General features: G+C 64.2%; 113 protein-coding genes, 2 tRNA genes and 1 pseudogene (1 of these 116 only partly in view). 50 read left to right on the top strand and 66 right to left on the bottom strand.

The annotated features are described in order from the left end of the window. A protein-coding gene (locus ACQZF9_RS02430; protein WP_428311687.1) for a response regulator crosses the window boundary here: on the top strand, positions 1-419 show its 3' end. 460 nt of this gene lie to the left of the window's left edge; only the last 419 of its 879 coding nucleotides appear in the window; its start codon lies beyond the left edge, outside the window; it ends in the stop codon at positions 417-419. Positions 420-560: 141 nt separating this feature from the next. On the opposite strand, the gene ACQZF9_RS02425 is transcribed toward ACQZF9_RS02430, so the two are convergent. The 4 genes from ACQZF9_RS02425 to ACQZF9_RS02410 form a co-directional block, all read right to left on the bottom strand. Next, the gene (locus ACQZF9_RS02425) at positions 561-929 is read right to left on the bottom strand and encodes a DUF423 domain-containing protein (protein WP_428311686.1); all 369 of its coding nucleotides are present in this window, start codon (positions 927-929) and stop codon (positions 561-563) included. Further along, positions 926-2,146: a saccharopine dehydrogenase family protein gene (locus tag ACQZF9_RS02420; protein WP_428311685.1), complete on the bottom strand. Its 1,221-nt coding sequence runs from the start codon at positions 2,144-2,146 to the stop codon at positions 926-928. Before ACQZF9_RS02420 ends, ACQZF9_RS02425 begins: the two co-directional genes overlap by 4 nt. A 74-nt stretch (positions 2,147-2,220) precedes the next feature. Beyond that, the gene (gene cysC, locus ACQZF9_RS02415; RefSeq protein ID WP_428311684.1) at positions 2,221-2,805 is read right to left on the bottom strand and encodes an adenylyl-sulfate kinase; all 585 of its coding nucleotides are present in this window, start codon (positions 2,803-2,805) and stop codon (positions 2,221-2,223) included. Between the two features lie 129 nt (positions 2,806-2,934). Further along, entirely contained in the window at positions 2,935-3,534 is a 600-nt protein-coding gene (locus tag ACQZF9_RS02410) for a DUF2845 domain-containing protein (protein ID WP_428311683.1), read from the bottom strand. Positions 3,535-3,642: 108 nt separating this feature from the next. Between ACQZF9_RS02410 and ACQZF9_RS02405 the strand changes: the two genes are divergently transcribed. After that, entirely contained in the window at positions 3,643-5,727 is a 2,085-nt protein-coding gene (locus tag ACQZF9_RS02405) for a protein-disulfide reductase DsbD family protein (RefSeq protein ID WP_428311682.1), read from the top strand. Positions 5,728-5,764: 37 nt separating this feature from the next. Further along, complete coding sequence (locus tag ACQZF9_RS02400; RefSeq protein WP_428311681.1) at positions 5,765-6,376, top strand: redoxin domain-containing protein; 612 nt, start codon at positions 5,765-5,767, stop codon at positions 6,374-6,376. Positions 6,377-6,482: 106 nt separating this feature from the next. Here ACQZF9_RS02400 and ACQZF9_RS02395 read toward each other — a convergent pair whose 3' ends face one another. The 4 genes from ACQZF9_RS02395 to ACQZF9_RS02380 are packed head-to-tail and all read right to left on the bottom strand — an operon-like array spanning position 6,483 to position 8,966. Continuing rightward, the gene (locus ACQZF9_RS02395; protein ID WP_428311680.1) at positions 6,483-6,728 is read right to left on the bottom strand and encodes a hypothetical protein; all 246 of its coding nucleotides are present in this window, start codon (positions 6,726-6,728) and stop codon (positions 6,483-6,485) included. Between the two features lie 38 nt (positions 6,729-6,766). Then, positions 6,767-7,408, bottom strand: a complete 642-nt coding sequence (locus ACQZF9_RS02390) for a response regulator transcription factor (RefSeq protein ID WP_299696848.1) — start codon at positions 7,406-7,408, stop codon at positions 6,767-6,769. Next, positions 7,408-8,286: a sensor histidine kinase gene (locus ACQZF9_RS02385; RefSeq protein WP_428311679.1), complete on the bottom strand. Its 879-nt coding sequence runs from the start codon at positions 8,284-8,286 to the stop codon at positions 7,408-7,410. Before ACQZF9_RS02385 ends, ACQZF9_RS02390 begins: the two co-directional genes overlap by 1 nt. Positions 8,287-8,306: 20 nt before the next feature. Next, on the bottom strand, positions 8,307-8,966 hold the full coding sequence (locus ACQZF9_RS02380) for a GAF domain-containing protein (protein WP_428311678.1): 660 nt from the start codon (positions 8,964-8,966) through the stop codon (positions 8,307-8,309). A 238-nt stretch (positions 8,967-9,204) separates the two neighbouring features. Here ACQZF9_RS02380 and ACQZF9_RS02375 point away from each other — a divergent pair, with 238 nt between their 5' ends. Beyond that, a complete protein-coding gene (locus ACQZF9_RS02375; RefSeq protein ID WP_428311677.1) occupies positions 9,205-9,651 on the top strand; it encodes a CinA family protein in 447 nt (148 codons plus the stop codon). A 267-nt stretch (positions 9,652-9,918) separates the two neighbouring features. Here ACQZF9_RS02375 and ACQZF9_RS02370 read toward each other — a convergent pair whose 3' ends face one another. Beyond that, positions 9,919-11,592: a radical SAM protein gene (locus tag ACQZF9_RS02370; protein WP_428311676.1), complete on the bottom strand. Its 1,674-nt coding sequence runs from the start codon at positions 11,590-11,592 to the stop codon at positions 9,919-9,921. Positions 11,593-11,793: 201 nt separating this feature from the next. Here ACQZF9_RS02370 and ACQZF9_RS02365 point away from each other — a divergent pair, with 201 nt between their 5' ends. From ACQZF9_RS02365 to ACQZF9_RS02350, 4 genes are all read left to right on the top strand, one after another. Then, positions 11,794-12,402 carry a 2'-5' RNA ligase family protein gene (locus ACQZF9_RS02365; protein ID WP_428311675.1) on the top strand — a complete coding sequence of 203 codons (609 nt, stop codon included), beginning with the start codon at positions 11,794-11,796 and terminating at the stop codon, positions 12,400-12,402. Between the two features lie 117 nt (positions 12,403-12,519). Next, positions 12,520-13,536 carry a recombinase RecA gene (gene recA / locus ACQZF9_RS02360; protein ID WP_428311674.1) on the top strand — a complete coding sequence of 339 codons (1,017 nt, stop codon included), beginning with the start codon at positions 12,520-12,522 and terminating at the stop codon, positions 13,534-13,536. Positions 13,537-13,546: 10 nt separating this feature from the next. Continuing rightward, the gene (locus tag ACQZF9_RS02355) at positions 13,547-14,551 is read left to right on the top strand and encodes a putative sugar O-methyltransferase (RefSeq protein WP_428311673.1); all 1,005 of its coding nucleotides are present in this window, start codon (positions 13,547-13,549) and stop codon (positions 14,549-14,551) included. Next, on the top strand, positions 14,535-15,680 hold the full coding sequence (locus ACQZF9_RS02350) for a DegT/DnrJ/EryC1/StrS family aminotransferase (RefSeq protein WP_428311672.1): 1,146 nt from the start codon (positions 14,535-14,537) through the stop codon (positions 15,678-15,680). The genes ACQZF9_RS02355 and ACQZF9_RS02350 overlap by 17 nt, the downstream gene beginning before the upstream one ends. Before the next feature lie 66 nt (positions 15,681-15,746). Here ACQZF9_RS02350 and ACQZF9_RS02345 read toward each other — a convergent pair whose 3' ends face one another. The 8 genes from ACQZF9_RS02345 to ACQZF9_RS02310 form a co-directional block, all read right to left on the bottom strand. Then, positions 15,747-17,387 carry a S53 family peptidase gene (locus ACQZF9_RS02345; RefSeq protein ID WP_428311671.1) on the bottom strand — a complete coding sequence of 547 codons (1,641 nt, stop codon included), beginning with the start codon at positions 17,385-17,387 and terminating at the stop codon, positions 15,747-15,749. A 192-nt stretch (positions 17,388-17,579) separates the two neighbouring features. Continuing rightward, on the bottom strand, positions 17,580-18,464 hold the full coding sequence (locus tag ACQZF9_RS02340) for a glycosyltransferase family 2 protein (RefSeq protein WP_428311670.1): 885 nt from the start codon (positions 18,462-18,464) through the stop codon (positions 17,580-17,582). 15 nt (positions 18,465-18,479) lie between these two features. Continuing rightward, on the bottom strand, positions 18,480-19,589 hold the full coding sequence (locus ACQZF9_RS02335) for a DegT/DnrJ/EryC1/StrS family aminotransferase (RefSeq protein ID WP_428311669.1): 1,110 nt from the start codon (positions 19,587-19,589) through the stop codon (positions 18,480-18,482). Beyond that, entirely contained in the window at positions 19,589-20,005 is a 417-nt protein-coding gene (locus ACQZF9_RS02330; protein ID WP_428311668.1) for a sugar 3,4-ketoisomerase, read from the bottom strand. The genes ACQZF9_RS02335 and ACQZF9_RS02330 overlap by 1 nt, the downstream gene beginning before the upstream one ends. A gap of 11 nt (positions 20,006-20,016) precedes the next feature. Then, on the bottom strand, positions 20,017-21,006 hold the full coding sequence (locus tag ACQZF9_RS02325) for a GNAT family N-acetyltransferase (RefSeq protein ID WP_428311667.1): 990 nt from the start codon (positions 21,004-21,006) through the stop codon (positions 20,017-20,019). Next, positions 20,993-21,778 (bottom strand): methyltransferase domain-containing protein, encoded by a 786-nt coding sequence (locus ACQZF9_RS02320; protein WP_428311666.1) that lies wholly within the window; start codon positions 21,776-21,778, stop codon positions 20,993-20,995. The genes ACQZF9_RS02325 and ACQZF9_RS02320 overlap by 14 nt, the downstream gene beginning before the upstream one ends. After that, positions 21,768-23,456, bottom strand: coding sequence for a glycosyltransferase family 61 protein (locus ACQZF9_RS02315; RefSeq protein WP_428311665.1), 1,689 nt, complete (start codon positions 23,454-23,456; stop codon positions 21,768-21,770). The genes ACQZF9_RS02320 and ACQZF9_RS02315 overlap by 11 nt, the downstream gene beginning before the upstream one ends. Further along, positions 23,449-24,114, bottom strand: a complete 666-nt coding sequence (locus ACQZF9_RS02310; protein WP_428311664.1) for an acetyltransferase — start codon at positions 24,112-24,114, stop codon at positions 23,449-23,451. Before ACQZF9_RS02310 ends, ACQZF9_RS02315 begins: the two co-directional genes overlap by 8 nt. Positions 24,115-24,213: 99 nt before the next feature. Between ACQZF9_RS02310 and ACQZF9_RS02305 the strand changes: the two genes are divergently transcribed. The 6 genes from ACQZF9_RS02305 to ACQZF9_RS02280 all read left to right on the top strand — a co-directional run bounded on the left by ACQZF9_RS02305 (position 24,214) and on the right by ACQZF9_RS02280 (position 29,483). Next, a complete protein-coding gene (locus ACQZF9_RS02305) occupies positions 24,214-24,684 on the top strand; it encodes a regulatory protein RecX (protein ID WP_428311663.1) in 471 nt (156 codons plus the stop codon). A 78-nt stretch (positions 24,685-24,762) separates the two neighbouring features. Further along, positions 24,763-27,408 carry an alanine--tRNA ligase gene (gene alaS / locus ACQZF9_RS02300; RefSeq protein WP_428311662.1) on the top strand — a complete coding sequence of 882 codons (2,646 nt, stop codon included), beginning with the start codon at positions 24,763-24,765 and terminating at the stop codon, positions 27,406-27,408. A 150-nt stretch (positions 27,409-27,558) separates the two neighbouring features. Further along, complete coding sequence (locus ACQZF9_RS02295; RefSeq protein WP_428311661.1) at positions 27,559-28,794, top strand: aspartate kinase; 1,236 nt, start codon at positions 27,559-27,561, stop codon at positions 28,792-28,794. A gap of 101 nt (positions 28,795-28,895) precedes the next feature. Then, the gene (gene csrA / locus ACQZF9_RS02290) at positions 28,896-29,090 is read left to right on the top strand and encodes a carbon storage regulator CsrA (RefSeq protein WP_428311660.1); all 195 of its coding nucleotides are present in this window, start codon (positions 28,896-28,898) and stop codon (positions 29,088-29,090) included. A 158-nt stretch (positions 29,091-29,248) separates the two neighbouring features. Continuing rightward, a tRNA-Ser gene (locus ACQZF9_RS02285) sits at positions 29,249-29,341 on the top strand. 65 nt (positions 29,342-29,406) lie between these two features. Beyond that, positions 29,407-29,483, top strand: a tRNA-Arg gene (locus ACQZF9_RS02280). An 81-nt stretch (positions 29,484-29,564) separates the two neighbouring features. Here the strand turns inward: ACQZF9_RS02280 and ACQZF9_RS02275 are convergent. The 5 genes from ACQZF9_RS02275 to pgl are packed head-to-tail and all read right to left on the bottom strand — an operon-like array spanning position 29,565 to position 33,710. After that, the gene (locus ACQZF9_RS02275; protein ID WP_428311659.1) at positions 29,565-29,783 is read right to left on the bottom strand and encodes a VF530 family DNA-binding protein; all 219 of its coding nucleotides are present in this window, start codon (positions 29,781-29,783) and stop codon (positions 29,565-29,567) included. Next, entirely contained in the window at positions 29,783-30,562 is a 780-nt protein-coding gene (locus ACQZF9_RS02270; RefSeq protein ID WP_428311658.1) for an SDR family oxidoreductase, read from the bottom strand. The genes ACQZF9_RS02275 and ACQZF9_RS02270 overlap by 1 nt, the downstream gene beginning before the upstream one ends. 27 nt (positions 30,563-30,589) lie before the next feature. Next, positions 30,590-31,504, bottom strand: coding sequence for a bestrophin family protein (locus ACQZF9_RS02265; RefSeq protein WP_428311657.1), 915 nt, complete (start codon positions 31,502-31,504; stop codon positions 30,590-30,592). Positions 31,505-31,535: 31 nt separating this feature from the next. Further along, positions 31,536-32,969 carry a pyruvate kinase gene (gene pyk / locus ACQZF9_RS02260; protein ID WP_428311656.1) on the bottom strand — a complete coding sequence of 478 codons (1,434 nt, stop codon included), beginning with the start codon at positions 32,967-32,969 and terminating at the stop codon, positions 31,536-31,538. Between the two features lie 30 nt (positions 32,970-32,999). Then, positions 33,000-33,710 carry a 6-phosphogluconolactonase gene (gene pgl, locus ACQZF9_RS02255; protein WP_428311655.1) on the bottom strand — a complete coding sequence of 237 codons (711 nt, stop codon included), beginning with the start codon at positions 33,708-33,710 and terminating at the stop codon, positions 33,000-33,002. 182 nt (positions 33,711-33,892) lie between these two features. Here pgl and ACQZF9_RS02250 point away from each other — a divergent pair, with 182 nt between their 5' ends. Together ACQZF9_RS02250 and rpoH are read left to right on the top strand one after the other, a co-directional pair. Continuing rightward, positions 33,893-34,798, top strand: a complete 906-nt coding sequence (locus ACQZF9_RS02250; protein ID WP_428311654.1) for an isoaspartyl peptidase/L-asparaginase family protein — start codon at positions 33,893-33,895, stop codon at positions 34,796-34,798. A 171-nt stretch (positions 34,799-34,969) separates the two neighbouring features. After that, positions 34,970-35,857: an RNA polymerase sigma factor RpoH gene (rpoH, locus tag ACQZF9_RS02245; protein WP_428311653.1), complete on the top strand. Its 888-nt coding sequence runs from the start codon at positions 34,970-34,972 to the stop codon at positions 35,855-35,857. A 142-nt stretch (positions 35,858-35,999) separates the two neighbouring features. Here rpoH and malQ read toward each other — a convergent pair whose 3' ends face one another. From malQ to ACQZF9_RS02215, 6 genes are all read right to left on the bottom strand, one after another. Further along, complete coding sequence (gene malQ, locus ACQZF9_RS02240; RefSeq protein ID WP_428311652.1) at positions 36,000-37,508, bottom strand: 4-alpha-glucanotransferase; 1,509 nt, start codon at positions 37,506-37,508, stop codon at positions 36,000-36,002. Positions 37,509-37,515: 7 nt separating this feature from the next. Beyond that, positions 37,516-39,192 carry a glycoside hydrolase gene (locus tag ACQZF9_RS02235; RefSeq protein WP_428311651.1) on the bottom strand — a complete coding sequence of 559 codons (1,677 nt, stop codon included), beginning with the start codon at positions 39,190-39,192 and terminating at the stop codon, positions 37,516-37,518. Positions 39,193-39,256: 64 nt separating this feature from the next. Continuing rightward, complete coding sequence (cyoE, locus tag ACQZF9_RS02230) at positions 39,257-40,147, bottom strand: heme o synthase (protein WP_428311650.1); 891 nt, start codon at positions 40,145-40,147, stop codon at positions 39,257-39,259. Between the two features lie 7 nt (positions 40,148-40,154). Further along, complete coding sequence (locus ACQZF9_RS02225; RefSeq protein WP_428311649.1) at positions 40,155-41,138, bottom strand: COX15/CtaA family protein; 984 nt, start codon at positions 41,136-41,138, stop codon at positions 40,155-40,157. Between the two features lie 100 nt (positions 41,139-41,238). Beyond that, complete coding sequence (locus tag ACQZF9_RS02220) at positions 41,239-41,838, bottom strand: hypothetical protein (RefSeq protein ID WP_428311648.1); 600 nt, start codon at positions 41,836-41,838, stop codon at positions 41,239-41,241. A gap of 20 nt (positions 41,839-41,858) precedes the next feature. Next, positions 41,859-42,581 (bottom strand): SURF1 family protein, encoded by a 723-nt coding sequence (locus ACQZF9_RS02215; protein ID WP_428311647.1) that lies wholly within the window; start codon positions 42,579-42,581, stop codon positions 41,859-41,861. Positions 42,582-42,641: 60 nt separating this feature from the next. Between ACQZF9_RS02215 and ACQZF9_RS02210 the strand changes: the two genes are divergently transcribed. After that, positions 42,642-42,851, top strand: a complete 210-nt coding sequence (locus ACQZF9_RS02210) for a DUF2909 domain-containing protein (protein WP_428311646.1) — start codon at positions 42,642-42,644, stop codon at positions 42,849-42,851. A gap of 217 nt (positions 42,852-43,068) precedes the next feature. Here the strand turns inward: ACQZF9_RS02210 and ACQZF9_RS02205 are convergent, their stop codons facing one another. From ACQZF9_RS02205 to bioB, 9 genes are all read right to left on the bottom strand, one after another. Then, positions 43,069-43,971, bottom strand: a complete 903-nt coding sequence (locus ACQZF9_RS02205) for a cytochrome c oxidase subunit 3 (protein ID WP_428311645.1) — start codon at positions 43,969-43,971, stop codon at positions 43,069-43,071. 27 nt (positions 43,972-43,998) lie between these two features. Then, complete coding sequence (locus tag ACQZF9_RS02200; RefSeq protein WP_428311644.1) at positions 43,999-44,607, bottom strand: cytochrome c oxidase assembly protein; 609 nt, start codon at positions 44,605-44,607, stop codon at positions 43,999-44,001. Next, complete coding sequence (locus ACQZF9_RS02195) at positions 44,604-44,726, bottom strand: hypothetical protein (RefSeq protein WP_428311643.1); 123 nt, start codon at positions 44,724-44,726, stop codon at positions 44,604-44,606. Before ACQZF9_RS02195 ends, ACQZF9_RS02200 begins: the two co-directional genes overlap by 4 nt. A gap of 2 nt (positions 44,727-44,728) precedes the next feature. After that, positions 44,729-46,366, bottom strand: a complete 1,638-nt coding sequence (gene ctaD, locus ACQZF9_RS02190) for a cytochrome c oxidase subunit I (protein ID WP_428311642.1) — start codon at positions 46,364-46,366, stop codon at positions 44,729-44,731. Between the two features lie 57 nt (positions 46,367-46,423). Continuing rightward, positions 46,424-47,653 carry a cytochrome c oxidase subunit II gene (gene coxB / locus ACQZF9_RS02185; protein ID WP_428311641.1) on the bottom strand — a complete coding sequence of 410 codons (1,230 nt, stop codon included), beginning with the start codon at positions 47,651-47,653 and terminating at the stop codon, positions 46,424-46,426. Between the two features lie 43 nt (positions 47,654-47,696). Beyond that, positions 47,697-48,233, bottom strand: a complete 537-nt coding sequence (locus ACQZF9_RS02180; protein ID WP_428311640.1) for a DUF2244 domain-containing protein — start codon at positions 48,231-48,233, stop codon at positions 47,697-47,699. Positions 48,234-48,343: 110 nt separating this feature from the next. Beyond that, positions 48,344-49,027, bottom strand: coding sequence for a dethiobiotin synthase (bioD, locus tag ACQZF9_RS02175; protein WP_428311639.1), 684 nt, complete (start codon positions 49,025-49,027; stop codon positions 48,344-48,346). 79 nt (positions 49,028-49,106) lie between these two features. Next, positions 49,107-50,291, bottom strand: coding sequence for an 8-amino-7-oxononanoate synthase (gene bioF / locus ACQZF9_RS02170; protein WP_428311638.1), 1,185 nt, complete (start codon positions 50,289-50,291; stop codon positions 49,107-49,109). A gap of 54 nt (positions 50,292-50,345) precedes the next feature. After that, positions 50,346-51,395: a biotin synthase BioB gene (gene bioB / locus ACQZF9_RS02165; RefSeq protein ID WP_428311637.1), complete on the bottom strand. Its 1,050-nt coding sequence runs from the start codon at positions 51,393-51,395 to the stop codon at positions 50,346-50,348. 65 nt (positions 51,396-51,460) lie between these two features. Here bioB and ACQZF9_RS02160 point away from each other — a divergent pair, with 65 nt between their 5' ends. Continuing rightward, entirely contained in the window at positions 51,461-52,165 is a 705-nt protein-coding gene (locus tag ACQZF9_RS02160; protein WP_428311636.1) for a ComF family protein, read from the top strand. A 6-nt stretch (positions 52,166-52,171) separates the two neighbouring features. On the opposite strand, the gene ACQZF9_RS02155 is transcribed toward ACQZF9_RS02160, so the two are convergent. The 3 genes from ACQZF9_RS02155 to ACQZF9_RS02145 form a co-directional block, all read right to left on the bottom strand. Continuing rightward, entirely contained in the window at positions 52,172-53,035 is an 864-nt protein-coding gene (locus ACQZF9_RS02155; RefSeq protein WP_428311635.1) for an alpha/beta hydrolase fold domain-containing protein, read from the bottom strand. 103 nt (positions 53,036-53,138) lie between these two features. Further along, complete coding sequence (gene ubiA / locus ACQZF9_RS02150; RefSeq protein WP_428311634.1) at positions 53,139-54,023, bottom strand: 4-hydroxybenzoate octaprenyltransferase; 885 nt, start codon at positions 54,021-54,023, stop codon at positions 53,139-53,141. Positions 54,024-54,056: 33 nt separating this feature from the next. Further along, positions 54,057-54,935, bottom strand: coding sequence for an AraC family transcriptional regulator (locus ACQZF9_RS02145; protein ID WP_428311633.1), 879 nt, complete (start codon positions 54,933-54,935; stop codon positions 54,057-54,059). Between the two features lie 332 nt (positions 54,936-55,267). Between ACQZF9_RS02145 and ACQZF9_RS02140 the strand changes: the two genes are divergently transcribed. From ACQZF9_RS02140 to ACQZF9_RS02130, 3 genes and pseudogenes are all read left to right on the top strand, one after another. Beyond that, entirely contained in the window at positions 55,268-55,396 is a 129-nt protein-coding gene (locus ACQZF9_RS02140; protein WP_428311632.1) for a hypothetical protein, read from the top strand. A 53-nt stretch (positions 55,397-55,449) separates the two neighbouring features. Beyond that, complete coding sequence (locus tag ACQZF9_RS02135) at positions 55,450-56,742, top strand: Calx-beta domain-containing protein (RefSeq protein ID WP_428311631.1); 1,293 nt, start codon at positions 55,450-55,452, stop codon at positions 56,740-56,742. A 35-nt stretch (positions 56,743-56,777) separates the two neighbouring features. Next, positions 56,778-57,323, top strand: a pseudogene (locus ACQZF9_RS02130) (transglutaminase domain-containing protein); the annotation flags it as partial. Positions 57,324-62,219: 4,896 nt separating this feature from the next. Here ACQZF9_RS02130 and recG read toward each other — a convergent pair. The 3 genes from recG to ACQZF9_RS02115 form a co-directional block, all read right to left on the bottom strand. Beyond that, positions 62,220-64,355: an ATP-dependent DNA helicase RecG gene (gene recG / locus ACQZF9_RS02125; protein WP_428313501.1), complete on the bottom strand. Its 2,136-nt coding sequence runs from the start codon at positions 64,353-64,355 to the stop codon at positions 62,220-62,222. Between the two features lie 141 nt (positions 64,356-64,496). Further along, positions 64,497-64,880: a RidA family protein gene (locus tag ACQZF9_RS02120; RefSeq protein ID WP_428311630.1), complete on the bottom strand. Its 384-nt coding sequence runs from the start codon at positions 64,878-64,880 to the stop codon at positions 64,497-64,499. A gap of 11 nt (positions 64,881-64,891) precedes the next feature. Further along, positions 64,892-65,626, bottom strand: a complete 735-nt coding sequence (locus tag ACQZF9_RS02115) for a TerC family protein (protein ID WP_428311629.1) — start codon at positions 65,624-65,626, stop codon at positions 64,892-64,894. 188 nt (positions 65,627-65,814) lie between these two features. On the opposite strand from ACQZF9_RS02115, the gene ACQZF9_RS02110 reads away from it, so the two are divergent. Continuing rightward, positions 65,815-66,951: a glycosyltransferase family protein gene (locus tag ACQZF9_RS02110; RefSeq protein WP_428311628.1), complete on the top strand. Its 1,137-nt coding sequence runs from the start codon at positions 65,815-65,817 to the stop codon at positions 66,949-66,951. A gap of 69 nt (positions 66,952-67,020) precedes the next feature. On the opposite strand, the gene ACQZF9_RS02105 is transcribed toward ACQZF9_RS02110, so the two are convergent. Then, on the bottom strand, positions 67,021-67,731 hold the full coding sequence (locus ACQZF9_RS02105) for a type 1 glutamine amidotransferase (protein WP_428311627.1): 711 nt from the start codon (positions 67,729-67,731) through the stop codon (positions 67,021-67,023). A gap of 7 nt (positions 67,732-67,738) precedes the next feature. Next, positions 67,739-68,143: a peptide-methionine (R)-S-oxide reductase MsrB gene (msrB, locus tag ACQZF9_RS02100; RefSeq protein WP_428311626.1), complete on the bottom strand. Its 405-nt coding sequence runs from the start codon at positions 68,141-68,143 to the stop codon at positions 67,739-67,741. A gap of 113 nt (positions 68,144-68,256) precedes the next feature. Here msrB and ACQZF9_RS02095 point away from each other — a divergent pair, with 113 nt between their 5' ends. Both ACQZF9_RS02095 and ACQZF9_RS02090 read left to right on the top strand, forming a co-directional pair. Beyond that, the gene (locus tag ACQZF9_RS02095) at positions 68,257-68,922 is read left to right on the top strand and encodes a lysoplasmalogenase (RefSeq protein WP_428311625.1); all 666 of its coding nucleotides are present in this window, start codon (positions 68,257-68,259) and stop codon (positions 68,920-68,922) included. 121 nt (positions 68,923-69,043) lie between these two features. After that, entirely contained in the window at positions 69,044-71,110 is a 2,067-nt protein-coding gene (locus ACQZF9_RS02090) for a M13 family metallopeptidase (RefSeq protein WP_428313500.1), read from the top strand. A 65-nt stretch (positions 71,111-71,175) separates the two neighbouring features. Here the strand turns inward: ACQZF9_RS02090 and ACQZF9_RS02085 are convergent, their stop codons facing one another. After that, positions 71,176-71,541, bottom strand: coding sequence for an MGMT family protein (locus tag ACQZF9_RS02085; protein WP_428311624.1), 366 nt, complete (start codon positions 71,539-71,541; stop codon positions 71,176-71,178). Between the two features lie 465 nt (positions 71,542-72,006). Here ACQZF9_RS02085 and ACQZF9_RS02080 point away from each other — a divergent pair, with 465 nt between their 5' ends. Further along, complete coding sequence (locus tag ACQZF9_RS02080) at positions 72,007-73,290, top strand: diguanylate cyclase domain-containing protein (protein ID WP_428311623.1); 1,284 nt, start codon at positions 72,007-72,009, stop codon at positions 73,288-73,290. An 8-nt stretch (positions 73,291-73,298) separates the two neighbouring features. On the opposite strand, the gene ACQZF9_RS02075 is transcribed toward ACQZF9_RS02080, so the two are convergent. The 12 genes from ACQZF9_RS02075 to ACQZF9_RS02020 form a co-directional block, all read right to left on the bottom strand. Beyond that, positions 73,299-73,775: a hypothetical protein gene (locus ACQZF9_RS02075; protein ID WP_428311622.1), complete on the bottom strand. Its 477-nt coding sequence runs from the start codon at positions 73,773-73,775 to the stop codon at positions 73,299-73,301. 13 nt (positions 73,776-73,788) lie between these two features. After that, positions 73,789-74,694: a PhzF family phenazine biosynthesis protein gene (locus tag ACQZF9_RS02070; protein WP_428311621.1), complete on the bottom strand. Its 906-nt coding sequence runs from the start codon at positions 74,692-74,694 to the stop codon at positions 73,789-73,791. Then, positions 74,691-74,981: a hypothetical protein gene (locus tag ACQZF9_RS02065; RefSeq protein ID WP_428311620.1), complete on the bottom strand. Its 291-nt coding sequence runs from the start codon at positions 74,979-74,981 to the stop codon at positions 74,691-74,693. Before ACQZF9_RS02065 ends, ACQZF9_RS02070 begins: the two co-directional genes overlap by 4 nt. A 114-nt stretch (positions 74,982-75,095) precedes the next feature. Beyond that, complete coding sequence (locus ACQZF9_RS02060; RefSeq protein ID WP_428311619.1) at positions 75,096-75,269, bottom strand: hypothetical protein; 174 nt, start codon at positions 75,267-75,269, stop codon at positions 75,096-75,098. Positions 75,270-75,296: 27 nt separating this feature from the next. Then, entirely contained in the window at positions 75,297-76,178 is an 882-nt protein-coding gene (locus ACQZF9_RS02055; protein WP_428311618.1) for a crotonase/enoyl-CoA hydratase family protein, read from the bottom strand. Between the two features lie 53 nt (positions 76,179-76,231). After that, positions 76,232-77,443, bottom strand: coding sequence for a DUF4105 domain-containing protein (locus tag ACQZF9_RS02050; protein ID WP_428313499.1), 1,212 nt, complete (start codon positions 77,441-77,443; stop codon positions 76,232-76,234). A gap of 155 nt (positions 77,444-77,598) precedes the next feature. Next, a complete protein-coding gene (locus tag ACQZF9_RS02045; protein ID WP_428311617.1) occupies positions 77,599-78,453 on the bottom strand; it encodes an HlyC/CorC family transporter in 855 nt (284 codons plus the stop codon). A gap of 20 nt (positions 78,454-78,473) precedes the next feature. Next, complete coding sequence (ybeY, locus tag ACQZF9_RS02040) at positions 78,474-78,929, bottom strand: rRNA maturation RNase YbeY (RefSeq protein WP_428311616.1); 456 nt, start codon at positions 78,927-78,929, stop codon at positions 78,474-78,476. Further along, positions 78,926-79,315, bottom strand: a complete 390-nt coding sequence (locus tag ACQZF9_RS02035) for an endonuclease domain-containing protein (protein ID WP_428311615.1) — start codon at positions 79,313-79,315, stop codon at positions 78,926-78,928. The genes ybeY and ACQZF9_RS02035 overlap by 4 nt, the downstream gene beginning before the upstream one ends. Before the next feature lie 82 nt (positions 79,316-79,397). Continuing rightward, the gene (locus ACQZF9_RS02030; RefSeq protein ID WP_428311614.1) at positions 79,398-80,405 is read right to left on the bottom strand and encodes a PhoH family protein; all 1,008 of its coding nucleotides are present in this window, start codon (positions 80,403-80,405) and stop codon (positions 79,398-79,400) included. Next, entirely contained in the window at positions 80,405-81,754 is a 1,350-nt protein-coding gene (gene miaB / locus ACQZF9_RS02025; protein ID WP_428311613.1) for a tRNA (N6-isopentenyl adenosine(37)-C2)-methylthiotransferase MiaB, read from the bottom strand. Before miaB ends, ACQZF9_RS02030 begins: the two co-directional genes overlap by 1 nt. Before the next feature lie 58 nt (positions 81,755-81,812). After that, positions 81,813-82,244: a low molecular weight protein-tyrosine-phosphatase gene (locus ACQZF9_RS02020; RefSeq protein ID WP_428311612.1), complete on the bottom strand. Its 432-nt coding sequence runs from the start codon at positions 82,242-82,244 to the stop codon at positions 81,813-81,815. 418 nt (positions 82,245-82,662) lie between these two features. On the opposite strand from ACQZF9_RS02020, the gene ACQZF9_RS02015 reads away from it, so the two are divergent. The 21 genes from ACQZF9_RS02015 (at position 82,663) to ACQZF9_RS01915 (ending at position 106,377) form a co-directional block, all read left to right on the top strand. Beyond that, positions 82,663-83,310 carry a sugar transferase gene (locus ACQZF9_RS02015; protein ID WP_428311611.1) on the top strand — a complete coding sequence of 216 codons (648 nt, stop codon included), beginning with the start codon at positions 82,663-82,665 and terminating at the stop codon, positions 83,308-83,310. 119 nt (positions 83,311-83,429) lie between these two features. Next, positions 83,430-84,677 (top strand): sugar transferase, encoded by a 1,248-nt coding sequence (locus ACQZF9_RS02010; protein ID WP_428311610.1) that lies wholly within the window; start codon positions 83,430-83,432, stop codon positions 84,675-84,677. 40 nt (positions 84,678-84,717) lie between these two features. Then, a complete protein-coding gene (locus tag ACQZF9_RS02005; RefSeq protein ID WP_428311609.1) occupies positions 84,718-86,112 on the top strand; it encodes a WcaI family glycosyltransferase in 1,395 nt (464 codons plus the stop codon). Positions 86,113-86,248: 136 nt separating this feature from the next. Continuing rightward, positions 86,249-87,424, top strand: coding sequence for a polysaccharide biosynthesis/export family protein (locus tag ACQZF9_RS02000; protein ID WP_428311608.1), 1,176 nt, complete (start codon positions 86,249-86,251; stop codon positions 87,422-87,424). Positions 87,425-87,547: 123 nt separating this feature from the next. After that, positions 87,548-89,821 carry a polysaccharide biosynthesis tyrosine autokinase gene (locus ACQZF9_RS01995; RefSeq protein WP_428311607.1) on the top strand — a complete coding sequence of 758 codons (2,274 nt, stop codon included), beginning with the start codon at positions 87,548-87,550 and terminating at the stop codon, positions 89,819-89,821. Between the two features lie 27 nt (positions 89,822-89,848). Continuing rightward, on the top strand, positions 89,849-90,841 hold the full coding sequence (locus tag ACQZF9_RS01990; protein ID WP_428311606.1) for an FAD-binding oxidoreductase: 993 nt from the start codon (positions 89,849-89,851) through the stop codon (positions 90,839-90,841). A 151-nt stretch (positions 90,842-90,992) separates the two neighbouring features. Next, positions 90,993-91,763, top strand: a complete 771-nt coding sequence (rfbF, locus tag ACQZF9_RS01985) for a glucose-1-phosphate cytidylyltransferase (protein WP_428311605.1) — start codon at positions 90,993-90,995, stop codon at positions 91,761-91,763. After that, positions 91,760-92,848, top strand: coding sequence for a CDP-glucose 4,6-dehydratase (gene rfbG / locus ACQZF9_RS01980; RefSeq protein WP_428311604.1), 1,089 nt, complete (start codon positions 91,760-91,762; stop codon positions 92,846-92,848). Before rfbF ends, rfbG begins: the two co-directional genes overlap by 4 nt. 7 nt (positions 92,849-92,855) lie before the next feature. Further along, the gene (locus ACQZF9_RS01975) at positions 92,856-93,089 is read left to right on the top strand and encodes a hypothetical protein (protein WP_428311603.1); all 234 of its coding nucleotides are present in this window, start codon (positions 92,856-92,858) and stop codon (positions 93,087-93,089) included. Further along, on the top strand, positions 93,034-93,315 hold the full coding sequence (locus ACQZF9_RS01970; RefSeq protein WP_428311602.1) for a hypothetical protein: 282 nt from the start codon (positions 93,034-93,036) through the stop codon (positions 93,313-93,315). The genes ACQZF9_RS01975 and ACQZF9_RS01970 overlap by 56 nt, the downstream gene beginning before the upstream one ends. Positions 93,316-93,484: 169 nt before the next feature. Next, entirely contained in the window at positions 93,485-94,801 is a 1,317-nt protein-coding gene (gene rfbH, locus ACQZF9_RS01965; RefSeq protein WP_428311601.1) for a lipopolysaccharide biosynthesis protein RfbH, read from the top strand. A gap of 115 nt (positions 94,802-94,916) precedes the next feature. Continuing rightward, the gene (locus ACQZF9_RS01960) at positions 94,917-95,732 is read left to right on the top strand and encodes a transketolase (RefSeq protein ID WP_428311600.1); all 816 of its coding nucleotides are present in this window, start codon (positions 94,917-94,919) and stop codon (positions 95,730-95,732) included. Continuing rightward, positions 95,729-96,643 carry a transketolase family protein gene (locus ACQZF9_RS01955; RefSeq protein ID WP_428311599.1) on the top strand — a complete coding sequence of 305 codons (915 nt, stop codon included), beginning with the start codon at positions 95,729-95,731 and terminating at the stop codon, positions 96,641-96,643. The genes ACQZF9_RS01960 and ACQZF9_RS01955 overlap by 4 nt, the downstream gene beginning before the upstream one ends. A gap of 39 nt (positions 96,644-96,682) precedes the next feature. After that, complete coding sequence (locus ACQZF9_RS01950; protein ID WP_428311598.1) at positions 96,683-97,678, top strand: NAD-dependent epimerase/dehydratase family protein; 996 nt, start codon at positions 96,683-96,685, stop codon at positions 97,676-97,678. Between the two features lie 906 nt (positions 97,679-98,584). After that, positions 98,585-99,277 carry a lipopolysaccharide biosynthesis protein gene (locus ACQZF9_RS01945; protein WP_428313498.1) on the top strand — a complete coding sequence of 231 codons (693 nt, stop codon included), beginning with the start codon at positions 98,585-98,587 and terminating at the stop codon, positions 99,275-99,277. A gap of 32 nt (positions 99,278-99,309) precedes the next feature. Next, entirely contained in the window at positions 99,310-100,305 is a 996-nt protein-coding gene (locus ACQZF9_RS01940; protein ID WP_428311597.1) for a glycosyltransferase family 2 protein, read from the top strand. After that, positions 100,305-101,357, top strand: a complete 1,053-nt coding sequence (locus ACQZF9_RS01935; RefSeq protein ID WP_428311596.1) for a glycosyltransferase family 2 protein — start codon at positions 100,305-100,307, stop codon at positions 101,355-101,357. The genes ACQZF9_RS01940 and ACQZF9_RS01935 overlap by 1 nt, the downstream gene beginning before the upstream one ends. 54 nt (positions 101,358-101,411) lie before the next feature. Beyond that, on the top strand, positions 101,412-102,611 hold the full coding sequence (locus ACQZF9_RS01930; protein WP_428311595.1) for a glycosyltransferase family 4 protein: 1,200 nt from the start codon (positions 101,412-101,414) through the stop codon (positions 102,609-102,611). A 246-nt stretch (positions 102,612-102,857) separates the two neighbouring features. Continuing rightward, positions 102,858-104,189, top strand: coding sequence for a hypothetical protein (locus ACQZF9_RS01925; protein WP_428311594.1), 1,332 nt, complete (start codon positions 102,858-102,860; stop codon positions 104,187-104,189). A 3-nt stretch (positions 104,190-104,192) separates the two neighbouring features. After that, positions 104,193-105,233 carry a CgeB family protein gene (locus ACQZF9_RS01920; protein ID WP_428311593.1) on the top strand — a complete coding sequence of 347 codons (1,041 nt, stop codon included), beginning with the start codon at positions 104,193-104,195 and terminating at the stop codon, positions 105,231-105,233. 10 nt (positions 105,234-105,243) lie between these two features. Then, on the top strand, positions 105,244-106,377 hold the full coding sequence (locus ACQZF9_RS01915; RefSeq protein WP_428311592.1) for a glycosyltransferase family 4 protein: 1,134 nt from the start codon (positions 105,244-105,246) through the stop codon (positions 106,375-106,377). A gap of 12 nt (positions 106,378-106,389) precedes the next feature. On the opposite strand, the gene ACQZF9_RS01910 is transcribed toward ACQZF9_RS01915, so the two are convergent. After that, complete coding sequence (locus ACQZF9_RS01910; protein WP_428311591.1) at positions 106,390-107,469, bottom strand: acyltransferase family protein; 1,080 nt, start codon at positions 107,467-107,469, stop codon at positions 106,390-106,392. A gap of 348 nt (positions 107,470-107,817) precedes the next feature. On the opposite strand from ACQZF9_RS01910, the gene ACQZF9_RS01905 reads away from it, so the two are divergent. From ACQZF9_RS01905 to ACQZF9_RS01895, 3 genes are read left to right on the top strand one after another with little or no spacing between them, the layout of a single operon-like run. Continuing rightward, positions 107,818-108,372 carry a WcaF family extracellular polysaccharide biosynthesis acetyltransferase gene (locus ACQZF9_RS01905; RefSeq protein WP_428311590.1) on the top strand — a complete coding sequence of 185 codons (555 nt, stop codon included), beginning with the start codon at positions 107,818-107,820 and terminating at the stop codon, positions 108,370-108,372. Further along, on the top strand, positions 108,309-109,196 hold the full coding sequence (locus tag ACQZF9_RS01900) for a glycosyltransferase family 2 protein (protein ID WP_428311589.1): 888 nt from the start codon (positions 108,309-108,311) through the stop codon (positions 109,194-109,196). Before ACQZF9_RS01905 ends, ACQZF9_RS01900 begins: the two co-directional genes overlap by 64 nt. 51 nt (positions 109,197-109,247) lie before the next feature. Continuing rightward, complete coding sequence (locus ACQZF9_RS01895) at positions 109,248-109,844, top strand: hypothetical protein (RefSeq protein WP_428311588.1); 597 nt, start codon at positions 109,248-109,250, stop codon at positions 109,842-109,844. 385 nt (positions 109,845-110,229) lie between these two features. On the opposite strand, the gene vapC is transcribed toward ACQZF9_RS01895, so the two are convergent. Together vapC and vapB are read right to left on the bottom strand one after the other, a co-directional pair. Beyond that, entirely contained in the window at positions 110,230-110,631 is a 402-nt protein-coding gene (gene vapC, locus ACQZF9_RS01890) for a type II toxin-antitoxin system tRNA(fMet)-specific endonuclease VapC (RefSeq protein WP_428311587.1), read from the bottom strand. After that, entirely contained in the window at positions 110,631-110,861 is a 231-nt protein-coding gene (vapB, locus tag ACQZF9_RS01885) for a type II toxin-antitoxin system VapB family antitoxin (protein ID WP_428311586.1), read from the bottom strand. The genes vapC and vapB overlap by 1 nt, the downstream gene beginning before the upstream one ends. A gap of 71 nt (positions 110,862-110,932) precedes the next feature. On the opposite strand from vapB, the gene ACQZF9_RS01880 reads away from it, so the two are divergent. Next, positions 110,933-111,058: a hypothetical protein gene (locus tag ACQZF9_RS01880; protein ID WP_428311585.1), complete on the top strand. Its 126-nt coding sequence runs from the start codon at positions 110,933-110,935 to the stop codon at positions 111,056-111,058. Positions 111,059-111,151: 93 nt separating this feature from the next. On the opposite strand, the gene ACQZF9_RS01875 is transcribed toward ACQZF9_RS01880, so the two are convergent. The 5 genes from ACQZF9_RS01875 to ACQZF9_RS01855 form a co-directional block, all read right to left on the bottom strand. Continuing rightward, entirely contained in the window at positions 111,152-111,547 is a 396-nt protein-coding gene (locus ACQZF9_RS01875) for a type II toxin-antitoxin system VapC family toxin (protein ID WP_428311584.1), read from the bottom strand. After that, positions 111,544-111,795 carry an AbrB/MazE/SpoVT family DNA-binding domain-containing protein gene (locus tag ACQZF9_RS01870; RefSeq protein ID WP_428311583.1) on the bottom strand — a complete coding sequence of 84 codons (252 nt, stop codon included), beginning with the start codon at positions 111,793-111,795 and terminating at the stop codon, positions 111,544-111,546. Before ACQZF9_RS01870 ends, ACQZF9_RS01875 begins: the two co-directional genes overlap by 4 nt. 145 nt (positions 111,796-111,940) lie before the next feature. Further along, positions 111,941-112,396, bottom strand: coding sequence for a GDP-mannose mannosyl hydrolase (locus ACQZF9_RS01865; RefSeq protein ID WP_428311582.1), 456 nt, complete (start codon positions 112,394-112,396; stop codon positions 111,941-111,943). 54 nt (positions 112,397-112,450) lie between these two features. Then, positions 112,451-112,804: a type II toxin-antitoxin system RelE/ParE family toxin gene (locus ACQZF9_RS01860; RefSeq protein ID WP_428311581.1), complete on the bottom strand. Its 354-nt coding sequence runs from the start codon at positions 112,802-112,804 to the stop codon at positions 112,451-112,453. Positions 112,805-112,815: 11 nt separating this feature from the next. Next, positions 112,816-113,067, bottom strand: coding sequence for a ribbon-helix-helix domain-containing protein (locus ACQZF9_RS01855; protein WP_428311580.1), 252 nt, complete (start codon positions 113,065-113,067; stop codon positions 112,816-112,818). Positions 113,068-113,076: the final 9 nt, after the last annotated feature.

The following is a 113,076-nucleotide window of genomic DNA, read 5'->3' as shown; positions in this document are numbered from 1 at the left end:
GCGGCGAGCGGATCGCCCAGGAGCTGGCGAATCAGGCCAGCGACATTCGTGAAGGCATCGCCAGCCTCGATCCGGCGCAGACCGCGAGCGATCCGGCGCCGCTGCTCACACCGACGATCGAGGTCGTGGCGTCGTCGGCGGTCGCCATCGATGGCGATGTCGAAAGCCGCCTGCAGCAGCTGGAATCACGGCTGCGCGCCCTCGAACAGAACGTGCAGAAAGAGCTGATGGAACTACGCGTGCAGCTCGATCTCAGCCTGCAGGCGCAATCGGAACGCATCGACCAGAGCCGCGACGCGATCCGCGCGCTGGCCGCCGAAGAGGCGCAGGTGATCGCCGAACGCACGGTAATGGGCGCGGCGGCGAAGATTTCCGACCGGTTGGCGGAATCGATTTTGAAGACCTTGGGCAAGGCCTGATTCGAGCGGCATTGGCGTCCCTCGATACGCGGGCAAGCCGCTACCCGGGAGGAACGGATGAACGTTAGAACTTAAACCCGTTCCTCCCGAGTAGCCTCGCTTGCGAGGCGTATCGAGGGACGCAACGGCAGCAGCCGAAACTCAGCGCCGCACCACCGCGTAAAACATCAGCGCCCAACCGGCGATGAACAGCAGCCCGCCGATCGGCGTGATCGCGCCGAGCACGCGTACATTGCTCAGTGCCAGCGCGTAGAGGCTGCCGCTGAACACCAGCACGCCGAGCACGAAGCACCAGCCGGCCGCGTCCAGTGCGCGATCCGGCGCACCGCGCAGCAACAAGCCAAGCAGGCCCAGCGCGAGCGCGTGATAGAACTGGTACTCGTTGGCGGTCTTCCACACCGCCAGCAGATCCGGCGACAGCTTCGCTTTGAGCGCATGCGCGCCGAACGCGCCGAGCAGCACGGCGAGCAGGCCGTAGATCGCGGAAAACGACAACCAGAGTTTGCTCATGCTTCGGCGGTTCTCAGTGGCAGCGCACAGGGCTGCAGCGATTCCAGCACATTGAAACCGATGCCGGCGGCCTGCAGCCGCTTGATCAGCGCCTCGCCCATCACGTGCGCCGGCGTCTGTACGCCGGGGCGTCGCGTCAGCCGGTCGAAAGCCAGGCACAGCGCCGATTCGGCGAGCATTTTCGCGGTTTCGCCGTAGCCCGGATCGCCGCCGCTGACTTCGGTGTAGACGGTCTTGCCGCCGCCACTGCCGATGAAGCGCACCGAGAACCAGCCCTCTTCGCGCTCGGCCTTGGTCGGACCATAGCCCTTGCTCGACAGCGCCATCAGGCGCTTGCGCACCGGGCCGATCTGCGAGGCCAGCGCCAACGCGCCGACGCCGCCGCCGATCGCCGCCATCATCGGCAGGTTCTTCATCTGCAGGTAGTGGCCGTAACGGAATTCGCTGCCGTAACGCTCGTCGCAGCTCGCCGTGCGCAGCACGATCAGCGGATCGACGGTCGGCATCGGCACCACCCAGCTCTGCAGCTGGCGGTCGTAACGCAGCCGCGGATGGGTGCTGCCGATCTTGCGGTCGACCGGCTTGCCCTCCTTGCTGCGGCGCTCCTTGCGCGTGTCCTGCATCTGCCGCCAGCGCGACATCGCGGTGACCGCGCTGCTCAAGGTGCCGCCGGACATGCGGCCGCCGGCACGCACGAAACCTTCGAGCTTGATCGGAACGCCTTCCGGCAGCTGGCGCACGGTGAAGTACGCGCCGAGATCGTGCGGCACCGAATCGAAACCGCAGCAATGCACGATATGCGCGCCGCTGGCCCGCGCGATGTCGTGATAGCGCAGCCACATCCTGTCGACGAACTCGGGCTCGCCGGTCAGATCCACGTAGTCGGTGCCGGCTTCGGCGCAGGCCGCGACCAGCGGCTCACCGAGGGTGATGTAGGGGCCGACCGTGCTGATCACCACGCGCGCCGCACGCGCCAGCCGCTGCATGGACTCGGCGTCGCGACTGTTGGCCTCGATCAGCGGAATATGGTCGAGTGCCGGATTGATGCGAGACAGGCTGTCACGGATCTTCTCGAGCTTGCGCAGGTCGCGCCCGGCCAGCGCCCAGCTGAATGGTTTGCCGCCGCGCCGCGCCAGATATTGGGCGACCAGCTTGCCGGTATACCCACTGGCACCGAACAGCACGACGTCGTATGCAGGCTTGATTTTGGTCACCACTACGCGGCCTCCTGGCTCGACGCTCCATGAGGACCGATCATACCGCCAGTTCCATTACAGTCGTGAGCGTACGGTCAGGCAGACCCGGCCGCTTTCTTCAGCGCGCCATCCTTGATCGGCAGCGCCAGGATGCGCTTGACCTCGTCGCCGACGTTGCCGCGGCTGGCATCGACGCTGATCTCCGGCGCGGTCGGCGTTTCGAAAGGATCGTCCACGCCGGTGAAGCTTTTCAGCTCGCCGCGGCGCGCGCGCGCGTACAGGCCCTTGGTGTCGCGCTGCTCGCAGACGGCCAGCGGCGTCGACACGTAGACCTCGTAGAAGCGGCCGTAGCGCGATACCCGTTCGCGTGCCTCGGCACGCGAGCTGCGGTAGGGCGCGATCGCCGCGCACACGCAGATGCCGCCGTGCTTGGTCACCTCGGCGGCGACGTAGCCGATGCGGCGGATGTTGAGTTCGCGGTCGTTCTTGGAAAACGTCAGGCCCGATGACAGCATCTCGCGGACGATATCGCCGTCGAGCAAGGTCACCTGCCGCTTGTGCAGCTCCTCGATCTGGCGCACCAGTTCGCCGGCGATCGTCGACTTGCCGGCGCCGGAAAGCCCGGTCAGGAACAAGGTGAAGCCCGTGCCGGTGGGCGCGGTTGCGGCTTTGGTCGCCATCCTTCTCTCAGCCTTATCGCCGCCTCGCCGGCGGCATGGTTGCGCTACGTAAAAAGGCTCTCGGGGCCCTTCAAGCCGAGGATTATCGGGGCGCGGACCGCCGCTGTCACGGCGGACGCGGTCGGCGCATCAGCGGCCGCGGCCGCGATCGCCGTTCTGGATGTCGCGGACCCGGCCGTTTTCCAGGCTGAGCACGCGCATGAAGACGTTGGGGCCGAAGTCGTAAACCCATTCTTCACGGAACACTTCGACATACGGCCCGTCGAGCCGCGGACCGTTGCCCGGATAGCCGTTGCGATAGCGCGGCCGATACGGTTGCAGGCCCTGCTGCGCGAGCGTGCGCGTCAGCGGTGCGCCGCAGGCCATCAGCAGACGGTACTTGGACATGCCCTCGATCAGCTGATCCGGCGAGCAGCGGCGGCGGCTTTCCTCGGGCTCGGCAAAGCCGTAACCGTCGCTGGCGATGTCGACGACCCGCGCATTGCGCAGCCGCACCACGCGCAGCAACTGCTGCGGGCCGAAGTTGTAGGTCCACTCCTCCTGCTCGGCGATCGCGCCCGGGGCCAGCGCCTGCGCCGACCAGACGTCGCGATAAGCCGGCTCGCCGCAGATGGCCAGAAGCTCGGCGGCACGGGCTTCCACCGACACCAGGCGCGAGCCGCAGCGCATCGTGTCGCTGGCCTGCACCGGCGCCGCCGTCGCCGTCGCGCACAAGGCGAGCAGCAACAACGCCCGGACGCGGCGGCATGAGAGGAACGCGGGCAGTCGGGACGTTGTCGGTATCATTCCCGGCATCATCACTCAGCGGCGCCCGCGCGTCGCGCTGGACACCTTTCTATGAAGATCAAGCTGGGCGCGCTGCTCGCCCTGGTCGTACTGAGCCTGCCGTCGCTGCCGGCCCGGGCCGCGACGGTGCAGGCCGAGCACATCGAAGTCGAACTGCTGGCCGAGAACAGCACGCTGACGGCCGGCGAGCAGACCGTGGCGCTGCGCATCAGGCCGGAATCCGGCTGGCATGTTTACTGGCGCAATCCCGGCGATTCCGGGCTGCCGACCAAGCTCGCCTGGCAGAACCTGCCGGCCGGTGCCAGCGCCGGCGAGCTGCAATGGCCGTATCCGGAAGAGCACAACCTCGGCGACCTGACCAACTACGGCTATGGCGAAGAAACCCTGCTGCCGCTGCAGCTGACGCTGCCCGACAGCGCGCCGGCCGAGCCGTTGAAAGCCAAGGCCTCGTGGCTGGTCTGCGCCGACATCTGCATTCCCGGCAAGGCCGATCTGAGCCTGGACACGCCGTACCGCGCCGGCGCCGCGCAGCCCGATCCGGCGCATGCCGTCGCCTTCGCCGAGACCCGCGCCAAGCTGCCGGTGGCGGCGCCGTTCGCCGCGCAGTTCCAGATCGACGGCGGCGAATTCCGGCTGCAGGCCGGTCCGCTGCCCGGCCGCTCGCAGCAGCTGGCGTTCTATCCGTATGCCGGTGACGTGCTCGCGCACGCCGGCAGCAAGAAGCAGGCGTACGACAGCGACGACCGCATCGCGCGGCTGGCGCGGCCGGTGTCCGGGTACTTCGTGCAGGCGCCGCAGGCTGTCGAAGGCGTGCTGGTGATTGGCGAAGGCCACGCCGCCAAGGCTTACGAAATCAGGGCGACGCCGGGCACGGTCGCGGCGGTCGCCGGCACCGCCGCCAAAGCCGCCGGGGCGATGACGACGGCGGCGCCCGACGCGCCGGGCTTCTGGCTGGTGCTGGCGCTGGCTTTCGGCGGCGGCCTGATCCTCAACCTGATGCCCTGCGTCTTTCCGGTGCTGTCGCTGAAGGCGCTGTCGGTGATGAAAGTGCAGCAGCAGGCCGCGGCCGAACATCGCCGCCACGCGCTGGCCTACACCGCCGGCGTGGTGCTGAGCTTCGTCGCCGCGGCCGGCGTGCTGATCGCGCTACGCGCCGGCGGCGCCGCGCTGGGCTGGGGCTTTCAGCTGCAGTCGCCGCTGTTCGTCGGCCTGCTGGTCTACGTGATGCTGGCGCTGGGCCTGTCGCTGTCCGGCGTGATCGAGTTCGGCAGCAGCTGGATGGGCGCCGGCCAGAATCTGGCGGCAAAACCCGGACTTTCCGGCTCGTTTTTCACCGGCGTGCTCGCAGTGATCGTCGCCAGCCCCTGCACCGCGCCGTTCATGGGCACCGCGCTGGGCTATGCGCTGACACAGCCGGCGATCGTCTCGCTGACCGTGTTCCTGGCGCTGGCACTGGGCCTGGCCTTCCCGTTCCTGCTGATCGGTTTCGTACCGCGGCTCGCGGCCTGGCTGCCGCGCCCCGGCGCGTGGATGGAAACGCTGAAGCAGGTGCTCGCATTCCCGCTGTATCTGACCGCGGTGTGGCTGCTGTGGGTGATCGGCGGCCTCACCGACCGCAACGGCATGGGGCTGGCGATGGTCGGCGCGGTGCTGCTGGCTTTCGGCCTGTGGCTGCTGGGCCGCGCGCGAAATCTGGTCGTGAAACTGCTGGCGCTGGCGGCGCTGATCGCCGCGGTCGCGCTGCTGTTCCATCCGCTGCTGCGCGCGTCCACCGAGGCGCCGAACAGGACCGCGGCGGTCGGCGTCGAGCCGTACAGCGATGCGCGCCTCGCCGAGTTGATCGCGCAGAAGCGCACCGTGTTCGTCGACTTCACTGCCGACTGGTGTCTGACCTGCAAGGTCAACGAGCGCGTCGCGCTGCATTCGCAGACCGTGATCGACGCGTTCGAGAAACATCAGGTCGTCAGCATGGTCGCCGACTGGACCCGCGCCGACCCGGCGATCACCGCGACCCTGGCGCGCTACGGCCGCAGCGGCGTGCCGCTGTACCTGGTGTCGGTCGGTGGCGCGGAACCGCGCGTGCTGCCGCAGGTCCTTACTCCGGACCTGGTCGCGCAGGCGGTCGCCGGTCCCTAAGTATTTTTCGAGTTTTCGCTCGGCCAAGGAGGCTTTCATGCGTACGATCCAGATACTCGGCAGCAGTGCGGCGATGGTCGCGGCGCTGCTCGTCAACCAGGCTTACGCAGCGGTCAAGGTCGGCGAGCCGGCGCCGGATTTCCAGGTCGCGGGCGCCGACGGCCAGGCGCATTCGCTGAGCGACTACAAGGGCAAGTTCGTCGTGCTGGAATGGACCAACGCCGATTGCCCGTTCGTGCGCAAGCAATACTCCAGCGGCAACATGCAGCAGCTGCAGAAGGAGGCGACGCGCGACGGCGCGGTGTGGCTGTCGATCATCTCGTCGGCGCCGGGCAAGGAAGGCCATGTCGACGCGGCGCAGGCGCTGAAGCTGACCGACAAGCGCAAGGCCGCGCCGACCGCAGTACTGCTCGACGAAAAAGGCACGGCCGGTCATCTGTACGAGGCCAAGACCACGCCGCACATGTTCATCATCGATCCGACCGGCACGCTGATTTACGCCGGCGCGATCGACAGCACGCCGAGCACCGATCCGACCGACATCGCGACCTCGAAGAACTACGTGAAAGTCGCGCTCGAAGAAGCCCGCGCCGGCAAGCCGGTGACCGAGGCGGTGACCAAGCCTTACGGCTGCAGCGTGAAGTACTGAGTGGAGCTTGTGATTCCCGCGCAGGCGCGAATCTTGGAGCGAATCTTGGAGTCGTGAGCGCCGCACTTGGATTCCCGCTTTCGCGGGAATGACAGCAACGGTCGGGCTAGCCGCCTTCCAGATCGCGGAACTGCTGCTTCAGATGGAACTGCGGCTCGGACACCACCGCTTCGAGCGCCTTGATGCGTTCCTCGAGCTGTGCGATACGGCGGTCCTGCGCGTCGATGTGCAGGCGCGTTTCATTGCTGATGCCGGCGGCGCCCGCGGCCGGCGCGTGCTTGTAGCGCGCGCGCAAAACGCCGGCGATCAGCGCGGCGATGACGATGACTGTCGTCATCTCGAAAGGATTCATCGGCAGGTTTCCTCGGCGCCCGAACGTGAACGCGCAGCTTACGACAGCAAGCCCTTGCGCGCCGCATAACGCACCACTTCGGCGGTGTTGCGCAGGCCGAGCTTTTCCATCATGCGGGCACGATGGTTCTCGGCGGTCTTGACGCCGATGTCGAGAATTTGTGCGATTTCCTTGGTGGTCTTGCCTTCGACGACCAGGTGAAAGGTCTCGCGCTCACGCGCGGTCAGCGTGTCGTAGGGGTCGAGCCCGACTTCGCGCGGACGCTGGTGCTGATCGGCCAGCGCCTTGGCCGCGCGCGGGCCGAAATAGGCCTGGCCGGAGTGGATGGTCTTGATCGCGGTCATCAGATCGGCGACCGAGGTGTCCTTGTTCAAGAAGCCCGAAGCGCCGGCGCGAATGATCGGCAGGATGTATTCCTCCTCCTCGTGCACGGTCAGCACCAGCGCCTTGGTGTTGGGCAGTTTCTCGCGCACGCGCTTGACCACTTCCAGGCCCGACAGACGCGGCATCGACAGATCGGTCACGACCACGTCGGGCTGGGTCTTCATCGCCAGCTCGACCGCCTCGTTGCCGTCGGCCGCTTGCGCGACGACTTCGCATTCGCCGGTTTCTTCCAGCATCGACACCAGACCCTGGCGCACGATCGTGTGATCGTCCGCGACCAACAGGCGAATCGCCATCAAAGCCCTCCAGCTTTCGTTGCAGCGGCCGTTGCCACTGCCGTGTGTTCATCGCCGGCTTCCACCGGCACCACCAGCGTAACCCTGGTGCCTTCGCCGGGTGCGGATTTCAGTTCGAGCCGGCCGCCGAACAGCTCGGCGCGATCGCGCATGCCGCGCACGCCGACGCTGTCGCCGAGCTTGTCGGGATTGTTCAGCTCGCCCGGGTCGAAGCCGCGCCCGTCGTCGCTGACCTGCAGCCGCAGCAGGTTGCCGATGCGCGTCAGCCGCACCTGTGCCTCGGTCGCGTTGCTGTGGCGGATGACGTTGGTCAGCGCTTCCTGGGTGACGCGGAACACCAGCGTCTCCAGGTCCTGGGTCAGGCGCTGTTCGCCCAGCGTGGAGCTGCATTCGATCGCGATCGCGCAGCGCTCGGCCAGGGTGCGGGTCAGCCATTGCAGCGCGACTTCCAGGCCGAGGTCGTCGAGCAGGGTCGGACGCAGCAGGCGCGACAGCTCGCGCGTGTCGTGCAGCGCGCTGCGGGTGATGTCGAGCGCGTCGCCGAGACGTCCGGCGAGGCCGACGTTCTCGTGCGCATGCGCGTCGTCGGCGATGCGCTGCAGCTGGTTGGCCAGCGCGGTCAGGGTCTGGCCGATGCCGTCGTGGAGTTCACGCGCAAGCCGGCGGCGCTCGTCTTCCTGGATCTTCCACACCGCCTTGGCGAGCATGCGAAAGCGTTTTTCGCTGCGCAGCGCGGACTGGAACAGGCGCTGGTTGTCTTCGGTGAGCGCGCGGACCTGTCGCAGCACCGCCTCGCGGTAGTCCTCGGCGGCGGCATCGGCCCGGGTGTCGACCGGCAGGCTGAGGGCCGAGGGCTGCGGCGGGACCGGCTTGTCCATCGCGAGGCGACCGCCAGCGATCAAATAAACGCGCGCGGCAGCGACAGCGAACCAGCCCTGATGCAGGCTTCGAGCTGCGCCAAAGCGGTGCAGGCCGAGGTGGCGCCGATGACCAGCGAGGCCTGGTCGCAGAGCCCGTGCAGGATCTCCAGATCGAGCCCGCCGATCACCGCGGCGTCGGTTCCGCGCAGCGCGCAGAACAGGCCGCTGCGGTGCTCGCCCAGGTCCAGCGGCATGCAGAAAATGGCGGCGCGGCGCGAGTCCGCGGCGTTGGCCTCGAAGCGGAACGCGCGGCCCAGTTGGTCGGCGGCGACCGGCTGGCGCTCGCGCAACACCGTGCGCACCACCAGCGAGGCCTGGGTCAGCACCAGGTCCATGACATCGACCGGGCGCATGTCGCGCACGCAGGCCACTTCCATCACGCCGGCATCGTTGCAGGTCAGCAGGAACCCGCGGCTGGCGCCGAGCAGCTCGGTCGCGGTCTGCAGGATGCCGCGCAGTGCCTGGGCGGCGCCTTCGGTACCGGCCGCCTCGGCAATGGCTTCAGGGAGGACATCGACCAGCGGCTCCGGCAGGCGCTGGCGTGCAGTGCTGCGACGCCGCGGAGCAGACTGGCGTGACCGCTCGGGCGTCGTCGTCAACGCACTGCGGTGGCCGTGAAGCGGTAGGCGTGGCGCCATTGCCTCGACCTCTCTATCTATTATTAGGAGTTGCACGCTGGATAACCGACGATCCCGCATCATCCTCCGGTTTTGAGGACGAGGCCACCGTTCGCCAGCGTGTCGCGATACCGCTTGAAACGCAAAAGCCGAGCCAGTCGATGTGACTGGGGTTAATTTATCTAATCACCGCTTTTTTGAACCGGAGTCTCCTGTGCCACCCTCCGATATGCCGAGCATAGTCCAGCAGATTGCGGAAATGCTGATTTCGCGTGGCCAGCTGCTGGCAACGGCCGAATCCTGCACCGGCGGCCTGGTCGCCAAGCTGCTGACCGACCGGGCCGGCAGCTCCGCCTGGTTCGAGCGCGGCCTGATCACTTATACCAACCAGGCCAAGCACGAACTGCTCGGCGTGCCCGAGACGGTGTTCCGCGAACACGGCGCGGTCAGCGGCGAATGTGTCGCGGCGATGGCCACCGGCCTGCTCGCCAGGGCGCCGGTGGACTGGGCGCTGTCGGTCAGCGGCGTCGCCGGCCCCGGCGGCGGCAGCGCCGACAAGCCGGTCGGCACGGTGTGGCTGGGATGGGCGCGTCGCGGCGAGCCAGCCAGCACCCAACGCTGCCTGTTCGGCGGCGATCGCGAAGCGATCCGCGAGGCCGCGGCGCGACAGGTACTGCTCGGGCTGCTGCAACGCCTGGGTAACTAAGGAACCTCTGATGAAGCCCTGCACGTCCGCGCGGTGACCGAAAGGGGCGCAGTGCAAGGAACGACTGACGAAATGTACCGGACGTACATGAGGAAGGAGAGACGCCGCAATGCGCCCCTTTCGGCCACCGCCCTTCGGGTTGCCCCGGAAACGCCGCCATGCGGCGTTGCGGGCCGCTTGTTTGGAATCACCAAACGGCGCAGCCCGCGCCTGGCCTGGCGACATTTCCGGGGCAACGCGGGCGCGCAGGACTTCATCAGAGGTTCCTTAGGCAGCCTGACGCCGCTCCTCGGCTGGCATCGGCAGCGCTTCACGCGGCAGCGCCGCGCCCCAGTGATCGACGGCGTCGTGCGCGACGCGGTAGTGATGCCAGTGCAGCGCGCACAGACCGACGAAGCCACCCAGGCCGATCGCCTGTTTGCCAAGCTGGCGACGCTGGCCGCGGTACAGGCCGACATAGGTCATGGCGAAGCGGCGCAGCAGTCGATGCGCTGCCAGTACCCGCGCCAGCCGGCTCAGCGTGATCAGCACGCCGACCGCCTGCGACAGCCGCTGGCGCAGCGAGGCGGCCGGCATCTGCGCCGACATTTGCGCGCGATGGCGGCGGAATTTGCCCGATTCGCTGTAGCCCGCGATCACCCGGCCGAAGAAATTCTCGGGCTCGGCCAGCCGGCGGATCAGCTCGCGCTGGCCCTGCTTGAGCTGGTCGCGCGTCATCTGCTTGGGCAGGAACAGGCATTCCGGATCGGAGAAATCGAGCCGGCCTTCGGCCTTGAGCCGCGCGTACAGCGGCGTGCTCGGGATCGGCGTCAGCTTGCTGACCAGCGCCAGGCCGATGCCGCTGAGCTGGATGAACTCGAACTGCTCGTCGAAGATCGCGGCGTCGTCGTTGTCGAAGCCGACCATGAAGCCGCCCTCGATCACCAGGCCGGCGTCGCGCACGCGGCGCAGCTTGTCCAGCATCGAGTCACCGCGCAGATTGTGGGTCTTGCGCATCTCTTTCAGCGATTCGGCGCGCGGCGATTCGATACCGATGAACACGTGCCGGAAGTTGGCCTGGACCATCAGCTCCAGCAACTCGGCATCGTCGCCGAGATTGATGCTGGCCTCGGTACTCAGGATCAGCGGATAGGCGTTGTCGCGCTGCCACTGGATCACTCGCGGCAGCAGCTTCTTGGCCTCGACCTTGTTGCCGATGAAGTTGTCGTCGACGACGAAACACAGCTTGAAACCGGCCTTTTTGATCGCCTCAAGTTCGGCGATCACCTGCTCGGCGGTCTTCAGCCGCGGCTTGCGGCCGAAGATCACGATAATGTCGCAGAACTCGCACAGGAACGGGCAGCCGCGCGAAAACTGCAGCGGCGCCATCAGATAGTGCTGCGACTTGACCAGGTCGAAGCGCGGCAGCGGCAGGGTACTCATGTCGGTGCGCTCGAGCTGCTCGTAGCGCGCCAGGGTCGGCCGCCCGGCCGCAAGATCGCGCAGGAACTGCGGCCAGGTGGTTTCGGCCTCGCCGACGAAACGCACGTCGCAGAGGCCGTCGAAGAAGGTCTCCTCGACACTGATGTAAGGCCCGCCGACCGCGATCAGCGCCGGTACCGACTGCAGCCGCAGCAGGATCTGCTGCATGCGCGCGCGCTGCACGATCATGCCGGTGACGCCGATCACGTCGAAGCGCGCCAGCGCATCGAAGTCGATCGGCTCGACGTTCTCGTCCAGCAGCTCGACATGGTGACCGTCCGGCACCAGGCCGGCCAGCGTCGGCAGCGCACCGGTGATCATCTGGCAGCGCTTGTCGCCGGGATGCAGCGCCAGCGCGTGCTCGTTGCCGAAATGTGAAGGCTCGAAGCGCGGATTGATCAGGCAGATCGACAGCGGCCGCGTTGCGGGCGGCGGGACCAGCGCCGCGGCGGCGGCCGGGTGGCGGGTGTTGGCGATCATCGGCAGCGATGCCCCGGTTTGCGGCGTGTGCGAACGCCGGCGGCGCGCGGTTCTTGCAGACGGCTGGCGGCCGACCTGAAACTCGAACCATGTTGCCCAGGCCGGCGCCGGCTTTGCAACAATTGCCTACACCGTACGTGTCGCCAACGCGGCCGGGCCGCAACCGACATGAATCGTGGCGATGCCCTGAGGAACCGAAACTTGAGCGAAACCTGGTCGCTGTTCTTTGCGCTGTCGCCCGAGCCGGTGATCCGCGAGCAGCTCGCCGAGCGCGCCGCCGCGCTCAAGCAGCAGCACCCGACGCCCAGCCCCTGGGTGCGGCCGGAGCGTTATCACCTGAGCCTGCCGGTGGTCGGCGTTTTCCACCAGGCGCCCGACGCGCTGGCGCAACGCGCGATCCAGGCGGCCGCCCAGATCAAGGCGGCGCCGTTCGAGCTGCTGATCGACCAGGCCGGCTGCTACGCCAAGAATCCCAAGATCCCGTGGTGGCTGAAACCGTCCGATACGCCCGAAGGCCTGAAGCAGCTGTGGCGCGCGCTGCGCGAGACACTGAAAACCGCGTCGCTGCCCTGCCTGTCCAGCAGCACGCGGCCGGAGCCGCACATCAGCGTGGTCTACAACGCCCAGCGCAGCCTGCCGGACCGGCGGATCGCGCCGCTGAGCTGGACGGTGCAGGACTTCGTGCTGATCGAAAGCCGCTACGGCGGCGCGGCCGCCGACACCGGCCACCGCGTGCTCGGCCGCTGGGCCTTGCAGGGAGGCGAACCGGATCACGCCCGGCAGTTCGATCTATGGGACAATCCGGGCTGATCCGGCGGCCCGCGCAGCCTCCCAGAACGCCGCGGCGCCCTCCCCCGAGTCACAAAAAAGCCTCACCCAGAATTCAACCCAGCATTGGCGGCCACCCGGCCTGCCCACGAGAGACCTATGGACGACAACCGCAAGAAAGCCCTTGAAGCCGCACTCAGCCAGATCGACAAGCAGTTCGGCAAGGGCACGGTCATGCGCATGGGCGCCAACGACCGTACCGAAATCGAAGCGATCTCCACCGGCTCGATCACGCTCGATGCGGGCCTGGGCATCGGCGGCGTGCCGCGCGGCCGTGTGGTCGAAATCTACGGCCCGGAATCTTCCGGCAAAACCACGCTGACGCTGCATATCGTCGCCCAGGCGCAGAAAGCCGGCGGCGTCGCCGCCTTCATCGACGCCGAACATGCGCTCGACGTGAGTTACGCCGAAAAGCTCGGCGTCAACATTCCGGACCTGCTGATTTCACAGCCGGACACCGGCGAACAGGCGCTGGAAATCGTCGACATGCTGGTGCGCAGCAACGCGGTCGACATCGTCGTCGTCGACTCGGTTGCCGCACTGGTGCCCAAGAGCGAAATCGAAGGCGAAATGGGCGATGCCTCGGTCGGCGTGCAGGCGCGCATGATGTCGCAGGCGATGCGCAAGCTCACCGGCAATATCAGCCGCTCCAAGTGCACGGTGATCTTCATCAACCAGCTGCGCATGAAGATCGGCGTGATGATGCCGGGCCAGAGCCCGGAAACCACCACCGGCGGCAACGCGCTCAAGTTCTACGCCTCGATGCGCCTGGACATCCGCCGCATCGGCGCGATCAAGAAGGGCGACGAAGTGGTCGGCAACGAAACCCGCGTCAAGGTGGTCAAGAACAAGCTGGCGCCGCCGTTCAAGCAGTGCGTGTTCGAGATCCTGTACGGCGAAGGCATTTCGCGCGAAGGCGAGCTCATCGATCTGGGCGTCGACCACAAGCTGGTCGAGAAATCCGGCGCCTGGTATGCCTACAAGGGCGAGAAGATCGGCCAGGGCAAGGACAACTCGCGCACCTATCTGAAAGAGCATCCGGAAATCGCGATGGAGATCGAAACCGCGCTGCGCGCCAAGCTGCTACCGCCGCGCGGCCGCGTCGCCGCCGAATAAAGCGCGCGCGATGGCGTCGCTGCCGCGCTGGAATCCGGATCGCTTCGAGGTCGCGGCCGATCCAGCTCTGCTGCGGCGGCTGATCGCCGACATGCAGCAGCACGGCGCCGATCTGAAGCCGGCCGACTGCTGGATGCTGTCGGACGAGCTCAGCTGGGGTTCAATGTCGGACCTGCTGGACGACTGGTGCGGCGTCGTCGGCCAGATGCCGTTCGCCGCGCTGGCCTCGACCGGCGGCGCGCAGGCCGCGCAGTTCCAGCAGGCGCTGGAATTTGCCCGGGCGATCGATCACAGCGACATGCTCGCCGGGCTGTCGCCGGAGACGCTGGCTGCGGCCAACTGGCGTGTGCTCGACTGGAACAGCTTCATCGACTATTCGCTGATCAGCGCGTTCTGCCGCCTGCCGCCGCACGGCGCACGCGTGCTCGAAATCGGCGGCGGCTTCGGCCGCATTCCGGAGTTCTTCAGCCTCGCGGGCCATCGCAAACTGAAGTACGTCAACATCGATGCAGTGCCGGCCTCGTTGATGTATTGCCATCAGTATCTGCGCCAGCGTTTCCCCGATAAAAAAGTCGCGATGTATTTCGAGCAGGGGCCGGCCGAAATCGCCGACGTTGATTTCCTGATCGTGCCGGCCTGGCGCGCCACGCAGGCACTGGCGGATCAGGAGTTCGAGCTGAGCCTGAACATCGAAAGTTTTCAGGAGATGTCGCAGCCGCTGGTGGATCACTACATCGCGCTGCTCGACCGTCACACCGAAAAAGGCGGATGCGTCTACATGACCAATTCGCGCGATTACAAATTCACCGGCCGCTACGCGTTCCCGCCGCACTGGGAGAGCGTGTTCCGGCATCGCACGATGCGCGCCTGGACGCTGGATCATCCGACCGAAATTTTCCGCAAGCGGCCACGCGCCAATCCGGCGACGCATCGCGTACGCGAGTACTTCTACCGCCAGGAACTCGCCGCGGCGCAAGCGGCCGGCCCGCACCAGACCCATGACCGAAAAGCCTGACGCGGCGCCGCAGGCGACCGGCGTGCCCGCGTTCCGCCCGCTGCTGCCGACGGCGGAGCAGCTGCTGCCGTATCTGCAACGCATCGACGCGGCGCGGCTCTACTCCAATCACGGGCCGCTGGCGGAGCGGCTCGAAGCGCGCCTGCGGCTGATGCTGAAACTCGATCCGGCCTATCTGCTGACCGCGAGTTCGGGCACATCGGCGCTGGTCGGCGGCATTCTGGCGACGGCGGGTCGTGCGGGCACGACGCGGCCGCTCGCACTGTGCCCGGCCTATACCTTCATCGGCACCGCCTCGGCGCTGCAGCAGTGCGGCTATCAGCTGCATCTGGTCGATATCGAGCGCGACAGCTGGCAGCTGTCGCCGCAGAAACTACTGCATCATCCGCTGCTGGATCGCGTCGGCATGGTCATGCCGGTGGCGCCGATGGGCCGGCCGGTGGACATCGCCGGCTGGATCGAATTCCAGCAGCGCACCGGCATTAGCGTGGTCATCGACGGCGCCGCCAGCATCGAGGCGATCCTGAGTGAACCATCGCGCTATCTCGGCGCCATTCCGGTCGCACTGAGTTTTCACGCGACCAAGGTCTTCGCCACCGGCGAAGGCGGCGCGCTGCTGTGCGACAGCCCGGAGATCCTGCGCAAGGCCTATCAGACGCTGAACTTCGGCTTCATGGGCAGCCGCGAAAGCCGCACCGCGAGCATCAACGGCAAGATGAGCGAGTATCACGCCGCCGTCGGCCTGGCCAGCCTGGACCAATGGCCGCAACGCCTCGCCGAATACGCTGCGGTCGCCGCGCACTATCGCGAAGCGTTCGACGCGAGCACGATCCGCCGTCCGCTGCATGCGACGCCCGACGTGGCCGGCAACTACGTGATCCTGCATTGCAACGACCGCGGCGAATCCGCGGCCGTTGCCGCTGCATTGAACGCGGCCGGCATCGAATCACGGTTGTGGTACGGACTGGGCCTGCAGCATCAGCCCGTGCTGCACGACATCGCACGCGATGCCCTGCCGGTCACCGACGAACTCGCGCCCTGCCTGCTCGGCTTGCCGATGGCGCCGGACCTGGAGCCTCAGACGATCCGGCGCATCGCGCAGACGATCGCGACGGCGCTGAAAACCTGATCGAAAAAAAGCCCGGCGAACCCGCTGAACTGCGGGTCGCCGGGCCCTGATCGCAACACCGGAGACCTAGCTGCCGTAGACCGCGACGTGGATGTCGAACGAGCCGACGCCGGTGGTTTCGTCGAAGCCGGGGCCCGCCGAGTAGGCACCGTTGTTGCCGGTGGTGACGTCGTGGAACGTGGTCGGTGTGCTCGAGTACTGGCTGTAGATCACCGGAGCGGCAAAGCCCAGCGTCAGGCCCTGCGACTTGGCGTAGCTCAGCTCACGCGTCCACACGCCGGTGCTCAGCGGCGCGGCGAGACTGGTGCCGCCGTAAGTCGTCGAGCTGCCGTTGGCGACGATGGTCGCGCCGGAATTCGGATCGCCGGCCATCGCGATGTCCGGCACCAGGCGCATGCTCTGGCCGGTCAGCGCGGACTGCCAGCTCGGCGCGGTTTCGTACTTGCTGATGCCGCCGCCACCGCTCTTCCACGCGGTTTCGCTGGAATACTTGCCCTTGGAATCCACGTACAGCGTAGTGCCGCCGACCGCGACGACGTACGGCGAACTCGCCGGATAGCTGACCGCGACCGCGATGCCGGTGTGCGCGATGCAGCCGGTGTGCGAGCCGCCATCGCCGGAGGAGACGAAGAAAGTCTGGCCCTGCGCCGCTGCGGCCGCGAAGATCTGGTCGGTCGCCGCCATGCCGCCGCTGCTGTACTCCGACTGTTCGCAAATGCCCAGCGACACGTTGATCGCCTGCACCTTGTTGTCGGTGACCGCGCGGTTGTACGCGGCCTCCAGATCGGCGTCGCTCAGCGAGGGTGTGTCGTACAGCATGAAGCCCTTGATCGTGCCGGCGATGCCGAGAATGTCCTGGGTATCCAGATCCCATTCGATGGTGCCGCTGGTGTCGGTACTCGGCGTGCCGATGACCACGGTCTTCACCGGCGGCGGCGTGATGCCGTTCTGCGATTCGAACTGCGCCAGATCGGCGAGCGTCTGCGTCAGATCGCCGGAGACGATTACGCCGGCCTGCACTTTCTTGCCGGTGTAGGCCTTGCTGCCGTTGTAGGCGAGCGCGAACTCGGTGGGATTGAACGGATGCGCGGTCGCATCGGTGCTCGCATCACGATGCACCGCCAGCGACATCGGATGATCGGCGGTCTGCAGGCCGGCAACCGCCAGCACTGTGTCGGCGAGTTCAGAAGGCACCTGCGCCGGCCGCGTATTGGCGTAGAAGCCGCGGCCATCGGCCGCACGGAACTGCGCGATCTCGGTGTTGAACGCGCTGCGCACCGCGCTGGCGCTGGCGTCGGCACTGATCAGCAGGCGGTTCGGCGCGACTTCGATATGGGTGAAGCCGGCGCGCGTCAGATAGTCGACCACGGCGTCGGCCTGGCGCGAACTCGGCGCGTACTGCGCGGTGAATTCCTCGCTGCTGAGGCTGCGGCCGTAGTCGCGATCACCGAGCACCGCGGTGCGCGCCAGAAACGCGTCGAGGCCGGCGCGATCGCGCATCTTCAGCGCGATCGCCAGATGCAGCCGAGTGTCGTCGGCGAGCGCGCCGGCGGCGCTGGCGCCGTTGACCGGATAAGCGCGCGTCGCCGTCGACTGCCAGCTCGCGGCCTGCGCGTTGCCGCTGCCGACCAGGGCGGCACCGGCGGCGAAGGACAGCAGCGCCAGTGACATCGAGCGACGTTTGAAGCCCAGCGAATGGTTCGACATGGTGAGCAGACTCCCTTGCGTTATGTAGAGGCAGACCACGCCGCGCCGCTGCTTCGTTGCAGCTGTGGGCGGAACTGCGAGGCGCAACGGTACGCTCGCGGCTCAGCCATCCGATACCAGGGAAACCCCTATTTCTGCAGTGGAATAACGGTGCAAATGTTTCGGCATGTTCAACGACGTAACAGGCGGCGCTCAAATGCCGAGCAGATCGGCGGCACTGCGCACGACGCCGCGCTGCTGCATTTTCTGGATGCGGCGCATCGGCAGCAGCTGGCGTTGGAACTCGGCCAGCACCGCGGGATCGTCGGCCAGTTCGTCCCAGCGCCGCCAATGCCAGGCACGTGCTTCGGCGCCCTTGCCTTCGGCGTCGCGCTGTTTGAAATATTCGCTGATGTTGCGGCGCTTGCGCGCAAAACGCGTCGCGGTGGTGAACGGCAGATGCGCGATCAGCACGTCGAGCGGACAAGCGCGGCTGGCCTCGATCTGCGGCGGCACGATCACGTCGTGGCCGCCCAGCGCGACGCCGCCGATCACGCGCCGTCTCGCGATCACCTTGCCGCGCGGTACGTCGCGGATCCAGGCCATGTTGTCTTCCTGGTCCTGCAACCGTTTTCGCAGATCGCGCACCGGCTTGGCGAACAGCTGCAGCTCGCGATAACGCGCCGGCTCCAGCGAATCCGGCAACAGCACGCCGGCGTCGGTCACCGGCACATTGAAGCGGCGCACGCTGAGCACGTCGGCGCGATGGCCGGCCAGGCCGTCGCGCAGATCGCCGCTGGCCGGCAGCCAGAATTCGTCGGCGTCCTGGAACATCACCCACTCGGCATCGCTGGCACCCAGCAGTTGGCGGCTGATCTGGTTCACCTGCTGCATCGCATCCGGCTGGCGGTCGTCGATGACGAAATACTGCAGCGCGCCGGCCTGCGCATGCTGCTGCAGGCGCTCGATCGTGCCGTCGGTGGAGTTGGCATCGAAGACCACGATCTGGCCGACGCCGATGCGCCGCAGATGCGCGATGCATCGATCGATCAGCTCGACTTCGTCCTTGACGCCGACCAGTGCGGCGATTTTGCTCATGATGGCGTGGCGTTCCTAACGTTTGAAAAAGTCATGCACCGCGACTATCACCTCGCCCGCCTGCGCCGCACTCAGATGCGGCCCGATCGGCAGGCTCAGCTGCTCGTCGGCGATGCGATCGCTTTCGGTGACCTGCGACGGACCGCAGGCCGCGAACGGCGGCGTGCGGTACACCGGCTTCGGATAATGGCGCATCGTCTCGATGCCTCGCGCGGCCAGAAAGCGAGCCAGCGCCTCGCGCTTCGGCGTCCTGACCGCATACAGATGCCAGGCCGGCTCGTTGCCGGGCAAGCTCTGCGGCAGGCTCAGGCCGTCGATGCCGCGCAGCTGCGCCTGGTACAACGCGGCGATGTCGCGGCGACGCTGGTTCCATTGCGCCAGCACCGGCAGCTTCACGCGCAGCAGCGCGGCCTGCAGGCTGTCCAGCCGCGAATTGCGTCCCTCGATGTCGTGCTCGTACTTGTGCAGCGAACCGTAGTTGCGCAGCCGCAGCAGCTGGTCGCGCAGACTCTCGCTGGCAACCGTCAGCACGCCGGCGTCGCCGAGCGCGCCAAGATTCTTGGTCGGATACAGGCTGAAGGCGGCCGCGTCGCCGAGCGTGCCGACGGCGCGCGAGTTGCGCAGCGCGCCATGCGCCTGCGCCGCGTCTTCGATCAGTGCCAGCTGGTGCAGCCGACACAGTTCGGCGACCGGCTCGATCTCGACCGGCTCGCCGTACAGATGCACCGCGATCACCGCGCGCGTGCGCGCGTTGATCAAAGGCTCGATCGTACGCGCCGAAATATTGAAACGCCCGGCTTCGGGCTCGGCCGCGACCGGAATCGCGCCGAGCATGCGCACCGCCAGCCAGGTGGCGATGAAGGTATGCGCCGGCACGATCACTTCGTCGCCGGCGACCACGCCCAGCGCCTGCAGCGCGAACGCGATCGCGTCGAGGCCGTTGCCGACACCGACCGCGAACGGCGCGCCGACCGAGGCCGCGAACTCCTGCTCGAAGGCTGCGACTTCGCCGCCGCCGATGTACCAGCCGGTATCGAGTACGCGCGCCCAGGCCTGGTCGAGCTGCGGCCGCAGCTCGGCGGTCGCGGCCTGCAGGTCGAGGAACGGAACGCGCACCGGCGACATCAGCGCAACGCCGCGTTTTCAGCCAGAAAATCGCGATGCTCGCGAATGTAGTCGGCCTCGTCGTACAGCGCGGAAGCCATCACCAGCAGGCAGGCGTTGGACGAGAAATGCGAAATCTCGCGCCAGATGCCCGGCACCAGCAGCAGGCCCTGGTCAGGCCGGTACAGGCGCACGCTGCTCTGGCGCACACCGTCGTCGAGCTGCACTTCGAACGAGCCGGACACCGCGACATACAACTGCTGCAGCGAGCGATGCGCGTGGCCGGCGCGCACGGCCTGCGACGGAATGTCGAACGTCCAGTAGACGCGCTTGATCTCGAAGCCGATGTCGATTTCGTTCTCGACGATCGCGATCGTGCCGCGATGATCGAACACCGTGCGAATGTCCAGCAGACGGCAGTCATCGACACTCGCCACAGCGGTTCTCCTCAAACGCCGGAAACGGCGCGGTCCGGCACGGACAGCAGGTAGGCATCATGCACCAGGCTGCGCGCGCCGAAGCCTTCTTTCCAGCGCAGCAGTCCTTCGTTCAAATGCTGGCCGCCGTCCTCGGTGGAAATGCCGAAATCAAACCAGCGGCCCGAGGCCTGCGCCGCCGCAATGGCGACATCGACGACGCGATCCAGCAGGCCGAGCCGGCGCGCCTGCGCGTCGGCGGCAAAATACTGTGCGTGCGACACGCGATCGGTCTCGAACAGCACGACGCCGGCACTGACCTGCCCCTGATATTGCGCGGTGATCAGCCGGACCTGCTGCGGAAAGCGCGCCGCCAGGCGCTCGATCTCCTGCAGGCTGTGCACCGGCTTCTGGCCGTGGCGCTCGGACAGCACCTGTTCCAACAGCGGCCAGAATGCGGACCAGCCAGCATCTTCGACGATGCGCAGATCGGCATCGTCGGCGCTGCGCTTGAGCATGCGCTGGCGTTGCGCGCTGCGCTGCGCGGTCTCGCCGGGCGCGATCACCGACAGCAGATCGCGTTTCCACAAACTCGCGCCGCAGCGGAACAGCGCGTAGCGATCGTCTTCGCTGGGCAGGCGGTGATACATCGCCGGCACGGTCTTGTAGAGCACGCGCGCGATGCGCTGGCTCGCGGCGTATTGCAGCAGCGCGCCGAACAGCGCCTGCATCTGCGCGGCGCCGCTGTCGGCACCGACGATGAAGCCGCCGTAAGTCAGGCCGCCGTGGCTGAGCAGATCGGCGCCGCTGCGGTGCGCCGGCAGCAGCGCGACGATGCGGCCGCCGCGGCGCGCGATCAGCGAGGCCTCGATGAAACGCGCCGCGTGATAATCCATGAAGCCGCGGTCGAACAGGAACGTGCCGTTGCGGCTGGCGGCGACGAAGGCGTTCCACTGCGCCATATGCGCTTCGCGATACGGCTCCAGCACGATGTCGGCGGCGCTCGCCTCAGGGCCGGGCAATCAGCAGGTCCTCGCGGCGATTCGACAGCGGCAAAACCGCCGGCTGCGGTAGCACGTAGGCATCGAAGCCGGCGTTGCGCGCGCGCTGAACCAGACCCAGCATCACCGCGTCGTCGATGCGATCGCCGGCCGCCGCGAACGCCGGCAGCTCGGGCTCCTGCTCAGTGCGCATATAAGCCTTGTGGAATGCGCGGCCGGCGTCGCTGGCCAGAAAGCGGCGCAGCTTGGATGCATTGGCGATATCGCCGAGCAGCAGCGCGCCCCCCGGCGCGAGCAGCGCCATCGCCTCGTCGAGCAGGCGGAACGGATTGGCGTCCTGGAACGCGACGTGAAGCACGCCGTAGCAGATGATCACGTCCGCCCCCGCGCCGACTTGTGCGCGCAGCGGCTCGATGACCTGCTCGGGAAAGCGCCCGGCGATGCGCAGCGCGCCGCCGTCGTCGGGCAACTGCTGCAGCATCTCGGCGGAATCCACCAGCAGCAGGCGCTGCTGTAGCGCCCGGCAGTGCGCGATCAGCATGCGCGTCAGCTCGCCGCAGCCGCAGCCGATGTCGAGCACCGTCGCGCCGGGCCGCGACAGTGCCGGCAGCTTGGCGACAAAGTCGGCCAGGATCGCCGGCTCGTAGCCGTCGCGGAATTCGTCGGGATAGCCGATCTTTTCGCTGGCCGACAGCTGCGCGTCCTGCGCCATTTCGCGAAAGCGATCGTAGGTCAGCCCGGCGAACTGCTGCGGCGCGAGGCGCCCGTCGACCTTGCCCGGATCAACCGCCATCGCCGCCTCCTTGTTGCAAGCCCCATTGCGCGAGCACCGCGGCGACCTCGGCGGCGTCGACGCGAAAGTCGGCATTGCCACGGATGTCGGCGGCATCGCCGACATTGTCGCCGAGCATCACCAGCGGCTGCTGGCCGCGCGCGATCGCGCCGGCAGTCAGCGACGGCGTTTCTTCCAGATCGGCCGGATGCAAGGTCAGCGAGCGCAGCGCCGGGTTGCCGAAAGCGAACGCGAACCACAGCGCCGAACCCGCCGGGCCAACGACGTGGCTGGCATGCGTGACAAACGCCAGCTGCTCGTCGAAGTCATGTTCCTCGAGATACACCGTCGCAAAGCCGTGGCGATGGCACAGCGCCTCGATCTCCTGGTGATTGTCGAGGCGCCGGTGACGCTGCGGCCGCCGCGCCAGATACAGCCGGCGGCGATCGTCACGGGCGGCACGCTGCGGCGGCGGCATGCGCGCGGTGATGTCGACCAGCCAGCCGGGATGCGGGCACAGATGCGCGATCGGGATCGAGCCGCCCGGCGTCAGCAGCGGAAACAGCGGCGCATACGTCGGCGTGGACACGACCCACAGCCGCGCGACGCGCAGCGAACTCAGCGCGGCCAGCTCGATCACCGGCCGGGCGCCGACGATATGTTCGACCGCCTGGCGATGCGTGGCCGGCATGCCGGCATCGATCAGCACCGGCACGTCGGCGGCGATGCCGGCCTGCTGCAGCGCCAGCAGCTTGGGCAGGTACTCGCCGATCCAGTGCCCGAACGCCAGCGAGGTGCGGCCGACCAGGTTGATCGCCTCGGCCAACGTCTGCGGCGCGCCGCCGAGACGCGCGATGCCGATCTGCCCGTCGGCGACGTCGAGTGCCAGCGGATCGCGGCTCCACTCGATCGGGATCGTCTCCAGTTCACCGGCCTGGTAGTCGCACAGCACCGCGCCGTCGACCTGCAGCAGGCTCGAGCGCGCGGTCACGATCGCGTCGCTCAGCAGCGCGTGAAACAGCGCGCGGCCGGGCACAGCCACGCTGGCGGCGGCCGGCTGGCCGACGAGCTGCGGCATCGGCACCTGGATCGTCGTGGCGGGTACGAACTCGTGATATGCCACGCCGCGTTGCATCGCGTAGTCGCGCAGCCCGATCAGCGGCAGGCGCGCCAGCTCGACGCCGGTGTCGGCGAACAGCACCGCGTAAGTGGCGGCGGCGTCCTCGCTGCTCAAGGTCGAAAGCAAGGCCTGCTTGATCCGGTACGGCCAGCGCTGATCGAATTCCGGCGCCGCGTCGAAGCGCGCCTTCAGCGCCTGCAATGCACCGGGGCCGGCACTGCGCGGCTCGCGCAGGTCGCCGAAGAAATCGTGGCCCCAGAGCTGGGCGCGACCGAGGCAGGCCAGCGCCTGCTCGGTGTCGCCGCGCGCCTGAAAAAAACGCGCCGCCGCACGCAGCATGCCCGGCAGCGGCAGCGCCGAGCGACCGAGTTCGCTGAACAGCTCCAGCGCCTGCGCGCCCTGGCCCTTGGCTTCGAGCCGGCTGGCGCGCAGCGCCTTCTGCAGGCTGCTGCCGAGCAGGCCCTGCTCGCAGCCCGAGGCTTCGAGCGCGCGCAGCGCGGCCTTGATCCGGCCTTCGCCGAGCAGCGCGTCGGCCTTGACCAGCGCCGCGGCGCCGGACAGCGGCTCGAGTTCAGACATGCCGCACCAGGCGATCGCTGCCGTAGGCGGCCTTGGGCGTGACGTCGCCACCGGGGAAGACGCTGCCGTCGGCGGCGTTTTCGCGGATCGCGGCGCGCGCGCCGAAGAAGCAGCTGCGGCCGACGCTGACACCGGGCATCACGTCGGCCTTGGGGCCGAAGAAGCTCAGCTCGCCGATCTTGCAGAAGCCGCCGATGCCGACGTCCGGCCCGATGAAGCAGTGATCGCCGATCACCGCGTGGTGGCCAATGTGGGCCCTGCTCCAGATCATCACGTTGTCGCCGATGCGCGTGCAGGGCTCGATCAGCACGCCGCCGCAGATGAAGCAGTTGTCGCCGATCTGCACGCCCAGGGTTTCGACGCTGGGGTGGACGAAGCTGATGAAGCCGTAGCCGCGCGCCTTGCCCTCGTAGTAGCGGTCGCGGCGCAGCTGGTTCAGGCGCCGGTAGCTGATCGGCCCGAACAGGCGCACCTGATCCGGCGGGTAATGCTGCTCCAGCGTTTCCCAGTCCACCAGCGGCCGGCCCAGGAACTCGTCGCCGCGGCGATAGGCCGCATCCACGGTGTAGCCGACGACGCGGTGTTCGGAGTGCGCTTCGAGATAGACCGTCGCGACCTCGGAGGCCGCCAGCGCACCGAATACGACGACGTCGACCATTGGCGATCAGCCCTTAGGAAAAAGCTCGTGATCGAGTATATCCGGCCTTTGCCGGGCCTTCGCCGCGCGCCGGATCGGCCGCGGTGGCAAGATCGGCGCATGCATCGTCGAGACAAGGACCCGCTGGAACCGGCACAGGCGCGCGAAACCGCGCTGCGCCTGCTCGGACGGCGCGAGCATTCCGCGCGCGAGCTCAAGTCCAAGCTGCGCGCGCGCGGCGTCGAGGGCGAGGCCGCCGGCGAGATCGTCGACGGCCTCGCCGAATCCGGCTGGCAGAGCGACGAGCGCTACGCCGAAATGCTGGTGCGCTCGCGCGTCGGCCAGGGCCACGGGCCGCAGCGCATCGAGGCCGAGATGCGCGTCGCCGGCATCGGCTCGGAGGCGATCCGGGCGGCGATGGACGCCGCCGAAGTCGACTGGGACGAGGTGATCCGGCGCGTCTGGCAACGGCACTTCCGCAAACCGGCGGCCGACGCGAGCGAGCGGCAGAAGCAGTACCGCTACCTGATGGGCAAGGGCTTCGACGGCGCCTTGATCAGCAAGCTGCTGAAGCACGAGGACGAGGAATAGCCGGCGATCGCGGCTAAAACCTAGCCAGAGCTGGCTTTTTGCTATGATGCGGCCCTTTTCTTTCGGGCTCGGGTCACCGTGAACAGCAACGAACTGCGCGCCAAGTTCCTGGCGTTCTTCGCCCAACAAGGCCACACCGTGGTGCCCTCGTCACCGCTGGTGCCGGGCAACGACCCGACTTTGCTGTTCACCAACGCCGGCATGGTCCAGTTCAAGGACGTGTTCACCGGCCGCGACAAGCGCCCGTATGTACGTGCCGCGAGTTCGCAGCGTTGCGTGCGTGCCGGCGGCAAGCACAACGATCTGGAGAACGTCGGCTACACCGCGCGCCACCACACCTTCTTCGAGATGCTGGGCAACTTCAGCTTCGGCGACTACTTCAAGAAGGATGCGATCCACTTCGCCTGGAACTTCATCACCGGCAAGGACTGGCTGGCGATCGACCCGAAGCGGCTGTGCGTGACGGTCTACCAGAGCGACGACGAAGCCTACGAAATCTGGAACCAGCAGATCGGCGTACCGGCCGAGCGCATCATCCGCATCGGCGACAACAAGGGGGCGCCCTACGCCTCCGACAATTTCTGGAGCATGGGCGACACCGGCCCCTGCGGCCCCTGCACCGAAATCTTCTACGACCACGATCCGGACGGCAGCAAGGGCATCTGGGGTGGCATGCCGGGTTCGCCCGAGGAAGACGGCGATCGCTGGATCGAAATCTGGAACGTGGTGTTCATGCAGTTCGACCGCGCCAAGGACGGCACGCTGACGCCGCTGCCGGCACCGAGCGTCGACACCGGCATGGGCCTGGAGCGCATCGCCGCGCTGATGCAGGGCGTGCACAACAACTACGACATCGACATCTTCAAGACGCTGATCGCGGCAATTGCGAAGCTGGCCAAGGTCGATCCGAATTCATCCGCTTCGCTGAAAGTCATCGCCGATCACATTCGTGCGACCAGCTTTTTGATCTGCGACGGCGTGCTGCCGTCCAACGAAGGCCGCGGCTACGTGCTGCGCCGGATCATGCGCCGCGCGATCCGTCACGGCTACAAGCTCGGCCTGAACGAGCCGTTCTTTTTCAAACTCGTCGCGCCGCTGGCCGAGGTCATGGGCGAGGCCTATCCGGAGCTGCGCAGCAAGCAGGCGTTGCTGGAAAAAACCATCAAGGGCGAGGAAGAGAGCTTCGCGATCACGCTCGACAAGGGCATGAAGCTGCTCGAGGACGCGATCGCCAAACTCGGCGGCAGCAAGACGATCCCGGGCGACGTGGTGTTCAAGCTCTACGACACCTACGGCTTCCCGTTCGACCTGACCGCCGACATCGCGCGCGAGCGCGAGCTGGCGCTGGACGAAGCCGGCTACGAAAAGGAGATGGAAGCGCAGCGCACGCGCGCACGCGCGGCCAGCAAGTTCGCCGGCGGCGATGACCTGAAGCACGAAGGCCAAGCCAGCGTGTTCCATGGCTACGACGCGCTGACGCATGAGCAGTCGAAGATCAGTGCGATCTATCGCGATGGCAAGCCGGTCGCGTCGTTGAGCGCTGGCGAAGAAGCCGTGATCGTGCTCGATCACACGCCGTTTTATGCCGAAGGCGGCGGCCAGGTCGGCGATCGCGGCGCGCTGTCGGCCGGCGATGCGCGCTTTCAGGTGCTCGACACGATCAAGGTCGGCTCCGGCGGCTATGGCCATCGCGGCAAGCTGGTCAGCGGCTCGCTGACCACCGGCGCCGTGGTCAGCGCCGCGGTCGATGAAGCGCTGCGTGCGGCAACGCAGCGCAATCACTCGGCAACCCACCTTTTGCACCGTGCGCTGCGCGAAGTGCTCGGCGAACACGTCGCGCAGAAAGGCTCGCTGGTCGACGAGACGCGCACGCGTTTCGACTTCAGCCATGGCGCGGCCATTACGCCTGACGAGATCAGGCAGATCGAGCTGCGCGTGAATCGCGCCGTGCTGGCCAACGTGCCGGTCGGCGCGACCTTGATGAGCTACGACGCGGCAATCGAGTCCGGCGCGATGGCGCTGTTCGGCGAGAAATACGGCGACGAAGTACGCGTGCTGGCCATGGGCGATTACAGCACCGAGCTGTGCGGCGGCACGCATGTGACGCGCACTGGCGACATCGGCCTGTTCAAGATCACCAGCGAGAGCGGCGTTGCCGCCGGCGTGCGCCGCCTGGAGGCGATCACCGGCGAGAACGCGCTGAACTACGTCGGCGGCCTGGAAACCAAGTTCAAGCAGGCGGCCGATCTGCTGCGCGCCGGCCGCGATGACCTCGCCGACAAGATCGAGCAGCTGCTCGATCGCAGCCGGCAGCTCGAAAAAGAACTCGGCGCGCTGAAGGGCAAGCTCGCTTCGGCCGCCGGCTCCGACCTGGTGTCGCAGGCGAAAGACATCGCCGGCACCAAGCTTCTGGTCGCCAAGCTCGACGGCGTCGAAGGCAACGATCTGCGCACGCTGCTCGATCAGCTGAAGAACAAGCTCGGCTCCGGCATCGTCGTGCTCGGTGCGGGCGCGGCCGGCAAGGTCAGCCTGATCGCCGGCGTCACCGCCGATCTCATTTCAAAGGTGAAAGCCGGCGAGCTGGTGAACCTGGTCGCGCAACAGGTTGGCGGCAAGGGCGGCGGCCGCCCGGACATGGCGCAGGCCGGCGGCACCCAGCCCGAGCATCTCGACACGGCGCTGGCCAGCGTCGAAACCTGGGTGGCCGGCAAGCTCGGGAACTGACAGCGCTTTCTCCTTCCCCCGCTCGCGGGGGAAGGCCGGGATGGGGGCGCGACGATAAAGCGCCGCGCCGCGTCGTCTCGCCCCCACCCTAGCCCTCCCCCGCTCGCGGGGGAGGGAATCACCACAGATGAGGAACCAAAGCAGAACGTCATGGCACTGATCGTCCAGAAGTACGGCGGCACCTCGATGGGCTCGGTCGAGCGCATCGAGCATGTCGCGAGCAAAGTCGCCAGCTGGCGCGCGAAAGGTCACCGCATCGTCGTCGTCGTGTCGGCGATGTCCGGCGAGACCGACCGCCTGCTCAAGCTGGCCAAGTCGATTGATCCGCGCGGCAGCGAACGCGAGTTCGACCAGATTGCGTCCACCGGCGAGCAGGTGACGATCGGCCTGCTCGCGCTGGCGCTGATCAAGGCCGGCGTGCCCGCCAAGTCCTACACCGGCTGGCAGGTCGCGCTGCGCACCGACAGCGCGCACATGAAGGCGCGCATTGCCGGCATCGACTCCGAGCGCCTGATGGCCGACCTCGACGCCGGCATTACGCCGGTGGTCGCCGGCTTCCAGGGCATCGACGACACCGGTGCCGTGACCACGCTCGGCCGCGGCGGCTCGGACACCACCGGCGTTGCGCTGGCCGCGGCGCTCAAAGCCGACGAATGCCAGATCTACACCGACGTCGACGGCGTCTACACCACCGACCCGCGGGTCGAGCCCAAGGCCCGTCGCCTGGACAAGATCACCTTCGAGGAGATGCTGGAAATGGCCAGCCTCGGTTCCAAGGTGCTGCAGATCCGCTCGGTGGAGTTCGCCGGCAAGTACAAAGTCCCGCTGCGCGTCGTCTCGACCTTCGTCGACGGCCCGGGCACCCTGATCACGCTAGAGGAAGATTCCCCCGGAGGGAACGTGGAAGACGCACTCATCTCAGGTATCGCCTTCAACCGCGACGAAGCCCAGCTCACCATCGCCGGCGTGCCCGACCGCCCGGGCATCGCCGCGGCGATCCTGGGGCCGGTCGGCGACGCCAATATCGAAGTCGACATGATCGTGCAGAACGTCGGCGCCGATGCATCCACCGACTTCACTTTCACCGTACACAAAAACGACTACGACCGCGCGAGCGACGTGGTCCGCTCGCTGGCGCTGGAACTGGGCGCCAAGGGCGTGCGCACGGCAACCGATATCGTCAAGGTGTCGCTGGTCGGCGTCGGCATGCGCAGTCACGCCGGCATCGCCAGCCGGATGTTCAAGGCCTTGGCGGCCGAGGGCATCAACATCAAGATGATCTCGACTTCAGAGATCAAGATTTCGGTCGTTATAGAGGACAAGTATCTAGAGCTGGCGGTACGGACTTTGCACCGGGCGTTTGAGCTGGATCAGGCCAAGGCTTGAGCGCCTACACTGGGACGCGCAACAATGCAATAGTTTGTTGCGCATTCTGGTGAAGCTGACATCGCCAACGGAAACTTAAGTACGGATGCTGGAGAGCAGACATGTTGATTTTGACCAGGCGGGTCGGTGAAACGGTGATGATCGGTGACAACGTGGCCGTCACGGTCCTCGGCGTGAAAGGCAACCAGGTGCGCGTGGGCATCAAGGCCCCGAAAGACACGCCGGTGCATCGCGAAGAAATTTTCGAGCGCATCCGCCGCGAAAACGACGATCTGCCGGCCGTCGTCAACGGCTAGCACACGGGTTTTGCGGCGCGCTCGCTGACGCATGACCCGCAAGCCGGGTCGTGCTTCCGACGATCTTCGAAAATCCTCAGTAAGTGCTTGTCCGGCCGGGCCGGGGTCGCTACAATGCGCGCCCTCGCCGGTGGCAGCCGCATAGCCCCTCGGCATTCGGAGAGATGGCCGAGTGGACGAAGGCGCGCCCCTGCTAAGGGCGTATAGGGTTTATAGCCTTATCGAGGGTTCGAATCCCTCTCTCTCCGCCAGTTTGCATTGGCAGCAAGAAGCGGCTTTCTTGTAGAGTTTGTTGCAGTACCTGCAAAGTTTTTGCGGGCCCGTAGCTCAGCTGGATAGAGTACCTGGCTACGAACCAGGTGGTCGGGAGTTCGAATCTCTCCGGGCCCACCAATATTTGGTGGATGCGTTCATGAAAAAGCTCAATGAGTCCGCTCATTGGGCTTTTTTTATTTGGGACGCGCGCCGATGGGCTCAGCTGCGCATCGCGATGTACAGCTGCTCCAGCTGCTCCCGCGCCCAGGGGGTTTTGCGCAGGAACTTCAGGCTCGATTTCACCGACGGGTCGTTCTTGAAGCAGTTGATGCTGATGCGTTTGCTCAGGCCGTCCCAGCCGTAGTACGCCACCAGCTCCGTCAGCGCGGCCTCGAGCGAGACGCCATGCAGCGGGTTATTGGGCTGCCCGCCGCTCATTACAGGACACCGCCGTAGGCACCGCCGTCCAGCAACCAGTTCTGCGCGGTGATGTAGCTCGCCTGCTCGCTGCACAGATACGCGCAGGCGGCGCCGAATTCCCGGCTGTTGCCATAGCGGCCGGCGGGAATGGTCTGCAGCTGGCGTTGCCGGATTTCATCGGCGCTGACACCGGCAGCGGTGGCGCGCGTCTGCACCAGCGCTTTCATCCGGTCGGTTTCGAACAAGCCAGGCAGCAGACTGTTGATGGTCACGTTATTCGCGGCGACCTGGCGCGCCAACGCCGACACCGCGCCCGTGAGTCCGGCTCGCGCGCCATTGGACAAGCTCAGGTTGCCGATCGGCGCTTTCACCGCCGAGCTGGTGATGTTGACGATGCGGCCAAAGCCGCGCGCGATCATGCCGTCGATCACGGCGCGGATCAGTGCGATCGGCGCCAGCATGTTGTTCTCCACCGCCTGCTGCCAGTCCTCGTGGGAAAACTGGCGGAAGTCGCCCGGCGGCGGCCCGGCCGCATTGGTCACCAGAATGTCGGGCGCAGCGCAGGCCGCCAGCGCCGCCGCACGGCCCTGCGCGGTGGTGACGTCGCAGGCCACGGCGCGCACCGAAACGCCGCTGGCGCCGCGAATCCGCTCGGCGGCCGCCTCCAGGGATTCGGCGCTGCGCGCCAGCATCACCAGCTGGACGCCTTCGGCCGCGAGCGCCTCCGCACAGCCGTAGCCGAGTCCGCGGCTGGCGCCGCATACCAGCGCGGTTTTTCCTCTGATTCCGAGATCCATGCTTGTTGTTCCGGGTGATGGACTGCGTCAGCTCAGTACGAAATTCAGCGGTTGCGCGGCCGGTGGCAGCGAGGTTTCGCCGAGCATTTCGCGCAAGGCGGTTTCGACCGTCAGGCTGATCGCGTCCAGCGCCAGGTCGTTGGGCTCCAGACCGAACGGCTCCTGGATCTCTTCCGCCAGCGCATCGAGCGCGAAGAAGGTGTACGAAACGAACAGCACCACCAGCGGCGTCATGTCGCCGATCAGATCGACCAGGCCGAAAGGCAACAGGAACGCGTAGAGATAAATCGTGCGATGCAACAGCACCGAGTAGGAAAACGGGATCGGCGTACTGGCGATGCGCTCGCAGCCGCCCAGCGCGTCACCGAGACGGCCGAGACTGCGATCGATAGCGACGGCCGCGATATCGCTCAGCTCGCCGCGCCTGCGCCAGGCGGCGATGCGTTCACCCAGGCACAGCAGGACCATCGCCGGCGGAAAACGTGAGCCGGCAACACGCTGCTGCCAGTCCGGCGGCAGCAGGCCCGCAGTCTGCTGCGACGATTCGGTTCCACGTAGCTGGTGGCGCAAGGCGTGCACGAACGCGATCAGGCCATACACGAATTCGCGCTGCGCGCCGGCATCCGCATCACACAGGCTCAGGCTCTGCCGCGTCGCGCTGCGGCTCTCGTTGAGCACGCTGCCCCAGAGCTTGCGCGCCTCCCAGTAACGCTCGTAGCTGACGGTGTTGCGAAAGCCCAGGAAGATCGCCAGCGTAATGCCGAGCAAGGTGAACGGCACCGCCGTCAAGCCGATCTTGAGCCCGAACACATGACCCTGCGTCAGCGTGACGGCCACGGCGATCGCGGTGGCGATGCCGAGCTGCGGCAGGATCGTGTAGACCACCGAGCCGCGCCATACGAACAACATGCGCACCCAGTGCATGCGCCGGCGGACGATCATCTGTTGGGTCCTTGATGATGATTACGGGACACTAGGGTTTGGCCTCTCCACCGATCTGCGCAACACGCAACAGATTGGTCGTGCCTGCCGCGCCGAACGGCAGGCCAGCGGTGATGACGATGGTCTGGCCGGTTCGCGCGAAGCCTTCTTCGCAAGCAGCCCAGGTGGCGAAGTTGGTCATCTCGGTGACGCTGCCGACGTCGGCGGTCATCACCGAATGTACGCCCCAGACCAGCGTCAGGCGATGCGCGGTGCCGGCTTCCGGCGTCATGCCGATGATCGGCGCCCGCGGCCGCTCCCGCGCGACGCGCAGCGCCGACGAGCCGGAGTTGGTGTAAGCCACGATCGCCGCGACTTTGAGCAGCCCGGCGACGCGATGCACCGCGTAGCCGATCGCGCCGGCGATATCGGCCTGCGGCGGCGTCTCCGAGGCTTCCATCATGTCGCGGTAGTACGGGTCGCCCTCGGTCTGGTCGATGATGCGGTCCATCATCCTCACCGCTTCGATCGGATACTGCCCGGCCGCGGATTCGGCCGACAGCATCACCGCGTCGGCGCCGTCGTAAATCGCGGTGGCGACGTCGCTGGCTTCGGCGCGCGTCGGCACCGGCGCGGTGATCATCGACTCCAGCATCTGCGTGGCCACGATCACCGGCTTGCCGATGCGCCGGCAGCTGCGGACGATGCGCTTCTGGATCGCCGGCACCTGTTCGGCCGGCATCTCGACGCCGAGATCGCCGCGCGCGACCATCACCGCGTCGCTTGCTGCGACGATCGCGTCGAGATGACTGATCGCCGCCGGCTTCTCCAGCTTGGCGACGATGCCGGCGCGACCCTGCACGATCAGCTTCACTTCCTCGATGTCTTCGGGCCGCTGCACGAAGCTCAATGCGATCCAGTCGACGCCGATTTCCAGGCCGAAATCCAGATCGCGGCGATCCTTCTCGGTCAGTGCGGAAATCGGCAAGGTCACGCCGGGCACGTTGACGCCCTTGCGCTCGGACAGCTTGCCGCCGGTCAGCACGCGCGTCTCCGCATAGCGATCGGTGAAGCGCTCGACGCGCAGGCGAATGCGGCCGTCGTCGAGCAGCAGATCGGTGCCTTCCTGCAGCGCCGCGAAAATCTCCGGATGCGGCAGCGCGACGCGGTTGATGTCGCCGGGAACGTCGCGATCCAGGTCGAGCCGGAACGCGGCACCGGCGAGCAGATTCACCGGGCCGTCCTTGAACGTGCCAATGCGCAGTTTCGGCCCCTGCAGATCCATCAGGATGCCGATCGGCCGGCCGAGGTCCTTTTCGATTTCGCGGATCGTGTCGAAGCGCGCGCGATGATCCTCGTGCGCGCCGTGGCTGAAGTTCAGCCGGAACACGTCGGCGCCGGCGCGAAACAGCGCCTCGATGACTTCGCGGCTGGTGCTCGCCGGGCCCAGCGTGGCAACGATCTTGGCGTTACGGTTACGACGCATGCAAATTCCTTGTTGGGTTCTGCTCGCCGCTCAAGGCGACCAATAGACGTGCACCGGCGCCGTGCTGTTCAGCAGCACTTCGCCGATCGGCAGCGGCGGCTGCACCGCGACCGCGCGCTCGATCACCGCGCGCTTGGAGTCGCCATTGATCGCGACAAAAATCGCTCGCGCGGTCAGGATCGCCGGGAAGGTCAGTGTGATGCGCGCGTGCGGCGCGGTCTGTGGCCGCGTCGCCGCGACCAGCTGCGTCGACACCATGGCTGCAGCTGTCTCGTCGGCGCAGGGGAACAGCGAGGCAGTGTGGCCGTCGTCGCCGACGCCGAGCACCAGCGCGTCGAACGGCCGCGGAATCGCGGCAACGGCGGCTTCCGCTTCGGCAACGCCCTGCTCGGGTTCGGCGTGCGCGTTCTTCAGCGGCACCAGCCTGGCGCCGGCTGCTTCGTTCTTCAGCAGATGCTCGCGCAGCAGGCGCTCGTTGCTGTCGGCGTGATCCGGCGCCACCCAGCGGTCGTCGACCATGCCGACGACGACGCGCGACCAGTCCAGCTTCAGCCGCGACAGCTTCTGGAAGAACGGAATCGGGCTCTTGCCACCAGACAGCATCAGCGAAGCCTGCGGCCGTGCCGAGAGCGCCTCGCGCAACAGGCCGGCGACGGCATCGGCCAGCGCCTGGGCGCCGGTGTCGGCATCGGGGTACAGATGCTGCTGCACGGCGGCCGGCAGCTTCATCGGTGAACTCATCCATGAACTCCGTGGTGATGGCGGGCTGCAGTTTGCCATTACCGTGTTTCGGGAACCTGTAGGAGCGGATCCTATCCGCGACTCGAACCTGGCAGAGCACAGTCGCGGATAGGATCCGCTCCTACAGGTTCGGCGGCAGCGCCTGCGTTAAAGTGACCGTCAATCCCCCGCTTTCCATTCCCATGATCCGACTCGCTCTCCACGGCGGTGCCGGCGACCCCGCTCCCGGCGCGCCTACCGACCAACCCGAACACCGCGAGGCGCTGGCGCGCATCGCCGCCGAGGGCCTGGATTGGCTCAAACAGGGGCGCAGCGCGGTCGACGTGGTCGAGCGCGTGGTCGAGCTGCTGGAAGACTGCCCGCTGTTCAACGCCGGCATCGGCGCGGTACTCAACGCCGACGGCGTGCCGGAACTCGACGCGGCGATCATGGACGGCAGCAGCCGCGCCGGCGGCGGCGTCAGCGGCGTCAGCCGCACGCGCTCGCCGGTAAAGCTGGCGCGCGCGGTCATGGAACGCAGCCCGCACGTGCTGTTCGCCGGCCCCGGTGCCGAGGCGGTCGGCCGCGAACTCGGCCTGCCGGAAGTCGAGCCGGGCTTCTTCGTGATTGCCGAGCGCGTGCGCCAGCTGGAGCAGGCGCGCAAGACCGGCAGCATCGTGCTCGACCACGACGCCGCCTTCGGCACCGTCGGCGCGGTGGCGCGCGATGCGCAAGGCCATCTCGCCGCCGCCACCAGCACCGGCGGCCTGACCAACAAGCGCCCGGGCCGGGTCGGCGACTCGCCTATCCTCGGTGCCGGCACCTATGCCGACGACCGCAGCGCTGCGGTCAGCTGCACCGGCACCGGCGAATGCTTCATCCGCGCCGCCGCCGGCTTCCAGATCCATGCCCGCATCAGCTACGCCGGCCAGGACTTGAAAAGCGCGGCACAGGCCGCACTTGATGACGTAAGGGAACAGAACGGCCGCGGCGGCCTGATCGCCATCGACCGGGACGGCAACGTGGAACTGCCGTTCAACTCGCACCTGATGTATAGGGCCTGGGTGGGAGCCGACGGTGTGGTCCGCGTCGGTCTCGGGCCGGATTGAGGCGACGCCGTGCCGATTGACCGGTCGATTGATTCCATCAATCGCCGGCTTTAGTAATTCCAAAGTGCATTTGGGGGAACTCGGCGTAGGCTTAGCACTCTACTTATGCGACTGCCAGCATTCTTGCCGCCAGTCGTAGAATGAGCCGCAAGGCCAAAGGGGATTACCGCCATGACGACCACGACAACCACTGCCCTGAAGCTGCGCCCGCAGGCAGCGCTGTCGCCCCTGTCCGGCAGCGTTGAAGCCTATATTCAATCGGTTAGCCGCATTCCGCTGCTCGATCCGGCGGAAGAGACGCGGCTCGCCCGCAAACTGCACGACGAGCAGGATCTGGGCTCGGCGCAGCAGCTGGTGCTGTCCAACCTGCGCTTCGTCGTCCATATCGCCCGCGGTTACATGGGTTACGGCCTGCAGCTGGCCGACCTGATCCAGGAGGGCAACGTTGGCCTGATGAAGGCGGTCAAGCGCTTCGACCCGGACGTGGGCGTGCGCCTGATCAGCTTCGCGGTGCACTGGATCAAGGCCGAAATCCACGAGTTCGTGCTGAAGAACTGGCGCATCGTCAAGATCGCCACGACCAAGGCGCAGCGCAAGCTGTTCTTCAACCTGCGCTCGCAGAAGACGCGCCTGGGCTGGATGTCGAAGGCCGAAGTCGAGACCATCGCGCGTGACCTCAAGGTAAAGCCGGAAGAAGTGCTGCAGATGGAATCGCGCCTCGGCGGCCACGACATGAGCTTCAGCGCCACCTCCGACGACAGCAGCGAGGAAGGCTCCTACGTGCCGGAAGATTATCTGGCGGTCGAGGACGGCGGTTACGCCGAAATCGAGGACGCCGGCTGGCACGAGCAGCGCGAGACGACGATGAAGAACGCGCTGGCCGCGCTCGACGACCGCGCCCGCACGATCCTGGCGCGCCGCTGGCTGTCCGAGGATGGCGCCAAGGCCGGCCTGCAGGAACTGGCAGACGAGTACGGCGTCTCCGCCGAGCGCATCCGCCAGATCGAATCGGCGGCGATGAAGAAGCTGCGCAAGGCGATCGAGGCGATTCCGGCTTAACGCTGGCGCTGACGTAAAGAAGCCCTCCCGATGAAAATCGTGGAGGGCTTTTTTGTTGCTGAACCTGTAGGAGCGGATCCTATCCGCGACTCTGACCTGCCAAGTGTGAGTCGCGGATAGGATCCGCTCCTACAGTCGGGAATCACAACCGGTTGTAGAGCCGCGCCAGCTCCTTCAAATCCGCCTTGCGCGCGTCCTTCAGCTGCGACCACTCGAAACGCCAGCGCCAGTTCTCCTCGCCCATCGTGCCCGGTGTGTTCATGCGATTGCCTTCACCGAGCGCGAGCACGTCCTGCATCGGAATCACCGCGAGCCGCGCGACCGAGGCGTAGACTGCTTCGATCATCGCGTCCGGCATGTCGACGCGACTCGTCGGCAGATAGCGCGCGACCTCGTCCTTCTCGGCCGCCGTCAGCGCCTCGTACCATTCGAGCGTCACTGCGTTGTCGTGCGTGCCGGTGTAGGCGACGAAGTCGGTGGCGAAGTTGTGCGGCAGATGCAGGTTGTCCGGGCCGCCGCCGAAACCGAACTGCATCACGCGCATGCCCGGCATTGCGAACTGCTTGCGCAGCGCCTCGACTTCGGGCGTGATTTCACCGAGATCTTCCGCCACCAGCGGCAGATCGCCGAGATGCAGCTGCACCGCGCTGAGCAGTTCGTCGCCCGGTGTCTTGACCCATTTGCCGTCGATTGCGGTGGTTTCGCCGGCCTGGATTTCCCAGCAGGCTTCGAGCCCGCGGAAGTGATCGATGCGCAGCAGGTCGAACAACTCGCGCTGCGTTTTCAGCCGCGTCAGCCACCACGCGAAATCATCCTTGCGATGCGCAGCCCAGCGATACAGCGGGTTGCCCCAGACCTGCCCGGTTTCGGAGAAATAATCCGGCGGCACGCCAGCGACGACGGTCGGCTGGCCGGCGCGATCCAGCTGCCACAGGCCGCGATGGCTCCACACGTCGGCGCTGTGATGCGCGACGAAAATCGGCAGGTCGCCGAAAAGGTACACGCCGTTGCGGTGCGCGTAGGCGCGCAGATCGTTCCACTGCGCGAAGAACACGAACTGTTCGAAGCGCACCTGATTCATCGCGTCGGCATGGTCGGCCAATGCCTGTTCGTAAGCCGCGCCACTGCGATCGCGCAGCACCGGCGACCAGTCGGTCCAGGCCGCGCCATCGTGCAGCGCATTGAACGCGGTGAACGCCGCGTAATCGTCGAGCCAGGCGGCATTGCGCTCGCAGAAGGTCTTGTGCCGCTTCTTCCACGCCGCGTCCGCATCGACGGCGAAACTCTTGTAGGCGATGCGCAGGCTGGCCTGCCGATACGCCGGTGCCTCGGCCGCGGTGATGCTCGGGTCGACGCCACCGAGCCAGCCGCGATCGACCAGCCAGTCCAGGCTGATCAGCAGCGGATTGCCGGCGTTGGCCGACAGGCTGAAGTAAGGCGAGCCGTCGGCATGCGTCGGATTCAGAGGCAACACCTGCCAGATCGAAAAACCGCTGGCCGCGCAGAACTCGACGAAGCGATAGGCATCGTGGCTGAAGTCGCCGTTGCCCAGCGGCCCTGGCAAGGACGTGATGTGCGCGAGCACGCCGGCGCGGCGCTGGCCGAGCATCGCTTCTTTTGCGGTCAATTTTTTCGCGGGTGTGGTCGTCATGCGGAACTCAGGTATTCGCGCGCATCGTGCCGCCGGCGGCCGGGTCGCCCTGGCCCTGGCTCAGCACCGCAGCCAGCGTCTGCGGCGGCGGCAGACCGAGCATCTCGAACAGCCGGCGCAAATGCAGCCGGTACAGCGACTCGAAATCGCTGACCGCGCGGCCGGGGTTGTAATCGCCCAGCCACCAGAACCAGTCCGAGGCTTCGCAGACCGCGAGTTGCCTGTCGATGGCGGCTCGCGCTTCGGTGCTGAACGGCGTCGACGCCGTTACCGAGTCGTAGGCCTTTTTCGCGTCGACCAGCAGGTCCCAGCCGCGATTCTTGTCGGCTGAGCCGATCCAGGTCGAAAACGTGCCGTAGACCCAGCTACCAGCGGTGAGTCGCGGCAGCGTCGCCGAGGCGACGCCTTGCGCGAGCGCATCGCGCACCGTGGTCAGCTCGAGCCGTGGATGATGGGCGAGGCGGCGATACAGCGTCGACAGCAGCCAGTACGCGTTATGCGGATAAAACTCCCAGGCGTTTTCGCCGTCGAGATAGATCAGCACCAGGCCTTCGCTGCCCTGCTCGTCGGCGCGTTTCTCCAGGCGTTTGACCAGATCGTCGATTGCATCGTCGGCATGCCAGGTCTGGTACTGGAAGCCAACCGCGTCGGACAGCTCGTCGTCGCGGAACAGGCAGGACAGTTCGCGCTTGCCGAAGTGGATCGGCCGACTCGGCGGATAGGCAACGCCAGCGTCGCGCACGCTGTGCGCGAGCACGTTGGCGCCCGAGGCGGTCCACTGGAAGCCGAAGTCCGGCAGCAGATCGAGCGTGGCTTCGCTGATCGAACCCTCCGAGCACCAGCAGCCGACCGGCCGAAAACCGAAGCAGCGCTCGAATACCGCGAGCCCGCGCTCGAAATGCCAGCGCGCGCGGGCTTCGCCACCCGGATAAGCGGGCGATTCCGGCAGCGGCGCATCGGGCATCGCCTCCTTCGCCGAGTTCAGGTCGAGCATCAACGGCACGATGGGATGGCCGTAAGGCGTGATCGTCAGCTCGACGCGGCCCCTGTCGGCGAGCTGGCGATAGCGCGGGATGATGCCGCTGCATATCTCGCCGATCAGCTCCAGCAACTGGCGGCGCTGCGCCAGCGTAAAGCTGCGGCCCTGTACTTCGAGCTGCTGCACGAAGTCATTGCTGCGCCGTATCGTCTCGCCCATCCAGGCGATGTGCAGCCAGGTCAGCGTGTCGGCGATGTATTGATCGGAAAGATATTCGGCGAACGCCGGCTCGACGCGCGCCTGCTCGGCGATCCTGAACAGCTGGTGATACGCCGGATAACGCTCGATCAGCCGCTGCTGGTGCGAACGCAGGCCGGCTTCGATCAGCGCCAGCCTCGAAGCCGCGTCACGCGGATAAGTCTCGGCGACCAGCGCTTCGAGTATCGGCTCGCACAGCGGCTCGCCGGATTGAACAAAGCCGGCGATGGTCGCGGCACGGCCTTCGATCTGCTCCAGCAGCAGCGGCGCGAAGTTGACCACGGCCCTGGCGCCGGGATCGTTCTCCAGGTGCGCGGCCATGTCGGAGTAATCCTTGATGGCATGCAGATAAGTCCAAGGCAAGGCCGAGACGCCGTTGGCCGGATCGCGGTACTCGGGCTGGTGCATGTGCCAGCCGACGACGACACGCAGACGCTGCTCGCTCATTTCGTCCTTGCCTGCTCAGTGAGAACCGAAAGCTTAGCAAGCACGACACGCGCCGTTAGGTTCCCTAAATGAACGCCCTCAGATAATGATCCGCCAGCAGCGCGGTGAAGATGCCCATCAGGTAGACGATGGAGTAGCCGAAGGTCTTCATCGGCAGCCCCGGCCGCGGCGCGAACTTCATCAGCAGCGCGTAGCGCATGAACACGAAGTTCAGCGCCACCGAGCCGATCAGGTAGATCAGGCCGCTCATGCCGATCAGCACCGGCAGCGTCGTCACCAGCACCAGCAGGATGGTGTACAGCAGCACCTGGGTCTTGGTGTATTCGATGCCGTGCGTGACCGGCAGCATCGGCACGCCGGCCTTGGCGTATTCGTCGCGGCGCTCGATCGCCAGTGCCCAGAAATGCGGCGGCGTCCAGATGAAGATGATCAGGAACAGGATCAGCGAATGCGGGTGCACCTCGCCGGTCGCGGCGACCCAGCCGAGCACCGGCGGCGCCGCACCCGCCGCACCGCCGATGACGATGTTCTGCGGCGTGGCGCGCTTCAGGAACAGGGTGTAGATGCCGGCATAGCCGACCAGCGCGAACTGCGTCAGCAGCGCGGTCAGCGGGTTGACCAGGAACCACAGCACCACGAACCCGGCCAGACCGATCACGGTCGCGAACGCGATCGACTCGGTCATGCCGAGCCGGCCGGTGACCAGTGGACGGCCGCAGGTGCGCGCCATGTTGGCGTCGATGCCGCGGTCGATGATCTGGTTGATCGCCGCCGCCGAGGCCGCCTGCAGCGTGATGCCGAGCGTGCCCCAGACCAGCGCCGCCAGCGGCGGCAGCAGCGGTACCGCGAGGAACATGCCGATGATCGCGGTGAACACGATCAGCATGACCACGCGCGGCTTGCACAGCTCGTAGTACTCGTTCAACAACGACGATTCGGCGGCCAGCGTTTTCATCCCCGGCTCAGATCGACGGCGCCGAGCGCAGCCGCTGGTTCAGTACCAGCAGGCAGATCAGGAACAGCGCAGCGCCGGCGTTGTGTGCGGTGGCCAGCGCCAGCGGCAGCTGCCACCACACCGTCGCCAGGCCGAGCGCGACCTGCAACGCCAGCACGCCGAGCACCGCATAGCCGTAGCCACGCCAGGCGCGCAGCCGCAGCAGCACCACCGCCAGCAACAGCATCGTCACGCTGACGATGCCGGCGCCGAGCCGGTGGGTCCAATGGATGGTGACGCGCGCGCGCGCGTCCAGAATGCCGTGCTCGTAGTTGATGCCCAGGCCATGCCACAAGGTGTACGCGGTCCGGTAGTCGGTCTCGGGGATGTACTTGCCCTGGCAGGTCGGCAAGTCAGGACAGGCCAGCGCCGCGTAGTTGGTACTGGTCCAGCCGCCCAGAAAAATCTGCAGCGCGAGGGTCACCAGCGCGAACGTCGCGAAGCGCAGCAGCGGCCGCGGCGCGTTCGCGGCCGCCGGCGTCGTGGTCGAAAGCCATAGCCATAGCAGCAGCGACAAGGTGGTCAGGCCGCCGAGCAGATGGCCGGTCACCACCAGGGGCTTCAGCAACAGTGTCACCGTCCACATGCCGAGCGCGCCCTGGAACATCACCAGGCCGACCAGAATCCAGGGCATCACGCGTACCGTTTTGCGCGCGCCCTTGAGCCGCGTGCTCCACAGCGCCAGCGCGACGATCAGCAAGCCCAAGGTGGAAGCGAGATAGCGGTGAATCATTTCCTTCCAGGCCTTGTGCGTCTCCACCGGACGATCCGGGAACGCGGCCTGCGCGTTGGCGACGTCATGGCTGGCTTCGGGCACGCCGACATGGCCGTAGCAGCCCGGCCAGTCCGGGCAGCCGAGGCCGGCATCGCTGAGGCGCACATAGGCGCCGAACACGATGACGACGAAGCAGAGGACGACGGTGGCCAGATTGAGGCGGCGGAACCAGAGCATGGGGATCGTTGATGCCTACAGCGAAGGGGAGCGGCCCCGGGGGCAGCGGCCGACATTTTAGCCGGCCGCGGCGGGCGCCGCCGTGGGGACCGGGGCTGCGTCAGTTCGACGCCTGTTTCAACAACCGTTTGAAATCCTTCTGCATGCCCTTGAAGTCCTGCTGGGTACCGTGGTCGGCATAAACCATCATGTAATTGCCGAAGGGGTCGATCAGATAGATCGCCTGAGGGTCCGTGCTGCCGAAGAAGCGCGACCCGACCGAAGCGGACTCGGCCGGCGCGCGCAGCAGCAGGTCGGGATGCTCGGCGCCGAAGCGCTGCTGCAGGACGGCCAGCGCGGCTGCGTCGTCGACCAGCAGCACGCGCTGCACCAGGTCGCGGTTCGCGGCGAGCGCGGTGCGCAGCTGGCGGCTCAGCAGCACGCGCTCGGCGCAGGCCGCGGCGCAGTCGGCCGGCGCCAGCTGCAGCAGCGTCCACTTATTGCGCAGTTCTTCGGTGGTCGTCGCGCTGCCGTCGGGCTTGAGCCAGGTCCATTTCGGCAACTCGCGCAGCGGCGTCACCAGCTCGCCGTAGTTGGTGGTGCCGGTCGGACGCAGATGCGGGTAATGGAAGTACAGCAACCACGCGGCTATGAACGGCGTGAAGAACAGCACCGCGAGCAGGATCAACTGGGTACGGCCAGGGCCTTGCGGGCGGTTCATCGGAGGGCTTGCGGGACTCATCAGCGGACACGTCTCAGGTTGAGCTTCACAAACAGAAACAGCAGCGTCGCGGCAAACGCGTACCACTGCGCCGCATACGCGTAATGCCGCTGCGGCGGAATCGCCGCGTTGATGCGCCAGTCGCGCACGTAGCCGTCGGCGGCGGCCGGATCCAGCAGCAGCACGCCGGCCAGCGGCGCGGTGCCGAGATCCGCATAAAGGCATTGCAGATCGGCGACGACGGGATATTGCACCACGCGCGGCCAGTTTTTGCCGGCGCAGGCGTCCGCGGCCAGTCGCATGCCCGGCTGCGGCAACGGCCGCCATAGGCCGGCGACATCGCGCGGACCGTCATCGACCTCGGTAGCCGGCAGCTGGCTGCGGTCGCCATTCTCGGCGACCCAGCCCCGATCCACCATCAGCAGCGCGCCGTCGGCCAGCTTCAGCGGCGTCCACACGTGGTAGCCGGGGCGGCCGTCGTTGCCCTGGTTGTCGAGCAGCAGCTGGCGCTCGACCAGGTAATGGCCACGCGCCTGCAGGTGCGGCGCCTGGAACTCGTCGGCCGCAGCGGTCGCGCGCGTCAGCGGCTGTGTCGGCGCGGCGGCGGCGGCGTCCATCACCGCCTGCATCCGCGTCTTGTAGAAGCCGCGCTGCATCTGCCAGCTGCCGAGCACGATCAACAGCGCCAGCGCCGGAAACAGCGCGAACCAGGACCACAGCGGCGGCTTGAAGCGGTAGCGCATGCTCAGCCGCGCGGCCTAACATGGCGTATCGCGAAACCCGCTTTCATCTTACGGACCGGCATGCTCGTCAACCTGTTCATCGCGCTGTTCCTGATCGCCATCCTGGTCGCGTTGTTCGCCGGCGGCTACTTCGTGGTTCGCGATCCCAGCAGCAAGCGCCGCGCGTTCTGGGCGCTGAGCTGGCGCGTCGGCCTGCAGCTGGCACTGCTGATCTTCCTGGTCGTCGCCTTCCTGATGGGCTGGATCAAGCCGCATCAGTTGGGCGGGTAGCTTGTTTCAGACTTCACCCGCCCCCGTTCGTCCCGAGTAGCGGGCGAAGACCGCGTATCGAGGGAGCGGACCGCCCTTCAAATTAGGGTCCGGGTACCTCGATACGAGCCCTTCGGCTTGTACTCACTACGAACGGGGTTTGGTTTCAGATTCCATAGACAGCGCAAACAAGAAAAAGGCCCGCCTAGCGGGCCTTTTTCTTTGACCGTCTAGGGCATCAGGCCACGTAGACGAAGATGAACAGGCCGATCCATACCACGTCGACGAAGTGCCAGTACCAGGCCACGCCTTCGAAGCCGAAGTGGCTGTCGGGCTTGAAATGGCCGAGCATCAGGCGGATCGCGATGATCGCCAGCATCAGGGTGCCGAGCGTCACGTGAAAACCGTGGAAGCCGGTCAGCATGAAGAAGGTCGAGCCATAGACGCCGCTGTGCAGCGTCAGGTTCAGCGTGTGGAACGCGTGCATGTACTCGGTGGCCTGGAAGTACAGGAACAGGCTACCGAGCGCGACCGTCACCCACATCCAGAAGATGCAGATCTTTCGGTGATTTTCCTTCAGCGCGTGATGCGCGGCTTCGAGCGTGAAGCCGGACGTCAGCAGCAGCACGGTGTTGATGAAGGGCAGGCCCCAGGCGCCGACGGTTTCGAACTTGCCGCCGAGAGCTTTCGGCCCGTTGGTCGGCCAGGTGTTTTCGAAGCCCGGCCACAGGGTCAGGTGCGTGGCCAGCTTGGTGCCTTCACCCGACAGCCACGGAATCGACATTTCGCGTGCGTACCAGAGCGCGCCGAAGAACGCGGCAAAGAACATCACCTCGGAGAAAATGAACCAGGCCATGCCCATGCGATAGGTGCGGCCGACCTGATCGTTGTAGAAGCCGCCTTCGCTCTCCTGGCATACACCGCGAACCCAGCGATAGATGATGTAGAACGCGGCGAGCGCGCCCACGATCGGCGGGATCGGACCGACGCTGTGATCTTCCAGATAGCCCCAGCCGGCAATGATGCAAACCACCAGCGCGGCGGTCAGCAAAAACGGCCAGACGGAAGGCTCAGGCACGAAATACTTGGTGGTATCCGGTGCGTGGGAATGATCGGTATGGGCTGCGGCTGGCGTCGCCATGATGTCCTCGTGTCTCGCTTGTTCTAGCTAGCTTTTCGGTGCTGCTTTGGCCGCCGCTTTCGCAGCCGCCTCGGTCACGTCAAAAAAAGTATACGACAGGGTTACCGTATCCACTTCCGGCGGGATTTCGCGGTCGAGCACGAAACGCACCGGCATCATCTTTTCTTCACCGGCCTTGAACGGCTGGTTGTTGAAGCAGAAACACTCCGACTTGTGCAGGTACTTGGCGGCTTCGATCGGCGCCACGTTGGGCACCGCCTGCGCCACCAGATCGCCGTCCTGGGTGTTGCGGGCATGGAACATGACCGTAACGAACTGCCCCGGGTGCACCGTGACCGACGATTGCATCGGCCGGAACTGCCAGTCGCGGCCGCCGTTGACGGTGGTCACGAACTGCACTTTCACTTCGCGGCTGGTATCCACCGCCGCGACGGCCGTCTTTCCAAACGTTGCTTCTTTGACCGCTTCGCTCGACACCTTGCCGTTAAGACCGGTGAACTCGCACAGCGCGTTGTACAGCGGCACCGTCGCGTAGCCGAAACCGAACATGCCGACGACGACGACGACCAGCACCAGCGCATTGCGCTTGGCCGACGACAGGCCCCTGCTGACCGCGTTGTCGCTGCCCTGGCTCAACGATGCATCTGCGCGTAGACGAAGCCGGCCAGCACGATGATCGCAAGGCCGACGTGGACGATCGCCAAGGTCACGTTGCGCCTGGCGCGCTTGCGATCGGCTTCGCCCACGTCATTCACGTTCAGTGCGCCTTGGCGGTGTCGTGCAGGTGCGAGGTCGCGTCGTCACCGACGTAGGGCGGCACTTCGAAGGTGTGATACGGCGCCGGCGACGGCACCGTCCACTCCAGGCCATGCGCGCCTTCCCAGACCTGCGCGGTGGCCGGCTGGCCGCTCTTGGACATGCAGCGAATCATGTTGAAGATGAAGATGAACTGGCTCAGGAAGAAACCGAACGCGCCGATCGTCGAGATCTCGTTGAAGTCGGTGAACTGCACCGCGTAGTCGGGCACGCGGCGCTGCATGCCGGCCAGACCGAGGAAGTGCTGCGGGAAGAAGGTCACGTTGATGAACACTGCCGACAGCCAGAAATGGGTCTTGCCCCAGAACTCGCTGTACATGCGGCCGGTCCATTTCGGGATCCAGTAGTAGACGCCGGCGATGATCGAGAACACCGCGCCCGGCACCAGCACGTAATGGAAGTGCGCGACCACGAAGTAGGTGTCGTGGTACTGGAAGTCCACCGGCGCCATGGCCAGCATCAGGCCGGAGAAGCCGCCGATGGTGAACAGGAACACGAAGGCCACCGCGAACAGCATCGGCGTCTCGAAGCTCATCGAGCCGCGCCACATCGTCGCGATCCAGTTGAACACCTTCACGCCGGTGGGCACCGCGATCAGCATCGTGCTGAACATGAAGAACAGCTCGCCGGCCAGCGGCATGCCGACCGTGAACATGTGATGCGCCCAGACGATGAAGCTCAGGAACGCGATCGACGCGGTCGCGTAGACCATCGAGTCGTAGCCGAACAGCGTCTTGCGGGCGAAGGTCGGGATGATCGTGCTGACGATGCCGAAGGCCGGCAGGATCAGGATGTAGACCTCGGGATGACCGAAGAACCAGAATACGTGCTGGAACAACACCGGGTCACCACCGCCGCTGGCGGTGAAGAAGCTGGTGCCGAAGTAGCGGTCGGTCAGCAGCATGGTCACGGCGCCGGCCAGTACCGGCATCGTCGCGATCAGCAGATACGCGGTGATCAGCCAGGTCCAGCAGAACAGCGGCATTTTCAGCAGCGTCATGCCCGGCGCGCGCATGTTCAGGATCGTCACGGCGACGTTGATCGCGCCGGTGATCGAGCTGATACCCATCAAGTGAACCGCGAAGATCAGGAACGGGAAACCCTCGCCCATCTGCAGCACCAGCGGCGGGTACATGGTCCAGCCGCCGGCGGGGCCGCCGGACGGCATGAACAGCGTCGACAGCAGCAGCGCGAACGCGAACGGCAGAATCCAGAAGCCCCAGTTGTTGACGCGCGGCAGTGCCAGATCGGAGCAGCCGATCTGCATCGGCACCATCCAGTTGGCCAGGCCGGTGAACGCCGGCATGACGCCGCCGAAGATCATCACCAGCGCATGCAGCGTCGTCATCGAGTTGAAGAACTCGGGACGCACGAACTGCAGGCCCGGGTGGAACAGCTCGGCGCGGATCACCAGCGACATCAGGCCGCCAATGAAGAACATCGTGAACGCGAACACCAGATACAAGGTACCGAGGTCCTTGTGATTGGTGGTCTTGATCCAGCGCATGATGCCGCTGGGCGGACCATGGTGCTCGTGATGATCGTCGTGCAGATGCGTGGTGTGATCGGTGTGAGCCATTGGAACTCCGAAAAACTCGACTACTGATTTCTGTTCGTTAGCAGTGAAAGGCGCTGCTTACTTGCGGGCGGCGGCGACGTCGGCGGCCTGCACGATCTCGCCCTTGTTGCCCCAGGAGCTGTGCACGTAGCTGGTCACCGCGGCGATGTCGTCGTTCGACAGCTGCGGGAACGGCGGCATCATGTTCTTGCCGTGCAGCACTTGGCTGATGACCGCATCCTTGGGGCCGTTGACGACCTTGCTGCCGGCCAGCGCCGGGAAGGTCGGCGGCATGCCGGTGCCGGCGGGCTGATGGCAGGCGGCGCAGTTGGCCATGTAGACCTTCTTGCCTGCCTCGAGCAATTCGTCCTTGCTCTTGCCGGCAGCGGCCGGAGCAGCAGCGGCAGCCGGGGCGGCCGGGGCGGTAGCGGCGGCAGCGACCTTGGTGTCCGGAGCGGCGACCGCAGCACTGCCGGAATCGGCGGCAGGCATCGCGGCAGCGGCCGGAGCAGCCGCGACCGGCGCCGTCGACGCGACCTGCTGGCCACCCTTCTTCTGCTCGGCCAGCCAGGCCTTGAAATCCTCTTCCGGCAGCGCGCGCACCACGATCGGCATGAAGCCGTGATCGCGGCCGCAAAGCTCGGCACAGACACCGCGATAGGTGCCCGGCTCGTCGATCTTGGTCCAGATTTCGTTGATGTAGCCCGGGATCGCGTCCTTCTTGACCGCGATCGCCGGCACCCACCAGGCGTGGATGACGTCGTTGGACGTGATCAGGAAGCGGATCTTCTTGCCGACCGGCAGCACCAGCTCGTGGTCGACGTCGACCAGGTAGTTCGGCACGGTGTTGACGTCGATGCCGGAGTTCAGCTGGCGCGCCTTGTTCGAGGCGCTGGCGAGCGTCGAAAAGTAGGAGACGTCCTCACCGAGGTATTCGTACTGCCATTTCCACTGGTAGCCGGTGATCTTGATGTTCAGCTCGGCGTTGTGGGTGTTGTCCATCTTCACCAGCGTCGCCGCGGCGGGGATCGCCATGCCGATCAGGATCAGGAACGGGATGCCGGTCCAGATGATCTCGACCAGGGTCGATTCATGGAACTTGGCGGCCACCGCGCCCTTGGACTTGCGATGCGCGAACACCGAATAGAACATCGCGCCGAACACGACGACGCCGATGGCGACGCAGACCCAGAACGCCATCATGTGCAGGTGATGCACTTCATGGCTGATTTCGGTCACGCCTTCCGGCATGTTCCATTTGGAGCCGGTGTAGGCAAGCGCCGAACCGCTGGCGAATAGAGAGCTCACGAGAGCGCCAACCCGCGCCCACCCCAGCATCTTCTGCATGCGTCTAATCTCCAAAAGGCTTCCCAGCGGGCTCATCGGCCCTCTCGGTGGCGAGCGACCGGCCCCACGCCGGTTTCACTGATATCAATTCTTTTAACCGTGCGGCCAAGGCCTCACGCTCCTCGTCCGTCAGGCAGCGGGCTATGCCGACCCGTTGCCCCGAACAGCACAGCCACAAACGCCGGGGATCGTGGCGATGCGCCCCTGCCTCGATCACCACCCGCACCCAGGGGCGCGGGAACTCCACACTAGAACGGGCTCCACCCTGCCCGTCGCGGCCGGCGAGCCCGAACTCGACCCGCAAGCGGCTCTCGTCCACGGTCACCACCTCGCGGTAGCGGTTGCGCCTGAGACTGACCCAGACCGCCGCCGTCACCGCCATCAGCTCCGCGCCCGCAAACGGCAGTACCGGCCAGAAACCGATAAAGACGCAGACCATCGCAACGGTTAAAGCCAACGCGCTCAGCGACCCCAGGAACCAGATCGCACCCCGAAAATCCAGGGAGGCATTGGGTCCGATGACGATGCGCGTGGTCGACATGGCGGGAAGACAGCCCCAGAGCAGGCACAACATTCGAGCCCGCGGATTGTAGAGGATGCCGCCAGCACCGGCAAAGCTTTCTATCCGATCGGATTAGTGCGGCGAATGGATCAGCGCGCCGGCAGCCGGGCGCGCAGCCCCTGAAGCAGGCCGTCGCCCGCCATCGCCCCGGCGGCACCGCACGAAAGGCGCGCCAGCAGCGGCGCGTCGAGTCGCTGCTCCAGCGTGCGGACGTTGTCGTCGACCTGCGGCTGCGCCGGCGGTAGCTCGTTGGCGACCCAGCCGATCAGCCTCAGGCCGCGGCTGCGGATCGCCTCGGCGCTCAGCAGCGCGTGATTGATGCAGCCCAGGCGCATCGCCACCACCAGCAGCACCGGCCAGCCATGCGCCGCGACCCAGTCGGCGAAGCTGGCCTGCTCGTTCAGCGGCACCAGCCAGCCGCCGGCGCCTTCGACCAGCAGCCAGTCGTGGCGCGCTTCGAGCTGCTGCGCGCCTTGCGTGAGCCGCCCCAAATCGATCGTCACGCCGGCCTGGCGCGCGGCGATGTGCGGCGCGATCGCCGGCTCGAAGGCGTAAGGGTTGATCGCCGCGTAAGGCTCGCGCGTGCCGGCCGCGGCCTGCAGCGCCAGCGCGTCCTCGTTGCGCAGCTCGCCGTCGATCCGCTCGCAGCCGCTGGCGACCGGCTTGTAGCCGCAGGCACGGACGCCAGCGGCGCGCGCGGCGCTCAGCAGCAGCGAGCTGACATGGGTCTTGCCGACGCCGGTGTCGGTGCCGGTGATGAACAGGGTTTTCATTCCGCCAGATCCGCAACTGTAGGAGCGGGCTTGCCCGCGACTGTGCTCGTCAAGGTCTCAGTCGCGGGCAAGCCCGCTCCTACAGTCCGTAGGGTACGGGCAGCGCGCGCAGGCTCTGCGCCAGCGCATCCAGCAGCCCGTCGATCTGCGCGAACTCGTGCGCGGCCGACAAGGTGATGCGCAGCCTCGCCGTGCCGCGCGGCACCGTCGGCGGGCGGATCGCGGCGACCCAGAAACCGCGCGACATCAGCTCGCGCGACAGCTGCAATGCGCGCGCATCGTCGTAAACGAGCAGGGGCTGGATCGGCGTCGACACCGCGCGCTCGTCGACCGGCAGGCCGCGCTCGCGCGCGCCATCGACGAAGCGCGCGATGTTGGCGTGCAGCCGCGCGCGCAGCTCCGGTTCGGCGCGAACGATGCGCAGCGCCGCGCGGCCGGCCGCGGCGATCGCCGGCGGCGGCGCGGTCGAGAACACCCAGGTGCGCGCCTTCTGCACCAGGTATTCGATCAGGGTTTCCGAGCCGGCGACGAAACCACCGGCGCAACCCAGCGACTTGCCGAGCGTCGCCACCAGCACCTCGGGCTCGACGTCGAGCAGTTCCGCACTACCGCGGCCGCGCTCGCCGAGGACGCCGAAGCCATGCGCGTCGTCGACCATCAGCGCCGCGCCGCTGTGCCGCGCGAGTTGCGCCAGCGCCGGCAGATCGGCGATGTCGCCATCCATGCTGAACACGCCATCGGTGACCAGCACTGCAAAGCGCCGATCCAGCGCGGCCTGCTGCAAGGCGCGCTCGTAGGCGTTCAAGTCGGCATGCGCGACGCGCCAATACTGCGCGCCGCTGGCGCGCGCGCCGTCGATCAGCGAGGCGTGATTGAGCTCATCCGCGACCACCGCGTCGCCGCGGCCGAGCAGCGCCTTGAGCACGCCCATATTGGTCGCCCAGCCGGTCGAGAACAGCAACGCGCGCGGGCGGCCAAGAAAGTCGGCGAGCTCTTCTTCGAGCGCGCGATGTTCGGCGTTGTAGCCGCTGATCAGCGCCGAGCCGCTGCTGCCGGTGCCGACGCGCGCGAACGCATTGCTGGCGGCTTCCGCCACGCGCGGATCACTGGCCAGGCCGAGATAGTCGTTGCTGCAGAAATTGATGCAGTCGCGGCCGTCGACCTTCATGCGTACCGCGTGCCTGCCGTCGACGACGCGGCGCACGCGGTACAGCGAGCGCGAGCGCAGATCGTCGAGCACCGGCGCAAGGCGCGCGTCGAGCATGCTTTTATTTCCCCTTTCCGCGTGCGGGAGAGGGGGCAGGAGTTCGCTCACGGCTCAAGCCGTAGCGTGTTCGTGCGCCGCCTCGTGGTGATGATCGCATTGCACATGGCAGGCTTCGCGATCGCCGATGGCGACTTCGGTGGTTACCTTGCCTTCGATCTGCATGCCGAGCTTGGCCAGCAGCGCGCGGTCGCGCAGGTTCTGCGGATTTTCGGTGGTCAGCAGCTTGTCGCCGTAGAAGATCGAGTTGGCGCCGGCCATGAAGCACATCGCCTGCGTCTCGTCGCTCATCTGCGTGCGGCCGGCGGACAGGCGCACCGAGGACTTCGGCATCATCACCCGCGCCACCGCAATCACGCGCACGAAATCGAGGCCGTCGATCGGCGTGACCTTGCCCAGCGCCAGCGGCGTGCCGTCGACCTGCACCAGATCGTTGATCGGCACGCTCTCGGGATGCACTTCCAGCGTCGCCAGCTGGCGCAGCAGTTCGGCGCGATCGGCGGTCTGCTCGCCCATGCCGACGATGCCGCCGCTGCACACCTTGACGCCGGCCGCGCGCACATTGGCGAGCGTCTCCAGGCGATCTTCGTAGGTGCGCGTGCTGATGATCTTTTCGTAGTACTCGGGCGAGGTATCGAGATTGTGGTTGTAGTAATCCAGGCCGGCGTCGGCGAGACGCTGGGCCTGGTGATCCTTGAGCATGCCCAAAGTCACGCAGGTTTCCAGGCCCAGCGACTTGACCTCGCGCACCATGGTTTCGACTTTCAGCAGGTCCTTGTCCTTGGGGCTGCGCCAGGCCGCGCCCATGCAGAAGCGCGTCGCGCCATTGGCCTTGGCCTCTCGGGCCGCGTCGACCACGGCCATGACTTCCATCAGCGGCTCTTTCGCCAGGCCGGTTTCGAAACGCACCGACTGCGGGCAGTAGGCGCAGTCTTCCGGGCAGGCGCCGGTCTTGATCGACAGCAACGTCGACAGCTGCACCGTGTTCGGCTGGTGATAGCGGCGGTGCAGCGTCTGCGCCTGGAACATCAAGTCCATGAACGGCATGTCGAACAGGGCCTGGACCTCGGCGCGGGTCCAGTCGTGGCGGATATCGTTCTGCATGGCGTGAGTCTTGGCGGTGAACACGAAGGCCGGCAGTGTCCTAAGCCGGCCGGGGAGATGTCAACTTGATCGACTGGTCTCGGGTTTACAACTTCCGGCCTTGGCTGGATCTCGCCGCCGCACCAAGCTGCCTGTACTGCGGCGCCGGCACGGCCGGCAGCGGCTGCTGCGAGGGCTGCCGCTACGGCCTGCCCTGGAATCGTCTCGCCTGTCCCGGCTGCGCGCTGCCGTCATCGACCGGCCTGTCTTGTCCGCGTTGCCTGCGCCGGCCGCGGCGCTTCGACCAGGCCTGGTCGGCCTTCGTGCTGGCTGCGCCGGTGCACAGCGGACTGCTCGGGCTGAAGTACCACGCGCGCTTCGAGCAGGCGCGCGTGCTCGGCGAGCTGATGGCCTGCGAGCTGCGCAGCCGCGCCAGGCCTCTGCCCGAGCTGTTGCTGCCGGTACCGCTGCACTGGCGGCGACTCGCCGGCCGCGGCTACAACCAGGCGCTGCTGCTGGCGCGCGAACTCGGCGCAAGGCTGGATCTGCCGGTCGACACCCGCAGCCTGCGGCGTCACGGCGCCGGCCGCGACCAGATCGGCCAGAGCGCCAGCGCGCGCCGCGCCAACCTGCGCGGCCTGTTCAGCGCCTCGCCTTCGCTGCAGGGCCGGCATGTCGCGCTGGTCGACGATGTGATGACCACCGGCGCGACGTTCGACGAGCTGGCGCGCGTCTGCCGCAAGGCCGGCGCGGCGACAATCGAGGTCTGGTCGGCGGCAAGGACCCCGTAGCCCGGGCTAGCGCAGATGGCGATCGAGGAAGCCGATCGCCGCCTCTACCGCCGGCCCGTCGGTCAGAAACGCCAGGATGTGCCCGCGGCCGCGCAGCACGAACAGCTCGCAGGGCACGCCGGCGGCGTCTAGCAGTTGCTTGTAGTCCTCGGCGTGATCGATCGGCACGAGCTTGTCGGCGCCGCCGTGGTACAGGAACACCGGAGGATCGCCGGCGTTGACGTAGCTCACCGGCGATGCGGCCTTGTACTCGGCGAGCTTGTGCGCGCGATCACCGCCGATCAGCTGCGGCACCAATTTGCCGGCCGGCCACTTGGTCAGATCGGTCGGCGTGCCGCCGGCGACCACCGCCTGCACCGCGGCGCCGGGCTTGCCCAGCGGTCCGGTTTCGCCGACACCGCCGAGCAGCGCCGCCAGATGCGCGCCGGCGGAATAGCCGAACGAGGCGATGCGCGTCGGATCGATGTGGTATTCCGCCGCGTTCGCGCGCATCCACAGCACCGCCTGCTGCACGTCCTGCAACTGCGCCGGATAGATCGCGCCCGGCGCCAGTCGATATTGGGTGTTGACCGCGACGTAGCCGCGCTTGGCCAGCCGCTTGGCAATACCGGCGACCTGGTCGCGATCGCCGGAATCCCAGCCGCCACCGTGAATCACCAACACTGCCGGAAATGGTCCGCGGCCTTCGGGCAGATAGACATCGGCCTTCAATGCCTGCGGCCAGCCCGGGGGCGTGAACACTTGGTCGCGACGCAGCTGGTATTCGGTGTCGACACGCTGCGGGGCCGGTCCTTCCGGGCGTCCCTGGTAGGTGGTGCAGCCAACCGTACCGAACAGCGCGCCGAACAGCAGGCTCAGAAAACGCAGCAAGGAATTTCTCCGACAGGATCGATGCACGCAATTACGCAGCGCCGCCGCAATCGGACGCAGCGATTGTGGCGCGCGGCCGATGAGCCGCCGCTTTCGCGCGCCACTACATCATCAACGAGAGCATCAACCCCAGAAACACCGACGCCCCGAACAGATTGTTGTTCAAGAACGCCGCGAAGCACTTTGCCGGCTCGCGACGCCGCGTCAGCTGCGCCTGATGGATCACTGTCGCCGCGGCGCCGGCGAGGCCGGCGAAATACGGCCAGGCCAGATGGCGCGACGCGCCGAGACCGGCCAGCAGCACCAGCGCCGCTACCTGCAGCGCGATCACCACGCTGCGGTCGTGGCGGCCGAAGAAGATCGCGCTGGATTTGACGCCGAGCTTGAGGTCGTCCTCGCGATCGGCCATCGCGTAGTAGGTGTCGTAGGCGACCACCCAGCACAGGTTGGCCAGCATCAGGGCCGCGACTTCCGCAACCGGCGCGCTGCCGCGCACCGCGACGTAGGCCATCGGAATGCCCCAGGAAAACGCCAGGCCGAGCACCGCCTGCGGCACGCTGATGTAGCGCTTCATGAACGGATATACCGCCGCGGTGATCACCGCCGGCACCGACAGCAGCAGCACCGGCACGCTGTGCAACGACGTGGTCAGGCCGAACGCGATCAGCGCCAGTACGACCGCGAGCCGCACGGCTTCGCTCGGCTGCACCGCGCCGGCCGCGATCGGTCGATCGCGCGTGCGCGCGACGTGACCGTCGAAGTCGCGATCGGCGTAGTCGTTGATCACGCAGCCGGCGGCACGCATCAGCACCGTGCCGAGCACGAACACGACGAACACTTTCAACGGCGGCAGGCCGCCGGCCGCCAGCCATAGCCCCCACAAGGTCGGCCACAACAGCAGGTAGATCCCGATCGGCTTGTGGAAGCGCATCAGGCGCAGGTAGATCGCGAACTGCTGCAGCAGTCCGGGCGGCGGCGCGGTGTTCATAGCGCAGCAGTGTAGCCGCGCCGCGCGGCGCGATCAGCGCACCGCCAGGTACAGATCGGTCTGCCCGTCGCCTTCGGGCATGTGCTCGGGATGGTTCAGATATTCGTAGTGCAGCGGGCGCTCGCCCGGCGCGAGGCCGGACCGCAGCAGCGCGTGCAGATAGAGCCGGTCCAGCAGCGGCTCCAGGCCGTCCTCCCAACTGACTTGCAGGCGCGCGACAAGATAGCGCCCACCGCCCAGTTGCGAGCGGCCGATGCCCTCGGCATCGGGCGTCGCGCCGCAGATCGCCAGCGCCGCATCGAAGCGGAACACCGGCACATCGCGCGGATCGTCGATAGGCAGTCCGAACAGGCCGCGAAGACGGTCGAGCAGGTCCTGCTCGCCGGCCCAGCCGAACAGGCGGTCATAGACCTCGAACAGGCCAGCGTGATCACCGACATGGCGCAAAGTGCGCACTTCGAAAGGCTCCAGCGACACCACGCGCACCGCCAGTGGCGCCGGCTGGCCCTGGGCGTCCAGCGGCGGATCGAGCACCGCGCCGAACTGCTGCGGATCGGCGTAGCGTGCCTGGCTCGGGCTATAGCCGGTGAAGCCACGGAACGCGCGCGCGAACGCCTGCGGGGTCGCAAAGCCGGTCGACATCGCCACCGCGGTGATCGGCCGCGAAGGCTCCATCAGCAAGTGCACCGCGCGCGACATGCGCAGCCGCGCGCCGGTCTGCGCCACAGTTTCTCCTAGCAGCGCGCGATAGATGCGATGGAAGTGGAACGGCGAGGGCGCAGCGGCGCGCGCCATTTCGTCCAGCGTCGGCGGCGTATCACCTTCGGCGAACATTGCGGCCAAAAGGCGCGACCGCGCGCTCGATGCGAATGGCGCACTGCTCAGCGTTTCGATGGTGGCTTCGGGCTTCATCGCGAGTCTCGGTCGGTTTGACTGGTGCGACTAGCGCATGCAAGTCGGCACGGCCGCGGTCCCATTCTTGCTCAGCCGGCAGAATGCGATGACTGCCATTGTGACGCTGCTCAAGTCTGGACAGGCATTGCATGCCTGAGCCTAGACGGATGGCTACAAGTTCGCGTTAGACTCACTAAAGGGGCCGACATGCTGTCGCATGTCGTGGATAAAAAGGATATGAAATCCAGTCGATGCTGTAGAGCTCTCAACTCGGAGAGTTCGAGGGAATGGAAACCATGCATTGCCAATTGTTCCTACGGAGTATCGCGCTTCTTGTAGCGCTCTCGGCAGTGGGCAAGGCCGACGCAGCGTCGGGAACCGCCACGTATACCTACGACAATCTGGGCCGGCTCAAGGGCGTCTCCTACGAAGACAGTACGGCTCAGAGTTACATCTACGATGCGGCCGGCAATCGCTGAGCATCGGCTCGAGCGGCCTCTCGACCGTTTCGATCGCTCTGACGGCCAGCGGCGTGGAGGGGAATGCCATCTCCCTGCAGATCTCGCGCAGCGGCCATACCGCTTCTGCGGTCGCGTTGACAGTAGCCGCGGCAAACGGGTCGGCGACCGCTTCCGTCAATTACACCCCGCCGCAGAATTCGTACACGCTGCTGGCGGGCCAGTCTTCGGGCTCATTCCCTGTCGCTACCATTCGGGACGGTAAATACAACACCGACTTGAGTTTCACGGTTTCGATCAGCACGTCGAACCCCGCCGTGCAGATCGGAAACTCGACGGCGACCGTCACCGTAGGCAACAACAATACGCTCGATCCCGCGCCGATCTTCTCGATCTCCGGCCCGACGGCGGTTACCGAATCCAATACCGCGACCTATACCGTCACCAGGACCAATGCGACCGCGCTGACGCATTCGGTCAATTACATGACCACGCCAGGGACAGCCGCAGCGGGGGTCGATTACACGCCCGTCAGCGGCCAATTCACCTTCGCGCCTACGGACTCGCCGAAGACGTTCCCGGTCAATACGCTGGACGACGCCGTGTTCGACCAGAACCGCACGTTCAGCGCCTCGATCAATACACCCACTGCCGGCGCGACGCTGGGCACGAGCAGCGTCACCACCACGATCAACGATAACGATCCGGCCCCGGTCTTCACCATCAGCGGGGCCAATCCGTCCAGCGTCGTCGAAGGCGGATCGATGGCATTCACCGTGACCAAGACCAATGCGACCAAGCTTAGCCACTCGGTCAGCTTCGTACCGGTAAATGGGACGGCCATCAGCGGCACCGACTTCAACGTCGCAACCGCCTCGCCGCTGGTGTTTGGATCAGCGGATGCCACCAGGCCAATCACGGTGAATACCGTCGCAGACGCGGCAAACGAAGGGGCCACGCCGGAGACCTTCAGCATCAGCCTGACGAGCGCAAGCAATGGCGCCGGGATCGGCTCGCCGAGCAGCGGCAGCGGGTCGATCCAGGAGAGCCAACTGGTTATCCCGGGTGTGCCCGGGCCGATCGTTCCGGCGTCTCAGTCGAACCTCACCGGCAATACCTTCGGCGTCAACTGGGGCGCCTCTGCCGGTACGGTCACCGCCTACGAGCTCTACAAAGAAAGGACCACGGGCGGAAATGGGCAGGCCCTGGTCTATTCGGGCACCGCCACCAGCTATGCCGGAGCGATCCAGAGCGGCTCGGCGAGCGTCGAGTGGGATGTGCGGGTGCGCGCCTGCAATAACGTCGGTTGCAGTGCCTATACAGAAGACGCGCAAGTCACGATCTGCAGTGGCGGTGTTTGTCCGTAAGCGGCGTTGCCAAAACACATAGTGGGGAACGGTAGATGTCCATATCGAAACCGTGGTCTCAGGCGTTACTCGCACTGGCGCTTTGCACTGCGGCATCCTGTGCGCAGGCCAGCGCAATTCCGGCATTCACGGTTGCCTCAACCGGGGCCGATCCTGTCTCCACCACTGCAGCCGTCGACTACTACTGCACGCAGCACGACTGCGTCACGAGCAGTACCGGCATCATCTGGGCGAACAACTATCCGCTGGAGATCAGGGCACTCGCCGACGCGCTCAAGAACGATGTCGACCTAATCTACGAGTACGTCCGCAACAACATCGAGATCGTGCCGATCTTCGGGCTGCAAAAAGGTGCGCTCGGTGCGTTGATCGATCGCTCGGGCACCGCCTTCGACCAGGCACAGCTGATGGTCGAGCTGCTGCGCCAATCCGGATATACCGCGAGCTACATCCGCGGCACTGCCACGCTGACCGGTGCCCAGCTGGAAGCCTGGCTGGGGACGCAGAACTTGGCAGCGGTCAAGAGAATTTTCGCCGACGGCGGCATTCCGGCAAACGTCACCGCCTCTGGGCTCAATGTCGGCACGATCACGTTCCTGCATGTCTGGGTACAGGTCGACATCGGCGGTACGAACTACGTTTTCGATCCGAGTTACAAGCCGCATGCGCGCACCTCGCCGATCAATCTCGGCACCGCGATGGGCTGGAGCGAAACCAGCTTTTTGAACGCGGCCCAGTCCGGCATGTCGAGCGGGTTCCAGACGGCGACATCGGGTACCAGCAACACCGGCTCGGTGCAAATCCCCTATGTCAGCAACGTCAACGGAGGCGGCGCATCGACGCAGCTGACCTCGTACGCCAATACGCTGGTTGCCTACCTGAGAAGCAACGGTTACGCCAGCAAGCAGATCGACGACGTGATCGGCCGCAAGGACATTGTCGCGGCCAGCGACATTGTGCGGCAAACCACGCTCGCATACGGCACGGCGAGTGCGGCCTGGGCAGCCGGCGTCCCCGACATTTTCCGCACCCGGGTCACCATCGAAATGGTGCTGCTCAATACGACGACCGCGGTGCTGACACAAACCTTGTACGCAGACGAGATCTATGGCCGCCGCGTTGCCTACGACAATTATCTGAACTCCAGCGGATGGAGTGAATGCACGACGCGCTTCAAGGTCGACGGGCTCTACTACGGCCCCACTTATACCTGCGCCGACGGGCCGAGCGGCCGGCACGAATACGTTCGAATCAGCATCGATCATCCTTATGCGGCCAATAGTGGAAGCTACCTGGATCTCACCGGCAACAACGCCGTGCTCAAGGACGCCGATTTCACCTCTCCGGTCGCCATCGTCCTCGGACTGGGCGAGGTCAGCGACAGGCTGCAGACGAAGCTGGTTGCCGAGCAGGATTACGACAGGCTGCTGCCCGAGACCAGCCCCTGCAGCGGCTGCGAGAACGAGCCCGACAAGCCCGAGCAGCCCAACGGCGAATCTTCGATCACGCAGGCGTATTCGGGCTGGCTTGCGCAGTACTCGCGGATGGCGATGATCCAGAGCCGGCAGCTGTCGGCGGTGCATCAGCAGCATCACAGCGTCGGGGTGGCCTATCGGCGCAGCCTGGTGACCTCGACGATCCCGGTGGGCTCCAACAACTGGAGCGTGTCACAGGGCGGCCTGGTCATCGACGTCGACACCGCGGTCAGCCTCAACAGCGAAAACGGCTCCACCACCAATCGCAGCACGCTGTCGCGTTCCCTGTCGGCCGCAGCCGACACACTGGAAGGCAGCCAGTTCGAGCAGCTGAGCGGCACGGCGACGCCGGCGTCGGTGGCGCACCGCTTCCAGTCCGGGACGGCGGAAACGGCGTCGATGCGCTACTACCTGCTCACGAGCGCAGCCACGACGGACGACTTCTTTCCGCAAGGACCTGCTCCGTATTTCTACCCCTCGGTCTACGACGACACCGCGCTCTACACGGCTGCGAACTACCGGGTGCTGGTTGCTGCCAACCAGTTCATGGGGCCGGGCCGCAAATGCCTCAATGGTACCGACACCTGCCAGACCTCATCCGAGGTGGCCTACCTGGAGCGCGGCGCCGCGTTCCAGGCGTTCGCCGCCGACGGAGTGACCACGGCGAGCATCGTCACTGATGCCCAGGGCCGCCGCTACAAGGGCGGCAGCGCCGGCGACCCGCCGGTGTACGACACCGAATATGCGCCCGATCACTCGGCGGACCTGGTAAAGGACCAGTTCAAGGACCGCAGCAACGACCTGGGCGTGGACCTGGCGGGGGGCGACTTCAGCTACAGCCCGGGCGAGGATGTGTCGGTGGGCCTGGGCGAGTTTCCGTACCGGCTGAGCCTGCAGCGCAGCTTCAAGCCGGGTGCCGCACACAGCCCGGGCCTGGGCAAGGGCTGGACGCACAACCTCGACCATCGCATCGCGATGGGCAGCAGCGGTGCCGAGGCACTGGGCCAGAGCTCGACGCTGGAAGCGGCGGGCACCCTGGTGGCGCTGTACGCCACGCAGCAGATCTACGCGACGGAGCCGGGCACCAACGTCAACCTGCTGCGGCGCTGGGTGCTGGCGCCGTTCATCCAGGCCTGGTGGGCGGAGCAGATTCGCTTCAACGCCGTCACCTACACGGCGGGGGGCACCTCGAAGGTTTTCGTGCGCCTGCCCGACGGCAGCTTCAATCCCCCCAGCGGCTACCAGCCCGGCGACGGCTCCCGCTATTGGCAGCTGACGCAGACCGGCGCGCCCTACGGCTACGGATTGAAATGGAACTACAGCAACGTCGGCTTCACGCTGACCTCGCCGGCCAAGGACGTGCAGACCTTCGGGCATTGGTACCGCTACAACCAGGACCCGGTGCAGCCCTACCACTACGGCGGACACCACGGCTGGCACCTGACGACCTGGAACTGGCCGCAGGGGGTGTCGCTGTCGCTGGGCTATGTCGCCTCCGCCAACCCGAACTACAGCGACGACTTGCTGGCCTACGTGCAGAACTCGCTGGGGCGCCGGATCAACCTGGTCTTCGGCAGCAACCAGAGCGACTGGGACGCCTGCAACTTCCAGTCGGCGGACGACAACCTGGGCCACAGCACGACGTACGACTGCGCCAGCGCCACGACGACCCACCCGGTGAACGCCTACAACGTGACCAGCGAAGTCTCGAGGGTCACCTACGGACCGGGCAACTGCAACCTGGGCAGCTGGCCGGACCGCACGATCCGCCCGCGCTGCGCGCCCTACCTGACCGACACCTACAGCGCCTCGGACACCGTCAACGCCAAGGCGCACCTCACCTACGACGAAGTGGGCCGGGTATCGAAATACAAGGACGCCCAGGCGATCGAATACCCGGGCACGCGAAACGCAACCCTTTTCTACATCAGCGGCGGCACGCGCGGCGAGCGGGTGGACCCGGCGGGCAACAGCTACACGGTGTACTACGACCCGTGGACGCGAGCGACGAGCTTCACCGACGAACTGGGGCGCACGAGCACGGCGCAATACGACGGCCTGAACCGCGTGATCGAACGCGTCAGCCCCGGCGGTATCCAGACCGGCTTTCAATACGACTTCCGCGGGAGCGTGACGCAGCTCAGCCAGACGCCGAGCCAGCTGCTCACCCCGGTCGTGCCGGCGTCGCTGACGGTGAACGCGACCTATGATCCGGGCTGCGGCAAGATCAAGACGGTCACGGATGCGAAGGGCAAGCTGACCACCTGGACCTACAACGCGACGACCTGCCAGGTGAGCACGGTCGAGCAAGCCGCCGTCTTCGACGCCAAGAACAACCTGAGCAACATCAAGCCGACGACGCAATACTTCTACACATCCGCCGGCCTGATCGACTACCTGCTCGATCCGACGAACATCAAGGTCGACTACGACTACGACGGATCAGGCAACCGCACCGGCCGGCACGTCGACCCCGCCGGCCTCAACTTCACCACGACTTACGGCTACGACACCCGCGGCAACATCAGCAGCGTGACCGACGGCAGAAGCCACACCACCGCCTACACCTACGACGACTCGCGCCGGGTGTACCGCGTCACCGAACCGACGCCGACCTGCGGGCGAACGGACATTGTCTACACCGGCGGCCTGAAGACGGCGGTCAAGCGCGCCAAGGTCTGCAGCCCCAACCTCAACAACGCCGCGCACTGGCAGACCACGACCACGAGCTACACCGCCACCGACCAAGTGGACATCGTCACCGACCCCGACGGCTACACGACGGACACGAACTACGACGCCCTCGACCGTCCGCAGGACGTGATCCAGCAGATCGATTCGGGAGTAAGCCGGACGACGCGCACCAAATACGACGACGCAGGGCAGGTGATCAAGCTTTTCAAAGGCTTTGGCAGCACCGATCAGATCACGTATGCCACGTATACCTACACGCCGGATGGCCAGACCGCGACGGTGGCCGACGCCAACAGCAACCTCACCACGTACCTGTACGACGGCTACGGCCGGCTGTGGCGGAGCTGCTTCCCGGGCGCGACCCATTGCAGCACCACCCCCGGCGGCAGCGCGCTGTACGAGGAATACGGCTACGACGACAACGGCAACCTCACGAGCAAGCGCAACCGCAACGGCAAGACGATCAGCACGGCCTACGACGACCTGAACCGCGAAACCAGCCGCACCGTCCCGGCCAATGCCGCCGGCCACTACGCCCGAACCCTGACCACGAACTACGACCTGGCATCGAGGAAGTGGGACGTCACCGCCGACGGCCAGACGCTCAAGCACCGCTACGACAATGCGGGAAGGCTGAACCAGGTGCAGGACAGCCTGCTCAACGCGCTGGGCAGCACCGTCGGCAACGTCACGTACACGTACAACGCGGCGGGCAGCCGGGAGACGGTGACCGCCTACAGCCTGGGCAGCAGCTGGGCACCGACCTACACCTACGACAACGGCGAGCGGCTCGACACGATCACCAGCGGCGCGACCCCGCTGGCGGATTACGCCTACGACCCGCTGTCGAGAGTCGGCACGCTCTCCTACTTCGACGGCACCAGCACCGCCTATACCTACGAGAACGACGACGACCTGCAAAGCCTGACGCAGACCTACAGCGGTGGCAGCCTGGTCTACGGTTTCACGCACAACGGCGCGCACCAGATCACGACGCAGACGGTCAGCGACAACGCCTACGAATACAAACCCGCCACCCCGACCACGGCCTACACGCCCAATAGCCTGAACCAGTACGCCAATGTCGGCGGCACGACCTACAGCTACGACGCCAACGGCAACCTGACCAGCGACGGCAGCAACACCTACGAGTACGACGAAGAGAACCGGCTGAGGAAGGCCGGCACCAGCACTTACGCCTACGATCCGCTGGGAAGGCGGAGGAGCAAGACCGTCGGTGGCGTCACGACCTACTTCGTGTCGGACGGCGCCAACGAGGTGATGGACTTATCCAGCACCGGGCAGCGGCTACACCTGGCCGTATTTCTCGACGTCGCCGACCCAGCGCGCGATCAGCCGCTGCGCATCCAGCGGATAGCGCTCCAGCCAGTCGTCGGCGAGCTGCTGCAGCGGCGGGATCAGCGCCGAGTCGCGTACCGGCTCGGCGATCTTCAGGCCGATCACACCGGTCTGACGGCGGCCGAGGATTTCGCCGGGGCCGCGCAGCTCCAGGTCGGCCTGCGCGATCTTGAAGCCGTCGGTGGTCGAGCGCATCGTTTCGAGCCGGCTTTTCGCGGTGTTCGACAGCGGTACCTGGTACATCAGCACGCATTGGCTGGCAGTGGCGCCGCGGCCGACGCGGCCGCGCAGCTGGTGCAGTTGCGCCAGGCCGAGACGCTCGGCGTTTTCGATGACCATGATGCTGGCGTTGGGCACGTCGACGCCGACTTCGATCACCGTGGTCGCGACCAGCAACTGCGTCTCGCCGTTCTTGAACGCGTGCATCTGCGCGTCCTTTTCGTCGGACTTCAAACGCCCGTGAACCAGGCCGATGCGCAAATCCGGCAAATCGGCGCGCAGCTGTTCGGCCGTGGTTTCGGCGGCCTGCGCGTCGAGCTCGTCGGACTCCTCGATCAGCGTGCAGACCCAGTAAACCTGGCGGCCTGCACGCGCGGCTTCACCGATGCGAGCGAGCACGTCGTCGCGCTTGTTGTTGTTGACCACCACGGTCGCCACCGGCGTGCGGCCCGGCGGCAGCTCGTCGATCACCGACACGTCGAGATCCGCATACAGCGTCTGCGCCAGCGTGCGCGGGATCGGCGTCGCCGACATGATCATCTGGTGCGGCGAGGTTCCCTTGGGCCCCTTGTCGCGCAACGACAGGCGCTGCTGCACGCCGAAGCGGTGCTGCTCGTCGACGACGACCAGCGCAAGACGATCGAAGGCGACGCTGCTCTGAAACACCGCATGCGTGCCGACGACGATGGGCGCGGCGCCGCTTCCGACGCGAGCCAGCCGCCGTTCGCGCTCGCTCTTCTTCATCTTGCCGGCGAGGTATTCGACCTCGATGTCCAGCGGCGCGAACCAGCGCGACAGGTTGGCGTAGTGCTGCTCGGCGAGCAGCTCGGTCGGCGCCATCAGCGCGCTCTGATAACCGCCGCGTGCGGCGGCGAGCATCGCCGCTGCGGCCACCACCGTCTTGCCGCTGCCGACATCGCCCTGCACCAGCCGCAGCATCGGCCGACGCGCCGCAAGATCGACGCCGACTTCGGCTATCACGCGGCGCTGCGCCTGAGTGAAGCGGAACGGCAGCACCGCTTCGAGCGCGTCGGCGCTGCTATTCAAATCCGCGAGCTGCGGCGCCGGCCGCGTGCGAACCTGGCGACGCAGCAGGCGCATGCACAGCTGGTGCGCGAGCAGCTCCTCGCGGATCAGCCGCTGCTGCGCCGGATGGGTTCCTTCGACCAGCAAAGCGGTCTCGTCCGGGCCGCCGGGCGCATGCAGGCTGCGCAGCGCCGGCAGCGAATCCGGCGCCGGCAAGCCCGGCAATTGCGCGGCCAGATGCACGTCGGTCGCGGCGAGTTTCAAAGCGGCTTCGATCAGCCGGCGCAGCCGAGGCTGGGTGATGCCGGCGGTCAGCGGATAGATCGGCGTCAGCGCGTCGCTGATCTGGAACGCGGCGGTATCGTCGGCGACGCGATATTCGGGATGCACCATCTCCGGCCCCTGCGTACCGAAGCGCACCGCGCCGTAAGCCTGCACCCAGCGGCCCTTGACGAAGGCCGCCTGCTGGCTCGCATTGAAATGGAAGAAGCGCAACAGCAGGCCGCGGTCACCGTCGGCAATCACGACCCGCAGCTGGCGCCGGCCGGCATAACGCACGTCGGCAATCTCGACCCGCGCCCGCACCAGCGCGTCGGCGCCGTCCGTGAGGTCGGCCAGCGCGGTGACGTGGCTGCGGTCCTGGTAGCGCGTCGGCAGATGAAACAGCAGATCGCCGATCGTCTCCAGGCCCAGATTGCGTAGCACGCCGGCGAGCTGCGGGCCGGCGGCGGCCCAGTCGGCGAGACGCGTGCGCAGATCGACGCGATCGGGTGCGACCGGTTTCTGAGCGGGGGTTTTGGCGGCGCGTGTGACCAGAGCAGTGGTCCTGAAAACAAGCACTCAATCTTGAGTTCCCTCCCCCGCTTGCGGGGGGAGGGTCAGGGTGGGGGCGGACGTCGCGGAGCTAGGCTTCGGCCAGCAGACGCCCCCATCCCAACCTTCCCCCGCTGCGCAGGGGAAGGAGACCAGCAAAGTCAAAAGCTAGTCGATCACCAGCACCGCATCGGCCTCGACGCGCGCGCCCTTGGGCAAGGCGGCGACGCCGACCGCGGCTCGCGCCGGATACGGCTGGCTGAAGTATTTGCCCATGATCTCGTTGACCTTGGGGAAATGCGTCAGGTCGGTCAGATAGACATTGAGCTTGGCGACATGCGTCAGCGAGGCGCCGGCGGCTTCGGCCACCGCGGCCAGGTTCTTGAACACCTGGTGGATCTCGTCCTCGATCGTCGCGTTGACCAGCTGCATGGTCTTCGGGTCCAGCGGAATCTGGCCGGACAGGTAGACCGTGTTGCCGCAGGCCACCGCCTGCGAATACGTGCCGATCGCGGCGGGAGCGTTGTCGGTGTGGATGATGCGGCGGCTCATGGCGTCAGATGTCAGCTGGAAGGATGCTCAAGCTTGTGCCGCAGCCGCAGATTCAGCAACTCCACGCCGACCGAAAACGCCATCGCGACGTAGACATAGGCCTTGGGCACGTGGAAGTGCAGGCCCTCGACCATCAGTACCAGGCCGATCATGATCAGGAAGGCCAGCGCCAGCATCTTCACCGTCGGATGGCGGTCGACGAAGGCGGCGAGCGGGCCGGCGAAGAACATCATCGTCACGATCGCGATCGTGATCGCGGTGACCATCACCGGCAGGTTGCTGGTCATGCCGACCGCGGTGATCACCGAATCCAGCGAGAACACGATGTCCAGGATCATGATCTGCACGATCGCGGAGAAAAACGACGGCGCCCTGATCTTGGAGCCCGGCTCGCCGCTGGCGTGATGGCCGCTGAGCATTTCGACGATTTCTTTGGTCGCCTTGTACAGCAGGAAAGCGCCGCCGAAGAACAGCACCATGTCGCGGCCCGAGGCGCCGAAGCCGGCGACGGTGATCATCGGCTCGGTCAGGCCGGCCAGCCAGGCCAGCGAAAACAGCAGCGCCACGCGCGTGATCAGCGCGCCGGCCAGGCCCAGCGTGCGGGCGCGCGCCTGCTGCTCCTTGGGCAGCTTGCCGGCGATGATCGACAGAAAGATCACGTTGTCGATACCGAGCACGATTTCGAGCGCAGTCAGGGTCAGCAGCGCAGCCCACAGTTCGGGGTTGGCCAGGGCTTCTAGGGTCATGTTTTCAGGGGATGCGTGGGATCACGTACGGGGTGATCATAAGCTTTGAAACAACTTGTAACCAACTCCAAATGTAACTGCTTGTGAGACGGCCGGCACCGAATGTAACCAAAGCTTCTCGCAACGATCATCAAGCCGGCACCGAAGGCCACCAGACTGACATTGGGAAAATCAGACAGGAGCCGACCATGCGGATCGCTTACGGAGTCATGGGTTACGGACGCGGCCATGCGATGCGCAGCCTCAGCGTGCTGCCGGCGCTGATGCAGCAGCACGAGGTCACGGTGTTCACCGCCGGCGACGCCTACGACGTGCTGGCGCCGCTGTTCCCGACGGTGCGCATCCCGATGGTCGGCTATCGCTACAACGCGCGCGGCGGCCATTCGATCCCGCGCACGGTCAGCGAGAACGCCGGCCCGCTGGCCGATCTGCTGCTCGGCGGTCCCGGTATCGAGCAGGTCACGCGCGAGTTCAAGGATCGCGGCATCCAGCTGGTGATTTCCGACAGCGAGGCCTGGAGTCATCGAGCCGCCGCACAGCTGAAGCTGCCGCGGATCAGCTTTGACCACGTCGGCATCATCGCCTGGTGCAAGCCGCATTTCCCGGCCGACCTGTGGCTGGCCGGCATGCGCGACGCGATCGGTTATCGCGCGCTGATGGGCCAGCCGGACCGCACGCTGATTTCCAGCTTCTACCAGGCCGAGCCGCGCCAGAGCACGACGCGCATCGTCGGCCCGATGCTGCGCGACGAGGTGCTGCGCGCCAGCGCTGGCGGACGGCCGAAGTCCAAGGAATTCCTGCTCGCCTATTTCAACAAGGGCGAGCACCAGTACCAGGCGCACGTCGAGCGCGCTCTGCGCCTGCTCGACCAGCCGGTGATGGTCTACGGCACGCCGCGCCGCGGCCGCGAAGGCAACATCGAATATCGCGCACCGAGCAACGAGTGGTTCATCAACGATCTGGCGCAGTGCCGCGCGGTGATTTCCACCGCCGGCAACCAGCTGATCGGCGAGGCGATCCATTTCGGCAAGCCGATCCTGGCGCTGCCGGAGCAGGCCTTCGAGCAGCGCCTGAACGCCTGCATGATCGAGCGCATGGGTGTCGGCATGCGCGGCGACATCGCCACGCTGACGCCGAGCGACGTCGACCGCTTTCTCGGCAACGAAAACTGGTATCGCTCGCACATGGGCGAGCACGCGCGCGACGGCCGCAAGGATGCGATCGAGACCTTGCATCGCTTCATCGGCGAACTGGTGCGGCAGCCGTCGCGCAGTAAAGCGTCGCGTGGTGCACCGAAGCGGGCGACACGCGCCGTCGCCAGCTGAGCTTTTGTAGGAGCGGATCCTATCCGCGACTGAGACCGTCGAGAGCACAGTCGCGGATAGGATCCGCTCCTACACGACGCGGTTTAAATCCAACCAGCGATCCAGCAGCGAAACCAGCAGCCGATTCGCCGCTGCAAATTTCGCGATGTCCTGGCGCATCGCCCCCGCGGCCTGCACGAACGGCCCCGGCGCAGGATGCGTCTGGGGATGCTCCAGCCAGACGCGCACGCTGGCCGATGTGACTTCCGGATGGAACTGCAGGCAGACCACACGGCCGTCGTCGTACGAATACGCCTGCTGATCGCAGGCCGCGCTGTAGGCCAGCCGCGTCGCGCCGGCCGGCAAGTCGAACGCATCGCCATGCCAGTGAAAGAACGGCATCGACGAAGGCCATTCCGATAGCGCGTCGAAGCCGCGCCCGGCTTCGGTCAGCTGCACATCGAACCAGCCGACTTCGGTTTCGCGATTGCGGCCAACTGATCCGCCGAGCTGTTCGGCGATCAGCTGCGCGCCCAGACAGATGCCGAGCACGCGCTTGCCCGGATCGGCCAGCACCGCGCGCAAAAACGCTTTCTCGGCGACCAGCCACGGGTGCACGGCTTCTTCGTCGACATTCATCGCGCCGCCCATCACCAGCAACGCGTCGAACCCGCTCAGCGCCGGCAGCGGCCCGCCTTCATACAGGCCGGTCCGCGTGACCATATGGCCGCGCGCCGCGAGCCAGGGCGCGATGCAGCCGAGATCGTCCTCGGGCGCGTGCTGCAGCCAGTGCACGCGCACGCGGCGCTCAGCGTGAAACGAATTTCAGCGCGGCGGAGTTGATGCAGTAGCGCTCGCGCGTCGGCGGCGGGCCGTCCGGGAACACGTGGCCCAGGTGCGCATCGCAGCGCGCGCAGGTGACCTCGATGCGGCGCATGCCGTAGCTGTTGTCTTCGTGCATGGCCACCGGCGCGTCCTCGGCCGGGCGGAAGAAGCTCGGCCAGCCAGTGCCGGATTCGAACTTGGCGCGGCTGTCGAACAGCGCGGCGTCGCAGCAGACGCAGTGGAATACGCCGTCGCGATGGTCGTCCCAGAGCGCACCGGTGAACGCGCACTCGGTACCGCCGTGGCGCGTCACCTGGTACTGCTCGGGCGTCAGCTGGGCGCGCCACTCGGCGTCGGTCTTGACGATTTTTTCGATGGTCGCAGTCATGTCGGCGGGTCCTTGAGAATGTGCTGGCGGCTCGTATGGGGTTAGTCTGCCGCATGTTGGCGGCGTCCGACCAAGATCGAGCCCGCCAGCGCATTTTAAAGGGGAGTCAAACGATGCAGGACTTGCAGGGCGTCCATTTTCTGTGCGCGGCGGTGATCAGCGGCCTGCTCGCGATCGGCTGCGAAGTGATCGCCGAGCGCCGCGGCCGGCGGCCGGCGCTGTTCCTGCTGCTGAAGCCGCTGACCAGCCTGATGATCGCCGCCTCGCTGTACGCGTTTGCCGGCTATCGGCCCGACGCGCTGCTGGTCGCGGCATTCGCGTTCGCGATCCTCGGCGACATCGCGCTGATGTTCGACGGCGACAAGGCTTTTCTCGCCGGCCTCGGCAGCTTCTTCATCGCGCATGTGGCCTTCGTCGCCGAGTTCCTGACCGGCGTGTCCGGCTGGCAGGTGCCGCCGTGGACTGCGGTTTTCGTGGTCTACGCCGTGGTGCTGTTCGTCTGGCTACTGCCGAAAACCGGCCCCTTGAAGTTGCCGACACTGGCCTACGGCATCGTGCTGACCGCGATGGTGCTGGCCGCCGCTGCGGCGAACGCGGTCATGCCGGGCCGGGCGACGCAGCTCGCGCTGATCGGCGCGCTGCTGTTCGCGTTTTCCGATTCGGTGCTGGCGGTGCGCCAGTTCGTCGGGCCGTATCGCGGCGCGCAACCGCTGATCCTGGCCAGCTACTGGCTGGCGATCGGCCTGATCGCGATGTCGCGCTGGCCGGCGATCCCATAAGTTGCCCGAGCGGCCATTAGGGGAATTGCTCATTGGCCGGGCGCGGCCCGGTGCGCGACAATCCGCGGCTTGGAGCTGCGCCTTACCGGCGGCTCTGCCCCGATTGGAGATCCACTCAATGATGAAACACCTGATGGCCGGCGCCTGCTGCGCGCTGGCCCTTGCCGCCTGCGGCAAGAAACCGGAGTCGCCCCCCGCCGCTGCGCCCAGCGATGCCGCCGCCGCACCCGCTGCGCTCGGCTCCGGCATCGACAAGGCCAATTTCGACGCCGCGGTGCGTCCGCAGGACGACCTGTATCAGGCGATCGACGGCAGCTGGCTGAAGAACACGCAAATCCCGGCCGATCGCTCCAACTACGGTTCTTTCACCAAACTCGCCGACGACGCCGAAGCGCAGCTGCGCGTGATCATCGAAGAGCTGGCCGCCAAGAGCGGCAAGACGCCGGGCAGCATCGAGCAGAAAGTCGGCGACTTCTACGCCAGCTTCATGGACGAGGCGAAGATCGAGGAAGCCGGCGTCAAGCCGATCGCCGCCGAACTGGCGCGCGTCGACGCGCTGAAGGACAAGAAGGACCTCGCCGTGCTGATGGCCGAGCTGGCGCGCAGCGGCGTCGCCACGCCGCTGTATCCCTACGTGCATCAGGACGCCAAGGATTCCACGCAGTACGCCGGTGATTTCTACCAGGCCGGCCTGGGCCTGCCGGACCGCGACTACTACCTGATCGACGACGACAAGTTCAAAGGCATTCGCGCCGCGTATCTGGCACACGTGCAGAAGATGTTCGAACTCGCCGGGATCAACGACGGCGCCAAGGCCGCCAAGGACGTGCTGGCACTGGAAACGCAGATCGCCAAAGTGCAGTGGGACAAGGTCGAGAACCGCAATCCGGTCAAGACCTACAACCCGTTCGAGCCGGCCAAGCTGAGCACGCTGACCAGCGAAATCGACTGGGCCGCGTACCTGCCGGCGGTGGGCTACGGCTCGCTGAAGCAGGTGCTGGTGTCGCAGCCGACCTACGTCACCGGCCTGGGCAAGCTGATCAAGAGCACGCCGGTGGAAACCTGGCGCACCTACTTCAAGTGGCAGGTGCTGCATGCGCGCGCCGGCCTGCTCAACAAGGCCATCGTCGACGAGGACTTCGCGTTCAACTCCAAGACGCTCAACGGCGTGCAGGAAATCCGCCCGCGCTGGAAGCGCGGCGTCGACAGCATCGAAACCTCGATGGGCGAAGCGGTCGGTCAGGTTTATGTCGAACGTCACTTCCCGGCCGAGAGCAAGGCGCGCATCGAAGCCCTGGTCAAGAACCTGCTGAAAGCTTACGAGGGCGCGATCGGCAATCTCACCTGGATGAGCGAGGACACCAAGAAAGCGGCGCTGGTGAAGCTCAGCAAGTTCACTTACAAGATCGGCTATCCGAACAAGTGGCGCGACTATTCCAAGCTGGAAATCAGTGCCGGGGACGTGGTCGGCAACGCCACGCGCGCCGCGGCTTTCGAGTACGACCGCAATATCGCCAAGCTCGGCAAACCGATCGATCGCGACGAATGGGGCATGACGCCGCAGACGGTCAACGCCTACTACAACCCCGAGATGAACGAGATCGTGTTCCCGGCCGCGATCCTGCAGCCGCCGTTCTTCGATGCCAAGGCCGACGACGCGGTGAACTACGGCGGCATCGGCGCCGTGATCGGCCACGAAATCAGCCACGGCTTCGACGACCAGGGCGCGCAGTACGACGGCGACGGCAATCTGAAGAACTGGTGGTCCGAAGAGGACAACAAGAAGTTCAAGGCGCTCGGCGACGCGCTGGCCAAGCAGTACGACGCCTACGAACCGGTGAAGGGCTATTTCATCAACGGCCACTTCACGCTGGGCGAGAACATCGCCGATCTCGGCGGCCTGACCATCGCGCATGAGGCTTATCAGTTCTCCCTCAACGGCAAGGAAGGCCCGGTCATCGACGGGTTCACCGCCGACCAGCGCTTCTTCATGGGCTGGGCGCAGGTCTGGCGCCGCAAGTACCGCGACGAAAACCTGCTGACGCGCCTGAAGACCGACCCGCATTCGCCCAGCGAATATCGCTGCAACGGCGTCGTCGTCAACGTGCCGGCATTCTCCGACGCGTTCGCGGTCAAGGAAGGCGACAAGCTCTACCGCACGCCGGACCAGCGCATCAAGATCTGGTAAGCGGTCGCGTGATGTGAACAAAAAAGCCGGCGAAAGCCGGCTTTTTTGTGTGCCAGGCAATCATCTCAATCCACCACCGGCGCATCCGAGCGTCGCCAGCCGAAGCGCTTCATGTCGACCTTGCCGGCCTTGACGACGACGCCTTCTGCCTTGAGCCGACGCAACTGCTCGGCGCGGCCTTTCGATCCTTCCGGCAGCGCGATGCGACCACCCGCGGCGATCACGCGATACCAGGGCAGAGGCTCGCCATCAGCGGTTTCGCCCAGACTGCGCCCGACCAGCCGCGCGCGGCCCGGCAGGCCGGCCGCAGTGGCGACATCACCGTAAGTCGTGACGAATCCCGCGGGGATACGCCGCACCGCCTGATGGATGCGCGCGACGGCTTCAGCGCCTGTGGCGACAAGGGCTCCGGCGCGGCTCGGCGATGGCATTCGCGAGGTCTCTGTATGGCGATCGAAACATGATATCGACAGGCCAAAAAGACCGCGCTGAAGTTCAGGTTAAATTCATCGACCGCCGGCAGACTCACTTCGACACCGAAGCGCGGATTGGGGCGCCGAGGTATGCAACAACAGTCCAAGTTTACTGCGGCACGGTCCCCCACTCTCCCCTACCGTGTTGCAGCGAGGCGATCGAGCCCCCCACTCGGTCGCCTCAACCTTTTGTGGCGCCGGAAAATCTTGGGAGCGCCGTGAACCAGGAGTCAGGGCTCCGGGTTTCGCCTCTTCAACGGTCGATGTGGACCGACGTACGGCATTCAACATAGCGCCGGCGACGAAGGGCGCGGCCGAGCTGACCGACGGCCCCGGCTATGGCGATCGAGCCGGCGATTTTTTCCCGCTGCGAGCTGAAACTGCCGCCATTGAAGCCGCATTTTCGATCCGGGGAAGATCACGATGGGCCAGCCGCAAATAATCGATCAATCCGTTCTGGCCAGCGATGGCATCGGCAGCCTGTTGGCTTATATGGTCGCGGCGCTCGCCGGCTATGCCGCGGTACTGCTGGTGCAACGCGGCGAGCAGCATCGGCCCTGGCTGTGGCGCAGCCTCGCCGCGCTGTCACTGGGCGCCGGTATTGCCGATCTGCATGTCATCGGCCTGGCCGATCTGCCCGCGACCGCCGGCGACGCGCTCGGCATTGCGGACCTGCTGATTTCGCTGGGCGCCTGCCTGGCGCTCGGCGTCATCACCATCCATTTCGCCAGCCGCAAGCAGATCGGCGGCGGCGCCTCGGTTTTGCATTGCGTGATCGTCGGCCTGGGCCTGTGCCTGCTCGCCGACCACAGCCTTGAGGTCGTCAGCGGCGGCATCGTCTATAGCCCCGCGCGCATCATGCCGATCCTGGCGATTGCGCTGGCCGGCAGCGCGATCAGCCTGGCTATCCTGCGCGGCCTGCGCACGATGCCGGAACGTTCCATCCTGCCGCCGCGGCCGATGGCCGGCCTGTTCATCGGCGGCGTGCTGAGCCTGACCCAGTCCGGCGTGTTTCACGCCGCGCTGCTGCCAAAGGTCTCCGAGCCGGTGTCTCTGCTGCCGCTGTGGCTGCCGCTGGCGATGTCGGCACTGGTACTGACCGCGCTGGCGCTGCTGATCCAGGCCGCTCGCGACGGCCTGGTCGTCGCGGTCGAAGACAGCTCGGCGCAGCCGAGCTTGATCGAGCGCAGTCAGCTCGACGAATCGACGCGGCTGCCGCAGCGCGCGGCCTTCATGCGCCAGGCGCCGGCGCGGATCGCCCGTGCGGCCGACCTCGGATTGAAAATGGAGCTGATCCGCTGCGTGGTTCACGGCCAGGGCGTGCTCGACGCACAGATCGTCGAACGTGTCGCCCGGACGCTGGCGCAGCGCCTGGGCACGCTACAGCGCAGCGCTGATCTGCTCGCACGTCACGACCACTTCGAATTCGTGCTGCTGCGCCTGCGCGAGTCCGGCGAAGCGCGTAGCAGCGTCGCCGAGCTGTTGCCGGCGCTGTGCGCGCCGATGACGGATGTCGCCAACGGCGCGCGTCTGCCGATGACGGTTCAGGCCGGCATCGCCGAATTCCCGCGCGACGGCGCCGACATCCGCAACCTGCTGCTGGTGGCGGCGCAGCATTCTCAGAGCGCGGCAATCGCAGAAGCGGTAACCGCTGCGGAACAGCAGCCGGAACTCGCCGGTTCGACGCCGCGTCACGCCGCCGCGTGAGTGCCGCTTTAGTTCGGTGACAGCACGCGGCAATGATCCGGCGTCAGAGCGTAACGCTCGTGGCCGAGTTCTTCGCTGCCGCGTAGCACGGTAAACGCGAGCGTCTTTTTCAGCGCCGTAGTCGGCACCAGATACCGCACGCCGGTATCGGCATACAGCGCCGGCGGCTGCGCGGCGATGTCGTCGAAGCGCAGCGCAGGATCGGCACCGGCCTGCAGCCGCAGCTCGATGCTCGCCGGCTCGTTCATCGCCGGCACCGGCCGGATCTGCACCGTGTAGCGCGGCCGGCGCACGATGTATTCGCTCGGCACCTGCTGGCGCAACAGGCAGCTGTCGAGTTCGCCGTAATGCACCTGCACGCCCTCGTCGTCGCCGGTTTCCAGCGCAACCGTGGTGCGCTGGTAGAACTTGGGCGCGCAGGCACTGGCGGACAGCGCCAGCAGCAATACCAGATGAAAGCGAAGCAGCGGTTTGAAGAAAGTCATCGCGGGTACTCGCTCACAGCAACAGACGGCCGCACGCGACGCGCACGGCATAACCGCCGACGCGCACCGCCGTGATTCGGCCCTCGCGCTTGTCGGCTTGAATTTCGATCAGGCTGGGGCGCTGCATCTCCACGCCCTGGTGGATGCTCCAGCTCAGCGTGGCGTCGCCTTGCTGCGCACGATCGGCCAGATGCCCGCACAGCGCCGCTGCAGCCGAGCCTGTCGCCGGATCTTCGCCGACACCGAGGTCGGGCGCGTACATGCGCGCGCGCAAGGTATCCGGCTCGGCATCGCGGCAATACAGGTAGAAGGCTGTCGACCACCGATGCTCGCCGAGCCGGTCCAGCAGCGCCGGCTTCAGACGCGAGCGGCGCAGCGCCTCGAGCGAGCGCAGCGGCACCAGGTTGTAGGGCACCCCGCAGGACGCGCCGCGCGGTGCGTCCTGCGCGATTTCGATGTCGTCCGGACTCAGGCTCAGCAGCGCCGCGAGTTCGTCTATACCGGCAAGCGCCGGTGCGAAGCTCGGCAGCACTGCGGTGCTGAGCTGCGCGTGCGCCGCGCGGCCGGCAGCGCGACGGATACGCACCGGCACCGGCCCGACTTCTTCTTCGAGTACGACGTCGATCTGCTCGCCGCTGCCGAACACGCCGAGTTCGGCCAGCAGGCAGGCGCTGCCGACGGTCGGATGCCCGGCGAACGGCAGCTCGTGCGACGGCGTGAAGATGCGCACGCGCGCATCGGCGCCGCCGCGCGGCTGCAGCACGAACACGGTTTCGGACAGATTGAATTCACGCGCGATGTCCTGCATGCGCTCGCTGCTCAGTGCGTCGGCCTGCATCACCACGGCCAGCGGATTGCCGGCCAGGCGTTGCTCGGTGAACACGTCGAGCACGTGGTAGTCGAGATCTTCCCCGCTCACTGGAACTTGCCACCGCTGATGCGCTGCTGCTCGTCGAGTTCGGCAAAATAACGGCTGCGATCCATGCGCAGCTCGCGCGTGGCGATATCGCCGGGCAGCACCAGCAGCACGGCCGGATAGCGCTTGCGGAAGTCCTGCGGCGTCGGCTTGCCGGCGATGAAGGCGTCGAAGGACGGCACATCGTCAACGCTGGCGGCTTGGGTCACGGGAGCCTCGGCTTCGGGCGCGGCGGTGGGCGTGCAGGCAGTGATGGCGAGCAGCAGGGACAGGCTGAGGGTAAGGCGCATTGGATTTCCCGGTGCAAACAAACAACCCTCTCCCGTCGCTTACGCGACACCCTCTCCCGCACGCGGGAGAGGGGACAATCTGTTGCGCCTCCCGCAGGGCCGGGAGAGGGGCCTTCAGTGAACCTTGCGCGACTTGCCGGCCAGGCGCTCGGCGTCCTTGTTGCCCTTGGCGCGGCTCATGTCCGCGCGCAGCTTCTGCTTGCCGGGCTGGGAGCCGGCCTTCTTCGCTGCCAGCGCTTCTTTCAGCAGCTCGGCGGCGGACTTCTTCTCTTTGGGCTCGTCACTCATGCGCCCATGGTAAGGCCTGAGCGCCTTCTAGCTCCACCAGGGGTAGAACGGCGGCATCTCGGAGGCCTTGCTGGCGTAGGCCGGATCGCGCTTTTCCAGGAAGGAGCGCACGCCCTCCTTGCCGTCCTGCTGGCTGGTGTAGAACACCGACAAGGTGTCGATGCGATGCGCCTCGATCGGGTGCGGCTGGGCGCTGTTGCGCCACATCATCTGCCGCGCCAGCGCGACTGCCACCGGCGAGCGGTTGCGGGTGAACTTGCGCGCCAGATCAAGGGCCGCATCCAGCAGCGCCTCAGGCGCGTGTACCGAGCGGATCAGGCCGCCGCGCTGGCCCTCGGCGGCGTCGAAAATCTCGCCCGAATAAACCCATTCCAGCGCCTGGCTCATGCCGACCAGGCGCGGCAGGAACCAGGTCGAGCAGGCTTCCGGGACAATGCCGATCTTGCCGAAGACGAAGCCGATGCGCGCTTTTTCGGAGGCGATGCGCACGTCCATCGCCAGGGTCATGGTCGCACCGATGCCGACCGCGGCGCCGTTGATCGCGGCGATCACCGGCTTCTTGCACTCGTAGATCGCCAGCGTCACGCGGCCGCCGGTGTCGCGCACGCCGTCGAGGATTTGCGGGTCGTCGAGGCGCGTGTGCAGATCGCCGAGCGTCGGCGTCAGCGTCTCGTCAAGGCCGAACACATTGCCCGGCTTGGTCAGGTCCATGCCGGCGCAGAACGCGCGGCCGGCGCCGGTCACGACGATCGCGCGCACGCTGTCGTCATCGCTGGCGCGATTGAACGCGGCAATCAGCTCGTGGCACATCTCGACCGTGAACGAGTTCAGCGCTTCCGGCCGGTTCAAGGTCAAGGTCAGGATGCCGTCGGCATCGACTTTCCAGTCCAGCGTGTTGTAGTGGCTCATACAGTTCTCCTGTCGAAATATTCTCTCCCCCGCCTGCAGGGGAAGGAGAAAGCTCAGTGGCTCCAGATCGGCGGCGAGACATGCGCGGCGCGCAGCAGGCCACTCATCACCAGCAGGCTCGGCAGCATCAATGCGATCCACGCCAAGTTGTCCTGCTGCGCGATCGGCAACAGTTTCAGAATCAGGGTCGAGGCTGCCAGCACAGTGACCAGCTGCATCAGCCGCCGCGCGAACGTGCCCGGATACCAGCCGCCGCGCGCGGCGCCGACCCAGACCGGAATCAGCAGCAGCAACAGCGGGTCCAGCAGCAGCAGGTTCTGATTCGCCCACATGCCCCAATGCGCGGTGAACGCCCAGGCGGCGGCCAGCACCAGGCCGGCGAGGCCGCCGACCACGCAGATCGCCGTGGTCAACAGCGCGAACAGCAGGCGCGCGGTGGCGAAACGCCGCAGCGCGCGCAGCAGCAGCAACAGCGCCGCCAGGGCGAGGCCGGCGATGGCGAACGGCAGCAGCAGCGGCTCGGCGTTGACGCTGGCCGGCGCGGTGTCGGGCCGCGACAGATAGCCTTCGCTGCTGACCAGCGGATGCGAGCCGCCGGCGGCGTCGTCGACGCGCAGCCCGCGCACCGCCTGCATCAAGGTCAGCGGCAGAAAGCTCTGCTGCCATACATTCAATGGCCGATCGACGCTGGGGCCCAGGCCCAGATCCATGCCGATCATCAAGGCCGGCTCCGGCGCCATCAGGCGCATCACTTCGGAGCGGTAGGTCACCGTCGTCGGCTGCGACTCGAGCTGCGTCTGCAGCGCGCCGCCCAGCACCTGGTTCAGCGCGTCGCGCACGCGCGTCGAGCAATTGTTGGCGAAGTAGTCGTAGCGATATTCGACGTTTTCCGGCCGCATGTTCTCGACCAGATAAGTCGTCAGCTCACGGCGCTGATCCAGGCTCAGCGCGAGCTGCTGCTCGTAGACCCAGCGGCCTTCTTCGGCATACTGGCGCAGCGTGCGATCCAGCGGCTCGACGTCGAGCCGATACAGCATCGCGCCGCGCGCAAAGTTCAGAAAAAAATTCTTCTGGCGGAAGTCGAAAATGCCGTAGTTGAACACCGCGGTGCGGCCATCGGCGGCGCGCAACAGGATCGCGTTGTGGGCAAAACGCTGCCAATAGATATCGCCGGGGGCGAAGGTCAGCAGGCTGGCCTGGGGCGGGTCTTCGAGGGTCTGGGCATGCGCTAGCGAGGAGAACAGCACCGCCATGATCAGTAGCACCAAGCCCAGCCAATACTTCCCCTCTCCCGCGTGCGGGAGAGGGCGGCCCGAAGGGCCGGGAGAGGGGCTTTTCTGCGGGAGCGCAAGCCCTCTCCCGTCGCTGCGCGACACCCTCTCCCGCACGCGGGACAGGGGAAAGCCAACGGCGCCCATGTCTATTCCGACGACAGCGTGACTTGCAGCTGCTGCACGCGGCGGCTGTCGGCGCGCTGCACGTTGAAGCTGAACTTGTCGATCTTGACGCTCTCGCCGCGCTTGGGCATGTGGCCGAAGCGATGCACCACCAGCCCGCCGATCGTGTCGAAATCCTCGGTCGGAAGCGAGGTGCCGAAGTAGCTGTTGAACTCGTCGACCGTGGCCAAGCCGTTGACCAGGTAGCGGCGCTCGTCCTGCTTCAGGATCGGCGCGGCTTCGGCGTCGTCGTACTCGTCGTCGATCTCGCCGACGATCAGTTCGAGCACGTCCTCGATCGTCACCAGGCCGCCGACACCGCCGTACTCGTCGACGACGATCGCCATGTGGCTGCGGCCGCGCTTGAAATCCTTCAGCAGGATGTTGACGCGCTTGGACTCGGGCACGAACACCGCCGGACGCAGGCCGCGCATCAGGTCGAAGGTGCTCGGGTCGAAGCCCGGAATGCTCGGCGAAAAGCGCAGCAGGTCTTTCGCCAGCAAGATGCCGAGCACTTCGTCGCGGCTGTCGCCGATCACCGGAAAGCGCGAGTGGCCGGACTCGACCACCACCGGCAGCAACTCGTCGAGCGTCCAGTCGCGCTCGACGACGACCATCTGCGAGCGCGGCACCATGATGTCGCGCACCTGCAACTCGTCGGTGCCGAGCACGCCCAGGAACATCGCCAGCGCGTCGGCGTCCATCAGCTCGGACTCGCGCGCCTCCTTCAGGAACTCCAGCAGATCCTCGCGGCTGCGCGGGCCGCCGGCCAGCCGATGCGCCGCACGACGCCACCAGCGGCTGAAATGGGTGTCGCTACTCTCGCCTTCTTCGCTCATCGTTCTTTTGGGCTCGCGGATCAGGCGTCGCCGTGTTCGACCTCGTAGGGATCGGGGAAGCCAAGACCGGCCAGGATCAGGCGCTCGCGGCGCTCCATCTCCTCGGCTTCAGCATCGACCTCGTGATCGTACCCTAGAAGATGCAGGCAGCCATGCACCACCATGTGCGCCCAGTGCGCCCGCGACTCCTTGCGCTGCTCTTTGGCCTCGGCCTCGACCACATCGGCACAGATGACGATATCGCCGAGCACGGCGACGTCGAAGGTCTCGCCGTCGTAGGGAAAAGACAGCACGTTGGTGGGCTTGTCCTTGTGCCGGTAGCGCAAATTCAGATCGTGACTTTCGGCGGCATCGACGACGCGGATGGTCAGGTCACCGGCCACTGCGCCGAGCGCGGCCGTGGCCCAGACGCGCATCGTCGCGGCGGACGGAATGCCGGCGGCGGGGACGCGGCGCTGGACTTGGATTTCGCTCATGGCTGGCTTCTGCTCCCCTCTCCCGCAAGCGGGAGAGGGGTTGGGGGAGAGGGCCGGTCCGCAAAGGCGGCAAGACGGATGACCTCAAGCACCGCGTCGATGTCACGCAGGACGTCGTCGTTCCAGAAACGCAGCACGGTCAGCCCCTGCTGACGCATCCAGCCATCCCGTCGCTGATCACGCTCTCGTTGACTGGCGTTGTGCTGGCCGCCGTCGAGTTCGACGACTAGGCCGACTTCGGAGCAGATGAAATCGACGATATACCGGCCTACCGGCTTTTGTCGTTTGAATTTCAATCCCAGAAAACGATGCGCGCGCAAGCGAAACCAGATGGCCGACTCGGCATCGGTCTGGCTGCTGCGCAGTTGCTTCGCATGTCGTTGCACGGTGCGATCGATGTGCGGCGCAGCCCTCTCCCCTGCCCCTCTCCCGCCTGCGGGAGAGGGATTCTTCAACTGCGCGGCCGGCTCATTTTCCGGGAGCAAGGCCCGCCTCCTTCGCATCAAAGTCCTCATACGCCGCCACGATCGCCTGCACCAGCGGATGCCGCACCACGTCCTCCTTGCGGAAGTGCGTGAAGCTGATCTTCGGCACGCCCTCTAGCACGCGCATCGCGTGCTTGAGCCCGCTGGCCTGGGCGCGCGGCAGGTCGATCTGGGTGACGTCGCCGGTGACCACCGCGCAGGAGCCGAAGCCGATGCGGGTCAGGAACATCTTCATCTGTTCCTGGGTGGTGTTCTGCGCCTCGTCGAGAATGATGAAGGCCTCGTTGAGCGTGCGGCCGCGCATGAAGGCCAGCGGCGCGATCTCGATCACCGAGCGCTCGATCAGCTTGGCGACACGCTCGAAGCCGAGCATTTCGAACAGCGCGTCGTACAGCGGGCGCAGATAGGGATCGATTTTCTGCGTCATGTCACCGGGAAGAAAGCCGAGCTTTTCGCCGGCTTCGACCGCGGGGCGGGTCAGGATGATGCGGCGTACGCGATCGCGTTCCAGCGCATGCACGGCGCTGGCGACGGCGAGATAGGTTTTACCGGTACCGGCCGGACCGATGCCGAAGCTCAGGTCATGGCTGGTGATCGCCTGCAGGTACTGCTTCTGATGCGCGCCACGGCCGCGAATCACGCCGCGCTTGGTACGCACCGCGACCTCGTCCTTGGCGATCGGCGACTCGTCGCGCTCGACACCGCCGCGATGCTCCGCGCCTTCCTCCAGCAGCGCCAGATGCACCTGCTCGGTGGTGACCAGGCCGGTCTCGGTCTGGTCGAACAGATTCTGCAGCACCGCTTCGCCGCGCTCGGTTTCGTCGCGACGGCCGATCAGCCGGAAATGGTTGCCGCGGTTGCGCACCTCGATGCCGAGCCGCAGTTCGATCTGGCGCAGATGCGCGTCGAACGGGCCTGTGAGATTGGCGATGCGGTTGCCTTCGTCCGGTTCGAGGACGAGGTCGATGATGTGCTGGCTGGGCGCGGCCATCAGGCGCTCACCGCCTGATCGGAGCCGACGATGCGGCCGCGTAGCGAATTCGTCGTCATCTCGGTGATCGCGACGTCGACGAACTGCCCGGCCATCGACGCCGGCGCATCGAAATTCACCGAGCGGTTGCTCGAAGTCTTGCCGGTCATCTGCCCGCCGCCGCGGCGCGACGGCCGCTCGATCAGCACGCGCTGCGTGGTACCGACCAGGCCCTGCTTGAAGGCATCGTCGAAGCCGCGAATGCGCGACTGCAGCAGCTGCAGGCGCTGCTGCTTGAGCTCCAGCGGAATCAGGTCGCGCAGGTTCGCCGCCGGCGTGCCGGGACGCGGGCTGTAGATGAAGGAATACGCGGCGTCGAAGCCGCATTCGTCGATCAGATCGAGCGTGCGCTGAAAGTCGTCTTCGCTCTCGGATGGGAAGCCGACGATGAAATCGCTGGACAAGGCGATGCCCGGCCGCAGCGCTTTCACGCGGCGAATCTTGTCTGCGAATTGAGCACGGGTGTAGCCGCGCTTCATCATGCCGAGAATGCGGTCGCTGCCGCTCTGTACCGGCAGATGCAGATAGCTGGCGAGCTTGGGCTCGTCGGCGAAGGCGTCGATCAGCGCGTCGGTGAATTCGGCCGGATGCGAGGTCGTATAGCGAATGCGCTCGATGCCGGGAATGCGCGCGACGTAGTGGATCAGCAGCGCCAGGTCGCAGACTTCGGAGCTGCCGCCCATCGCGCCGCGATAGGCGTTGACGTTCTGGCCGAGCAGGGTCACTTCACGCACGCCCTGTTCGGCAAGCTGCGCGATCTCGATCAGCACGCCGTCGAGCGGCCGGCTGACTTCGGGCCCGCGCGTGTACGGCACGATACAGAACGTGCAGTACTTGCTGCAGCCTTCCATGATCGACACGAAGGCGGTCGGGCCTTCGGCGCGCGGCTCGGGCAGGCGATCGAACTTCTCGATTTCGGGGAAGCTGATGTCGACGGCCGGGCGCAGCGTCCGGCGGTTCTGCTCGAGCAGCTCCGGCAGCCGGTGCAAGGTCTGCGGGCCGAACACCAGGTCCACATGCGGCGCGCGCAGCGAAATCTGATCGCCTTCCTGGCTGGCGACGCAGCCGCCGACGCCGATCACGCGGCCGGGCTTGGCCTGCTTCCACTCGCGCCAGCGGCCGAGTTCGGAGAACACCTTCTCCTGCGCCTTTTCGCGCACCGAGCAGGTGTTGAGCAGCACCACGTCGGCTTCTTCGGGCAGAAGCGTGCGCTCGAAGCCATGCGACTTTTGCAGTACGTCGGCCATCTTGGACGAGTCGTACTCGTTCATCTGGCAACCGTAAGTCAGCAGGTAAAGCTTGGGATTCATCTATCTGCAGCGGTGAAGCGGGCGCGCAGTATATCGCCAGAGGCGTGGCGGCCCGTTGTCAGGCCAGGCGCTTGAGCCAGTCGCTGATGCCGCTGTCGATCAGACGGTAGCTCTCTTCGAACGCCGCCTTGGGCTGGCGGTAAGGGTCGGGCACGTCGGCATTGTTCTGCCAGCGCAGGATCTTGTGGACCTTGCCGCGATACTCCGGGAAGCGGCCGTTGATCCAGTCGCTGTGATGCTGGTCCAGGGTCAGCACCAGATCGGTTTCGGCCAGCATCGCGCGGGTCAGCTGGCGGGCGCGATGCGCCGCGATGTCATGGCCGCGATCGTTCATGACCGCCACCGCCAGCTCGTCCGCCGGCCAGCCGACCATCGCGCCGACGCCGGCCGAGCTGACCTTGATCCGTGGAGCGCGAATCGCGAGCAGGCCTTCGCCGATGGGACTGCGGCAGATGTTGCCGGTACAGACGACCAGGACGCTGTTGATCACGGGAAACCTGAATCCGGGGGGACGGGACCGGATTGACCGGCCGGCGGAAGCGGCGAATCATAGGGCCTGCGTCGCTGCGGGCAAGCCCCGGGGCCGGACTCTGCGGAACCGGCCGGTGCGCAAATCAGGGGAGCACGATCGCGCTGGATCTAGACAAGAGTCGGACAGAAAAAGTCTTTAGATAGAAAAACATCGCTTACCTGCATGATGCAGACTCTTGTGTCACAATAGTGTGGTACTTCATATCTGTGTTCACGCTGCAACCGGTAAGGTGCAGCCTGTGTCACGTCGGTGTAAGTCGTCGTAAGTACGATCAACCGCATTGGCATGGAACTTGGAAGATTACCGGTAAGGACTCGCCGGTAGAGTTTTGACGAGATAGAAGTTGGGGTTATTTATGGCAGGTGGGGACGAATCGATGTTCGTATTGGATGCGGCGGCTGCCGTTCCTCTGCGCGCGCCCAGTGAAGAGACGGTCGAGCTTCAAGCTCCGGCCGCCAATTTCGCGTTGCTGACCAGTTTTTACTGGCGGATCAAACGCCCTCTCGGTCTGGCCTTTGCACTGATCTCGCTGGTGCTGGCGCTGCCGCCGATGCTCGCCATCGGCCTGATCCTGGCGCATCAGGGCCGCCCGGTGTTCATCCGTCGCAAGCGCCTCGGCCAGTTTGGCCGGCCTTTCACCAGTTACCACTTCCGCACGATGGCGCCGGATTCGCTGCGCTCCGTCGACCTGCAGGCCCCGGGCTACGTGCCGGTGACCGACGCTTTCGGCCGCATGCTGGCCCGCACCCGCCTCGACCGCCTGCCGCTGCTGTGGAACGTGCTGCGCGGCGACATGAACCTGGTTGGCCCGCGTCCGCTGTCGCAGGAAGAGCTGATCGGCAGCGGCCGCGCCGCCCGTCACAGCCTGTCCGTACGCCCCGGCATCACCGGCCTGTGGTGGGTGGAAGGCGATCGCGACCTGCGCCGGCGCCTGGCGTCGGACCGTTCCTACATCGAACGCGCCGGTCCGCTATTGGACTTGCGCATCCTGCTGCGTACCATTGCGCACATGCATGGCGTCTGATGCCGTCCGGCAGAAGCACGCGCTAGCCTACAGATCAAACACTTAAAGCTGCGAGCGCGACCGGCAGGGAGTAGCCGAGTCGTCGCTGAGAAGCTCTAACGGCAGAACGCCCCTACTCCATGCTCGCACGCACGCAAGTACTCGCCGTCCACTCCGCGTCGGACAAGCTGCTGCACTACGTGCGGCTGCGAGTGCACGAAGCCACGCTCAACCAGAGCTATCGCGCCGGTCTGTTCGTTCCCGCCTCGCAGATCGAATCGGTGCTGTTCGACATGGCGCTGATCTACGACGCGATGCTGTCGGCCCCGGACAAGGACTACAACCTGCAAGCCCGCTTTGCCACCGTGTGCGCGGTGGCGGCCGAAGAGCTGCGGGGCCATCGCTCGGAACTCGAAGGCGGCGAAATTGCCGCCCGCGCGCTGTCGATACACGAACGCCAGCTCGGCAACGCCAGCACCCTGTCCGGGCTGACGGTCGCCATCGAGGCCTCGCTGCTGCGGCCCTTGTCGCCGCGCAACGAGCTGTCCAATCGCCAGCGTCGCCTGCGCCACGACCTGGCGCTGGTGCTGTCGCTGGAAGCACAGGTGGTGCGCAGCTCGGCGCTCAGCGCGCTGGGCGTGCCCGTGGATCTGTCGACACTGGTCGACGACCGCGACCAGCATCTGTACCTGTTCTGTGACCGCTACGGCTGCCTCAACAAATCCGAGCTTGGCGAAGACGCCGACCTGATCGGCGAAGAAGCCGATTCCGCACCGGTGCCCAACGAGCTGCTGAAGCGGCTGCTGGACATCGTGGCGGTCAGCTTCATCCTGCTGATGCTGTCGCCGGTGTTCCTGTTCCTGTTCATCGCGATCAAGTCCGAAGGCGGCACCGCCTTCTACAACCAGCGGCGCGTCGGCCAGCACGGCCGCCTGTTCCGCTGCTGGAAGTTCCGCACGATGGTGCCCAACGCCGAGCAGCTGCTGGAAAAGATCCTGGCTTCGGATCCCGCGGCGCAGGCCGAATACGCGCAGTTCTTCAAGTTGCGCAACGATCCGCGCATTACTCGCATCGGCCGCGTCCTGCGTAAGACTTCGCTGGACGAGCTGCCGCAGCTGTTCAACGTGCTGATCGGCGAGATGAGTCTGGTCGGACCGCGCCCGATCGCCGTCGACGAACGCGACCGCTGGGGTTCTTACTTCCGCCTGTACAAACGGTTACGCCCCGGCCTGACCGGCCCGTGGCAGCTGTATTTCCGCAGTGATCATCCCTACGACGACCAGTTCGAGCACGCCGTTCGGTACGCCACCGAGTGGTCCTTCTGGAAGGATTTGTGGTACTTAATCGAAACGGTGGCGGTGCCCTTTCGTCAGCGCGGCGCGTACTAGCGTCACTTATCACGCTGTCATTCATCTCGCCCCGGCGAGAATGTGCGCCAGGATCGGTGTGCATAAAATTAAAAAACACGGAATGAGAATCCTCATTTGTTCGGGAAATTTTTTTCCTGAAAAGACCGGCATAGGCAAGTACTCGGCCGAGATGGCTGCGTGGCTGGCCGGCCGCGGGCATGAGGTGGAAGTCATCACCGGCTTCCCTTACTACCCCGAGTTCAAGCTCGCCAAGCCCTACCGCAGTACCTGGTATACCCGCGAGCAATGGCAGGGGGTCACGCTGCGACGTGTGCCGCATTACATCCCCACGGACGGCAAGGTCAGCTCCAAGCGGCGCATCCTGATCGACCTGACGATGTTCATCGGCAGCTCGTTCCCGTGGCTGTGGCTGATCGCCAAGGGGCTGGTCTCCAAGCGCAGCCGCCCGGATATCGTGGTGACGGTCTGTCCGCCGCTGATCTCAGGCGTCTGGCCCTGGGTCGCGTCGAAAGTGCTGGGCATCCCCTGGATCTACCATCTGCAGGACTTTCAGGTGGACGCGGCCATGCGGCTCGGCATGATCCGCCAGAAGCTGATCGGCCGGACATTCTACAAGCTGCTGTATGCGCTGGAGAACAAGCTGATTTCCTCGGCCACGCGGGTGTCGTCGATCACCACCGCTATGTGCCGCCTGGCGGTTACCAAGGGCGCGGCCAAGCAGAACGTGCTGCTGCTGCCCAACTGGGGCGACATTCACAACATCTATCCGATCTCGCAGAAGACCGGCTTTCGCAAAGCGCTGGCGGTGGGCGACGACCAGGTACTGGTCATGTTCGCCGGCGCCATGGGACGCAAGCATGGGCTCACGCTGGTGCTGGACGCGGCCGAGCGGCTCAAGAACGACGCGCTGTTCCACTTCGTGATGATCGGCTCCGGCTCGGACGCCGAAGAGCATCGCCAGGACGCCGAAGCACGCCAGCTGCGCAACATGACCTTCCTGCCGCTGCAGGATGTCGAGAAGCTCAACGAGGTGCTGGGCTCGGCCGACATCCACCTGGTCATCCAGCGCGTCGGCGCCGCCGACCTGGTGATGCCGTCCAAGCTGACCAATATCCTGGCTGCCGGCAGGGTCTGCATCGCCACCGCCGAGGACGGCACCGAACTCTACAACGTGGTGCACGGCGCCCATACCGGGGTATCGGTGGAGCCTGAAGATGTAGACAGCCTGGTCAGGGCGCTGCTCGAACTGGGCAGCGATCCCGACCGGCGCGCGCGTCTGGGCCAGACGGCGCGGGCCTATGCGCAGAGCCACCTGGGCAAGGACGCCATCCTGGGACGCTTCGAACGCGATCTGGCGACGGTCTGCCGCGCGCAGTTGCCGGCCGAAGTCCCGACGTCTGCGAACGGCTTCAGCCAGGCCGCCGAAGCCAAACGCAAGAACAACATCCGATAAGCGTCGATGCTCGCGCCGCAATGACACGCTACCCTCTTGCAGTCTGCCGGCCGGCAGGCTGACCTGAGGGCAGCGGCGGCTCGATGGCGCCGCCCCTCAATCCAATCGCAGTCGGCAGAACCAAGGAACAGGCTTCATGCGCAATCACCTGATACTCAGATCACTGGCGACGCTGCTGATCACCGCACCCGCTTTGACGGGCTGCGTGGGTATGAATGCGCCGTATCACGACGGCACGATCAAGCCGGTGGAGATCGACCTGATCCCGGTTACGCCGGACGTGATCGCCCAGCAGGCGGTCGAGCACGCGACGCTGAATGCCGAATCGATCTCGCAGCTGGACCCTTACGTCGGCGACTACCGCTACCTGATCCGTCCCGGCGACGTGCTGACGATCTCGGTCCCGAGCATCGTCAGCTTCAACTCGGTCGGCGGCGGCCCCAGCGTGCTCGGTGAGCAGGGCCAGGGCTACGCGGTCTACAACGACGGCACCATCTACCTGCCCTACAGCGGCTCGGTGCAGGTCGCCGGCCTGTCGCTGAAAGAAACCCAGGAGGCCGTGGTCAAGGCGCTGTCGGGCTACCTCAAGCAGCCTCAGGTCGTGGTCTCGGTCCAGGAGTTCCGCAGCCAGCGCATCATGGTCACCGGCCAGGTGCAGCGTCCCGGCTATCTGCCGGTCACCGATGTGCCGATCACCCTGATCGGCGCGCTGTCGACGGTCGGCGGCATCACCGAAATGCGCGGTGACTCCGACCCGCGCGTGGTGGGCACGCAAAGCGGGCAGATCCAGGCCGCGGTCGCCTCACCCGACCTGCGCCATGTGATACTCAAGCGCGGCGGCAATACCCACGAGATCAACGTGCAGAAAGTGCTCGCCTCGGGCGACGTCAAACGCGATCCGCTGCTGATCGACGGCGACGTCGTCGTGGTGCCCACGGTGCACCGCTCCAACGTCTTCGTGCTCGGCGAAGTCACCCGCCCCGGCCTGCTCGAAGTCAACCGCGACGACACTGATCTGGCCGACGCACTGATGGCCTCCGGCGGCATCAACCAGCTCACCGCCAATGCCTCGCGCGTCTACGTGATTCGCGGCGACTACAAGCGCCCCACGGTCTACCAGGTCGACGCCGGCCGCCCCGATGCGATGCTGCTGGCGCAGAAATTCCAGATCCTGCCCAGCGACGTGATCTACGTTGCCGAAGCCCGCGCCACGCGCTGGAATCGTGGCCTGAGCCAGATCCTGCCGACGGTGCAGGGCCTGCTCAGCGCGGCCGTGGTCGCCAATACCGTCGACAACCTGTCCAACAATTGAAGATGAGCACAGCCCGCATGCCGTCATTCCCGCGCAGGCGGGAATCCAGCAGATCGGGGCACAAACTGGATTCCCGCCTGCGAGGGAATGACGTTGTTTGTTTACGTATTTGAACAAGACCTAGTGAACGACCCGAACCTGATCCCCCAGAACACGACCGGCCCGCAGCAGCAGGCCGGCCTGTATGGCTCGCCCGACGAAGACGAGATCAACTTCCGCGAGTTGTTCGACATCGTCTGGAGCGGCAAGTGGGTGGTGCTCGGCATCACGCTGCTGGGCTTCATCCTTAGCGCCGCTTTCGCGTTCACCTCGCCCCCGGTCTACCAGGCCAACGGCCTGGTGCAGGTCGAGCAGGAAAAGAATGGCCTGAAGGCTTCGGTCGACCAGCTGTCTGCGCTGATCGGTTCCACGCCGAGCGAAGCGCCCGCCGAAATCGCGATCCTGAAGAGCCGCATGGTGCTGGGCGCTGTGTCCGACAGCCTCAAGCTCTACATCCGCGCCGAACCCAATTATTTTCACTCGATGGGCCGCGCCATCGCGCGCCGCCGCGCCGGCCAGGAGCACATCGCGCCGGCACCGTTCGGCCTGCGCCGTTATGCCTGGGGCGGAGAATCGATACGCGTCACCGCGCTGGATTTTCCGGAGTCCATGCACAACCGTGCATTCACGCTGACCGCCAGAAAAGACGGCTTCGATCTGACCAACGCCGACAAGCAGATGGTGCTCTCAGGCAAAGTCGGCGAGCGTGTGACGGCCGATACCCGCGACGGCCCCATCGCGATCTTCGTGCAGGAGCTCAAGGCCGAGCCGGGCACGACTTTCACCGTCGCGCGCATCGCCGTGCAAACCGTGCTGGCCAGGTTGAACGGGCAGCTGACCGTCACCGAATCGCCGCGCGAATCCGGCGTGCTGTCGCTGCAGGTACAAGCCGACGACGCGCGCTTTGCGGCCGTGCTGGTCAATGAAATCGAAGGCGCTTATCTGCGGCAGAACGTCGAGCGGCGCTCGGCGCAGGCCGAGCAGTCGCTGGAATTCCTCAAGCGTCAGCTGCCGGAGCTGAAAGCCAAGGTCGACGAGGCCCAGGCCCGGCTGAATCAGTACCAGCTGAAGAAGGGCACGGTTGACGTGCAGCAGGAAACCGAGCTGGTGCTCAAGCGCATCGTCGACCTGGAAACCCAGCGGCTGACGATGGTGCAGGAGCGCGACGCCGCGCTGCAGCGCTACACCGGCCAGCATCCGGTGGTGGCGACGCTCAACGAGCAGATTCGCGGCCTGGAACGCGAGCAGGGCAACATCAAGAAACAGGTGGAAGCACTGCCGGAAACGCAGCAGGAAATCCTCAGCCTGATGCGTGATCTGGAGGTCAATACCCAGCTCTACACCGCGCTGCTGAACTCCGCACAGGAGCTGCAGGTGACCAAGGCCGGCACTGTCGGCAACGTGCGCATCATCGACTCCGGCCTGGTGCCGCTGGAGCCGATCAAGCCGAACAAGAAGGTGATCGTCGCGCTGGGCCTGCTGCTCGGCGCCTTCCTCGGCGTGGTCACGGTGTTCGCGCTGCGCGCGCTGCTGCGCGGCGTCGACAAGCCCGAAGAAGTGGAGCGCATTACCGGCCTGCCGACCTACGCGTCGATCCCGTATTCGCGCGCGCAGCAGGCGCTGCAGGCGAAGACGCGCAACAACAGCAAAGAGGTCAAGGTGCTGGCCGCGCTGGACGGCAACGACCTCGCGATCGAGGCGCTGCGCAGCCTGCGTACCTCGCTGCACTTTGCGATGCTGGACGCGACCAACAACATCGTCGTGCTGACCGGCCCGGTGGCGGCGCTGGGCAAGTCCTTCGTCAGTATCAATCTGGGCGCGGTGCTGGCAATGTCCGGCAAGCGCACCGTCGTCATCGACGCGGACTTGAGACGCGGCCAGCTGCATCGTTATGTCGGCGCCGAAAAGAAGCCGGGCCTCAGCGACTACATCGCCGGCACCTGCGATCTGGCGACGCTGGTGCAGACGAGCTCGATCACCGGCCTGGACTTCGTCCCCGGCGGAACGCGGCCGCCGAATCCGTCCGAAATCCTGATGAGCGAGCGCTTCGACGATCTGCTCAAGCAGCTGTCCAAGTCCTACGACTACGTGCTGATCGACACGCCGCCGGTGCTGCCGGTCACCGACGCCGCGATCGTCGGCCGCCTCGCCGGCACGACGCTGCTCGTACTCAAGGCCGCCGAGCATCCGATGCGCGCGATCGAGGAGACCGTGAAGCGGCTGCGCCAGGCCGGCGTGCCGGTGCGCGGCACGATCTTCAATCAGGTCGGCGCCCGCGTCGGCAGCTACGGCTACGGCAGCTATGGCTACAGTTATGGCTATTCCAGCTATGGCTACAAGTCCAAACGCGCCGAATAAGCGGGCACAAGCCCGGCGCCGGCAACGATGAAATTCGCTGTACAAATCCACATCGGCCCCGAGACGCGCCGCTTCGAAGCGGCCGGCGACACCAGCCTGCTCGACCAGGCGGTAGGTGCCGGCGTACCGGCCCACTTCTCGTGCAAGCGCGGCGATTGCGGGCAATGCATCGGCACCTTGCTCAAGGGTGAAACCGCGGCATTGATCGCCACGCAGCCCTCGCGCGTGCAGGCCGACGTTTACCTGTGCAACGCGACCGCGTGTTCGGACATCGAAATCCGGCTGCCGTATTTTCCCGAGCTGGCGGATGTGCCCTCGATCCGCAGCCCGGCCAAGATCCACGAATTGAAGCGGCTGAGCGACGACATCGTCGAAGTCGCATTGCGACTGCCGCCGACGGCCAACTTCCGGTTCCTGCCGGGCCAGTTCATCCGCCTGACCAACAAGAGCCGGGTCACGCGCAGCTATTCGCTCGCCGCCGCAGCCGATGCCAGCAAGCTGCTGCGCATCCAGGTGCGCAAGGTGGATGACGGTCTGTTCAGCGCCTACCTTTTCGATCAGGCAAAGTCCGGCGACCTGTTACAGCTGGAGGGACCGCAGGGCCACTTCTTTGTGCGTAGCGCACACCAATCCGCCAAGACCATTTTCCTGGCCACCGGCACCGGCATTGCGCCGGTGCACGCGATCCTGTCGTCATTGACGCGGGAGAGCCGCGAGGCGCTGGGCGCGATCGATGTGTACTGGGGCAACCGGCATGGCGCGGACGAATATCTGGGCGAGAGGCTGCGCGCGATGGCCGCTGACATCGGCTTCCGCTACTGGCCGCTGCATTCGCGCGAGCTGCCGGAGCACGGCATCCGCCATGTGCAGGACCTGATGGCCTCGCATCATCCGAGCCTGCACGACGCTGCGATCTTTGCGTGTGGAAGCGCGGCGATGATCGATGCGGCCCGGCGCAAAGCGGTCGAACTCGGGCTGCCGCTGGATCAGTTTCACAGCGATCCGTTCACCAGTTCATGAACACAATCTTGTCTGTCCCTTCTGCCCTTGGGAGAAGGGATCCCGAAGAGGCGGACGAGGGGCTCGGAGCTCGCGCGTGCATCGAGGCCCTCACCCCCGCCCCTCTCCCGGAGGGAGAGGGGAACACATCAACACGAATCACGAGGTCTGCATGAAAGCCGTACTGTTAGCCGGTGGATTGGGCACACGCCTGAGCGAAGAGACCAGCACGCGCCCCAAGCCGATGGTCGAGATCGGCGGCAAGCCGATCCTGTGGCACATCATGAAGATGTACTCGGCTTACGGCATCAACGAGTTCGTCGTATGCCTGGGCTACAAGGGCTACGTCATCAAGGAATACTTCGCGAATTATTTTCTGCACATGTCGGACGTGACTTTCGACATGGCGCGCAATCGCATGGACGTCCACAACAACAACGCCGAGCCCTGGCGCGTCACGCTGGTCGACACCGGCGAAACGACGATGACCGGCGGGCGTCTGAAGCGCGTCAAGCAGTATCTCAAGGAAGACGCCGCGTTCTGCTTCACCTACGGCGACGGCGTGGGTGACATCGATATCGGCAAGACGCTGAGCTTTCACAAGCAGCACGGCAAGCTCGCGACGATGACCGCGACGCAGCCGCCCGGACGCTTCGGCGCGCTGGGCATGGACGGCGACGCGGTGCATTCGTTCCAGGAGAAGCCGTCCGGCGACGGCGGCTGGATCAACGGCGGCTTCTTCGTGCTGTCGCCGAAGGTCATCGATCTGATCGAGGAGGACTCGACGATCTGGGAGCGCAAGCCGCTGGAGCAGCTGGCCGCCGACGGCGAACTGATGGCCTACAAGCATCCCGGCTTCTGGCAGCCGATGGACACGCTGCGCGACAAGCAGCATCTCGAAGAACTGTGGCAGTCGGGCAAGGCGCCGTGGAAGTCCTGGTGAGCAACAGCGCCGCGATCTCGCCGGCGTTCTGGTCGGGCAAGCGCGTCTTCCTGACCGGACACACCGGCTTCAAAGGCAGCTGGCTGTCGCTGTGGCTGCAGGCCATGGGCGCAAAAGTCAGCGGCTTTGCGCTGGCGCCGGAGACACAGCCGAGCCTGTTCGACGAGGCCAAGGTAGCGGACGGCATGCAGTCCCGGTTCGGCGACATTCGCGACTATGAGGCGCTGAGCGCGGCGCTGCGTGAAGCACAGCCCGAAATCGTGATCCACATGGCCGCGCAGGCGCTGGTGCGCTACTCGTACACGCATCCGGTCGAGACCTACGCCGTCAACGTGATGGGCACCGTGCACCTGCTCGAAGCCGTGCGCCAGTGCCCCGGCGTGCGCGCCGTGGTCAGCGTCACCAGCGACAAGTGCTACGACAACAAGGAATGGCATTGGGGCTATCGCGAAGACGAGCCCATGGGCGGCTACGACCCCTACAGCAACAGCAAGGGCTGTGCTGAACTGGTCACGGCCTCGTATCGCCAGTCGTACTTCAACCCCGAGCGGTACAGCCAGCACGGCGTGGCGCTGGCCAGCGCGCGCGCCGGCAACGTGATCGGCGGCGGCGACTGGGCGCTGGACCGGCTGATCCCCGACTTCATCCGCGCGATCTCGCAAGGCACCGCCGTCACCATCCGCAGCCCGCACGCGATCCGCCCCTGGCAGCACGTGCTGGAGCCGCTGAGCGGCTATCTGACGCTGGCGGAGACGCTCTACACCAAGGGCGCCGACTACGCGGAGGGCTGGAACTTTGGCCCCGCCGACAGCGACGCACGGCCGGTGGAATGGATCGTCGATCGCATCACCCGGCGCTGGGGCGACGGCGCCAGCTGGAACCTCGACCAGGCGCCTCAACCGCACGAGGCCCACTACCTGAAGCTGGATTGCTCCAAGGCCCGCGCTCGCCTGAACTGGCAGCCGCGCTGGAACCTCGAAACCACGATCGACCGCATCATCGACTGGCACAAGGCGCAGTTGAGCGGGGCTGATGTACGAGCGGTAACGCTTCAGCAGATTGACGAGTATCAGTCGGCACAATGAATACGGTATGGATTTCGAGATCATCAGTGAAATTCGCAGGCCGGAGACCTTTGCTCAAGGGTCCAGCATTCGCGAGCTACCCCGCTTGCGGAAGCTGTACGGCCCGGGCCGATGGCGCAAGCGCAAGGGTGAGGCCACATTGCGGTTAGCCGATGGGACAATTCTTGAAGCGGAAATTCATTGGTATGAAGCTGCTGGCATTGGAAAGCGCGAATTCAAAATCAAACGGTACCTGGAGTAAGCCCATGTCAACGCATCGATTCGCCATTTGCATCCAGAACACCGGCTACCAGGCGTCGCTCGAGGTCCGCAAGCTGTACGAAGTGGTCGAAGACGCGGTGGCTGCCAAACATCATCAAGTCCGCGTCATTGACGAGTCCGGCGATGACTATCTGTATCCCGAGTCTTTTTTTCTGGCGGTGCAGCTTCCGGAGCAAATCGCCGAACAGGTGGCGCATGCCGCTTAGAAGTTCCAAGCAACACAGCCAGTATTCCCTTCTCCCCCCGGGAGAAGGTGCCCCGAAGGGGCGGATGAGGGCCTTAAAGTCTGATCGGACCTGAAAGGCCCTCACCCCTGCCCCTCTCCCGGAGGGAGAGGGGATTTTCTTAATGTGTAGTACGCACGAGAGTTAAACAGTGGAACGTCAAATCCAGATTCGCACACAGATCGCCAAGCTCGTCGAAGAGTACGCAGAGCTGGCCTACGCGCCCAAGCCCTTCGAGCCCGGCACGACGGTGATACCGCCGTCCGGGAAGGTGCTCGGCGCGCCGGAGCTTAAGAACATGGTCGAGGCCAGCCTCGACGGCTGGCTGACCACCGGCCGCTTCAACGAGGCGTTTGAAGCGCGCCTGGCCAAGTTCATCGGCGTGAAGTACCTGATCACCGTCAACTCCGGATCGTCGGCCAACCTGGTCGCGTTCTCCACGCTGACCTCGCCCAAGCTCGGCGACCGCGCGATCCAGAAAGGCGACGAGGTGATCGGCGTTGCCGCCGGCTTCCCGACCACGGTGAACCCGATCCTGCAGTTCGGCGCGGTGCCGGTGTTCGTCGACGTGGATCTGGCCACGCACAACATCGACGCCAGCCTGATCGAGGCCGCAATCACGCCCAAGACCAAGGCGATCATGCTCGCGCATACGCTGGGCAATCCGTTCAACCTCGACGTCGTCACCGCGATCTGCAAAAAGCACAATCTGTGGCTGGTGGAAGACTGCTGCGACGCGCTCGGCGCGACCTACAACGGCCAGAACGTCGGCACCTTCGGCGACATCGGCACCGTCAGCTTTTACCCGGCGCACCACATCACCATGGGCGAAGGCGGCGCGGTGTTCACCAACAACCCCGAGCTGAAACTGATCGCCGAATCCTTCCGCGACTGGGGCCGCGACTGCTACTGCCCGCCCGGCAAGGACAACACCTGCAACAAGCGTTTCTGCTGGAAGCTGGGCAACCTGCCGGAAGGCTACGACCACAAGTACACGTACAGCCACCTCGGCTACAACCTCAAGATCACCGACATGCAGGCCGCCTGCGCGCTGGCGCAGATGGACAGACTCGAAGACTTCATCCGCATCCGTCGGGAAAACTACGAGTACCTGAAGAACCGGCTGAAGAGCTGCGAAGAATTCCTGATGCTGCCCGAGGCCACGCCGAACTCCGAGCCGAGCTGGTTCGGCTTCCCGATCACGGTGCGCCCGGAATCCGGCATCAGCCGCCTGGAACTGACGCAGTACCTGGACCAGAACAAGGTCGGCACGCGCCTGCTGTTTGCCGGCAACCTGATCCGCCAGCCGTACATGATCGGCCGCGAATACCGCGTGGTCGGCGATCTGACGCATACCGACGTGACGATGAACCACACCTTCTGGGTCGGCGTGTTCCCGGCGCTGGACAACGAGCGGCTGGATTACATCGCGCAGAAGATCGAAGAGTTTCTCGGCATCGGCTTCTGATCACCCGCATGCAAGCCCGAGATTGGCTCCAGCTGTTGCCCCTCTCCCGCGTGCGGGAGAGGGTGGCGCGCAGCGCCGGGAGAGGGCGAACGTTCAGAACCATGGACAACAAAATATGAGCACCACCAAACCCGACTTCCGCCCGAGCACATTGCGGCGCCACGTCCTGCACATGGCACACAGCGGCAACTCCGTGCACGTGGGCTGCGCGTTCTCGCTGATCGAGATCATCTCGGTGCTGTACGGCGACGTGATGCGCTACGACGCAACCAAGGCCGACGCGGACGAGCGCGATCATCTGGTGCTGTCCAAGGGCCACGGCGCGATGGCGATCTACGCCGCCTACCGCGAGCTCGGCTGGCTGCAGCAATCCGATCTGGACAACTATTTCGCCGACGGCTCGCTGCTGCACGGCCTGTGCGAAGCCAAGATTCCGGGCATGGAAGTCTGCTCGGGAACGCTCGGCCACGGCCTGCCGATCGCGGTCGGCATGGCGTACGGCCTGAAGCGCAACGGCAGCGACCGCACCGTGTACTGCATCGTCGGCGATGGCGAAATGAACGAAGGGCCGATGTGGGAGGCGCTGTTGTTTGCCAACCAGCACAAGCTCGACAACCTCGTGGTGATCGTCGACGCCAACGGCCTGCAGGCAATGGGCCGCACGACGGCGGTGATCGACATGGAGCCGTTCGCCGCCAAGTTCGAGGCCTTTGGCTTCGACACTATCGACTGCAACGGCCATGACATGGCGCTGCTGAAAACCGCGCTGCGCCCAACGCCCGGCAAGCCGCACGCCGTGGTCGCGCGCACCACCAAGGGCTACGGCGTCTCGTTCATGGAAGACAAGCTGGAATGGCACTACCTGCGGCTCAACCCGGAGCTGCTGAAAGACGCGCTCTCGGAGCTGGAAGCGCCGGAGCTGCTGTCATGAGAGGCGTGCTGTCGGAACTGATCGCCAGCAGCGCCGAGCGCGACCCCAAGTTCGTGGCGCTGACGGGCGACCACGGCTACGCACTATTCGACGCGATCCGCTCGCGCCGGCCAGGGCAGTTCGTCAATGTCGGCATCATGGAGCAGTCCGTCGTCGGCATCGCCGCCGGCCTGGCCAAGACCGGGCATCGCCCGCTGGTCTACGGCCTGGCCGCGTTCGTACCGATCCGCGTGCTGGAGCAGATCAAGATGGATGTCTGCTACTCGCAGCTGCCGGTGCTCTTTATCGGCGACGGCGCCGGTCTGGTCTACTCCACGCTGGGCTCGTCGCACCAGTGCGCGGAAGACGTGGCCGCGCTACGGCCCCTGCCCTACATGCGCATCTACGCGCCCTGCGACGACTTCGAGTTGCAGGCCAGCTTCGAAGACGCGATGGCGTACGCCGGGCCGGCTTACATTCGCGTGGGCAAGAGCGACAGGCCGGCGGTCAACGCGGCCGCGCTGAGCAGCACCGACTCCTACTTCTCGCGTCGCGCCGACGGCAAGACCGATACCTGCATCGTGACCATGGGATCGATGAGCGCCATCGGCCAGGCCATCGCCGCCGAGCACGGGCTGCAGCATGCCAGCGTATTCCGCATCAAACCGCTGGCCGAGAACACCGTCGAGCTGCTTGCTGGATTCAAGCGCCTGATCGTGATCGAAGAGCACAGCCGCTACGGCGGGCTGACCTCGGCACTGAGCGACGCCTTCGTCGACGCCGACGTCGCCTTGCCGCGGATCAAGGTGCTGTCGCTGCAGGAGCACTTTGCCGAGCGCAGCGGGTCGTACCAGTACGCGTTGTCGGAGCACGCGCTGTCGGACGACGCGCTACGCAGCCGCGTGCGCCGCATCGTCGAACAGTCGGCCTGACGCTTACCGCCACTTCTCAGGCATGCAAAGCGGAACCCAATGGCCAGAAAGTTTTTCATCACAGGTGGAACCGGGCTTATCGGCCGTGCCCTAGTCAGAGCGCTGCTGGCACAGCGCTCTGCGCTCAACATCGATCAGCTGACTTTGTTGACGCGTCATCCGGAACGATTCAGAGCCGTGGCGCCGGACATTGCGGATGCTGAGGGAATACGACTGCTACAGGGCGACATGAGCAGCGTTGCCTGGCCGAAGGAAACCTTCACCGACCTCGTCCACGGCGCAACCGACGTCAACGATATGCAGGTGAGCGATCGGCTGGCATACGCGTGGAGCATCGCGGAGGGGACGCGACGCACGCTTGAATACGCCAAGCAATCCGGTTGCGAACGCTATTTGTATTTGAGTTCCGGCGCGGTTTACGGCCCTGGGCCTTATCCCGAAGCGGGTATTCCGGAGAACTGGAGCACCGCCCCGGACCTGGCCTCGCCGTCTACCGCTTACGGTCAAGCCAAGCGCTTCTCCGAACATCTGTGCGCCTTGCACGCCGAGCAAAATCCTATCGCGGTCAGGATCGCCCGCATTTTCTCGGTCATTGGCGACGAAAGCCCGCTTGACGGCCAGTATGCGCTCGGCAACTTCGTTCAAGAAGCGATTTCACCTAGTGCCGCTTGCATCCGAATCAAGGGTGACGGCACCGCATCGCGGTCATACTTGCACGTATCTGACGTGGCAAAGTGGCTCCTCAACCTACACGAACGCGGTCCGCGGATCAGTACTTTTAACGTTGGAGCAAAACGCGAAGTTACAATACGGCAGCTCGCAGAAATTGTTGCCGGCCTCAGCTCACCAAGAAAAGCTGTGATCGTCGAAGGCAAGACGCCTAACTACGGGGGGCGCACCCGCTACTTTCCAGACTGCCAATTAATTGTAGCTGCCTTAGGAGTAACAGAAGAGCATTCTCTAGAAGTCGCCATTTCGTCAATTCTTTCAAATCTGACTGGTAGGCAGAAAAGTCTCCACCAGCCGGGCAATTGAGATGTCTAAGAATCGCGCCCCAATAGGAATGCGTAGATGATAAGCGGTGGATCGAGCGTTGGGCGCATCTTATCGGGGAGCGCAGCTGCATGGGTCCGCATTGCTGTAACTATTACGTCGCAAGTCGCACTTATCCCACTTTACCTTTCATCCTGGGATGCCGAAACTTTCGGTGCTTGGTTATTACTTCAGGCGGTCTGGGGCGTCGTCACGATTATTGACATTGGACACCAAGACTACGTTGGATATGAGTGCTTGCGCATTGGTTTAAAAAATGAATCGGCAATAGCCGGCCTAATTTCCTCTGCGCTTCCAGCCTCATTCACTATAGCCTTGGTTGACTTTCTTCTGCTCTGGATTTTAACGGACATCGCCCCGGTCACCGACTGGATCGGAATTCACTCGTTGCTTCTTCATGAGTGGCGAGGTGCGCTACTGTTTCAGGCCGGCGCGTGGATTCTGGTCGGCAGCAACGTTGCGCTGATGGTCAAGGGCTTCGCCCCGTTTGGCCACTATCCTCGTATTGCATGGTGGACAACGGCACATGCCCTTGTAACAGCGATTGCACCAGGCTTAGCCGTGACTTTCGGCGCGGGCCTTTGGGGCGCATCGATCGCACTCGTTACCGCCAGCGTCGCCTGCAATCTAGCGTGCGCTGCAGATCTCTATCGTATCGCGCCCGCTGTGTTGCGTTCGCTCCCCAAGCCCTCGGCATACATAAGCATCCGTAATTGGCTTAAATCGTTATGGCTAACAGCTAACGGGCTAGTCGGAATGGTGAGGCAACAGGGTGTTCGGTTAGCCCTGGTGCCGATGGCTGGCGTTTCGGAAATGGCCGCCTTCTCGACTATGCGCACAGGAGCAAACTTTGCTCTGCAAGGGCTTAGCACAATTACGGTTCCCGTAATGCCCGAGTTGATGCGCTATTTGGCTACGCGCGATCAGCAAAGAACTGAAAGCACTTTTGCCGTGGTCTGGCTCATCCTTTGCGCGGTACTTTCGCCGGGAGTGCTCATAATCCAAGCGTTCGCTCCGTCACTTTTTCCAATATGGACACGCGGGAAAATTCCTTTCGACCCCGCTCTATTTTCGATGCTGTCGACGGGGGTGCTGATATTTGCCCTTGCACAACCAGCTGCGGCGGTTGTCGCTGGGAACAACCTACTTAGGTCGCAGCTCGTGGTCTCAACGCTGGCCGCTCTTATCACGGTAGCGGGGATGCTTTTTCTAGTGCCCCTGTATGGTATACGTGGCGCTGCTATAGCTTTGCTTGTTGCAGAGATTTTCAACTTGTCTTGTTATGTCGTCAGAGCGGCAACCTGGATGACCGCCAATCGAATGCGCTGGCCGTTACACGCCTTCAGCGCCGCATTTATCTCCGTTGTAGCAGTTGCAATAGGCCTATTTGCTATGACCTCGTTCCCCGATTTTCGAATCGAGTCTTTAATACTGACGCTGTTATTGGAGATGGCTGTGACATTTTTCTACTGGCACCAACTCCCACTTGTTGGACGAGCCCGCGCACTTGATTTGCTAGGTCGCTTTGTGCCTAAAGGGTGGCGTCCCAGAGAAATTTCCACGAAGCATGACAACACCTGACCCTACATCTATCTTTTTTAGGCAATGCGAGTATGCCAAAAATTTCTGTGCTGATGCCTGTATATAACGGAATTCCCTACATTCAAGAAGCAATTGATTCGGTACTCACCCAAGAATATAGGGACTTAGAACTCGTAGTTAGCGATAACGGTTCCACTGATAAAACAGCTGACTATGTTCGCAGCTTGAATGATCCAAGGATCCGTTTTTTTCAGCAGATCAGTAACCTCGGAGTGTACGGAAATCTAAATTTTCTTATCGCCGAGGCGCGAGCACCAATAGCACAAATCTTGTGTGCAGACGACAAATTACTAGACGGCGCGCTAGCGCGAATCGCGCAATTCATGGAGGAAAGACCCACTTGCGCATTGAGCCGCTGTTGGACGGTGGGAGATTTAGCTTTCTTTGGACCTAGTGGCCCCGGATACATCCAAGGATCGCTGCCGCTATCGCTCAACTGTGCTGCGGCAGTTCTGGCTTACGCAACGTTCGGCAACCCTGTCGGTAATCTTTCGCAGGCTGTCTGCAGACCAGAGAAAGTCATTGAGGTCGGAGGTTTCAATTCTGAATTCTCTTATGCCGGTGACCGCGAAGGGTGGTTGCGTGTAATTAATCGCTTCGGTCTGGAACTGCACAATGAAGAGCTCGTATTCGAGCGCATTCATCCGTTGCAGAACAGAAATCTCCTCAACACAAACTATGAAAGTTTTGTGCAGATCAACAGGACCGTAGAACTCATGGCAGCACTAGTCGACCCAACTGATATTTCTCTACTTAAGAGGCACTGGATCATTCATTTTCTTTCACCGCGCACCTCGGCATTTGTGCGTGAAGCTGTTCGAGGAAATTTCCAAATAGCTTCCTCGATGTGGCGAAATTTACCGCTCGGTATCTCTGCGTCTGCTTGTTTGACGGCCTATCCTTTGTGGAAATTCCGCAGCTCAGCAGCTACGGCGACCGTGGAGCGCCTGATGAAGCGCATTAATGAGATTAATGGTAGTCCCGCTGTCTCAGAATGGGAGGCGTGATGGCACTAACAAAAAAGTATCGGCTCGTAGTTTCGATTCCAACCTACAACCGGGCACAGCTACTAGATGATCTGCTGTGGAATATCGGGCCGCAGATTGAGCGAAGCTTCCCAGAATGCGCTTGCTACATCATAGACAATGCCTCCCCAGATGAGACTGGCGATATCGTCCGTGCACACATGGGTCGATGGAAGGGGCTCCATTACATCAGGAACGACGCGAATATTGGCGGAGTTCGAAATATTGCGAAAGCAATAACAGACCCGGACGCTGAATGGATATGGCTGCTCGGTGACGACGATATTCCGATGCCATGGGGAATCCAGGATCTTCTTAAGGAGATCACGGAAGTAGAATCACGATGCAACGAGCCAGTGTTTCATCTCATGAATGAAATTAAGCTCACCGCTGATAAGCAGCCTCCTTACAGGACACACCGCGCAATACGAGGCGCAGATAGAGACTCAGTCACGGTCTATCAAAACGGCGTAGAGATAGCGGAGCACGGCGTGCATGGACTGGCGTGGTTGAGCAGGCTAGTAGTCCGCCAAAGCTCCTGGAAGCAAGATATATTTGACAGTGTTCTAAGGGAGACGGATCTCTATACCCACGTTCGGGTGTTGTTAGAGTCTGCGTGCCACGGCCAAACTACCTATACCAAACGCTGCTATGTGTACGGCACCGACCGCGGAAGCCGGGAATATTACTTTTCCAGAACCGCAATCGCCAGGGTGTGCGAGTTCCCTGAAATCGAAAAACTGGTGGTCGAAGCCATCGGACTTCGTAGGGCTAGAAGCGTTTTGCGGCCGGGGCGCAAAAATTGGACTCTGGAACGAGCAGCTTTCGCGATAAAAATCGGCGTCTTTAGAGATCAGTATTCTACCCAACTCAAATATATTTTGGCCCCTATTTCACCATTCTGGGAAGAGCGCATTCTCATCCAAGGGATTTATCGCGTAACTCAATACAAAGCTGTCAGAAGCTTGCTACAAAAGCTGTATTTTCGTTCCAGGGGAGCGGACGCGCAGAAAAAATTGGATGTCAATGGCTGATTTAACAAAAGCAGCGAACACGGCCTCGTCAGCACTAGCCAGGCACTAGTTCCTATGCCGTTCAATATCACTTTAATTAGCATTGGCCGCTTCCACCACTTTCATCTCGCGCGGCAGTTAGAAAAGCACGGCTTATTGAAAGATGTATGGACGGGCTATCCACTCTTTAAGCTGAAGTCAGAAGAGGGCATCCCAACGAAAAAGATTCGCAGCTTCCCGTGGCTGCAGGCACCGTACATGGCCCGAGGACGCCTAGGTTTCCATATGCCCACCCTCGTGGAACGCCAATGGGAGTGGCTTGCGCGTACCACGTTGGACTTACATGTCAGTCGGCGACTAATGCCTGGCGGCACGCTAATCGCTCTATCAGGCAACGGCTTGCGCTCCGGAACACGGATAAAGCAGACGGGAGGAAGCTATTTCTGCGATCGGGGCTCAACTCACATCCGCTTCCAAGATCAGATCCTTCGTGAAGAATATAGTCGTTGGAAAATTCCGTTCTCTGGCATCGATCCACGTATTCTCGCGCGGGAAGAGGCCGAATATGAGATGGCCGACTGCGTCTCCGTCCCCTCGAAATTCGTAGCTGATTCGTTCGTTAAGATGGGCTACGCGAGGGAGAAAATCTTTATGAACCCCTACGGAGCTAGGCTGGGGCGTTTCCGCCGCGTGGCGGAGGCGGAGAAGGGGACCTTCACAGTACTTTTTGTTGGCCAAGTCAGCTTGCGTAAGGGCTTTCTTTACTTGCTGCGCGCCTTCTCACAACTCAACCATCCGCGCAAAAAGCTAAAGGTTATCGGCTCTATAGCACCAGAAGTTCGGCCATTGCTTGCCGCCCACAACCTAAGTCAGGTGGAATTCATGGGGGTGGTACCAAACGAGCAACTGCTTTATCACTACAGTGCCGCTCATGTCATGGTTCTGCCGAGTATAGAGGAGGGTCTGGCGATGGTGATCGGCGAGGCGCTTGCCTGTGGTTGCCCGGTAGTCGCTTCCGAAAACACCGGCGGGCGAAATTTCTTTACCGATAGCATTGAGGGTTTCATCGTTTCCCCACGCGCCACCGATGAACTTGTTCAACGACTAGAAGAGTTAAGCCAGAACGAGCCCTTGCGCCAGCGAATGTCGGAAGCAGCACTGCGACGAGTGGCTGAGATCGGCGGGTGGGATTCGTACGGGGAGCGGTGGTTGCGTCGGCTCGCGCAGATGGATATGCATTTAACTAATTCAAGCGTTCGGCACATACATACTTAGGAATATCAGTTCAATCCGATGGCTTTATATATCGACCCAGTGCCGTTTCGCCGCAGGACGGTTCACCATTCGCCGCATCTTAAGGTACACAATTCTCGGTCAGCCCCACTCATTTGCCTGGCACCCGTACCGATTTGGCTACTGGCCGCAGTTCTGGGCAGTGAAGTTCTAGCAGGTGTCGCGGCCGTTTTAGGGCTGCTACTAGCGACTCAATGGGTGCATATGCTTTTCGGCCGACCCAACCTCATGCTTGGGTTTCTGAAGATAGGGGCTGTCAGCTTGTTGGCCATAATGAGCCTGAGTTGGCTTGTGGCGCTTTTTTTTAATGTTACTGCGTTAGGGAAAAGCGTGTCCGATGCTTTGGCGGGAGACATTGGCACCACCCTCTCTGCTTATGCCTGCGCGGTAGCCTATACACTCGTTTTTGCGGCCGTGCTAGGGAAGCTGGGGGATCTAGCGCTCATCCGCAAGTTGGAAGCAACCGCGCTTGCGCGGCTGCTGTCTGCTCGAGACACGCCTCCTCGCAAGTTGCTTATATTGATAGCCCTAATCTGCACTACGGAATCTTGGCTACTTCTGAAAGGAGTGATCAGTTACCGTACCTTCGCCATCGCTGGGTTTGATGAAGGTCACATTCCCTGGTTTCTACCGATGCTCGAAGTTATGTTTGCGGCGCAAGTTGGGCTCAACGCGCTCGCGCTCAGCCAGCTTGCCAAGGCCAGACGTCGCGCCGCCGCGCCCATCTTTGTGGTAGTAGCATCTGTTTTTCTCATACTATTTATCAATTTCACGCAGGGAAGGTCCGGATTTGTATTCTGTGCGGTGCTACACCTCTATTGGTACGTTCTCTTTTTTGGCCGCGCACCGAAATTTCGTAAGCTTATTGTGGCGGGGGCCCTTGTACTACCGCTGCTGTACACCGGTACTCTGCTAAACAACTTCATGCGCAGCGGGAACGCTGGTGGCCTAGATCTCAAAACGGTTGGATTCGTCAGATTCCTTGGACAAGCCTTAGAAACTTGGCAATCGGACCAGTCACTACAGCAGCTTGAAAAGCTCAGGTCTGCGACTAACCTTGCCAGCAGACCCCTGGTTGCGAATCCGCTGGCGAAAAGTCTGGCCCTACCTATGGAGCAGAAGAGTTTTCTGCTGGGGGAGAACTTAATCAACAGCGCGATCTGGGCTATACCGAGCGCCCTCATCTCCGACAAGGCGAGCTACCCCGTCCAAGAAGATCTTCTATATGCGCACTTTCCGATAGGTACGGGAGACACGGCGGATTCTCCCTATTTGTATGCCTACGTCGATTTTGCGTATGCGGGTGTCCTATTTTACCCGGTGCTCCTTGCTGGTTTCTGGATCATGGCACTGCTGTTAACTAATCTTCCGTTCATTTCTTCTTTAGGCATCATCGTTGTGGCGTGCTCTTGGATTCCGCTATTCACACTCTCTTTGGGCGAAATGGCCATGACAGGCTGGTTCACAATGCTGAGGAATACTGTGCTCGCCATTCCCTTTCTAATTGTTCTGGCCAAGGTTTTTAGATTTCCAAGCCAGCGATTTACAGCACTTACATAAGCCGTGCGCGTCTTCTATATCGGCCACACTTCTCCAGAGTCCACCAGTCGCCACCGCGCCGGCGCCCTGACGCGGCTCGGCCATGATGTGATTTTGGCTGATCCGTACGCTGCCCTCTACACGCATTTACAGGGCCGTATTCGCGGCGCGATGCATTACCGCACCGGCTATCGCCTGTTGCAGACCGCCGTATGTGCATGGATCGACGAACTTCTACTTCAGTATGCGTCCTGGCCGGAGGTCGTCTGGGTTAACGGCGGGGAACTTATCGGCGCTAGGGCGGCAAAAAAGCTTAAGCAGTTTGGCGTCCCGATCGTCATCTATAACAACGACGATCCCACTGGCGGTCGCGACGGCCATCGTTTTGACTCCATGCTCGCGGCATTGCCAGCTTATGACCTTTGTGTGGTTGTTCGTGAGCCAAACGTTCGAGAGTTTCAAGCAATGGGCGCCCGTGCTGTACATAAGGTATGGATGAGCTACGATGAAGTACAGCATCGCCCCTTCGAGAACGCTTACAAAATTCCTAGCCGGTTTAGATCAGATATCGCATTTGTCGGCACGTGGATTCGCGGAGAGGAAAGAGATCACTTTCTTATGTCTCTCATACAGCGCGGGCTCAACATCGCAATCTGGGGAGATCGTTGGCAGAAAGCTCCGAGTTGGAAGCGATTGAAACCTTATTGGCGAGGACACGCGCTAACTGGGCGCGACTACGTAGCGGCTATCCAGGGGGCGAAGTTAAACCTTGGACTGCTATCAAAGGGGAACCGAGATCTCCACACCACGCGATCAGTTGAGATTCCTTACGCGGGCGGGCTTCTTTGCGCTGAGCACACAGCGGAACATTGCCAACTCTATTGTGATGGAACGGAAGCCGTTTTCTGGAGGGACGCTAAGGAGTGCACTGAGATCTGCAAAGAGTTGCTTCAGGACGAGCCGAGAAGAGAAGGTATCCGCATCCAAGGGGCCCGTCGGCTGGTCTCAAATCAACTTGGCAATGAAGATATATGTCGCAGTGTTATCGACCGATTAATTTCTTAAGTAGGCCAACTTGAAAGTATTACTCGTTGGCAACTATCCGCCGGACGATCAGGAGAGCATGTCTCGCTATGCGAGTTGGCTGTCTTCAGCGCTGATTGCGGCTGGCGTAGACGTTAAAATTTTAAAACCCGCACCATGTTTTGGCCATAATAAATTTCGCGCATGGCCTTTGGGAAAATGGCTGGCCTACATTGATAAATTTGTGCTTTTTCCTTGGAAACTCATAAGGCGCGCGCAATGGGCGGACGTGGTGCATATTCTCGACCACGGTAATTCTATGTATGTTTTCTATCTCGCGCGCACACCCAATATTGTCACTTGTCATGACTTACTGGCTGTCAGAGGTGCATTGGGCATGATAGATGGCCTCAAAGTTGGAAAGACTGGCCGTCTATTCCAGTTTCTTATACGTCAAGGGCTTGTGCACGCTGCTCACGTTATTTGCGTTTCCCAGGCCACCTTAAGCGACTTGCGTTCGGTGAGCCCTCGCTTACGCTCTACACCTGAAATAATAGAGAACCCCCTAAATTGGCCCTACATTCCAATGAGTCCCGCATTAGCGTGGGCCCGCATTAGGCGTGATGTACCGGGATTGAGCACAAAGTTTTTCCTCCATGTCGGCGGAAACCAATGGTACAAAAACCGGATTGGAGTAATACGAATCTTTGATTCATTGCGCAGACTAAGCCCAGAATTCGAAGATTATCAATTGATTATGGCTGGCAAGCCGTTCGATTCGCTCATAGAGCAGGCATTAAATGCCGAAAATGAAGGCCATATAGTTTCTCTAGAAAAGCCGCCCAACGATCTTTTGCAGGCTTTGTATTCCGTCACTGAAGGATTTCTATTCCCGTCGCTTGCCGAGGGCTTTGGATGGCCAATTATTGAGGCTCAAGCTTGCGGTGCACTTGTAATAACGTCAAATCGCCCTCCAATGGATCAAATCGCTGGCGATGGAGCGATTCTAATATCTCCTGACCGCCCCGAGGAAGCAGCTCAGTCCATTGCGCAAGCTTGGGAGAAACGTGAAGAACTGCGGTCCCGTAGTGTTGTCAACGCCGGGCGTTTTTCTGAAAAAAAAGCTATTAAGCGATATATTGAAAGTTATAAAAACGCGATCGCGGTCGGCTCGCATGAGCGGTGAAGTCACTTTGGCTTAGCGTCTTGTTTTATCGGGCCGCGCTGCCAGGGCATGCGCATCTTTAGTAACAGCAAGGCGTGTCGACAACATTCGTCCAACGTCGATCATCGGCCGCTCGACTAGACGATAAAGGACATAAGCTATGAAAGTAGCCAGTACATATGCTAATAAACCAACGACTAATCTATTGGACACAAAGACCAGATGAAGCCGAGCTAAAACGATTTCTACCGCATTTATAGCGAGGACGTGGAATAGATACACTCCATATGTGAGCTTGCCTAAGGATGCTGGTATTCGTGCACCAAAGACTTTCGCGGTCCGGCTATCTGAATTCTTATAAAGAGCTGCCACAAATAGAGCGCCAGTCAACGAAATTAATAAATTCTCATATGGAGATTCCACAAAAAAAAGAGACGCATATACTGCCGTCATAGCAATCAGCCACAGCGCAGGCGCCCCAATAATTGAATGAAACGAAAAATTCAAATACGCCACGACGCACCCAAATAGAATTCCACAGTATCCTCGCGCCTGAAACGGCTCGAGGAAAATTACAGCACCGATCGCCGCCGTTATCGTCGCCGTCAAAAGAACCGCAATATATCTTCTGTAAGTCATTGCAAATAACAAAGGCCAGAGAATATAAAATTTTTCTTCGATACCGATGCTCCAAGAATGACCGAAGAATGAAGAGCACTCCTTTGGGCAGAGCTCTCTGTTGAACGTTGTAATCCACAGCCAGCTCACATGCATCTGCTCCAGTTTCTCTGGTTGGCCGATTTGCGATAGAACAATAGCGGCGATACAGGAAAGGGCAAAGGCTATAAAGTAAAGTGGCGCGATCCGAAAAAGCCTGCGAATATAAAATGATCTAATGGATATCTGCGGCTTGTTAGTGGCTTCATTAATCAATAGTGTGGTTATGAGAAATCCACTTAGCGCAAAAAATATGTCAACCCCTACGGTGCCGTTTATCCATACGAAGCCCGCGCCTCCGCCAGGTACATGGTTGAATATGGTTATAAATACGCAAAGCAACCGCAATCCATCTAATTGAGGCCGATATTCAGAGGATTTTTTGGAGCCAGTCACGTAACCTCAGCATTTTTCAGTTTCATTTGTAAGCTTTCAATAAATGAACGAACCGAGTTATCTGGTAGGCAGTCATTCTCGAAACGATCAAATATTTTCGCTTCTAAATCATAATACCAGGTGTGAGCTCGAGCTGACTTAAGCTAGCCAACCAACCGATATAATGAGCCAATTTCTATCTGGTACATTTAGAGAGGGCTAGGCCAGCTTAGCGCGAAGAGTCAATGATGAAGTCTTATTGCTCAGGGGCAGATTGCCAAAATTCCGTAGCAGTCGGGTCGGCCGATAAATATCAATAGCTTTAGAAACCAGAATAGAGACCCTTTTTATCTATGAACGGAGTCGCCTATGGTTAGGCAAGGTATCGATCCTTATCGGCAGGCTAGCTTTGGCTTGAGCAATCGCTTAAGACGCCTATTGTGGAATATTGTTTACGTTTCTTTATTTAGGCTAACCCCACGACCATTCCATCGTACAAGGGCATTCATCCTACGGATATTCGGTGCGAAGCTTGGGCGAAACTGTCACATATATCCCCGAGCTCGGATTTGGGCTCCTTGGAATCTGGAAATGCACGACGACGCTGGCTTAGCGGACGACGTAATTTGTTATTCAATGGCCAAGATAACAATAGGAGCCCGGGCTGTGATCTCGCAAGGGGCACATCTTTGTGCAGGGACACACGACTACGAAGACCCCAATTTTCAACTCTTCGCACTGCCCATAAAGATCGGCGCGCGAGCTTGGATTTGTACGGAGGCGTTTGTAGGCCCTGGCGTAGAGATCGGTGAGGGGGCAGTGGTCGGCGCTCGCTCAGTCGCTATGAAGAACATGCCGGAATGGACTGTCTGCGCCGGCAACCCTTGCAGACCATTGAAACCCCGGAATGTGAGGCCCGCTTGATGTCAGTTTCGATACTGGTGCTTACAAAAAACGAACAGAAGGATTTACCCGGTTGCCTGGCGAGCGTCGCATGGAGCGACGACATCCACGTTTACGACTCCATGAGCAATGATGCGACGATCGACATTGCCAAGACTTACGGCGCCAAGATTACGCAGCGCCCGTTCGACAACTGGGCCTCTCACCAAAACTGGGGACTGCAGAACATTAAGTTCAAACATCCCTGGGTTTTTTACATCGACGCCGACGAGCGCATGACGCCGGAGTTGGCCACGGAGGTACGCGCTCTGTCGGCAGCCCCCGGCAATCCCGTTGCATTCCGCGTGCAGCGGCGTGATTTCTTTATGGGGCGCTGGCTGAAGCACGTGCAGACCTCGCCGTTCTACATGCGTTTGTTTCGCCCGGAACACTTGCGCTACGAGCGACTGGTCAACCCGATTTCGATCGCGTCAGGCCCGGTCGGCCAAGCTACCGCTTATTTGGACCATTACCCTTTCAGCAAGGGTATCGAACACTGGCTGGCAAGGCATAACTCGTACAGCACGCTCGAAGCCCAGCAGATCGCGGAAAACCGCCGCGCTGGCGGCGACTTCAGCATTCGCAAAGCTTTCTTCGCGAAAGACTTTCACGAAAAACGCTATCACCAGAAAGAGCTTTTCTACCGTGCGCCTCTGCGACCACTGATCAAGTTCTGCATTCTGTATTTCGCCAAGCGTGGATTTCTTGATGGGCGAGCCGGGCTTACCTACGCCTGCCTGCAGACCATTTACGAGTATTTCATCGTGCTCAAGACCAGAGAATTGGCGCAGCAGCAGAGGTATTAGAAGGCAACAGACAGCACAAACGGTACGCAGCTCACACTCGGCGTCAATCTCGTGACGGATTTCTCCGCAGCTATTCATCTCTTGGCAAAGGATGATCACGCACCGGCATTGCCGCTGCTCCCTGCCAATCACTACGAGGATGCTGCCATGTCAAACGACAATCGCGTTTCCGCCGTGCTCACCGCCCAGGATGTCACCGACATTCTCGGCTCCGTCGCCGCCATCGGCGCCAAGCTGCCGTTCCTGATCAACCTGTCGCCGCAGGAGCGGCGCGAGCTGCCCAAGATGGGCGACAAGTCGATCGGTTTTGACGACAAGTGCCGCGCATATATGGGCAGCCACCCGGAGTTCATTCCGGGTTTCGTCGATGTTGCCGAGGTGAACAAGGACCGTGAGCTGCGGCTGCAGATGATGCGCTTCTACGCCGCGCTGATCGCGCTCACCGATAAGGTGGACGACACGCTGCAGGTGGTGTCCAGCGAAGCCTGGATGGCGGACCTGGCTTACTACCAATCGGTGCGCGAAGCCGCCAAGCGCGGGCGCGCCGGTGCGCAGAGCATTTATGAGGATCTGCAGCAGCGCTTTCCGGGTGCACCGACGGCCGCACAGAGAGCCGCGGCCGTGGCGGCGCAATCGGCAAGCGCCTGAAAGGGCTCGGCGAGGACTGCCCGGCGGTCGGCGTGGCTTGCCGCGGATACGGCGCCGATTGCAGCCAGCCCCCGGCGATTGCCGGGCAATCGGCGCCGATGTGCGGGGATACGGCAGCGCTCCAAAAAGATCCGGCACCGACAGGCGCGCAGTCGGTGCCGGATCTTTTTGGTTCGGCGGCGAATGAATTTGAGGCGGAGTCGGGAGGGCGATGGACGTCGTCATCGATCCCCGCAGCCAGACGATGAAGATCAACCCCGAGCACCCGAACTTCGGGGTCGCTCACGTCAAATAGAACCCTTGAGGGCGGCGCTTCCCTCGCCCTCTCCCGGCCCTTCGGGCCACTCTCTCCCACACTTGGGAGAGGGGTGGGCTCATGGCTTGTTCAAACTGTCCAGTCTTCCAAACGAAGGCCGGCAACGCGCTGCAACTCCCTGGTGTTGTTGGTCACCACCACCAGCCCGCGCGAACGGGCGTGGCCGGCGATCATCTGGTCGTACGGGCCTATCTGCGCGCCGGTCTTTTTCAGTTCTGCCCGAATTTGCGCCGTGTGCGCCGCCGCCGTCGCGTCGTAATCAAGCACGTCAAGCCGAGCGATAAAACCTTCCACGTCCACGAGGTTTCGCTGAGATTGGGCAGACAATTCAACGCCGTACATCAGCTCCATCACGGTGACGGCGCTGATGCACATCTGCGAGTGATGCAGATTGAAGGCGACGCGGACCAATTCCGGTTTGTGTCGGATGGTGGCGATACAGAGGTTGGTATCGAGCATGTAACGCAACATCAGAAGGACTCACGCTCCTGTTCGGCGGGTTGATCACGCTCGGCCATGAAATCGGCGCTGACGCCGGCGCCATCGAACCAGCTGTCCCATGCCTCACCGGCAGGCGTGATGATGCGGGCGCGGCCAACCGAGATCACATCCACGCGCTTCACGTCATCCGGCAATGCTGCCGCCTTGGGCAGCCGAATCGCCTGACTCCGATTGCTCTTGAAAATCGCGCCCTTTTCCATCTGCCATGTCCGTTGGGATATAGGCATTGATGATAGGCAGGCGTTTGGATATGTCAATGGGATATGCCAAAATGGCACGGTCCAACGGCGACGCCGGCATCGTGCCTATCCTGCACGAGCGCATGCGCCAGATCGAGACGCTACGGTATGACTTCTTCGCGGAACAGCCACCGAGCACGGGTTCGGCCGATTCGTAGCGTTTCGAACCGGCTCGGAGCGTTTGCGCGGGCTGATCCGGCTGATGCAGTCGCCCGCCCTTCACCGCAGCGGGGACGACATTTTCTTCGACGCTATGGGAGTTTCGCCGCCAAGCCCGTCGCCTGAATCAGCTTGATCGCCTGCTTGTCGAAAGAGATGAAGGCCTCTCCACCAAGGCGGCCTCCATCGTGTGCGATAACGCCGTCGGCAAAGTCGCCCCCCGCTTCCAGGACAGCGAGACCGGCTTCGGCGGCAGCTCTGTCGGCCGCCACATTCGCCACCGAAAGCAGCGTGCGAATTGCTTGCGCTATGTCGGCCTGCGAAATGCCATAGACCTTTCTCAGCACCCAGACAAACTCACAAAGGCAGGGAAGCGTCACCGCAATCACTTCGGCCGACTGCAGCGCCTTGTCAGCGGCGGCGGCCTGCTTTTTGTCATCGCGGACTACCGCTCGGATAAGGACGTTGGTATCGACCGTGATTCTCACGGTCTTTTCCCAGCCCAAGCTTCCGCAGCAGCTGAACCGATCTCTTCTATGCTGGCCGTCTTTCCGGTCTTGCGTTCCAGTACGCCGAAAAAGCTCTCTATCTTCCCCGAAGGCGCGGCCTTCACTTCGATCCGTCCACCCGGCAACAAGGTCACGTCGAGCTGATCGCCTGGCTTTGAATCCAGGTGATTGAGCAACTCTTTCCTGAAAGTGACCTGTCCCTTGCTAGTGATGGTGAGTGTCGTCATGGCAGCGGCGCGGGTTTTCGGTAAGGCAGTTTTACCTTACCCCATTAGTCGGTCAAGCCCCCTGGCTAGAGAGGGCTGAGACCGAGCCGCGCCCTCTCCCGGCGCTGAGCGCCACCCTCTCCCAGAAGAGGGGAAAAGACACGCACTACTGTCCCGTGAAGTAAGCCTTGGTGTTGTCGTGCACGGCGGCATCGGCGAGCAGTTGCGTCGGCGTGAACAGCCGTAGTTCGCGGTGCTGGTCCAGCGGGCCGTGTTCGTCCAGATCCGGCACCGTGATCTCATGGGCCAGCACCACGTAGTGCGTCGCGGTGTCCGGCTCGCCGGCAAAATTGTCTTGGTAAAAATGCTCGTAGACGCCTTTGAAGCTCGCATGGGAGCGCTGTAACGGCCGCCCCAGCTCAACCGTGGCGATGCGTGAGAAGGCTTGGTCAATGCTCTCGCCTTTGCGGATCACGCCGCCGGGCACGAACCAGGTGTCGCGCGCCGGGCGGTTGTTGCGCAGGCCGAGCAGCACGCGGCCTTGCGAGTCGCGCACGATCAGGTCGATGGAGACCAGCGGCGCGCGTTGTACGACTTCAAGCCAATGCTGGTTGGTATGCATGGTGGTCGCGTTTCAGCGCAGTTTACTTCGGCGTACTACAGAGCCAGGCCGGCGCTACGGAAGCGCCGGCCCCGCGCCCGGCGGCTGCTCCCCGAAAAAGTCATACCGCAGCTTGTCGATCTGGTGCATGCGCTCATGCAGGATCGTCACGATGCCGATGTCACCGTTAGATAGCCGCCGCCAGTAGACGAAGTGACGCTCGTACCGAAAGAAAAACCCTTGCACACCGAACTCGGCCGGGACCGGTCGGGACGCGACGCCATGCGCATCGATCCGGTCGAACGCATCGAACAAGCCCGAGATGTACCGCTGTGCCTGCGGCTCCCCCCAACGCTGCCGGGTATAGCGGTAGATTTCATCCAGCCGCCACGACGCGGCTTCCTGGATACGAACCTGAGCCCCGGACACAAGTGCCTTGGTCAGGACCGATTGCGAGCGATTACCTCAGCTGCCGTCAGGGACCGGTAGGCGGACTCCGGCGCCGCATAGGCCTGCGCCAGTTCGGCCTTGAGCCGATCGAAAGCCTCCCGCTCCACCCGCTCCTTGTCGCGGCGGATCAGGTCGCGCATGTACTCGCTGACGTTCTCATACGCGCCGCCATCGCCCACGTTGGCTGCCACGAAGTCGCTAAGCGTCTCGTTGAGGCGTACCGTCATCGTGGTGGGGGGCATTGGTCGATC

This window comes from Hydrocarboniphaga sp. (genome assembly GCF_965279055.1).
Lineage (GTDB): Bacteria > Pseudomonadota > Gammaproteobacteria > Nevskiales > Nevskiaceae > Hydrocarboniphaga.
The sequence above is the reverse complement of the archived record's forward strand: the minus strand, read 5'-3'. Positions and strand labels throughout refer to the sequence as shown.

Coding starts and splice junctions, on each gene's coding strand:
- ACQZF9_RS02385 (WP_428311679.1), bottom strand. CDS start 8,286: ATGGACAAGCCGGTCCCGCCGCAGCCCTCGGCCCTCAGCCTGCCGGTC.
- ACQZF9_RS02425 (WP_428311686.1), bottom strand. CDS start 929: ATGAGCAAACTCTGGTTGTCGTTTTCCGCGATCTACGGCCTGCTCGCC.
- ACQZF9_RS02010 (WP_428311610.1), top strand. CDS start 83,430: ATGCTCGCACGCACGCAAGTACTCGCCGTCCACTCCGCGTCGGACAAG.
- vapC (WP_428311587.1), bottom strand. CDS start 110,631: ATGTTGCGTTACATGCTCGATACCAACCTCTGTATCGCCACCATCCGA.
- ACQZF9_RS02075 (WP_428311622.1), bottom strand. CDS start 73,775: ATGACTTTCTTCAAACCGCTGCTTCGCTTTCATCTGGTATTGCTGCTG.
- ACQZF9_RS02000 (WP_428311608.1), top strand. CDS start 86,249: ATGCGCAATCACCTGATACTCAGATCACTGGCGACGCTGCTGATCACC.
- ACQZF9_RS02220 (WP_428311648.1), bottom strand. CDS start 41,838: ATGAACCGCCCGCAAGGCCCTGGCCGTACCCAGTTGATCCTGCTCGCG.
- ACQZF9_RS02355 (WP_428311673.1), top strand. CDS start 13,547: ATGGCGTCGCTGCCGCGCTGGAATCCGGATCGCTTCGAGGTCGCGGCC.
- ACQZF9_RS02390 (WP_299696848.1), bottom strand. CDS start 7,408: ATGGCGATTCGCCTGTTGGTCGCGGACGATCACACGATCGTGCGCCAG.
- vapB (WP_428311586.1), bottom strand. CDS start 110,861: ATGGAAAAGGGCGCGATTTTCAAGAGCAATCGGAGTCAGGCGATTCGG.
- rpoH (WP_428311653.1), top strand. CDS start 34,970: ATGACGACCACGACAACCACTGCCCTGAAGCTGCGCCCGCAGGCAGCG.
- bioF (WP_428311638.1), bottom strand. CDS start 50,291: ATGCTCGACGCGCGCCTTGCGCCGGTGCTCGACGATCTGCGCTCGCGC.
- ACQZF9_RS02210 (WP_428311646.1), top strand. CDS start 42,642: ATGCTCGTCAACCTGTTCATCGCGCTGTTCCTGATCGCCATCCTGGTC.
- ACQZF9_RS02090 (WP_428313500.1), top strand. CDS start 69,044: ATGAAACACCTGATGGCCGGCGCCTGCTGCGCGCTGGCCCTTGCCGCC.
- ACQZF9_RS02305 (WP_428311663.1), top strand. CDS start 24,214: ATGCATCGTCGAGACAAGGACCCGCTGGAACCGGCACAGGCGCGCGAA.
- ACQZF9_RS01905 (WP_428311590.1), top strand. CDS start 107,818: ATGGTTAGGCAAGGTATCGATCCTTATCGGCAGGCTAGCTTTGGCTTG.
- ACQZF9_RS02380 (WP_428311678.1), bottom strand. CDS start 8,966: ATGGCGCCACGCCTACCGCTTCACGGCCACCGCAGTGCGTTGACGACG.
- ACQZF9_RS02060 (WP_428311619.1), bottom strand. CDS start 75,269: ATGAGTGACGAGCCCAAAGAGAAGAAGTCCGCCGCCGAGCTGCTGAAA.
- ctaD (WP_428311642.1), bottom strand. CDS start 46,366: ATGGCTCACACCGATCACACCACGCATCTGCACGACGATCATCACGAG.
- ACQZF9_RS02225 (WP_428311649.1), bottom strand. CDS start 41,138: ATGCTCTGGTTCCGCCGCCTCAATCTGGCCACCGTCGTCCTCTGCTTC.
- ACQZF9_RS02345 (WP_428311671.1), bottom strand. CDS start 17,387: ATGTCGAACCATTCGCTGGGCTTCAAACGTCGCTCGATGTCACTGGCG.
- ACQZF9_RS01955 (WP_428311599.1), top strand. CDS start 95,729: ATGAGAGGCGTGCTGTCGGAACTGATCGCCAGCAGCGCCGAGCGCGAC.
- rfbF (WP_428311605.1), top strand. CDS start 90,993: ATGAAAGCCGTACTGTTAGCCGGTGGATTGGGCACACGCCTGAGCGAA.
- ACQZF9_RS02370 (WP_428311676.1), bottom strand. CDS start 11,592: ATGATCGCCAACACCCGCCACCCGGCCGCCGCCGCGGCGCTGGTCCCG.
- ACQZF9_RS02145 (WP_428311633.1), bottom strand. CDS start 54,935: ATGAAGCCCGAAGCCACCATCGAAACGCTGAGCAGTGCGCCATTCGCA.
- ACQZF9_RS02055 (WP_428311618.1), bottom strand. CDS start 76,178: ATGAGCCACTACAACACGCTGGACTGGAAAGTCGATGCCGACGGCATC.
- ACQZF9_RS02015 (WP_428311611.1), top strand. CDS start 82,663: ATGTTCGTATTGGATGCGGCGGCTGCCGTTCCTCTGCGCGCGCCCAGT.
- ACQZF9_RS02045 (WP_428311617.1), bottom strand. CDS start 78,453: ATGAGCGAAGAAGGCGAGAGTAGCGACACCCATTTCAGCCGCTGGTGG.
- msrB (WP_428311626.1), bottom strand. CDS start 68,143: ATGACTGCGACCATCGAAAAAATCGTCAAGACCGACGCCGAGTGGCGC.
- malQ (WP_428311652.1), bottom strand. CDS start 37,508: ATGACGACCACACCCGCGAAAAAATTGACCGCAAAAGAAGCGATGCTC.
- ACQZF9_RS02335 (WP_428311669.1), bottom strand. CDS start 19,589: ATGTCGCCGGTGCGCGTTCCGTTCCTCGACCTGCAGGCCGCGACCGCC.
- ACQZF9_RS02115 (WP_428311629.1), bottom strand. CDS start 65,626: ATGACCCTAGAAGCCCTGGCCAACCCCGAACTGTGGGCTGCGCTGCTG.
- pgl (WP_428311655.1), bottom strand. CDS start 33,710: ATGAGTTCACCGATGAAGCTGCCGGCCGCCGTGCAGCAGCATCTGTAC.
- ACQZF9_RS02085 (WP_428311624.1), bottom strand. CDS start 71,541: ATGCCATCGCCGAGCCGCGCCGGAGCCCTTGTCGCCACAGGCGCTGAA.
- recA (WP_428311674.1), top strand. CDS start 12,520: ATGGACGACAACCGCAAGAAAGCCCTTGAAGCCGCACTCAGCCAGATC.
- ACQZF9_RS01925 (WP_428311594.1), top strand. CDS start 102,858: ATGCTTGGGTTTCTGAAGATAGGGGCTGTCAGCTTGTTGGCCATAATG.
- ubiA (WP_428311634.1), bottom strand. CDS start 54,023: ATGAACACCGCGCCGCCGCCCGGACTGCTGCAGCAGTTCGCGATCTAC.
- ACQZF9_RS01990 (WP_428311606.1), top strand. CDS start 89,849: ATGAAATTCGCTGTACAAATCCACATCGGCCCCGAGACGCGCCGCTTC.
- ACQZF9_RS02215 (WP_428311647.1), bottom strand. CDS start 42,581: ATGCGCTACCGCTTCAAGCCGCCGCTGTGGTCCTGGTTCGCGCTGTTT.
- csrA (WP_428311660.1), top strand. CDS start 28,896: ATGTTGATTTTGACCAGGCGGGTCGGTGAAACGGTGATGATCGGTGAC.
- ACQZF9_RS02400 (WP_428311681.1), top strand. CDS start 5,765: ATGCGTACGATCCAGATACTCGGCAGCAGTGCGGCGATGGTCGCGGCG.
- pyk (WP_428311656.1), bottom strand. CDS start 32,969: ATGCGTCGTAACCGTAACGCCAAGATCGTTGCCACGCTGGGCCCGGCG.
- ACQZF9_RS02120 (WP_428311630.1), bottom strand. CDS start 64,880: ATGAGCCGCCGCATCATCCACACCGACAACGCTCCCGCCGCGATCGGC.
- ACQZF9_RS01975 (WP_428311603.1), top strand. CDS start 92,856: ATGGATTTCGAGATCATCAGTGAAATTCGCAGGCCGGAGACCTTTGCT.
- ACQZF9_RS02395 (WP_428311680.1), bottom strand. CDS start 6,728: ATGAATCCTTTCGAGATGACGACAGTCATCGTCATCGCCGCGCTGATC.
- ACQZF9_RS02405 (WP_428311682.1), top strand. CDS start 3,643: ATGAAGATCAAGCTGGGCGCGCTGCTCGCCCTGGTCGTACTGAGCCTG.
- ACQZF9_RS02275 (WP_428311659.1), bottom strand. CDS start 29,783: ATGAGCGGCGGGCAGCCCAATAACCCGCTGCATGGCGTCTCGCTCGAG.
- ACQZF9_RS02270 (WP_428311658.1), bottom strand. CDS start 30,562: ATGGATCTCGGAATCAGAGGAAAAACCGCGCTGGTATGCGGCGCCAGC.
- miaB (WP_428311613.1), bottom strand. CDS start 81,754: ATGAATCCCAAGCTTTACCTGCTGACTTACGGTTGCCAGATGAACGAG.
- cysC (WP_428311684.1), bottom strand. CDS start 2,805: ATGGCGACCAAAGCCGCAACCGCGCCCACCGGCACGGGCTTCACCTTG.
- ACQZF9_RS02180 (WP_428311640.1), bottom strand. CDS start 48,233: ATGTCGACCACGCGCATCGTCATCGGACCCAATGCCTCCCTGGATTTT.
- ACQZF9_RS01945 (WP_428313498.1), top strand. CDS start 98,585: ATGCCCGAGTTGATGCGCTATTTGGCTACGCGCGATCAGCAAAGAACT.
- ACQZF9_RS02250 (WP_428311654.1), top strand. CDS start 33,893: ATGATCCGACTCGCTCTCCACGGCGGTGCCGGCGACCCCGCTCCCGGC.
- ACQZF9_RS02235 (WP_428311651.1), bottom strand. CDS start 39,192: ATGAGCGAGCAGCGTCTGCGTGTCGTCGTCGGCTGGCACATGCACCAG.
- ACQZF9_RS02065 (WP_428311620.1), bottom strand. CDS start 74,981: ATGCGCCTTACCCTCAGCCTGTCCCTGCTGCTCGCCATCACTGCCTGC.
- ACQZF9_RS02005 (WP_428311609.1), top strand. CDS start 84,718: ATGTGCGCCAGGATCGGTGTGCATAAAATTAAAAAACACGGAATGAGA.
- ACQZF9_RS02205 (WP_428311645.1), bottom strand. CDS start 43,971: ATGGCGACGCCAGCCGCAGCCCATACCGATCATTCCCACGCACCGGAT.
- ACQZF9_RS02265 (WP_428311657.1), bottom strand. CDS start 31,504: ATGATCGTCCGCCGGCGCATGCACTGGGTGCGCATGTTGTTCGTATGG.
- ACQZF9_RS02030 (WP_428311614.1), bottom strand. CDS start 80,405: ATGGCCGCGCCCAGCCAGCACATCATCGACCTCGTCCTCGAACCGGAC.
- ACQZF9_RS02095 (WP_428311625.1), top strand. CDS start 68,257: ATGCAGGACTTGCAGGGCGTCCATTTTCTGTGCGCGGCGGTGATCAGC.
- ACQZF9_RS01950 (WP_428311598.1), top strand. CDS start 96,683: ATGGCCAGAAAGTTTTTCATCACAGGTGGAACCGGGCTTATCGGCCGT.
- bioD (WP_428311639.1), bottom strand. CDS start 49,027: ATGAAAACCCTGTTCATCACCGGCACCGACACCGGCGTCGGCAAGACC.
- ACQZF9_RS02295 (WP_428311661.1), top strand. CDS start 27,559: ATGGCACTGATCGTCCAGAAGTACGGCGGCACCTCGATGGGCTCGGTC.
- ACQZF9_RS02350 (WP_428311672.1), top strand. CDS start 14,535: ATGACCGAAAAGCCTGACGCGGCGCCGCAGGCGACCGGCGTGCCCGCG.
- ACQZF9_RS01855 (WP_428311580.1), bottom strand. CDS start 113,067: ATGCCCCCCACCACGATGACGGTACGCCTCAACGAGACGCTTAGCGAC.
- ACQZF9_RS01970 (WP_428311602.1), top strand. CDS start 93,034: ATGAAGCTGCTGGCATTGGAAAGCGCGAATTCAAAATCAAACGGTACC.
- ACQZF9_RS01930 (WP_428311595.1), top strand. CDS start 101,412: ATGCCGTTCAATATCACTTTAATTAGCATTGGCCGCTTCCACCACTTT.
- ACQZF9_RS01940 (WP_428311597.1), top strand. CDS start 99,310: ATGCCAAAAATTTCTGTGCTGATGCCTGTATATAACGGAATTCCCTAC.
- ACQZF9_RS01935 (WP_428311596.1), top strand. CDS start 100,305: ATGGCACTAACAAAAAAGTATCGGCTCGTAGTTTCGATTCCAACCTAC.
- ACQZF9_RS01870 (WP_428311583.1), bottom strand. CDS start 111,795: ATGACGACACTCACCATCACTAGCAAGGGACAGGTCACTTTCAGGAAA.
- ybeY (WP_428311616.1), bottom strand. CDS start 78,929: ATGAGCGAAATCCAAGTCCAGCGCCGCGTCCCCGCCGCCGGCATTCCG.
- ACQZF9_RS01960 (WP_428311600.1), top strand. CDS start 94,917: ATGAGCACCACCAAACCCGACTTCCGCCCGAGCACATTGCGGCGCCAC.
- ACQZF9_RS02340 (WP_428311670.1), bottom strand. CDS start 18,464: ATGAGCAAAATCGCCGCACTGGTCGGCGTCAAGGACGAAGTCGAGCTG.
- ACQZF9_RS02310 (WP_428311664.1), bottom strand. CDS start 24,114: ATGGTCGACGTCGTCGTATTCGGTGCGCTGGCGGCCTCCGAGGTCGCG.
- ACQZF9_RS02080 (WP_428311623.1), top strand. CDS start 72,007: ATGGGCCAGCCGCAAATAATCGATCAATCCGTTCTGGCCAGCGATGGC.
- ACQZF9_RS02110 (WP_428311628.1), top strand. CDS start 65,815: ATGCGGATCGCTTACGGAGTCATGGGTTACGGACGCGGCCATGCGATG.
- cyoE (WP_428311650.1), bottom strand. CDS start 40,147: ATGAAAACGCTGGCCGCCGAATCGTCGTTGTTGAACGAGTACTACGAG.
- ACQZF9_RS01880 (WP_428311585.1), top strand. CDS start 110,933: ATGGCACGGTCCAACGGCGACGCCGGCATCGTGCCTATCCTGCACGAG.
- ACQZF9_RS02315 (WP_428311665.1), bottom strand. CDS start 23,456: ATGTCTGAACTCGAGCCGCTGTCCGGCGCCGCGGCGCTGGTCAAGGCC.
- bioB (WP_428311637.1), bottom strand. CDS start 51,395: ATGCAGAACGATATCCGCCACGACTGGACCCGCGCCGAGGTCCAGGCC.
- ACQZF9_RS02375 (WP_428311677.1), top strand. CDS start 9,205: ATGCTGATTTCGCGTGGCCAGCTGCTGGCAACGGCCGAATCCTGCACC.
- ACQZF9_RS01900 (WP_428311589.1), top strand. CDS start 108,309: ATGGACTGTCTGCGCCGGCAACCCTTGCAGACCATTGAAACCCCGGAA.
- ACQZF9_RS01865 (WP_428311582.1), bottom strand. CDS start 112,396: ATGCATACCAACCAGCATTGGCTTGAAGTCGTACAACGCGCGCCGCTG.
- ACQZF9_RS02320 (WP_428311666.1), bottom strand. CDS start 21,778: ATGGCGGTTGATCCGGGCAAGGTCGACGGGCGCCTCGCGCCGCAGCAG.